The organism is Devosia sp. 919 (genome assembly GCF_013185965.1).
Classification (GTDB): domain Bacteria; phylum Pseudomonadota; class Alphaproteobacteria; order Rhizobiales; family Devosiaceae; genus Devosia.
The window spans coordinates 333,895-446,550 of the sequence record NZ_JABAOL010000001.1 but is presented as its reverse complement, the minus strand read 5'-3'; the positions used below and the strand labels follow the sequence as shown (position 1 = coordinate 446,550).

Genomic DNA, 112,656 nt, shown 5'->3' with positions numbered 1-112,656 from the left:
CGCCAGGATAGGCTGACGGCCGCGCAGTGTCTTGGTTCATCGGATTGTCCACGGGTTCAGCCTTCACTCAGGAGGTCTTGGATGCCACTGAGGGGAATTTCCACCCAGGCGGGCCGGTTCGCCAACTCGTAGCCAACCTCGTAGATAGCCTTTTGCAGCAGGAACATTTCAGTCAAAGCCTTGGCCAGGGCTGGGTCGGGCGGAAAGCTCGAGGCACCAGCCACGCTGGTTTCGTATGCCGCGACGAAGTCAGCGCTGATGCCGCGGCGCCAATCCTCGACCCGTGTCCGCACCCCATCAGGCAGGCTGCCCGTTTCGGCTTGGTAGCGGCTGAGGGCAGTCCAGGCGGCGTAATGGAACGAGCGCAGCATGCCGGCGACATCACGCAGGGGGGATGACTTTGCCCGGCGCTCGGGCAGGCTGCGCTTGGGCTCGCCTTCAAAATCGATGATCATCACGTCGCGCCCGGTCACCAGGACCTGGCCGAGATGGTAATCGCCGTGAATGCGCGAGCGCCCACCCGAGGGTGCCATCTCTGAGCCAGCCTCGATGCGCTCGATCAGCAGTTCGCGCTTGCTGAGAATCTCCTCGGCTATCGCGCGGGCCGCGCCCGGGAGGCTGGGCAGGTTCTGCTCGAGACGGTCGAGAAGATCGTGTGCTTCGGCGACCGCTTCGGCGGCCCAACCGGTAATGTCAGATCCGGCCAACTGCTCGACACGGAAATCGGCCTCGTTTGTATCCACGGCGAAGGCTTTGTGCATTTCCGCCGTGCGCTGCCCCAGGATAGCGCCGATCCAGTTGCCGTCGTCAGCCGCGCCGTCCAACAGGCTCTCGGTCAAGGCATTGGTTACCGCCGCCCAGGCGTCACCCTGGTTGGGGACATAGGCGAACACGGCGGCGAGCGTCGTTGCCTCACCCGAAGTCGGACGATGTTGGATTTCGCCCAGGAATTCAGGCGTATTGGCAAACTGTCCGACAGCGGTCAGGAACCGCGCCACTTCAACATCGGGCTGCTCACCCGAGCGCAACCGGCGGTAGAGCTTGAGGATGATGGTGTTACCAAACGCGATCGAAACATTGCTTTGCTCCGCGCCGAGCGGCCGTGGCTCGCCGACATCGCCGCTGGCCTGTAAGGTTTCGCTTGCGGAAAACACGACCTCCCCAGTTGCCGTGCTCATGATGTTCTGCTCGCGTAAGGCTTGCAGCAATGCCTTGGCAAAGCCGCCGTCAAGCGCACCATCGATCAGCACACCGGACCTGGAGTCGCTGTTGATATTAGCGAGCACCGGGGGTGCGGCCGAGCCGGCACTACCCCGGCCCAAATCGCTCCACACTGCTGAAAGCGGCAGCAGGTAGCGCTGCGTTTCTCCCCCGACGGCAACATCGGCGGCAACCAGGGCGTGAGCGCCGGGCTCGAGTTCCCCCAGCGGGGAAAGGCTGACGCCAGTGATCGTGCTATCCTTGGCGCCGAACCAACGCTGGAACGGCAGGAATGCCGGCAGGGTCACGGATTCAAGCTGTGTCTTGCCCTCGCCGGTGATGGCCGAAACCAGTTGCCCATCGGGGGAAAAGAGCGTGGGAATGGGCGAAGCCATCGGCGCTGTCGGGGCGTTCATCGCGGTGCCCCCGGCGCGATCAGACGCCAGATGGCGTATGGCTTGTAGAATGGATCAAGATGGATGTGCTGGTACTTGCCGTGCCAGGTGAAGTGATGCCCCGTTACCATGTCCTCGACCTCGATCGAGGCATCGTCGGGAAGGCCGAATTCCCATAGCGGCAACTCGAAATCGGCGCCCTGCTGGTTGTGCGGGTCAAGGCACACATGGAACAGCAGGAAGTCCGAACGGTCGGCGGTGCGCTTGCCGTAACACAGGATGTTGTCGTTCCAGGCGTTATAGAAAGCCAGGCTCGTAAACTCCTGGAGCGCCTTGTGCTCGCGGCGCAGCCGGTTGATGAAGGCAATGTCCCATTTGATGTTGTCAGGCTTGTCGAAGTCCCAGGCGCGGATCTCGTATTTCTCGGAGTTGAGATACTCCTCCTTGCCCGGAACCGGCTCGGACTCGCAGATCTCAAAACCGTTATATACGCCGTAGCTGGCCCCCAGCGTCGCGCCCAGGATCAGCCGGGTCTGGAAACCCGGCCGGCCGCTTCCCTGCAGATAGCGGGGGTTGATGTCGTGGGTGGTGGTGAAGAAATTGGGCCGCATATAATGGCGGCACTCCTCCTGGGTTAGCTCGGTGAGATATTGCTCGAGCTCCCACTTCACATTGCGCCAGGTGAAATATGAATAGCTCTGGCTGAAGCCGACCTTGGCCAGCCGCTTCATCACCTTGGGGCGGGTGAAAGCTTCCGAAAGGAAGATGACGCCTGGATCCTTGGCGCGCACCTCGGCGATAAGCCATTCCCAGAACGGGAAGGGCTTGGTGTGGGGATTGTCGACGCGAAAGATGCGGACGCCATGATCCACCCAAAGCAGCACGATGTCGCGCAGCTCATGCCAGAGGCTTGGAATCGCATCGCGATAGAAGTGGACGTTGACGATGTCCTCGTACTTCTTGGGCGGGTTCTCGGCATATTTGATCGAGCCGTCCGGACGCCAGTCGAACCATTCGGGATGCGACTTGATCCAGGGGTGATCGGGGGAACACTGGATGGCGAAATCGAGCGCGATCTCAAGATCATACTCGGCGGCAGCTGCAACCAGCCGGTCGAAATCCTCGAACGTGCCAAGCTTGGGCTCGATTGCCTCATGACCGCCATCCGCCGATCCAATGGCATAGGGGCTGCCGGGGTCCTCGACGGTCGCACTCAGGCTATTGTTCTTGCCCTTCTTGTTGGTTTGCCCGATCGGGTGGATGGGCGGGAAGTACAGCACGTCAAAGCCCAGATCGCGGATATAGGGTAGCCGCGCGATCACATCGTCAAAGGTACCGTGCCGGTCCGGACTGCCCGACTGCGAGCGCGGAAAGAGCTCATACCAAGCGCCGAACGCAGCGACCTTGCGATCAACGAAGATCTCGAGCACGCGCTCATACTGGCTGAAATTGGTTCGCGCAGCGGCGCGCTGCATCACGTCGGCCACAGCATCGGAACTCAATAGCGCCAGGCGCTCGGGATTGTTCTGCAGCGCTGTGTATGCCACCAACACGCCGGACAGTTCCCGCCTTTCAGCATCGCTGGCCCGGTCTGAGCGCTGTGCGACATCGAGCAGGCGACGCCCCTCCTCAAGTTCCAGGCTGACATCAATGCCCGCAGCGTGCTTTTTGGCGATCTCCTTGCGCCAGCTGCCATAAAGGTCCCGCCAGCCGGCAAGGGTGAACTCGTACAACCGGTTCTCGGGAAAGGCGATCGTCGTGCGCCAGCGGTCGTTCTCGACGAACTCCATGGGCTGTTCAAACCAGGCTTCGGTTCCCGCCGGGCGATACAGCAGGGCCGCGTCGATCGTGTCATGACCATCGCTGAAAATATCAGCCTCGATCACCACCTCTTCGCCCACCACGCTCTTGGCGGGGAAACGGCCGCCATCAATCTCGGGCACGATCCCTTCGATGGCTACCCGGTTGGCAGCCAGCCGGAACAATTCCTGATCGCCGGCATCCACCTGTCGGGGAGCGCTCACCGGCTGAGCGGTTGCCACTCGAGCCTTGCTGGGCTTAGCCTTTTTATTGTCGAGCAGCATGATGTCCCCACTTCCGGCATGATTGCGGACCAAATGCTTCAATCTGTGGTTTAGTTTCGCTTTCTTGTCAGAAGTTTAGTGACGCCTACGGCAAAACCCGCTGACCGCGGGTGGACCCGGACCTAACCACTGCAGGTGGTCGGTGAGGAACAAACGCGCCGCTGGCAGATTGCCGTAGCCGTAGAGGACGCTAGGTAGTTTGTTGCTGCCCGACGTCCTGTACGTCGATGAGGAGAACCGATGTCCAACGACCATCACGAAGCGCGGTCTGCGCTGGAACAACTCGCACAGCGTTACGGCATCGGGGTGCAATTCGAGGACGCGCTAGGGCGCCACATATCGGTATCCGCGGCAACAATTCAGCTTCTGCTCGCGAGCATGGGCGTTTCAGTCGCCGATGAGGCTGAAGCCCAGACCGCACTTGAGCAATTCGATCACGAAGCCGCCGCACGCCCCCTCCCCGCCAGCATTGTCGTAACGCCGCAAGACGGCGTGTGCGCGCTCGAGGTCAAGCTCCCGGCCGGCACTGACCAGCTCGCTTGGCAAGTCGTGCTGGAGGACGGGAAGGAGATCAGCGGCGTCGCCGATTCCTTCGCTGCTTCGCGCCAGGGCAAGGTCAGCTTGCGCATTCCCGACCTGCCATTCGGATACCACCGCTTGCAACTTCCAGAAATAAGTGCGGAGGCAAACCTCATCGTCAGCCCCGGTCGCTGCTGGTTGCCCCCAAAAACGGCGACGGGTTATTGGGGTATTGCTGTGCAGCTTTATCTGCTGCGTTCAGCCGCAAACTGGGGCATCGGCGATTTTTCAGACTTGCAAGAGCTGATCAAGGTCGCTGGACCTCGCGGTTGTGCCGTGATCGGGCTCAACCCCCTGCACCAGATGTTCTTGGACGATCCTGAAGCTGCAAGCCCTTATTCACCCGCAACGCGGCTTTATCTGAACCCCCTTTATATCGACGTGCTGGCGGTGCCTGAGTTCGGCCAGTCCGAAGCGGCGCAAACCTTGGTGGAATCGGCCGATTTCCAGCGGCGCCTGGGCGACTGCCGCGCCACAAAGCTGGTCGATTACACTGCAGTAACCGCGCTTAAGCTCGAGGCACTGCAGCTCGTCTTTGAGAGCTTCACGAAAGCAGGCAGTGCCGAGCGCAAAAACGCGATGGGCGCCTTCCGCGCAGAAAAGGGCGAAAGCCTTGAACGCGTAGCCTTGTTTCAGGTCATGCGACAACATTTTGCCAGCGAGAACCCGTCGCAAGCCAGCTGGCAGGACTGGCCGACCGACATGCAGATCGCCGGCTCGCCAGCACAAATGCAGTTCGCACGCGAGCACGAGGCTGAATTGGACTTCCAGATCTATCTCCAGTTCCTCGCCGATGAACAGCTAGCGAGGGCAGCCGAGGAAGCCCGCCGGCAGGGCATGGCTATCGGCCTTTATCGAGACCTGGCGGTGGGATGTGATCGCTCCGGTGCGGAAACCTGGGCAAATCCGCCCGCCTTCCTGCAGAGCACCTTGGTGGGCGCTCCGCCCGATATCTTCAATCCCGCCGGGCAGAATTGGGGCCTGCCGCCATTTGATCCAATTGCGCTTAAGAGCGAAGGCTATAAAAGCTTTACCGAGTTGATCCGCTCCAACATGGCCCATGCCGGCGGCCTGCGAATCGACCATGTGATGGGCCTTGCCCGTCTTTATTGCATCCCCGAGGGCAAGAGTTCAGCGGAAGGCGCTTATGTGAGCTTTCCCCTCGATGATCTGATTGGGGTTTTGGCGCTGGAATCCCAGCGGCAGCAATGCCTGGTTGTCGGGGAAGATCTCGGCACCGTGCCGCCCGGCTTCCGCGAACAACTCGCCGCTGCCAACATCTTGTCCTACCGCGTGCTGTTTTTTGAGCAGGATTTCCAAACCGGCAAGTTTGTGCCGCCGGACCAATACCCCGAACTGGCGCTGGCGGTGACCGGCAGTCACGATCTGCCGACGCTTGAGGCGTGGTGGGAAGGGAACGACATCACTTTGAAGGACAGCTTGGGGCTTTATGGAACCGAGGAGGAAACGCGCAGCCAGCAAGAAAGGCGCGACCGGGAGCGCTTAAACATCCTCGAGGCCTTCACGCAGGCTGGATTGTTCAGCCCAGCGCCGGAGATAGCTGATGTCCCAGCTAAGCTCTTTGCCCGTGAAGCTCACCAGTTTCTCGGCATGACCAAGTCGATGCTGCTGGTCACGCAACTTGATGACATGGCCGGTGACATCGCCCCGGTCAATGTGCCCGGCACCTCCACCGAGCACCCTAACTGGCGGCGAAAGTACGCGACGACCATTGAGGAACTTGCCGAGGACCCCGATGCCTGGAGCCTTGTCGAGCCGCTGAGAAGGGTAGGCTAGTGGCTTTCTGCCAGATCAAGGCAACGACGGCTTGACCGAAGCGTTCAGGCTCAGCCGACATACAGCATAACCCGCACTAGATCATTGCCCGACCAGCGAACAGGCCAGATATGGACAAACCGGATCCGCAATACATCGACTGGCTCTTAGAACAGTCCATGCTCAACAATGCCCGCAAGCTTGCCAGCCGCTATGCTGGTCAAGGGCGGTTCTGGCGCAATCCGTATGCAGAAGCGCGGCCACGCGCGGCTTCGGCGTTGGCCTCGGTCTGGTTCACCGCCTATCCCGCCGCGATCGTCACCCGCGAAGGCGAGAGCGTATTGGCGACGCTCGGCGATCCCGAGCTGTGGCGGTCGCTCGCAGCCATCGGCGTGCAAGGCGTACATACCGGCCCGATGAAGGAAGCCGGCGGCATTCGGGACGGCGTCAAGACGCCAACCGTCGACGGCAATTTCGACCGCATCAGCTTCGAGATCGATCCGCAATTTGGTACGCTCGACGAATTCGTGGCCATGAGCCGGGTGGCAGCCGCCTACAATTCCATCGTTATCGATGACATCATCCCCGCCCATACTGGCAAGGGCGCCGATTTCCGCTTGGCCGAAATGTTCTATGGGGATTATCCCGGCCTCTACCACATGGTGGAAATCCCCGAGGAAGACTGGCACCTGCTGCCCGATATTCCCGAGGGTCGCCGCGCCGCCAATATGTCCCCCTCCTGCGTCGATGCACTCAAGAGCAAGGGCTATATTGTTGGCCAGCTCCGGCGCGTGATCTTTTTCGAGCCAGGGGTCAAGGAAACCGACTGGAGCGCCACCGACGTGATCGTGGGCGTGGATGGCGTAGCGCGGCGCTGGGTTTATCTGCACTATTTCAAGGAAGGCCAGCCTTCGCTCAACTGGCTCGATCCAACCTTTGCCGCCCCACAAATGATTGTCGGGGACGCACTGCATTCACTCGATATTCTGGGTGCGCGCGGCTTGCGGCTGGATGCGAACGGCTTCCTTGGTGTGGAGGTTCAGCAGAACGAGACGGCTTGGTCCGAGGGCCATCCGCTTTCCCTTGTTGGCAACCAACTCATTGCCGGCATGGTGCGCAAAGCAGGTGGCTTTTCCTTTCAGGAGCTCAACCTGACCGTCGATGACATCGCCGAAATGTCAAAGGGAGGCGCTGATCTCAGCTACGACTTCATCACCCGCCCCGCCTACCACCACGCAGTCCTGACCGGCAGCACGGAATTTCTGCGGCTGATGCTGCGCACGGTCCATGAATTTGGCATTGATCCAGCTTCGCTGATCCACGCGCTGCAGAACCATGACGAGCTGACGCTCGAACTGGTGCATTTCTGGACCAAGCATGCCAACGACACTTATGTGTTCGAAGGCCAGACCTGGCCAGGGTCCTTGCTGCGCGAGCATCTGCGCGACACCCTTTACCTCAAGCTTACGGGCGAAGCCGCACCCTATAATCTGCGCTTTGTGGCCAATGGCGTCGCCTGCACCACTATTAGCGTGATCACCGCTGCGCTCGGCATCCGCGATCTCGGTGCGATAACGCCCGAGCAAAAGGAGCTGATCAAGCGTATCCACCTGCTGCTGGTCATGTACAACGCCTACCAACCCGGCGTTTTCGCCCTGTCGGGATGGGATTTGGTCGGCGCCCTGCCGCTTCCGGCGGAATCGGTGAGTGAACTCACCAGCGAAGGCGACACGCGTTGGATCGAGCGCGGCGCCTATGATCTGATCGACGTCAATCCGGGCGCCGAGCACTCCAGCGCGGGGCTGCCCAGGGCGCGTATGCTCTACGGTCCACTTAATCAGCAGCTGGAAGATCCAAAGTCCTTTGCCAACGAGCTCAAGCACCTGCTGGCTGTGCGCCAGGCGCATGGTCTCTTCGCGGCCAAGCAGATCGCCATTCCAGACGTGCAGAACAACAGCCTGCTCGTGATGGTGCATGAACTGCCCGATCAACGCGGGCTGCAGGTGACTGCGCTCAATTTTGGGCCAGATCGGGTCGAGGAAACCATCACCCTGGAGCATGCCCAGACCGGACCCGTGATCGACATGTTACATGGCACGATCTTTGGGGATTTGCCGGAATCGGGCGAACTCTTCATCGGTCTCGATGGCTATGAAGGCCAGTCCCTCCGCATCGTGGGAGCTGTCCCCTCGATCTAGGCACACGATTGAGTGAAAGGTGCCGACCAAGGGGAACCGGCACCTAGGTTAGCGGGTCCCTGGGAAAGGGGAACGCCGCAGGCATCCTCAGCATTCAACCCAAGCTATTGCAAGGAGATGCGCATGCTGGCGATGGATTATCGAGGGCCCTATCGGGTGCGGGCCGAGCAAAAGCCGATGCCCGAGATCCTCCATCCGGAAGATGCGATCGTGCGGGTGACGCGCTCATGCATCTGCGGCTCGGACCTGCATCTTTACCACGGCATGGTGCCCGACACCCGGATCGGCATGACCTTCGGGCATGAGTTTACCGGCATTGTTGTCGAGGTCGGCTCGGAGGTTCGCAACCTCGCCGTGGGTGACCATGTGATCGTGCCCTTCAATATTGCCTGCGGCAAATGCCACTTCTGCCAACAGGGTCTGTTTGGCAATTGCCACGAGTCCAACAGTCAGGCGACTGCCGTGGGCGGCATCTTCGGCTATTCCCACACCGCTGGTGGCTATGATGGCGGGCAGGCCGAATATGTGCGCGTTCCCTATGCCGATGTGGGGCCAACCAAGATCCCGGCCGGCATGGATCTCGATGATGCGGTGCTGCTGACCGATGTGGTGCCCACCGGCTACCAGGCCGCCGAAATGGGCGGCATCCAGCGCGGTGACACGGTGGTGGTGTTCGGGGCCGGCCCGGTTGGCATCATGGCCGCCCGGTGCGCGTGGCTGTTTGGGGCCGGACGTGTGATCGTCATTGACCATCTCGAATACCGGCTTGATTTCGCGCGCCAGTACGGTCCGGCCGAGGTCTACAATTTCCGCTCCATCGAAGATCCGGTTTATTTCCTCAAGAAGATCACCGACTCCCTCGGCGCTGACGTCTGCATCGATGCGGTGGGCGGAGACGCAGCAGGAAGTGCATTGCACACCCTGCTCGGCACCAAGCTCAAGCTTGAAGCGGGTGCCGCGACCGCGCTGCACTGGGCGATCAACTCGGTCAAAAAGGGCGGGATCGTTTCAATTGTCGGAGTTTATGGCCCAACCGGGAATTTGGTGCCGATCGGCAATGTCGTCAACAAAGGCATCACCATTCGCGCCAACCAGGCTTCGGTGAAGCGCCTCCTGCCGCGGCTGATCGAGCATGTGCAGGCCGGCCGCATCAACCCCAAAGCCCTTATCACCCACAAAGTGCCGCTCGAGGAGGTCTCCGATGCCTACCACATCTTCTCTGCCAAGCTCGATGGTTGCATCAAGCCCGTCCTCGTCCCTTCCTCAATCAATGTCGCCTGAAGCCCTGGCGGCCCAGCAGCGGATTGATCCGACCCAGGTGGTCGGCTGGGGTGTGGATGCCGACCCGGCCAACAATCCAACCTACCCGATGCGCGACATTTCCAAGGACAGCAAGGGTGGGCTGGATTGGCCACGACCAGCCTTGCAGCCAGAAACTGTCGAGGTGCTCCGTTCAACCGAGCATAATCGGCGTACCGCCGTATTTGGCACCTCTACTCCGCCCAGCGGCGTCAGTGGGGCGCTCCGTCGGCAGGCGTTCAAGAGCAGCGAAGGTAAATGGAGCCATTGGCTGATCCTGTTGGCAGCGGACCGCATCAACGTGGTTGAAGGCGTAGCGGCCGACCTGCTGGCCGGCCGAGTGCCCAATATCCCGGCGGAAATGGGCATCAAATCTGAAGTCGCCCACAACATGCCCGGCTTGATCCGCAAAGTCGCGGTTACCGGTGCGGTGTTGAGCTTGGCTTATGCCTTGGTGCGATCCCGCCAGGGTGATGGTCGTCGGCAACCTGCCCCACCCACCCCTCGCTAATCCCCCGAGCGCAAGGTGATTGCGGCGCAGATGCGCCACAGTCACCGCAAATTCAGCTCTCTCCAGTCAGCTCTCTGCTTTGCGGGTGCTGTGCCACTTGCGGCAGGATGCGCTTATCGCTCAAACTGCGCACATATGAAGGTCTGCCTTCGGCTGCAGCGCTTTGAACCGCGTGACTTGCTGCTAAAGTGGATTGCACCCCGTCCGCGCCACACATGCCCTGGCGCAGCAAGCGGAAGCGGTAGGAGACTGACCGGTTGGCCGACACTAGCCTGCGCAGCGCACTGCGATTGCATACTCAAGCCGTGCATACGCGCCTCGACAATATTGTGGGCCAATTCGAAAGCTTGGACGATTATCGGGCCTTTGTTATCCGCTCCTACCGGTTCCGCGCCGCGGTGGAGCCGACCGTCCGAGGCCGGCCAGAATGGTCGGTGCAGGACCTGGCGGGTCCTCTCCGCGCCGACCTGAAGGATCTGAGGCAAGCTGATCTTCCAAGCGCCCCCATCCTTGAGCTTCCCTTGGGGTTTGCTTCTGCCCTCGGGGCACTTTATGTGCTGGAGGGCTCGGGCGTGGGTGCGCGCATCCTTTTTGCGCGGGCACAACAGCTTGGACTAAGCGAGCATTTCGGAGCACGGCATCTGGCGGCGCAAACGGACGATCCGGGGCGCTGGAAGCGGTTCGTGGCCTTGCTCGGAACTGCTGAGCTTGACCATTCCGCAGCATTGCATGCCGCAGGGGCCGTGTTTCAACTGGCTCTGTCGATCCATTCGGAGCCTGTCTTTGCCAGAGCCTAAGACCGTTGACCTGACCAATTGCGACCTGGAGCCGATCCATATTCCCGGATCCATCCAGCCCTATGGCACAATGCTGATTGCTGATGCCGATAGCGGCATTGTTGAAGGTTTTGCCGGACCGGACGGTTCTGCCCCAATCCTTGGGCTTCCGTTGGCTGAGCTCACGGGGCTCAACGTGCAAGCGCTTGTCGGCAAGATCCCGGCTTCCGGCTTGCTGGTGCTTGGCCGCCTGCAGTTTGGTGGACGAGCGCGTGATGGCGTCGCTTATCGCAGTGGTGGGCATCTGGTGGTTGAACTCACCGACCCCGACGAAAACGCGGATCTTGACGCGCAATTCCTGGCGCAGTTGGAGACACTGGGCGCCACCTTGGAGCGCTCGACCACCCTGGCGGACCTGTCCAACCGAGCCGCGGGCATTTTCCAGCGCCTCACCGGCTATAGCCGGGTAATGGTTTACCGCTTCATCGATGACGAGGCGGGCGTGGTGCTGGGCGAAAGCATCAGCGATCGCTCTTCTAGCTTCATGAACCATCATTTCCCCGCCACGGACATCCCGCGCCAGGCGCGGGCGCTTTATGTGCGCAACAAGGTTCGCGTCATCGCCGATGTGCAGTATGAGCCGGCCCCGATCGTCAGCGCGAGCCGCGACCTGACGTCGATTGATCTCAGTGACTCGACGCTGCGCAGTGTGTCGCCGATCCATATCCAGTACCTCAAGAACATGGAGGTGGGCGCTTCGGCCTCCATGTCCATCGTGGTTGATGGCGTTTTGTGGGGGCTCATAGCCTGCCATCACCACCAACCGCGCGAATTATCGCTGACCACAAGGCTCGCATGTCAGGCCATGGCAACCAGTCTCGCTCGCCAAGTCAAGGCGCGTGACGAGGGCGAGTTGTATCGCGAGCGGATTGCGCTGCGCGCGCAGGAAGACGCCATCCTCGCCCGCCTCGGCACTGACAGCTCCCTCGTAGAGTTCTTTGCGCGATCCGGCGAAGAACTCGCCGCTTTGTTGCAAGCCGATGGCTTTGCCGCCGTTCAGGGGGGCGAGCTGTTTCGCGCCTGCAATTGTCCCGACCCAGCAGATGTGCGCCAATTGGCGGAACATGTGCGCCATCCCGGATCCCTCAAGCCGGTCGCCAGCCGTGAACTGAGCAAGGACTATCCCGCAGCCGCGGCGTTTCAGGAGAGTGCCAGCGGGCTCCTCGCCGTCACGATGTCAACCGAGGTACCCACGATTCTGATGTGGTTCCGGGCCGAACAGTTGCAGACTGTCAAATGGGCCGGCAACCCGCACAAGGACGTGCCGCACGAGCCGGGGGCGGTGCTTAAGCCGCGCGCTTCATTCGAAGCATGGTCCGAAAGCGTGCGCGGCCGCTCACGGCCCTGGACATTGGCGCAGACGGAGTCCGCGTCCCGCGTTGTTCGCTTGATGACCGAGGCGCGCAACAACAGTCGCATCAAGCAGCTTAACCGCGAGCTGACCACGACCCTCAACGAGAATGAAAGCCTCATCCGGCAGAAGGATTTCTTGTTGCGCGAGGTCAATCACCGCGTCCAGAACAGTTTGGCGCTTGTGGGCGCCTTCTTGCGCATGCAGGGGCGCAATGCTGGCGAAGAAGTGCGCGCACACTTGGCGCAGGCGGAGAGCCGCTTATCGGCGGTCGGGCTGGCGCACCGGCGCCTTTACCAGGATGACAGTGTCGAGATTATCGACTTGTCGCGCTATCTTACCGAGTTGGTCGATGAGTTGCTGAAATCCATGGACGAGCGCTGGCGCCGACAGGTGACTTTGGATCTTGTCCCCATGCTGATCAGCACCGATCGGGCGGTCAGCGTCGGCCTCATCGTGAACGAGCTCGTGACCAATGTCACCAAATATGCCTATGGCGGTGAACCCGGCCCGCTGCTCATCAGCCTGCAGCAGCACCGTGACATGCTTCGCCTGATCGTTGCCGATAGCGGACGCGGTTATAGCGGGGTGACCGAAGGCACGGGGTTCGGCTCGCGCATGTTGGCGAGCCTGGTGCAGCGCCTCGGTGGATCCATGGAAATCGCCGACAATTCCCCGGGCGCCCGCGTGATTGTGGCGGCGGCCATCCAGGCCTGAGTCTTTTCCGCTTTGCAGACAACACAAAAATGGGCGGGGATTGCTCCCCGCCCATTTCTGTTAGTTCAAGAAGAGTACGATGATGATGATCAACCAGATCGGCACACCGAGGAGCCAGAGACCCAAACCACGCAACATGATGTTTTCCTTTCCAGTGACGCTTAGAAGCGGCGGAACACTTCAGCAAACACGCTGTTCTCGTCCCGGTGATTGCCACCCTTCTGGGCGGCCCAGAAGGCGCCGATAGCCGAAATCAGCAGCGATGCAGCCAAAAGGAATGCACCAAGGATGCCGGTATTGCGCGCGGTACGCGCGGTTTCCAGCGCATCCTGACGGGCCTGCTCGATATTGCCGATCACCTGATCGACGCGGGCATTGGCTTCTTCTGGCGTCAGCCCGGTATTGGCGGCAACGACATTGGCCAAGTAGGTGCGGTCCTCTTCCACCACTGTACCATCGCCCAAAGCGGCCTGCGCGAAGATGCGGCCCGCTTCGGCTCGTGCGGCTTCGGGATTGGTCGGCTGCTGCGAGCGGAACAGAGTGTCGATGAAATAAGCGTTTGGATCAACTGCTTCAGCTGCGCCGCCCGCCACATTGGCGGTAGCCTGGGTTGCAGTGGAAAGTGCGGCACCCGCTGTATTTACAGCAGCGCCAATGCCGCTCACGGCCAGAACAGTGCCAACCACAACGGCGCCGGCCCAAACCAGCAGGCCATGGGCACCATCGCGCACATCACTCTCGTGCTCGGTGGCGTCGTGATAGCGGCGGCGCAAACGACCGGTGAGGTACCCGCCAGCCATGAAGCTCGACACCTGTACCCACAAGAACCAGCTGGCCGCCACGATGGCGATGAAGATCGGCGAGGCGCCTTCGCGTGCATTGAAGTCGAGGAAGTTCAGCCCAATTGCCGATCCGAAGCTGATGAAGACGACGGAAATTGCCGAAGCGAGCACAATACCTGCAATGATGGCGGGCCAGTCAACATAGGAGGACTGGTCGCCATCCGAAGCGGTTGTGGCTACGCGGGTTACACCCAGAGTAGATTCTATGGTCATGATGAGCCTTTCGCGGGGGGAAACGGAAGAAAGCTGCCGCTTCCCTTAGCTGAGGCCAAGAAAAGACAGGATGGCCAGGACGACCACAACAAGACCGACGAGATAAATGATGGAGTTCATGATGGAGTCCTCAGGCGTTTGACGCGATGATCACTCAACCGTGAGCTACTGCTTTTCGTTCCAGATAGTGCCCACAATTTGTACAAAAGCGCACAAAAGAGCGGCAAATCGCGGCATGAAAAAGGGCGGGATTGCTCCCGCCCTCTGGCGTTCAACGATGTCGAGCCACTAGAGCCCGTCGGTCACGACATGGCTGAAGGCGCCTTCGGGGGCCTTGGTGATGGCCGGATTGTCAGGCGACACGGCCGAAAGCAGCGTATCGACGGTTTGCTGATAGGCGGCTTCATCGAGGGCGCCGGTCGAGCCTTCGGTCAGCTTGTTGACCTCGGTGACCTGGTAGAGCTGGTCTTCCACGGTCATCGAGCCCGTCATGTCGTTGTCCACGACGATCTGGGCGGCTTCTTCGGGGTTGGCGCGGGCATATTCCCAGCCCTTCATCGAGGCGCGCACGAATTTGGTCATCTTCTCGACAAAAGCGGGATCCGCGAGATTCTCCTCGAGCACATAGAGCCCGTCCTCGAGCATGCCGACGCCTTCGTTGCGATAGTTGAAGACCGTCAGATCGTCTTCGGTGAGGCCCGCCCGGAGCACCTGGCCAAATTCGTTATAGGTCATGGTGGAGATGCAGGCCGCCTGGTTCTGGATCAGCGGATCGACATTGAAGGCCTGGCGGAGCACTTCGACGCCCCCTTCGCTGCCATCGGTGGCGAGGCCCAGCTTGGCCATCCAGGCGTAAAATGGATATTCATTGCCAAAGAACCAGACGCCCAGCGTCTTGCCGGGAAAGTCGTCGGTGGTCTCGACCCCCGCATCCTTGCGGCAGGTCAGCATCAGGCCCGAGGACGCAAAGGGCTGGGCGATGTTGACCAGCGGCACGCCGCGCTCGCGCGCTGCGAGCCCCGCCGCCATCCAGGTGGTGATCACATCGGCGCCGCCGCCGGCAATCACCTGTTCGGGGGCGATATCGGGGCCGCCGGGCTTGATCTCCACATCAAGCCCTTCTTCCTCGTAAAAGCCCTTTGCCGCCGCAACATAATAGCCGGCGAACTGACCCTGGGTGACCCATTTGAGCTGGAGGGTCACGTTATTGTCCTGCGCATATCCCGCATGTGCGGAGGCGAGCGAAATAGCCCCTGCCAAAGCCCCGACCAAGAACTTGTTCATGCTGCTTTCCCCTGTTGTGCCGCCTCACGCACGACGCATGGACGGATGCCAAAACGTGATCCCCCGCTCGACCAGCGCGACCACCCCATAAAAAACCGAGCCGGCGAGCGCCGCCATGGCGATCTCGGCCCAGACCATGTCGACATTCATGCGCCCGATCTCGGCCGAAATCCGGAACCCCATGCCCGCGACGGGCGAGCCGAAGAACTCGGCCACGATGGCGCCGATCAGCGCGAGGGTCGAACAGATCTTGAGCGCATTGAAGATGAAGGGAGCCGCCGCCGGGAGGCGCAGCTTGAGCAGCGTTTGCCAGTAGCTGGCGGCATAGGTGCGCATCAGGTCGCGCTCGATGGCCGAAGCGGCGTTGAGCCCGGCAATGGTGTTCACCAGCATGGGAAAGAAGGTCATGATCACGACCACGGCCGCCTTGCTCTGCCAGTCAAAGCCGAACCACATCACCATGATGGGCGCGACCCCCACGATGGGGAGCGCTGAAACAAAACTGCCCAGCGGCAACAACCCGGATTTAAGGAACGGCGAGCGGTCGATGAGGATGGCCACCAAGAAGCCCAGCCCACAGCCAATGGCGTAGCCGGCCAGCACCGCCTTGAGAAAGGTTTGCTGGAAATCGGTCCAGAGCGTCGGCAGGCTTGCGGCGATGCGGCTGCCGATCTGGGAGGGAGGCGGCAGGATCACCTGCGGCACGCTAGCGCCGCGCGTGATCGCTTCCCAGGTCACGAGAATGGCGAGGCCAAAGGTCAGCGGGATCAACAAGCCCAGGCCGCCATTCTGCCCCAGGCTCGGTGCCGTCAGGTCCGACAGGCGCTCGACAAACACCCAGCTCCACAGCCAGGTCGCGACCAGCGCCAACCACAGGAAAGCGGGCGGACCGGAGTAAAGCTGCAGGCTCGCAAGCACCGCGACAGCGCCGAGGACCGCGAGCGCCCCATCGAGCCACAGCGCCGGATGCAGCCACAGCCGCAACAGCGACAGGGCGCCCAACACCAGGAACCCGTGCAGCAGCAGCGTCGGCTCGACCCCGCTCAGAAGCGCCAGGCCCAGCGCTGCGGCGCAAAGCCCGCTCGCAAGGATGGCGAGGTAAAGCTGGAACTGGCTCATGGCGCGCGCACCCCCATGCGGCGGGCGACCAGAGCCTCGACCCAGCCGACAAGGAGGATCAACAGCGCCGCCAGGATCGAGGCGGCGACCAGCGCCGCCCAGATCTGGACGGTCTGGCTGTAATAGGATCCGGCGAGAAGGCGTGCCCCGAGCCCCGCGACGGCACCGGTCGGCAATTCGCCCACGATGGCCCCGACAAGGCTCGCCGCTACGCCCACCTTGAGGGAGGCAAACAAGAACGGCATCGCCGCCGGCCAGCGCAGCTTCCAAAAGGTCTGCGCGCGCGAGGCATGGTAGGTGCGCATCAGGTCGAGCTGGATGGTTTCGGGGGAGCGCAGCCCTTTGACCATGCCGACGGTCACCGGGAAAAAGCTCAAATAAGCCGAGATGATCGCCTTGGACAGCAGCCGCGCCGGATCGGTCGGCAGACCCAGGCTGCCGGTGAAAATGTTGAAGCCAATGACCACGATCAGCGGTGCCAGCGCCAGAATGGGAATGGTCTGGCTCGCCACGATCCAGGGCATCAGCGAGCGGCTGGTCGCCTCGCTATGGACAATGGCGATGGCCAGCGCGATGCCCAGGAGGCTCCCCATCACAAAGCCCAGTGCCGTCGCCGAAAAGGTCACCCACGCATGAAACAGCAGGCTGCGCGGCTTGTTGGGCGCCACCAGGGCGGTCGAGTTCCACAATTCGCCCACCACCTGATGGGGCGTAGGCAGAACCGGCTTTTCCTGGTTCCAGGTGGCAAGGACGAACTCGGTTGCCGGTACATTCTCGATGGCGGCGCGCCGGTTCACGTCGTTTTGCCAGGCCGCATTCATCGCGATGGCAGCCCCATACCAGGCCAAAACCAGCATCAGCAGCACAGCCAGAATGGGGAAAGCTTGCTGCATGCGCCCCATCAGACCATGACCTCGTCATAGGAATGGCCCGCGCGCAGGCCATCGCGCACCCGCGCGGCGATCTGGAGGAACTCGGGGCTTTCGCGGATATCGAGCGGACGCTCGCGGGGGAGCGTCGAGTCGATCACCTCAGTCACCCGCCCGGGGCGGGGCGACATCACGACGATCCGGGTCGACAGGTACACCGCCTCGGGGATGGAGTGGGTGACAAAACAGATGGTCTTACCGGTGCGTTGCCAAAGCTTGAGCAGTTCGGAATTGAGGTGGTCGCGCACGATTTCGTCGAGCGCGCCGAAGGGCTCGTCCATCAGCAAGAGGTCAGCGTCGAAAGCCAGTGCCCGCGCGATTGAAGCACGCTGCTGCATGCCGCCCGACAACTGCCAGGGGAATTTGCCGGCAAAGCCGGTCAGGTTCACGAGCTCGAGCGTGCGGGTGATGCGTTCGCGCTGCTGGGCCGCGGAATAGCCCATGATCTCGAGCGGCAGCGCGACATTCTTTTCGATCGTGCGCCAGGGGTAGAGCGCGGGGGCCTGGAACACATAGCCATAAGCGCGGCTCTTGCGCGCTTGTTCGGGAGTTTGCCCATTGATGGTGAGCGTGCCCGATGTGGGCTGTTCCAGATCGGCAATGGTGCGCAGAAACGTCGTCTTGCCGCAGCCCGACGGGCCGATAAAGGAAACGAAATCGCCCTTGCCGATATCGAGATCGACATTGGACAGGGCATGGACCGGACCATCATTGGTCTTGAACATCAGCCCCAATCCGCGCGCTGAGACAACGGGTGCCGACTGCAAAGCCGTGGGAGAAGAAATGGCGGGTGCAGCAGACAACACGGACAAGAGTTGGCCCTCTAGTGCTTGGAGCGAATAGGTTTGAAGAGCATTGTCGCCATGGCTAGACGCCGCTCGCGGGAATGCCGGCGCGCTCGACACGGCGGGGCGCCACGAGATCCTTCCATTGCGAGAGGGCGCGGCTGACCGGGTTCTTGGCCTCGCGCGGCACGAACTTGCCGTGGCCGGGCTCGGCCCGCACCTCGTCTTCGCTGATCGACACCTTGCCCCGGCTCAAGACAAAGCGCGGCAGACCGATGACTTCAAAGCCCTCAAACACATTGTAGTCGATCACCGATTGCTGGCGCTGGGCCGAAATGGTCTTGCTTCGTTTGGGGTCCCAGACCACCAGGTCCGCATCGGCGCCGGGCAGCACCGCACCCTTTTTGGGATACATGTTGAGGATCTTGGCGATATTGGTCGAGGTCACCGCCACAAATTCGTTCATGGTCAGGCGACCGGTGTTGACCCCAGCCGTCCACAATACCGGCAAGCGATCTTCGAGGCCGCCCGTGCCATTAGGAATCTTGCTGAAATCGCCGATGCCGGTACGCTTCTGGGCGGTGGTGAAGGCGCAGTGATCGGTGGCTACCGCCGATAGCGAGCCCGATTGCAGGCCGGCCCAGAGGGATTCCTGGTGCTGCTTGTTGCGGAACGGGGGCGACATCACCCGGCGCGCGGCATGGTCCCAATCGGGGTTGGCATATTCGCTTTCATCGAGCGTCAGGTGCTGCACCAGGGGCTCGCCATAAACCCGCATGCCTTTTTGGCGCGCCCGGCGGATGGCTTCATGGGCCTGCTCGCACGAGACATGGACGACATACAGCGGCACGCCCGCCATATCGGCCAGCATGATGGCGCGGTTGGTGGCTTCCCCCTCCACTTCGGGAGGGCGCGAATAGGCATGGGCCTCGGGGCCATTATTGCCGGCGTCGAGCAGCTTCTGGGTCATGGCAGCAACGACATCACCGTTTTCCGCATGGACCAGCGGCAAGGCGCCAAGCTCGGCGCAACGGCTGAACGATGAGAACATCTCGTCGTCATTGACCATCAGCGAGCCCTTATAGGCCATGAAGTGCTTGAAGGAGGTGATGCCGCGATCCACTACCTCAGCCATTTCGCGCCAGACCTGCTCGTCCCACCAGGTGATGGCCATGTGAAAGGCAAAGTCGGTCGAGGCCTTGCCGGTCTTGTTGTCCCACATCTGCAGCGCTTCAAGCAGGGACTGGCCGGGGCTCGGGAGGCAGAAATCCACGACGGTGGTTGTCCCACCGGCAAGGGCGGCGCGCGTGCCGCTTTCAAAATCGTCGGCGGAATAGGTGCCCATGAAGGGCATTTCGAGGTGGGTATGTGGATCGATGCCGCCCGGCATCACATAGCAGCCACTGGCGTCGAGTACTTCGTCGCCATCGAGATCGGCGCCGATCTCGATGATGCGCTCGCCCTCGATCAGCACATCGGCCTTGTAGGTCAGGTCGGCGGTAACCACCGTCCCGTTCTTGATGACTATGCTGCTCATTTCGTAGTCACTCTCCCCTGATCCTACTCTCGCCGGAGTTTCACTACGGCGTGAACTGCAATTTTGGTGCCAGCCCTCGCTGGCGGTTTAGTCCTTCGGTCCGAAGTGAAAGTCCCTGGCAACACCGTCCTCGGTGATGATGTCGAGGTTCTCGACGCCGATACTCACCGGGAGCGTACGAAACGGATCGGGACAAGGCTCGAGATTGCGCGCGATGAATGCGGTGAGTGTGCGCACCGCGCCCATGGTATCCACCACATCGGGTGGAGCATGGACGATGACTTTCACGCCCCATTTCGTGCGGGTGGCTGTTGCCGTCAGGCCCTTACCTGTAGGGGTAAAGTCAAGAAATGCATCGATGGGAAATGCACTCCCCGTTGCGGGTGCACCGTCGACGATGCCGCTTGGAACGCTGCACAGCACGTCTGGCCCCACCTCTGTGGTTGTGCCGATAGCGACATCGTCCTCTGGGGAAGACGCATCCTGGTTCACGGCAAAAGCGGGCAGGCAGATCGACGCATAGCCAAGCGCGGCAGTGCCGATCAGAAGTGACGCTGAGGGTGCCAGCATCATCACTCAGTGAACTCCGCGGTTTCGAGCACGGCGTGGAACAACACATCGGCGCCAGCAGCGGCCCAGTCCCGGCTGATTTCCTCGGCTTCGTTGTGGCTGATGCCATCAACACAAGGGCACATGATCATGGTCGTGGGCGCCAGTTTGGCGGCCCAGCAAGCGTCGTGGCCGGCGCCAGAAATGATGGGCATGTGCGAATAGCCCAATTTTTCGGCAGCACTGCGCACGCGATCCACCAGTTCGGGCGCGAAGGTGACGGGATCGAAGTGGCCGACATCTTCGACACTGCAGCCCACGCCGAGCGCGGCGGTAATGCTGGCGGCCTCTTCCTCGATCCGGCGCCGCATGGCATCCAGCTTGCCCTGATCCGGCGAGCGCAGATCAACCGTGAACACTACCCTGCCGGGCAGAACATTGCGCGAATTGGGGAAGAACCGGGCCTGGCCGACCCCGGCCACCGCCCCCGGCTGGTTGTCCATGGCGACGGCCTGCACCATCTCGATGATCCGTGCCATCGCCAGCCCGGCATTGACGCGCATATTCATCGGGGTCGAGCCGGTATGGGCTTCCCGACCCGTCAGCGTGAATTCGAGCCACCAAAGGCCCTGGCAATGGGTGACGACGCCGATCTGCTTGTTCTGCGCCTCAAGGATCGGGCCCTGTTCGATGTGGTATTCGAAATAGGCGTGCATGGGGCGCGCACCCACCTCTTCGTCGCCCAGCCAGCCAATGCGCTTGAGTTCCTCGCCATAGCTTCTGCCCTCGCCATCCCGACGCGCATAGGCGTAATCGAGCGTATGGACGCCGGCAAACACGCCCGAACCCAGCATGGCCGGAGCAAAGCGCGCCCCTTCCTCATTGGCCCAGTTGGTCACGACGATGGGGTGGCGGGTGGCGATGTTGAGGTCGTTGAGCGAGCGCACCACTTCGAGCCCGGCCAGAACGCCGAGCACGCCATCGAACTTGCCGCCGGTGGGCTGGGTATCGAGGTGCGAGCCGATGTAAACCGGCAGCGCCGCGGGATCGGTGCCGGGGCGGGTGGCAAACATATTGCCCATCCGGTCAACGCCGAGGGTGAGCCCCGCCGCTTCGCACCAGCGCGCAAAGAGATGCCGCCCTTCCCCGTCCTCGTCGGTCAGGGTTTGCCGGTTATTGCCGCCGGCCACGCCCGGGCCGATCTTGGCCATGTCCATCAGGCTGTCCCAAAGCCGGTCACCATTGATGCGCAGGTTTTCTCCGGGGGACGGCATGCGGTTGTGTCCTTATTTGACGCTGGGGAAGGAGAACTCGGCGCCACCCTTGATGCCGGCGGGCCAGCGGGTGGTGACGGTCTTGAGGCGGGTATAGAAGTGAACGCCCTCCGGACCGTAAATGGCATGGTCGCCAAAGAGCGAGCGCTTCCAGCCGCCAAAGCTATGATAGGCGACCGGCACCGGGATTGGCACATTGACCCCGACCATGCCCACCTCGATCTTGTCGGCGAATTCACGCGCCGCATCGCCATCGCGGGTGAAGATCGCGGTGCCATTGCCAAATTCGTGGCTGTTGATGAGATCGACTGCCTCGGCATAGTCCGCCGCGCGCACCACCGAGAGCACCGGCCCGAAGATCTCTTCCTTGTAGATGGTCATGTCGCGGGTCACATTGTCGAACAAGGTCCCCCCGACATAATAGCCGCCTTCATAGCCCTGGAGCGAGAAGTTGCGCCCATCGACCACGAGCTCGGCGCCCTGCTCAACGCCAGAGTCGATATAGCCGATGATCTTGTCGCGATGGGCCTTGGTCACCACCGGGCCCATCTGGGCATCGGGGTCAGTGGCCGGGCCGATCTTGAGCGCTTCGACGCGCGGCTTGAGCTTGGCGATGAGCGCGTCGCCAGTTTCCCTGCCCACGGGCACGGCGACCGAAACGGCCATGCAGCGCTCGCCGGCCGAGCCATAACCGGCGCCCATCAGCGCGTCGGCGGCCTGGTCGAGATCTGCATCGGGCATCACCACCATGTGGTTCTTGGCCCCGCCCAGCGCCTGCATGCGCTTACCCGCACTCGTGCCGCGGCGATACACATATTCAGCGATCGGGGTTGAGCCGACAAAGCTCACCGCCTTGATGTCGGGATGGTCGAGAATGGCGTCGACAATTTCCTTGTCGCCATGAACGATGTTGAACACCCCTTCGGGCAGGCCCGCATCCATGAAGAGGTTCCAGGCCAGCATCGAGGCTGAAGGATCGCGCTCGGAGGGCTTGAGGATGAAGGTGTTGCCGCAGGCAATGGCCGCTGGATACATCCACATCGGCACCATGGCCGGGAAGTTGAACGGGGTGATGCCCGCCACGACGCCGAGCGGCTGGCGCTCGGAATAGGAGTCGATCGCCGGGCCCACATTGCGCGAGAACTCGCCCTTGAGCAGTTGGGGAATGCCGCAGGCAAATTCGACGCAGTCGATGCCGCGCGCCACTTCCCCCAGCGCATCGTCATGCACCTTGCCATGCTCGCGTGAAATCTCGCGCGCCAGCTCATCGGCATGCTGGTCGAGCAGGGCCTTGTAGCGGAACATGATGCGCGCCCGCTTCATGGGCGGAGTATTGCCCCAAACGGGCTGCGCGGCCTTGGCGGCCTGCACCGCGGCGTCGAGCTCGTTGGGCGTCGACAGCGGCAGTTCGGCCGATTGTTCGCCCGTGGCCGGATTGAACACCGGCACACGCCGGCCGCTGGAAATGTAGCGCTTGCCTGCTACGGCGTTTTCGATCAGCCGCATTATTCGATGCTCCGCAAAACTGTGCGCAATCCATCCACCAGTTCGTCGATCTGGTCGCGCGAAATGATGAGGGGTGGGCTCAACGCAATGATGTCCCCAGTGGTGCGGATCAGATAGCCGCTTTCGAATGCCTTGATAAAGGCCGAGAAGGCCCGCTTGGTTGGGCTGCCGGCGATGGGCTCGAGCTCGACCGCGCCAACCAGCCCGATATTGCGGATATCGATCACATGCGGCTCGCCGCGCAGCGAATGCAGCGCCTCGGCGAAATAGGGGGCCAGTTCCGCCCCGCGCGTCAACAGCCCTTCTTCCCGGTAAGTTTCCAGCGTGGCGAGCGCGGCGGCACAGGCGATGGGGTTGCCGGAGTAAGTGTAGCCGTGGAACAGCTCGATGGCGTTTTCCGGCCCGGTCATGAACGCGTCGTGGATTTCGGCCGACACCAGCACCGCACCCATCGGAATGACGCCATTGGTGAGGCCCTTGGCCGTGACCATGATATCGGGCGTCACCCCGAAATAATCGGCCGCGAAGGGCGTGCCGAGGCGCCCATAGCCGGTGATCACCTCGTCAAAGATCAGCAGGATGCCGTGCTTCTTCGTAATCTCGCGCAGGCGCTGCAGATAGCCGGCGGGCGGGATCAAGACGCCGGTCGAGCCCGCCACCGGCTCGACGATCACCGCCGCAATGGTGGAGGCATCATGGAGGGCCACGATGCGCTCGAGCTCGTCGGCCAGTTCCATGCCATGCTGGGGCAAGCCATTGCTGAAGGCGTTTTTCTGCAGGTTATGGGTGTGGGGCAGGTGATCGACCCCCGCCAGCAGCGTGCCGAACATCTTGCGGTTGGTGACGATGCCGCCCACCGAGATGCCGCCGAAATTGACGCCGTGATAGCCCCGCTCGCGCCCGATCAAGCGGGTACGGCTGCCTTCGCCGCGCACCCGATGATAGGCCAGCGCCACCTTGAGGGCGGTTTCCACCGATTCAGAACCCGAATTGGTGTAGAGCACATGGTCGAGCCCTTCGGGCGCGAGGTCGACGAGGCGGCTCGCCAGCTCGAACGCCTTGGGATGCCCCATCTGGAAAGCAGGCGCATAATCGAGCTCGGCGGCCTGGTTGCCGATCGCTTCCACGATGCGTGGCCGGGCATGACCGGCATTGACGCACCAGAGCCCGGCCGTGCCATCGAGAATCTGGCGGCCATCGGCGGTGGTGTAGTGCATGTCCTTGGCCCCAACGAGCATGCGGGGCGCTTTCTTGAATTGCCGGTTGGCGGTAAACGGCATCCAGAAGGCACTCAGATCATTGGGCGCTCTGCTGCTGGACGTTGACGCCACGGCTAACTCCTCCAAGAACCAACTCGGTGCGCGCTTTTGGCTCTTGACGTGGCCCGGCGAACCCAAGAATTTTGACCATATGGAAAAACGTTAGCACTCCCAGAACTTCCCGCAAGGCCAAAATGCCGCCCCCCGATGCGAAAAATCTTGCGCCTGCCGCTGGTGCCGATGGGCAGATCGCGGCAGCCGGCCCAGGCGCCAAGCCCAGCCGGCCGCTGACGCGGATCCAGCGCGAAAAGCACGACATTATCCTGGAAGCAGCGCTGGATGTGTTTTCGCTGCATGGCTTTCGCGGGGCCACGATCGACCAGATCGCCGAGGTTGCGGGGATGAGCAAGCCCAACCTGCTCTATTACTTCCCGCGCAAGGAAGAGATCCATCGCCGCCTGATCGCGGCCCTGTTGCAGACCTGGCTCGCGCCCCTGCGCGAGATGGATGCGGCGGGAGACCCGTTCCCCGAGATCCGCTCCTATATAAGACGCAAGCTCGAAATGGCGCGCGACTTTCCGCGCGAAAGCCGGCTCTTTGCCAATGAGATGCTGCAGGGCGCGCCGCGGATCATCGAAATGATCGAGGTCGACCTCAAGAACCTCGTCGACGAAAAAGCCCAGGTGCTGCTGAGCTGGATGGACCAGGGCAAGCTCGCGCGCACTGATCCCTATCACCTGATCTTTTCGATCTGGGCCACCACCCAGCATTACGCCGATTTCGACGTGCAGGTGCGCGCCGTCCTCGGACCCGCCCGCGGCGGCGAAGGGCGCTTTGAGGATGCCGCGCGCTTTCTCGAGCACCTGTTCATGCACGGCCTCACCCCCCGGCGCACCGGCGCGTGATGCGCGCAATTGCAATCAATTTAAAGACGCTCTGGAGAGAGCCCCTGCGCTAGCCTGCGGCCGGGGCTGGGGGGACTATTATGCGGCAGATCGCTGTGCTGTTTGATGCGGAAAACATTGGCGCAGGCTGCATTGAGCCAGCGCTCTCGCAACTGGCGCAGCGCGGCCAGGTGACCACTGCCAAGGCGGTGGGTGATTTCGCCGAGCCGACGCTCGGCCCCTGGCGGGCCGAAGCCAGCAGGCACGGCTTGATGCTGGTGCTGCAACCAAGCCTGGGCAAAGGCAAGAACGCTGCCGATATCCGCCTTGCCATCGAGGCCATGAACCTGGCCCATCGCGGGCAAGTCGATACCATTGCTCTCGTCAGCAATGACCGCGATTTCACCCCCTTGGCGCTGCATCTGCGCGACATGGGCCTTGATGTGCATGGTTTCGGCACCGGCAAAGCACCGGAGGCTTTCCAAGCGGCGTGCACGTCGTTCACCAGTATACCTAACCTCGACTGCGCAAGTCCGACAAAGCCTCCAGCCGGCGTCACGTCTGTCATGCCTGCGCAAGGCGCCAAGCCCGCCCCTACCAGCAAGAAAGCCCCCCCTGTAACAACGCCTCCCCAAGCGATTGCGCTCTCCCCCGCCGAGAGGCAGGAGATCATCAACATTGTGCAGGCGGTAAGCGACACGACCACCGGAGGCGCAGACCTGGCGCAGATCGGATCCAAGCTCGCCCAGGCCAATCCGCCGCTCTTCAAGCGCCTCACCGGCGGCAAAGGCCTGCGGCAGCGCTTGGTGAACTGCGGCATCGTGGAACAGATGGGATCACAACCAAGTCGGGTGCGGCTTATTCCGCTGCGGATTGTCGGCTGAACCATAAAATAATGGGGCTGGCACAAGCCAACCCCACCGGAATCGTGCAAGCCGCTTGGCTTACATCTGTTCTTTTTGAGCGCCGCCTTTGGGACGGGCTGGCCCGAGATTGGGGACCTGGCCCAGGGGCTCGCTGACCACAATGCTGAATTCGCCCTTGCCGTCGATGGACGGACCCTTGGACCAGCGGCCTTCAGGGGGCTGCTTGTCGAGCGTATGGCTAAAGAAGCCATAGGCGAATTCGGTCTTTTCCTCGGCCTGCGGATGGCTGTTGGGGATCGGGAACACGCCCTTGTCGCCGCCCAGCTCCTCGATCGCGGCCATCCACTGGTTCTGGTGCATGGTATCGCGGGCGATCAGGAACTGGAGCATGTCCTTCATGCCGGGATCGCTGGTCATGTTGTAGAGCCGGACGGCCAGTACGCGGCCGGTGGACTCGGCCATGACATTGGCGGTCATGTCGGCAGCGATGTTGCCGCTGGCATAGATGTGGGACATGTCGAACGGGACGCCGTCGGAATCGACCGGCATGGCCGAAAGCCCGGCGGACAAAAAGTTCTTGAGGTTCATGCCACCCAGCACGGCGCTGGCGATCGGGTCCTTGGCCACTTCGTCCTTGATGCCGACTGGTGCGCCCTCAAGATTCATGGCCACAGCCGTGGCGAGCATCTCGATATGGCCCAGTTCTTCGGTGGCGGTGTTGAGCAACAGGTCACGGAATTTCGGGTTACCGCGGGCACCCATGGCCTGGAAGAAATACTGCATGCAAACGCGGATTTCGCCTTCCACGCCGCCGATTGCCTGCTGCAGCGCGCGGGCGAATAGTGGATCGGGCGTTTCAACGCGGACCGGATATTGCAGCTTTCCGTCAGTGTAGAACATGGTTGATCTCCGTTAGGGTTCGGCGGGGGAAAGGCTCGGACGCTCATCCCGTTGCCCGCCGCTAACCTGAGGCAGTCTGAGCCTTCCGCAGGTTTAAACGTTCTTGCGAGTTGGATTTGGCGTCAGCGGCTAGCACTAGGCGCACCCCTACGCTCGCTGGACGAGCATCATCAGCGCCTAACCGCAAGCGAGTGCCGTGCTGCGGGGCGCTGACCAGTGCTTGGCTGAAGGGAGGGCGCTATTGTGCCGGCTCAACCACCGAGATGTCGCCCATCGGCGTTTGCGCCGCGCTGGGATTGTTGGGGTGGGTGGTCCAGTTGGCATAACGCCCGGTCACGACGCGGCCGGTGCGCTCATCCACCGAGCCAACCGGCAGGGCTTCCATCGTGATGCAGTCTTCCACCGGGCAGACATTGACGCACAGATTGCAGCCCACGCATTCCTCGTTCTTGACCTCGAAATAGCGCCGACCATCCTTTTCCTTGGTGATGGCCTGGTGCGAGGTGTCCTCGCAGGCGATGTGGCAGCGCCCGCATTTGATGCACAGATCCTGGTCGATCTTGGCCTTGGCGATGTATTCGAGATCCAGATACTGCCAATCGGTGACATTGCGCACGGCGCGGCCGGTAAAGGCTTCGAGATCGGCATGGCCCTTCTCGTCCATCCACTGGCTGAGCCCCGAGATCATTTCCTCGACGATCTTGAAGCCATAGGTCATGGCGGCGGTGCAGACCTGCACATTGCCCGCGCCCAGCGCCATGAACTCGGCCGCATCGCGCCAGGTGGTCACTCCTCCAATGCCGGAGATGGGCAGGCCATAGGTGTTGGGATCGCGCGCAATATCGGCGACCATATGGAGGGCGATGGGTTTGACTGCCGGGCCGCAATAGCCGCCATGGGTGCCCTTGCCACCCACGGTCGGGGTCGGTGCAAAGAGGTCGAGATCCACCGAAACAATGGAGTTGATGGTGTTGATCAGCGACACCGCATCAGTGCCGCCCGCCTTGGCGGCGCGGGCGGGTTTGCGGATATCGGTGACATTGGGCGTGAGCTTGGTGATTACCGGCATGCGGGTATATTGCTTGCACCAGCGCACCACCATTTCGATATATTCAGGCACCTGCCCGACGGCGGCGCCCATGCCGCGCTCGCTCATGCCATGAGGGCAGCCGAAATTGAGCTCGATGCCATCGGCGCCGGTTTCCTCCACCAGCGGCAGGATGGCTTTCCAGGCCTCCTCGACGCAGGGCACCATGATCGATGCCACCAGCGCCCGGTCGGGCCAGGCCATCTTGATCTGCTTCATTTCCTGCAGGTTGATCTGCAGCTGCCGGTCGGTGATGAGCTCGATATTGTTGAGCCCCAAGAGCCGCCGGTCGGCGCCCCAGATCGCGCCATAGCGCGGCCCGTTCACATTGACAACGGGCGGGCCCTCTTCGCCCAGCGTCTTCCAGACCACGCCACCCCAGCCGGCACGAAAGGCGCGCTCGACATTATAGGCCTTGTCGGTGGGCGGCGCCGACGCGAGCCAGAACGGGTTGGGCGACTTGATGCCAACGAAATTGTTGCGCAGGTCAGCCATTGCTGCCTCCCATGAGGAAGATGTGCATGCTTTCGGCGGCATCGCGCCCTTCGGCCACGGCCGTCACCGTCAGATCATCGCCGCCCGCGGCGCAATCGCCCCCCGCCCAGACCTTGGGCATGGAGGTGCGCCCCTCGGCATCCACCTCGATCTTGCCGCCCGCCAAGATCGGCCCGCCGCCTTGGATGGCCAGGGTTTGCCCGATGGCCTTGAAGATCTGGTCGCAGGCAATCGTGGTGGTCTCGCCGGTTTCCGTCAGCCGGCCATCCACCAGCGCGGTATAAGCCAGTTCCAGCCCCGTGGCCTTGGCTCCATCGGTCAGCACCCGCTTGGGCGCCAGCCAGTGGCGGATAGTAACCCCTTTGGAGGCGGCAAGGTCCTGCTCCCATTCCGAAGCGTTCATGTGTTCCTTGCCACGGCGATAGACCATCGTGACCTCTTCGGCACCCAGGAGCTTGGCCTGCACCGCCGCATCGATCGCCGTCATGCCGCCGCCGATCACCACCACCCGCCGCCCGATGGGCAGGCGGGACAAATCCTCCGCCTGGCGCAGATCAGCGATGAAATCCACCGCATCGCTGACACCGACCACATCCTCGTTTTCGGCCCGCAGCGCATTGACGCCCCCCAGACCAATGCCGAGAAACACTGCATCATAGGTCTCGCACAGCCGCTCCAGCGTCAGGTCGCGCCCGAGCACCTGGCCATTGACGATCTCGATGCCGCCTATGGCGGTCACGTAATCCACCTCGTCCTGGGCAAAGCTGTCGGTCGCCTTGTAGGAAGCAATGCCATATTCGTTGAGCCCGCCAGGCTTGGGGCGGGCATCAAACATCACCACGGCATGGCCCTTGGTGGCGAGGCGATGCGCGGCGGCCAGTCCCGCGGGCCCCGCGCCGATCACCGCCACACTCTTGCCGGTGGCGGGCGCGCGGGTGAAGAACTGCCGGTTTTCGTTCATCGCGATATCGGTGGCATAGCGCTGCAGCAGCCCAATCCGCACCGGCTTGCCCTCAGCCTCCTCGCGTACGCAGGCTTCCTCACAAAGCTGCTCGGTGGGGCAGACCCGGGCGCACATGCCCCCCAAGATATTCTGCTCGAAGATCGTCTTGGCTGCCCCCAGCGGATTGTCGGTCGCGATCTCGCGAATAAAGAGCGGAATATCGATGCTGGTGGGGCAAGCATTCATGCAGGGCGCATCAAAGCAGAAGTAGCAGCGATCGGCTTCCACAAAGGCTTCGTGCTTGTCGAGCGGGGGATGCAGTTCGGCGAAATTGGCGCGGTACTGCGCCGGTTCGAGCCGTGCGGGCGCAATGCCCTCCTTGAGAACACCGTCCGGCATGGTTTCTCCTCCCCTGCTGCAGTCTTCTTGGGGAGGCTAGCGCGACCTCAATCTTTTATCAATTGGTCAAATATCAGAATGCGAGCGCCACAAAGCCGCCGCATTGTCAGCAGCATCGCCGCAATCTCCTATGGTTTTCCCCGGAACTAACACCCTGAAGCGGCGTTTATTGCCCTTGTGGGCTTGGTGTGACCGATGTGCAGCACCACGCAAACACAATCCCGCGTTCGCGCGATTCAGCTGCATCCGCGACGACGAGACGCTTTGAACTAGAACCTCATTCTAGCTGCGCCAAGGAACTTACCGCCACATTCCAGCAAATCGGGGCGGCTCAACGCCCCTTGCCGGCATTGGTTCCGCCCGAAAACGCATTTTGGTGAATTAGTCCACATTCTGGCCCCGGCCCGCCGGGTATCGTCAGCTCACATCAATTGAAGTGAGACTGGACGCTTGTTTAGAAAGACTCTGTTAACCCTGGCCGTTGCTGCTTCCGCCCTGTGCTTTTCCTCGGCCGCCTACGCCCAATGTGGCGGCGCCTCCTGGTACGGCCCGGGCTTTAACGGCAAGCGCGCGGCATCGGGACAAATCTTCAACCAAGATGCCATGACCGCGGCGCACCGCTCGCTCCCCTTCGGCACCAAATTGCGGGTGACCGACCAGCGCACGGGCAAGACCATCCAGGTGACGATCAATGATCGCGGTCCATTCCACGGCAAGCGGATCATCGATCTTTCCAAGGGCGCTGCCAACAAGCTGGGTTTCCGCAACCGGGGCACAACCTCCGTGTGCATCGAAAAGCTCTAGTAGCTCCAACGAAAAAGGCTGCCCCGTTGGGGCGCCTTTTCTTCTTTGCCGTGCAGGCACCTTGCGGCCCGCTCTTTTCCTTTGGGCAGAAACCCACTAGCTTTCGGCCGGCTTTCATCCCTCGTTCAGCCCGACTGGCGCTGGCTCCCCCCTGCGGGCAGGCCGGCAGCGCCATTCTCGCGCTGAATTGCCGGCATACCGAGTTAGTTCACGCCATGTCGATTGCACCACAGCACCGTATCTATGCCTGCTTTTTCCTGTTTGCCCTGACCACGGGGGCGCTCCTGTCGCGGTTGCCCGACCTGCAGCACGCGCTGGGCGTCACGGAAAGCCAGCTGGGGCTGACGCTGATCGGCATGTCGATTGGCTCGCTGCTGTCGCTGACCCTGTCGGCGCCGCTGATTGACCGGCTGGGCGCCCGGACCACCGCCTTCATCACCGTTCTGGGCCCGGCGCTGCTGTTTGCCTGCGTACCCTGGCTGGGCGTCGCGCCGGCAGTGTTTGCGGTGTTCTTTTGCACGGGGCTGCTGTCGGGTGCGCTCGAGATCAACCTCAATGTCGAGATCGACCGGCTCGAGGCGCAATATGGCAAGCGGTTCATGAACCGCGCCCATGGGTTCTGGAGCGCCGGCTTTTTCGTCACCGCCCTCTTCGGCGCCGTGGTGCGCCAGTCCCAGCTCTCGATGCAGCTGCATCTGGCGCTGATCGCGCTCGTCGTGCTGGGCGTTGGCGGCTACATGATCGCGGGCATGCGCAGTGCACCGCGCCGGACTGACGGGCATCAGGGCGACACGCCGCGCATTGCCTTCCCGACCCTGGGGTTGCTGCCCCTTTGCATCATCGGCATTGCCGCCTTCCTCATTGAAGGGGCGGGCATCGACTGGTCTGCCATCTATATGCGCGATGTGTTTGCGGTGGAGCCGTTTATCGGCGGGCTCAGCCTCACGCTCTTTTCCTTCTTCATGGCCGTTACGCGCCTCACCGTCGATCCCGTGGTCGAGCGGCTGGGGCCGAGGCTGGTTGCGACCATCCTGCTTGGGCTTGCCGCCTGCGGGACCCTGCTGGTTGGCCTTGCGCCCTCGCCGGGGTTGGCCCTGACGGGCTTTGCCCTGATGGGCATTGGCTGTAGCGCCGTTTATCCGCTGGCCGTTTCGGCCGCCGCGCAGCGCACCGACCGCCCCTCGGCCGTCAATGTTGCAGCCCTTGGGCAGATCAGCTTTGTGGTGTTTTTCCTTGCCCCGCCCCTTTTGGGCTTCGTGGCTGAATATCTGGGCATCCGCAATTCCTACCTGATCTGCCTGCCCGTGCTCGCCGCGGGCCTGCTGGCCGTGCGCGCCCTTTCCACTCGCAATGCAGTGCTGCCCGTGACGGGCACGCCGGCGCCCGCGCCCCATGGCTGAGTTGCCCCCCATTGTCGATGGGCGCCAATCGCCCACGGCCCTGCGGGTGCAGCGCGGCGTGATGCGCCTCTTGCGCGACGTTTACAATATGGCCCCCTATGCCGAGGTGCCATTGAGCAATGGCCGGCGCGCCGATGTGCTGGCGGTCGGCCCCAAGGGCGAGATCTGGATCGTCGAGATCAAATCGAGCCTGCAGGATTTTCAGGTGGATACGAAATGGCCGGAATACCGGGCCTTTTCCGACCGCTTCTTTTTTGCCAAGCCGCCCGAACTGGGCGCGGAGATCTTTCCGGATAGCGAAGGGCTGATCGTGGCCGATGGGCATGAAGGAGCGGTGCTGCGTCCGAGCCCCGACACGCCGCTCCCCCCGGCGCGGCGGCGGGCGCTGTTGTTGCAATTGGCGCGACTGGGCGCGGAGCGGATCCATGGCTTGATGGATCCGGCCCTCAGGGGCGAGCGCGGCCTCGGCCGGCTCGACTAGACATCAGCGTGGGGCGCGCTTGGCGAGGATGCGCTGCAGCGTGCGGCGGTGCATGTTGAGACGCCGCGCGGTTTCCGAAACATTGCGGTCGCATAGTTCATAGACGCGCTGGATATGCTCCCAGCGCACCCGGTCGGCCGACATCGGGTTTTCCGGCGGCTCGGGCTTGTCTTCCCCGGTGGCCAGCAGCGCATTGATGACATCGTCGGCGTCGGCGGGCTTGGAGAGGTAGTCCACAGCACCGAGCTTGACCGCCGTCACCGCCGTCGCGATATTGCCATAGCCGGTCAGCACCACGGCCCGGGCATCTGGACGCTGCTGGTGCAGAGCCGAGACCACTTCAAGGCCATTGCCATCTTCGAGCCGCAAGTCGACCACCGCATAGGCCGGGGCGCGTTCGGCCACCGCGGCAAGCCCTTCGGCAACCGAGCCAGCGGAGCGGACGTCAAAGCCGCGCCGGGCCATGGCGCGCTCGAGGCGCTGCAGGAATGCGGCATCGTCGTCCACCAGCAACAAGCTGGAATCGGCGGCCAAAAGTTCTTCAATCGTGCTCATGCGCCTTATTTAGGTATTGCAGGCGCAAAAAGCAAAAGCCCGGCGGCTGTTTCAGCCCTCCACGGCTGAACGTGGCCAAACAATGGTTACTTGGGCGTGCCCTTCTGGGTCAGCATTTTTGAATTCTAGCCGTGCGCCCGTGCGCTCCAGCAGCGTCTTGGCAATGAAAATGCCGAGCCCAAGTCCCCCTGGCTGATGGGCATCGCTGCCTTGAGGATCGCGCGGCCGCGTCGTGAGATAAGGCTCGCCCAGTCGGGCGATCAGCTCGGGGGCAAAACCGGGCCCATCATCGGCAATGGTCACGCACACGCTGTCAGCATCCCAGCGGACGCCGACACGAACAGTGCTGCGGGCGAAATCGGTGGCATTCTCAATGAGATTGCCCAGGCCATAAAGCAGACCGACGCTGCGCTGGAACACCGGAGGCTCACCACCCGCACCGTCCACATCAAACAGGATGGTCTTGCCGAGCGCCTCATGAGGACGAGCGACTTCGGACAACAGATCGGTCAGGGGCGCCGCCGCAAAGGGATCGCCGCCTTCGCTGCCAAGATTGCGCAATTTAGAGAGAATGGCGCGACAGCGCGCAGCCTGACTGATGATCAATTCCACGTCACTGGCCAGATCGCTCCCGGGCGGGACTTCGGCCCGCATCTCCTTGGCGGCGAGAGCAATGGTGGAAAGGGGCGTCCCCAATTCATGGGCAGCGGCGGCGGCAAGTCCATCAAGGGCCGAAAGTTGCTCCCGTCGTGACAGCGCCAACTCGGTTGCTGCCAGGGCGTCCCCGATCTGGCGGGCTTCATGGGCGACGCGGTTGATATAAAAGGTAATGAAGGTCAGGCCGCAGATAATGGCGACCCAGATGCCAACCACATAGATGCGATTGAAAACAATGCGCTCATTGGGGCTCCAGGGCAGCGGCAGGTGCCAGACCGCTAGTATGGAGGCGATCAGGGCGGCGAGAAGCGCGATGAGAAGCGTGTCGCGGCGCGGCAAAGTGGTTGCCGAGACCGATACAGGGGCCAGCAGCAGCACCGAAAAGGGATTATGCAGCCCCCCGGTCAGCGCCAGCAGGCCGCCAAGCTGCAGGCAGTCATAGGCGATCTGGCTCGCGATAAAGAGTGAGGTGGGCCGGTGGGCGGGACCAAAGCGCAAGACGAGCCAGATATTGAGCGCGGCGGAAAGCCCGATCAACACAGCGCATTCCATTAGCGGCACCGGATAGCCCAGCCCGAACGCCACGAACAACACGCCAATGGTTTGGCCGGCAAGGGCTAGCCAGCGCAGCAAGACCAGGGTTTCAAGCCGGAGCCGGCGCCAGGTGGAAGGCCGCAGCAGCCCGTCGGCCGTTTCAACTGAACTCATGGCGCGCGCCTCCCGCGGAAACCCCTCCATAGCGCATGGAAATGGCGGGCGTATGATTCAAGACGAAATTTTTGGTCCGTCATGCTTGATCCTGCGCCCGAGGGGACCACGTATTCCCTGTTGTGACTGGGAGAATGCGAAACATGAACACTGCCCTTATCAAACCGGCTTGGTCCCCCCTGACCATCGCCCTGATGGTTTTAGGCTTTATCATCTTCTGGCCCCTGGGTCTGGCCGTTCTTGGCTATATCCTGTGGGGTGAAAAATTTGGCGGCTCGCCTGAAAAGGCCCAGGCCTATTGGAACAAGGCTCGCTCCTTTGTTTCGTCCAACAAGCCGGCTGGCTTTAGCGGTGGCTTTGCAGCGTCCTCGAGCGGCAATGCCGCCTTTGACGAGTATCGCAGCGAGCAGTTGCGCCGGCTTGAGGAAGAGCGTCGCCGGCTCGACGAAGAGATCGAGGCCTTTCGCGAATACATGGCCAATCTGCACAAGGCCAAGGACCGCGAAGAGTTCGACCGCTTCATGAGCGAGCGTAACGGCACCCGCCAGGGTTATGGCGACAACAACACGGCCAACTGGGGCAGCTAAGCCCTGCCCGGGACCGCATTAGCAAAGGCGTCTTCCGCAAGGAAGGCGCCTTTTTCTTGGGGTGTGGCTGGCGGGCGCGCTAGTCTGGGCGTGGCTGATTCGCTGCGGACCACTGCCCTGTTCTTTAAAAGCAAAATCCCTCCCTCGACCGAGATCCGGATTGCCGATCGCACCGTGAGCGTTGCCGTGCGCACCCATGCCCGCGCGCGCTCCTATCGCCTGTCCATTCCCCATGACGGCACGCCGGTGCTGACCCTGCCGCCCGGCGGCCGCTGGAGCGACGCCGAAGCCTTTTTGCAGCGCCAAACCGGCTGGCTGGCCGAACGGCTCGATGGCACAACCGGGCCGGTCAGTTTTGCCGATGGCGTGCTGGTGCCCCTGCGCGGCATCCCGCACCGGATCATTGCCACGGGCAAGCTGCGCGGCCGGGTCGAGATCAGCGAGCAGGATGGGGAGAAAGTGTTGTTTGTGCCAGGAGAGCCGGCGCACCGCGCCCGCCGGCTCGTTGATTGGCTCAAGGAAGAGGCGGCGCGCGAGCTCAAGCTGCGCAGCGCCCACCATGCCGCCGGGCTCGGGGTCACCGTGCGCTCGATCACCATGCGCGACCAGGCCAGCCGCTGGGGCTCGTGCTCATCGAGCGGCAGCCTCAACTATAACTGGCGGCTGATCCTCGCGCCGCCCTTCGTGCTCGATTATGTGGCGGCCCATGAGGTCGCTCACCTGGTGGAGATGAACCATTCTCCGGCCTTTTGGGCCACCGTCAAGCGCACCCTGCCCGAGATGGATCGCGGCCGGGCCTGGCTCAAGACCCATGGCCGCGAGCTGATGGCGTTTCGCGCTAATTAGCCCCGAAGAACCAGTTCAACCACCAAAGATCATGTCCATCAGCGTGCGCGGCTTGCGCTCGCCACTGGGGGCGGGCTGGGTTTGCACCGGCTGGGGCGGCGCAAAACTTTCCACCGGCTGGGGCGCTACGAAGTCGCCCGGCGGCTGGATGCCCTGGGGCTGCTGTTGTTGCCATTGCGGCTGGGCCTGCTGCGCGGGCTGGCTCGGGACCCAAACCTCCTGGCCGGTTGCCGGATCCACCACCAGTTGCATGGGCATGCCGGTGTCAGGATCGATCGGGGTGTTGTCAAAGCCTGGAGCTGCCTCGCCCACGGGATAGCCCGTGGCAGGATCGATCTGCTGGCCCGAGGCGTCAACGATGGTCCCGGCGGGGTAGCCGGTAGCCTGATCGATCGCCGGAGCCGACTGGCCAGCATCGACCGGCAGGCCCGTAGTGGGATCGATCTGCGCTGCGGGAGCAGAAGCTGCTTCAGCAAAGCCGTCCACCGGCTCGCCGGTCGCCGGATCCACATATTGCACCATGGGCTGACCGGTCGTCGGGTCGACGGCTTGCTGACCGGTTTGGGGATCATAAACCGGCTGGGCAACCGGCTGGCTGGAGACCGCACCCCCGGCCCCGCTGGCCTCACCGGAGCCGGCTGGAATCTGCGCCACTTCGAGCCCTTCATGGGCCTTGGTCATGAACTGGCTCCAGATCGCTGCCGGCACATTACCGCCGGACAGCGTGGTCTTGGTGTTGTCGTCATTGCCCAGCCACACGCCAGTGACCATGCGTGCGGTATAGCCGACAAACAGCGCATCCTTGGATTCCTGGCTGGTACCGGTCTTGCCCCCGAAGGGCCAGCCATTGAGGTTGGCGCCCTTGCCGGTGCCCACTTCCACGGCGGTTTTGAGCATGTCGTTCATTTCGGCCAGGATATTGGGGGCAATAACGCGGCCCGGGCCGGCAGTGCTGGCCTCGTAAAGCACCTCGCCGTCCTTGCTTTCGATGCGGGTGATCACATTGGGGATCACGCCCATGCCGCCATTGGCAAAGGGTGCATAGGCGGAAGTGAGCTCAAGCAAGTTCACCTCCTGGGTTCCGAGCGCAATCGAGGGCACCGCCGTCAGTGGCGAGGAAATGCCCATCCGCATGGCGGTATCGATCACCGCCTGGGGCGTGACATCAATGGCGAGCCGTGCGGCGATGGTGTTGAGCGAATAAGCCAGGCCCTGGCGCAGCGTTACCGTGCCGGCATACTTTCCCGAAGCATTGCGCGGACTCCAGCCCTGATATTCGAACTGCGCGTCCTCGGCGAGGGTATCAGGGGTGTAGCCCTTTTCCATGGCCGCGAGATACACGAATGGCTTGAAGGTCGAACCGGGCTGGCGCTTGGCCGTGACGGCGCGGTTGTATTGGCTGGCCTGGTAATCCACGCCACCCACCATGGCGCGAACGGTACCATCCACATCCATGGCCACGAGCGCACCCTGGGTGAAGCCGCGCTTGGGGCCTTCATTGGCCACCGCCTCACGCACGATGAACTCGGCCTGCTTCTGCAGGTCCCAGTCGACCGTGGTAGAGACCACCACATCGCCTTCGATCTCACCGATATAGGCGGTCATCAATGACTCCACCCAATCGGCGACATAGGATTCCGAGCCGGCCACCTTGGTGCGGATGGTCTGATCGGGATCGATCTGGGCGGCCTGGGCCTCCTCGCGGGTGATATAACCCTCTTCGGCCATGGCACTGAGGACGAGCTTTTGTCGCGCCGAGGTGGCGGCAGGATCAGACTTGGGATTGAGGCGAGATGGCGCCTGGAGCGAACCGGCCAGCATGGCCGCTTCCCCCAGGGACAGATTGCGGGCGGATTTGCCAAAATAGGTCTGCGCCGCCGCCTCGATGCCGTAGGAATTGTGGCCGAAGAACACGCGGTTGAGATAAAGCTCGAGGATTTCGTCCTTGGAATAGTTCTGCTCGAGCCACACGGCGAGCAGCGCTTCCTGCACCTTGCGCCCAATTGTCTGGTCGGGGGTGAGAAAGAGGTTCTTGGCCAGCTGCTGGGTAATGGTCGAGGCGCCACGGGTGACGCGTCCAGCCTGCAGGCTTTCCACCGCCACGGCGGCAAGGCCGACAATATCGACGCCGAAGTGGTCGTAAAAGCGCCGATCCTCGATGGCGAGCAGCGCCGCGGGCACATATTGCGGCAGCTCACGTAGCACGGTGGCTTCGCCGCCGGTTTGGCCGCGATTGGAAATCAGTTGCCCGTCAGCGGCAAGGATGCGGATATTGGGCGGCCGATCCGGCACAGCCCAGGTGTCAGAGGATGGCAGTTGCGCGCCGTAGTAAACCACGACGCCGGCGATGGCGATGCCGACCCAAAGGCATAAGACAAAGCCCCAATGGAGCACGCCGATCAGAAAGCCGCCCGCGCCCGAACGACGGCGCTTGGGCTTGCCGGGGCGACGGGGTGGCGTTGCCTTGCCGCGTTTTTGCGCGGGGCGCTTGGCGCCCTTGGGCCCGGGTGAGGCCCCGCCCGTGCGTTCATCGTCCACAAACACCCCAACGGAGCGGCCCATTGAAGGCTCGACGCGTTCCCGGCTCTTGGCTGAGGCGGAACGCTGCGCGGGTTTGGCTTTCCTGCCAGGCTGAGCCCCGACACGGTCATCGGCGGTGATGCGGAAATCCATCAAATCTGAACCCTGAACGGTGTCCCGGCCCGGTATCGCGCAATGCGCTTGCCTGGCAAAGAGATGCTGGTCTGGCCGCTCACCTGGCGCCCGCCCAATCGGGGTGCTGCCGCGCGTCCACACGACTTTGCTTGTCCCGGCAAAATGTGGCCGGTTTATGTGATAACAGCCGATTTCCCGGCGCTGTGGCGGGGTTGCGACACCCCGCCATCAGCTAGGTCAAACGTCCAGATTGGAGACGCTGAGCGCGTTGTCCTGGATGAAGTCGCGGCGCGGCTCCACCAGATCGCCCATCAGGGCGGTAAACACGCTGTCGGCCTCGTCGGACTTGTCGATTTCCACCTTGAGCAGGGTGCGGGCATTGGGATCAAGCGTTGTTTCCCAGAGCTGCTCGGCGTTCATCTCGCCCAGTCCCTTGTAGCGCTGCAGCGACACGCCCTTGCGGCCGGCATCGGTAACGGCATTGAACAGCGAGGACGGCCCGAAGATCGGGATCGTTTCGCCCTTGCGCGTCAGAGTGGGCACGCCGGCATAAAGTTCATCGAGCCGCTCGGCCAGTTGCCGCAGGCGCCGCGCATCGGCGCTCCCCAGCAGTGCCGGATCGAGGCGGTGGGTTTCAGTGACGCCGCGCACGGTACGCGAGAAGGTCAGGCCATCGTCATCGGCCAGTTCACCGATCCAGCCGCGTTCGAGCTCATCGGAGATGCGATCGAGACGGCCGGCAATACGCTTGGCGGTCGCGGCGGCGCGCTCGGGATCGGCCAGACCCTCAGGGTCCATGCCACCAACGATAGCGGCCTGCTCAACAAGGCTACGGTTGTAGCGGGTGTTGAGATTGGCGATAGCGTGCACGATGTCGCGCGACTGCCCAAGGATCGAGAGCAGATCATGCCCGCCATGCTCGACGCCTGCGCTGGTGGTGAACACGGCATCGTCCAGGCCGGCCGCCAGGAGATAGTCCTCCAGCGCGCGCTCGTCCTTGAGATATTGCTCGGACTGACCGCGCTTGGCCTTATAGAGCGGGGGCTGGGCGATATAGATGTGGCCGCGTTCCAGCAGTTCGGGCGTTTGCCGATAAAAGAAGGTCAGCAACAGCGTGCGAATATGGGCGCCGTCCACGTCGGCGTCGGTCATGATGATGATCTTGTGGTAGCGCAGCTTGTCGGCGTTGAACTCTTCGCGCCCAATGCCGGTGCCCAGCGCCGTGATCAGCGTGCCGACCTGGTCCGACGAGATCATGCGATCAAAGCGCGCGCGCTCCACATTGAGGATCTTGCCGCGCAGCGGCAGCACCGCCTGGTTGGAGCGGTCGCGCCCCTGCTTGGCCGAGCCACCGGCCGAGTCACCTTCGACGATGAAGATTTCGGATTTTGCCGGATCGCGTTCCTGGCAGTCGGCAAGCTTGCCGGGGAGCGAGGAGATTTCGAGCGCACCCTTGCGGCGCGTCAATTCGCGCGCCTTGCGGGCGGCTTCACGTGCAGCGGCAGCTTCGGCGACCTTGCCAACGATGATCTTGGCTTCGTTGGGATGCTCCTCGAACCACTGGCCGAGCTTTTCATTGACGATGTTCTCGACCACCGGGCGCACCTCGGAGGACACAAGCTTGTCCTTGGTCTGGCTCGAGAACTTGGGATCGGGCACCTTTACCGAGAGCACGCAGGTCAGCCCTTCGCGCGTATCGTCGCCGGTAACGGTCACCTTTTCCTTTTTGCTGATGCCAGAGCTTTCGGCATAGCTGGTGACCTGGCGCGTCAACGCACCGCGCAGGCCGGCAAGGTGGGTGCCGCCGTCGCGCTGGGGGATGTTGTTGGTGAAGCACAGCACGTTTTCGTGGTAGCTGTCGTTCCACTGCAGCGCAACTTCGACAGTGATGCCGTCCTTTTCGCTGATCATGGTGATGGGGTGGTCGATCGCGGGCGTCTTGGCCTTGTCGAGATAGCGCACAAAGGCCTCGAGGCCGCCTTCATAAAACAACTCGACCTTGACCGGCTCGGGATGCCGGAGGTCATTGAGCAGGATGCGCACGCCCGAATTGAGGAAGGCCAGTTCGCGCAAGCGGTGCTCGAGCGTCTTGAAGTCGAACTCCACCATGGTGAAGGTTTGGTCCGACGGGAAAAAGGTGATGGCGCTGCCCGAGCGGCCTTCATAGGTGCCAGGCTGCTTGTCGGGCACATAGGTGCCGGTCTGCTGGAGCGGACCATCGGCATCGCCATGGGTGAAGCTCATCTCGAAGATCTTGCCGTCGCGGCGGATCTTGAGCTTGAGCCATTGGCTGAGGGCATTCACCACGGACACGCCCACGCCATGCAGGCCGCCCGAAACCTTGTAGCTGTTCTGGTCGAACTTGCCGCCGGCATGGAGCTGAGTCATGATGACCTCGGCCGCCGAAACGCCTTCTTCCTTGTGGATGTCGGTCGGGATGCCGCGACCATTGTCGATCACCGTCACCGAGCCATCGGCGTTCAGCGTGACCGTTACAAGGTCGGCATGGCCGGCCAGTGCCTCGTCGATGGCGTTGTCGACCACTTCGTAGACCATGTGATGCAGGCCCGAGCCGTCGTCCGTGTCCCCGATATACATGCCCGGGCGCTTGCGCACCGCGTCGAGGCCTTTAAGCACCCTGATGCTATCGGCGCCGTATTCGTTGGGAACGGAATTTTCGCTGTCGGTCATGGGGTCCGAATCAAGTCGTTAGGGAGTGAAACTGTTGTATCCAACTGGGGCGTCAACCCCAAGTCGAATGGGTCTATATAGCGCAAATCGGCAGGTGAGTCCGGGCTTTAGCGCTCGGTAAGGAGCCGCCCGTCGCGCACCGTTACCGCCTGGGCCCGCTCGCCCAGATCGGCGAACAGCAAACTGTCCGTGCCGGTGAGAAAACACTGCGTGCCCAGACCGTCCAGAGCGCCAAACAGCGCACGGCGGCGATCTGGATCCAGATGCGCGGCAATCTCGTCCAGCAACAGGAATGGCGTGATGCCGGTGCGGTGATGCACCAGGCGCGCATGCGCCAGAATGAGGCCGATCAGCAGCGCTTTCTGCTCGCCAGTCGAGCCCAAGGCGGCCGGCATGCCCTTCTGGCGATAGATCACTTCGAGATCCAGACGGTGTGGACCATATATGGTGCGCCCGGCCGCCCGATCAAGGCCGCGCGAGCCCAGCCAGAGCTCACCCAAGGCCGTTTCGAGCTCGCTTGAAACGGTGGGTGCCGGCCCGTCTTCCCAGAGCGGGGTCAACGCCAGATCGGCCGCCGGAAAACTCTCGTCCTCAAGGCTATGGGCGATGAGGGTTTGCAGATGCTCGAGGCTGTCGACCCGGGCGAGGTGAATGGAGGCGCCCAACTCGGCCATCTGCGCCTCGATGGCGCCCAGCCAGCGAACATCGCCACCTTCTTCAAGCAGCCGGTTGCGTTGGCGCATCGCCTTGTCGTAGTCCGACACCGCCGCCCCGTGGGAGGGGATCAGCGTGGTCACGAGGCGATCCAGAAAGCGGCGGCGGTCACTGGCGGGGCCCGAGAACAGCCCATCCATAGCAGGGGTGAGCCACAAGACGCGCAGATACTCGCTCATCGCCTCCACCGAGCGGGCATTGGCGCCGTTGATGCGCACCCGGCGTCCGGAATCGCCGGGGGACGCGCCAGTGCCAATGTCGGTGGGTCCGGCTTCGGTTTCCACCGTCGCGGCCACTGCCCAACCCGTATCGGAGCCTTGCTCGCCCACGGCGTCAAACGTTGCCCGGCGCAGCCCGCGCCCGGGCGACAGCAGGGAAATGGCCTCAAGCAGATTGGTCTTGCCTGCGCCATTGGAGCCGGTCAGAACCAGATGGCGACCATCCAGATCGAGCGCAGCGGCAGTGTAGTTGCGAAAGGCCGTCAGGCGCAGGCGCGACAGGTGGCGGATCATCGATGACCCCGCAGGAGCAATGGAGCCAACGGCTCCGCATCAATGCTCAACTTGTGAATGCCGCTCAGACCCGCATGGGCATCAGCACGTAAAGCGCGCTGGCCTCGCCCTCTTCCTTGACCAGGGTCGGCGAGCCCGCATCATTGAACATGAAGACGGCGCTTTCCGAGCGGATCTGCCCGACAATGTCCAAGAGGTAACGGGCATTAAAGCCGATCTCGAAGCCATCGGTGTCGAATTCCACCGCGAGTTCTTCGCTGGCTGTGCCGTGATCGGGATTGGTGACGGACAATTCCAAAAGGCCATCCTTGGCCGAAAGCTTGACCGCCTTGCCGCCGCGATCCGACGCAATGGTGGAAACGCGATCCACCGCAATGGCAAAGGAAGCGCGATCGACATTCATTTGCTTGTCGTTGTTCTTGGGCGTGACCCGATCATAATCGGGGAAGGTGCCCTCGATCAGCTTGGACAGCAGCACGACCGGACCCACGGTGAAGCGGATCTTGGTGTCGGACACCTCGACCTTGACATCGCCATCAACGCCGTCGAGTAGCTTTTGCACTTCGCCAACGGTCTTTTTAGGTACGATGATGCCCGGCATACCCTGGGCGCCCTCGGGAGCGGGCATTTCGGCACGGGCCAGGCGGTGCCCATCGGTTGCCACTGCGCGCAGCAGCGGCCCATTGGCGCTCGATTCCACCGCATGCAGATAGATGCCGTTCAGATAGTAGCGGGTTTCCTCGTTGGAAATGGCGAACTGGGTGCGCTCGATCAACTCGCGCAAGCCGCTCGCCGGCATAGAAAATTCGTGGCCAAAGGCGCCCGATTTAAGATCGGGGAAGCTGTCGGGCGACAGGCATGCCAGGTGAAAGCGCGAGCGCCCGGAGGTCAGCAGCATCTGCTCGCCGCCTTCGGTTTCAAGCCGCACTTCGGCGCCATCGGCGAGCTTGCGCACGATTTCATAAAGGGTATGGGCGGGCACCGTGGTGGTGCCCGGGGTCGAGACCATCGCGGGAACGCTTTCGGTGACCTCGATATCAAGGTCGGTGGCGCGCAGTTCCACCGCATCCTCGGCGGCCTTGAACACCACATTGGCCAGGATTGGATAGGTATTGCGCCGTTCCACCACCCGATGCACATGGCTCAGCGACTTGAGCAGATGATTGCGTTCGAGGGTAATCTTCATGGCAACAACTTCCAAAGCACTACGCGGCTGATCGGGCCAGCCAACACCCCGGCGAGGCGGGTTTGGACATTTACAATTTGTGAACCGATTGGCAAGGCCCGGGAGCGCGACACGCTGGCCCATTGCCCCAAAACAAGTACGGCGAGACCTCAAAGGCTCGCCGCAACTCACTTCACGCCAGGACCGTCCTATTCCTCGAGCATGCGCTTGAGCAGTTCGATTTCCTGGGCGAGTTCCACATCGTCCTTGATCATCTGCTCGACCTTGCGCACCGAATGGAGCACGGTGGTGTGGTCGCGCCCGCCAAAGCGGCGGCCGATCTCGGGCAGCGAGCGCGAGGTCAGGGCCTTGGCAAGGAACATCGCGATCTGGCGCGGCCGCACCACATCGCGCGAGCGGCGCGCGGACAGCAATTCGTTGCGCGGCACCTTGTAGTGGCGCGACACCATTTTGAGAATGTCCTCGATGCGCACGCGCTTGGCGTCATGGGTGCGGATGAGGTCGCCCAGGGTCTTTTCGGCCAGCGGCACGGTGATGAGTTCGCCGGTCAACTGGTTGGCGGCCACGAGACGGTTGACGGCGCCATCAAGATCGCGGCCATGGCTGACCACGGCACGGGCGACATAATCGAGCACGGGGGCGGGAAAGTGCATGCCAAAGCGCGCGGTCGCCTGATCGGCGCGGCGCTGCACGATGGAGCGGCGCAGCTCGACGTCAAAGCCCGAGATCGGCACCACGAGCCCACCCGACAGGCGCGAGCGCACGCGCTCGTCGAGCATTTCGAGATCGCGCGGGGGCGCATCGCCGGCCACGACGACCTGCTTGGCGCCCGTCAGGAGCGTGCCCAGAGTGTGGCCGAATTCGGTAGCCGACTTGCCCTGCAGGAACTGCATGTCATCGATCAGCAGCAGATCGACCCGGCGCAACCATTCCTTGAAGCCGAGCGCGGACTGGCGCTGCACGGCGGTGATGAAATGGTACATGAAGTGGTCGGCGGTGAGGTAAACGATGTTCTTGGTGGCATCGGCCTGCTGGGTGGCATGGGCGATGGCATTGAGCAGGTGCGACTTACCCAAGCCCACGGTGGAATGAATGTAAACCGGGTTGAAGGTCACGGTGTCATTGGCGGCGGCCTGCGCGATCTGGCGGGCAACGCCCAGTGCCATTTCGTTGGCGGCACCGGCGACAAATGTATCGAAGGTCATGCGCGGATCGATGCCGCTGCCCGAAAGGGCATCGCCCTTGGGGGCGGGAGCTTCGCGGCCAATCCGCGTCACGGTCGCCGAGGGCTGTGGCGACTGCGCGGGCGCAGCGGCGGCGCTTTCGGCGGGCGCCGATTCAGCCACTAGGGTCGGGCGCTGGCGGGGCTGGCCATTGACGCGCAACGTGACCTGGAGCCGGGTGATCGCTTCATCATCCAGGCGGAACGCTTCCACAATGCGATCGGCATAATTGGACTGAACCCAGGAACAGAGAAACCGGGTGGGGGCAGACAGATGCACCACTTCGCCGGCGATTTCCTCGAGTTCGAGGCGGGCGAACCAGGAGGTGAACACATCCTCGCCAACCGCAGTTTTGAGGCGGGCACGGACCCGGTTCCAGAGCTGACGCTGATCGGCTGAGGGAAACTCGGCTTCGTTCACGGCAGACACCTCGCCCATGCTGGTCGACGAAAAGGAAGAAGCGTTGGATCGGTCCCAATCTGCTCTTCCGGCGGCAATCTGCTGCTTCATATTCTGGTGCCCCATTCGTGTTGCCGCCCCGTCCGCAAGATCGGGCCGGCCTGGTTTGTTATGGCGGCGGAGGGTCTCCGCAGCCAAAGCTTCGCCATTGCGTCCCAAAGCTGTGGACGCAAAGAAGTATCGTTGGCGGCGCAAGCCACCATTGGCTATTTACGTTCTTGTCGCTGAACCCAACCGGAGTCGGTTAGTGGGCTTTTGTTCTTGATGCAGGTCCGGACCGGATGAACCAATTTCACCGCTGCCATCGTCACCGCACTTCGCCTCGCCATTGCTGCCAAAGCGACCCAATCCATAAGCCTATTCGACCCGTCAACTCGGTTCGGATGGCGCTTTTCGCGTCCCGTCCTGAGCTGACGAGAGGCATTCTAGAGTGTGGGTTTTGGGCTCGCAACACGTGAATTTTTCAAAATGGGGGTTGACTCGCCCGGCCTCCGTTAACCTCCAGCAAGGGCTCTGCGACCCCCTCGCTCAAGGCTCTGTGACTCCACGATGAATCGCGTAGCAAGCGCTTTGTGAAGGCGAAAAAAATATTTCGACCGGCCAGCAAATTCGACGGTATCCGGGAAATTGGAAGCTGCGGCCGACAACGCAGAATCAAGGCAAGCCTTTGATTGTAACGCGCTTTTTGTCGCAGCGCTTTGTCACACCCTTTGGCGTGCCGCATTCACGCAGCTGACACAATCTGCCGCCAAAGGCAAAAAAGCACCCCGCGGTCGGGCAACAAAAAAGGGCCCCTTGCGGGGCCCGTTCAATGCTCAGCTCGTTCCTGCAAAGGCAGGGATCAGACGCTCAAAGCCTTAACGCGGTTGTTGAGGCGAGACACCTTGCGAGCAGCCAGATTGGCATGGACGATGCCCTTGGTGGCAGCCCGGTTGATCTCGGGCTCAGCGGCACGGAGCGCCTGCATGGCAGTGGCGTGATCGCCGGCAACAATGGCTTCCTCAACCTTGCGGATGAAGGTGCGAACGCGCGAGCGGCGCGACTTGTTGACCGCGGTGCGGGCTTCAATCTTGCGGGTAGCCTTTTTGGCTGAAGGCGTATTGGCCATAACGGTCCTCTTGCGGTCCATCCGGACGAGATGCGCAAAATGCGCAGCAGGGTACGGGGCGAAATGAAAGCGGCGGCACAGGAGCCGCCAGGTCGTGGGCTCTATAGGGGATAGGCCGGCAGGCGTCAACTGGATTCACCCGAGCTCCGCTCAGGGCTGCCCCTGGCAAACCGGACAAAAGAAGGTGGACCGGCCGGACTGCACGATGCGCTCGATCGTACCGGTACAGCCGGGGGTGGGGCAAGGCTGCCCTTCCCGGTCGTAAACGGCAAAGCGATGCTGGAAATAACCCGATCCCCCCTCCGCATTGCGGAAGTCGCGCAAGGTCGAGCCCCCCACTTCGATGGCCTCGATCAGCACCTGCCGCGTGGCATTCACCAGCGCCTCGAGCGCCGGCTTGGGCGCGCCATCCTCGTCGAGCAGCGTTCCGGCCAAGACGGTCGGGTGAATATGAGCGCGATGCAGCGCTTCGGCCACATAGATATTGCCCAGACCAGCAACAACGCGCTGATCCAGCAGCGCCGCCTTGATCGGGCTCTTCTTGCCCTTGAGCGCCGCGCTCAGGCTCTCCACATTGAACCCGTTGCCCAGTGGCTCGGGACCAAGGCCCTGCAGATAAGGGCTCGTCGTGATGTCATCATAGAAATCCACAAAGCCGAAGCGGCGCGGATCGGCATAGATCAGGTGCGAGCGGCCATGGACGGGGTGAGAGATCTCCCAAACCATATGGTCGTGCTTGGGCACGGGCGCGAGCTCATAATAGCGCGGCGGCTTGTCGATGGGGTGCTCGGCAAAGCGATAGGCCCCGGTCATGCCGAGATGGCTGAGGAGCGTTGCCCCGCCCGAAAGCTCCATCAGCAGATACTTGGCCCGCCGCCCGACATGGCGCACGCTCTGGCCTTCCAGCTTTTCCTTCAAACCCGGCGGAAAGGGAAAGCGCAGGTTTTCGCGGTGCAAGGTGACCTTCTCGATGCTCGCGCCTTCGAGCCATGGCGCGAGGCCCCGGCGCACGGTTTCGACCTCGGGCAGTTCTGGCATCCTGGGCTCCTGGCGCTTGTGCTGCTTTGCGCCATGGCAAAGCGAGGCGGGCTTCGCTATGGTGCGCCCGAAACCAAGGCCCCCAGCGTTCAAGAGTTCCATGCCATGACCGACACGCGCGAGACCACCCATTTCGGCGAGCAAACTGTCGCGCTCGAAGACAAGCAGGGCATGGTCAATGCCGTGTTCCACGGCGTCGCCGATCGTTATGACCTGATGAACGACCTGATGAGCGGGGGCGTGCACCGCATCTGGAAGGATGCGATGGTCACCGAGCTGAGCCCGCCCAAATCGGGCACAAGGCCTTATCGCGTCCTCGATATGGCGGGCGGCACCGGCGACATTGCCGAGCGCATCATCAATCGCTCGGTGGGTTATGCCGAGGTCGTCGTTTCCGACATCAATTCGGACATGCTGCGCGTGGGCGCCCAGCGCGCGCGCGAATGGCGCTATCCCGACCAGGTGAGCTTTGTCGAGGCCAATGCCGAGGCCCTGCCCTTCCCCGACAACAGCTTTGACGCCTATACGATCGCCTTTGGCATCCGCAATGTGCCGCGCATTCCCCTGGCGCTCTCCGAAGCGCACCGGGTGCTCAAGCGCGGCGGACGCATTCTCGTGCTCGAATTTTCCCAGGTGGATGTGCCCGGGCTCGATGCGCTCTACCGCCAGTTCTCCGACCGGGTGATCCCGCCTATGGGACGGCTCGTCACCGGCGACGCCCAGCCTTATCAGTATCTGGTAGAATCAATCCGCAAATTCCCTTCCCCGCCCGCCTTTTCGGCCATGTTGACCGAGGCCGGCTTCAAGCGGGTCAAGCACACCGCCATGACCGGCAATATCGCGGCGCTGTTCAGCGGCTGGAAGCTCTAGCCCATGTGGTTGTCGCCCTATTTTCGCCTGGCGCGAGCCGGCTTTGTGCTGGCGCGCGAAGGCGCCCTGTCGATCATTCCCAAGGAAAGCCTGCCGCCGGCGCTGCGCGCCCCCATCGCGCTGGGGCGCCTCGTGGAGCGCCCCGAAGTGCGCCGCACCGGCCATGTGGAGCGGCTCAACCGTGCCCTGCGGCTCCTCGGCCCAACCTATGTGAAATTCGGCCAGACGCTGGCCACCCGCCCGGACGTCGTGGGTCCCGAGGTTGCCGCCGACCTGCAGGGCCTGCAGGACCGGATGGAGCCGTTCGACCCCAAGCTCGTCCCCGATATTCTGTCGCAGGCGCTCGGCCCCAAGGCCGGACAGTTGCGCGACATCTCGGCGCCGGTCGCTGCCGCCTCCATTGCCCAGGTGCACAAGGCGCGGCTCGTGCCCACGGGTGCCGCCCCGACCACCGTTGCGGTCAAGATCCTGCGCCCCGGGATCGTGCAAAGCTTTGCCGCCGATATCGAGAGCTTTTATGCCGGCGCGCGCCTGTTCGAACGGCTCGCGCGCAAGCTGCGGCGCCTGCGTCCGCTCCAGGTGGTGGAAACGCTCGACCGCTCGGCCCGGCTCGAACTCGATCTGCGCCTGGAAGCGGCGGCCATCTCAGAAATGGCCGAGAACATCAAGAATGACACGGGCTTTGTGATCCCCACCGTCAGTTGGGACCACACCGCGCAAAATGTTCTGACGACGACCTGGGTCGAGGGCATTCCCGTCCGCGACCTCGCGGCACTCGATGCGGCGGGGATCGATCGCAAGGTTCTGGCCGCCAATATCCTCCAGAGCTTTTTGAAGCACGCCATCCGCGACGGCTTCTTTCACGCCGACATGCATCCGGGCAATCTCTTTGCCGCCCCGGGCAGCAATGACGTGATCGCGGTGGATTTCGGCATCATGGGCCGGATCGGGCGCTCCGAGCGCCGGTTCCTGGCCGATATTCTTTACGGCTTCATCACCCGCGATTATCGCCTCGTCGCCGAGCGGCATTTCGAGATCGGCTATGTGCCCGCCAACCAGTCGGTGGACGATTTCGCCCTCGCCATCCGCTCCATTGGCGAGCCGCTGCATGGCCGCACCGCCGCCGATATCTCCATGGCGCGGGTGCTGGGGCAGCTTTTTGCCGTGACGGACCTGTTTTCCATGCAAACCCAGCCGCAACTGGTGCTGCTGCAAAAATCCATGGTGCTGGTGGAAGGCGTCGCCCGCGCCCTCGATCCCGATCTCGATATCTGGTCGCTGGCCGAGCCGGTCGTCGGCGATTGGCTGCGCCGGGAAGCGGGCCCCATGGGCCGGATCGATGATCTCAAGCGCGGGCTTGAGGTCTTTACCGATGCGAGCAAGCGCGTGCCCACCATTCTGGCGGAAGCCGAACTCGTTCTGGCGCAAACCCGGCTCGAGCAACAGGCGCGGCTGCGCGATGACGGCAATCGCCTTCCCCTCGCCCTGGGTGCGGGCGCGCTGCTGCTCCTTGGCATCCTCATCGGCGCGGTGCTCTAGATGGCGGCTGTAACCATCCCCCTCCGCTGGCTGCCCCATGGCGAGGGCCTCCCCCTGCCCGCCGCCCAAACCGGCGGCGCCGCCGGAATGGACCTGCAAGCGGCCATAGCCGAAGGTGAAGCTCTCGTGCTCGCGCCCGGCCAGCGGGCGCTGGTGCCCTGCGGCTTTGCCATGGCGCTCCCCGCCGGCTTTGAAGCGCAGGTGCGGCCCCGCTCGGGCCTGGCGCTCCGACACGGGGTCACCGTCCTTAACGCCCCCGGGACGATCGACTGCGATTATCGCGGCGAGATCTGCGCCCTCCTCATCAATCTGGGGCAGGAGCCCTTCGAGATCCGCCGCGGCGAACGCATTGCCCAGCTCCTCGTGGCGCCCGTCACCCCGACACAGTTCCGCGTGCAGGGCGTTCTTGATGCTACCGATCGTGGCGCCAATGGGTTTGGCTCCACCGGCACCAGCGTGCCATAAACCGGGGGTGCCGCTTGCCCGCTGATCCCAGCCCACTCTCACCCGAGGAAACCCGGCGCTATGGGCGCCACCTCGTGCTCAAGGGCATGGGCGGGGCGGGGCAGCAGGCGCTCAAGCGCGCCCGGGTGCTGGTGGTGGGTGCGGGCGGGCTGGGCAGCCCCGTAATCGCCTATCTCGCCGGCGCGGGCATCGGCACGCTCGGCATCGTCGATCACGACACGGTGTCGCTGTCCAATTTGCACCGGCAGGTGATCCATACGGGCGCTGGCATCGGCACCAACAAGGCCGAGAGCGCCGCTGGCTTTGCCGAATCGCTCAACCCGCATGTGCAATTGGTGCCCCATGAGGCGGCCGTCACCGCGGGCAATGCGGAAGCGCTCCTCGCCCAATACGATCTGGTGCTGGATGGCACCGACAATCTCGCCACGCGCCGCATCACCGCCGCCGCCGCCGCCAAGCTTGGCCTGCCGCTGGTTTCGGGTGCTGTCTCGATGTTTGCGGGCCAGGTAACGGTGTTTGCCCCGGGCGGCCCGCCCTTTGCGGCGCTTTACCCGGCGGCAGCGGACGATGCCGACCTGCCCTCCTGCGAAGCCACGGGCATTATCGGCCCGCTCACCGGGGTGATCGGCACGCTGATGGCGATGGAAGCGATCAAGCTCATCACCGGCATCGGCACCCCCCTGGTTGGGCGGGTGCTGGTTTATGATGGCAAGGACGCCCGGTTTTCCGAGTTCGCCCTTTAGGCCTCAGGCGTCGGGGTGCTTGAACACCAGCGCCGCATTGGTGCCGCCAAAGCCAAAGCTGTTGGACAGCACGACGCCCAGATCCACATCATCGCGCCGCTCGCGCAAAATGGGCATATCGGCAAAGGCGGGGTCGAGATTGTCGATATTGGCGCTTTGGGCAATGAAGCGGTGCTTCATCATCAGGATCGAATAGATCGCCTCATGCACGCCCGTCGCGCCCTGCGAATGGCCGGTCAGCGACTTGGTCGCGGCAATCGGGGGGCAATTGTCTTCGTTGCCGAACACGGCGCGCAGCGCCTCGATCTCCTTGAGATCGCCCACCGGCGTCGAGGTGGCATGGGGGTTGATGTAGTCGACCTTCTGCTTGACGTCGCGCAGCGCCAGACGCATGCAGCGCTCGGCGCCTTCGCCGGAAGGAGCGACCATGTCGACGCCGTCGGAGGTCGCGCCATAGCCGATCAGCTCGGCATGGATGGTGGCGCCGCGGGCAATGGCGTGGTCGCGCTCTTCGAGCACCAGAACGCCCGCGCCGCCCGAGATCACAAAGCCGTCCCGGTCGCGGTCATAGCAGCGCGAGGCGCGCTGGGGCGTGTCGTTGTAGTTCGAGGACATGGCGCCCATGGCATCGAACAGGTTCGACAGCGTCCAGTCGAGATCCTCGTGGCCGCCGGCAAACATGATGGTTTGCTGGCCCAGCATGATCTGCTGGGCGGCATTGCCGATGCAGTGCTTGGAGGTCGCGCAGGCCGCGGTGATGGAATAATTGATGCCCTTGATGCCAAAGGCGGTGGCCAGGGTTGCCGAAGCGGTGGAGCCCATCGCCTTGGGCACGGCCAGCGGCCCGATGCGCTTGGGGCCCTTTTCGCGGGTGATATCGGCGGCTTCCACGATGGTGCGGGTCGAGCTGCCGCCCGAACCCATGACAATACCGGTCATTTCGTTGGAAATATCGGCCGCTTCCAGCCCCGCATCGGCAATGGCCTGCTGCATGGCCAGATAGTTCCAGGCAGCGCCCCGGCCCATGAAGCGGGTGGTGCGTCGATCGAGCTGGGCAAAGGGATCCAGCATGGGATCGCCCTTGACCTGGCTGCGGAAATTCAGATCGGCATAATCCTGGGCAAAGGAAATGCCGGGTCGGGCGGTGCGCAGGCTTTCGGTCACATCGGCAACCGAATTGCCGATGGATGAAATAATGCCCATGCCGGTAACGACGACGCGTTTCATCTGTTTCCGCTCCTAAGTGCGGGTGCCCGTTGAACCGGACCCCTCGGCTTGTTGGGTAAAAGGGGCTCAGGCGACCTTTTGTTCGCCCATCTGGCTGTCGGTGAACAGGCCTACCCGCAGGTCCTTGGCCTCATAGATCACCTTGCCGTCAGCCTTGACCCAGCCATCGGCAATGCCCAGCGTCAGTCGCCCGCGCATGACGCGCTTGAGGTCGATGGCGTATTCCACCAGCTTGACGTCATTGGTGACCTGGCCGGTGAACTTGATTTCCCCGCCCAGCGCACGGCCGCGACCGGGCTGGCCGATCCAGCTGAGGAAAAACCCGGTCATCTGCCAGATGGCATCGAGCCCCAGGCAACCCGGCATCACCGGATCGCCGACGAAATGGCACTGGAAGAACCACAGGCTTGGATCCACATCGAGTTCGGCCCGCACCTGGCCCTTGCCGAAGGCGCCGCCGGTGTCATCGATATGGGTGATGCGATGGAACATCAGCATGGGTGGAGCGGGCAGGCGCGCATCGCCTTGCCCGGGCAATTCACCCCGGCCATGAGCCAGGAGTTCTTCGTATCCAAAAGCGTGCTGGCGCTCGGCCATGGCCTGGCTCCTTATGTTTAAATCGTCTCGTATAGGCGCGCAGGGGGAGGGTCAAGGGATCGGGGGCATCCCGTTAGCCCTCCCAGGCGCTCTAGCTTGTCCTAAACGCCCGCCAAAGCTATAAGGTCCGGACTATTGATCCCGATCTTGCGTTTCAAGGACCCCATGTCAGAGCGATCCCAGACCCTCCGACCTGTTCCTTCCCGTAAACCGTGTCTCACGGCCGTGCTGCGCATGGCGGGATTGCGCCCGACCAGGCAGCGGGTGGCCCTGGCCGAACTGTTGTTTGGCGGCCCGCATCGCCATGTCAGTGCCGAGCAGCTGCACGGCGAAGCCAGCTTGGCACGGGTCAATGTGTCGCTGGCAACAATCTACAATACCCTCCACCAGTTCCACCAGGCGGGCTTGCTGCGCGAAGTGGCGGTGGATGCATCGCGCTCCTATTTCGATACCGATACCTCCGACCACCACCATTTCTATGTCGAGGACGAGCAGCGCATGATCGACATTCCGGCCTCTTCGGTGGAGTTCCGGACCCTGCCTGAAGCTCCCCAGGGCATGCAGGTGAGCCATGTGGACGTGGTGATCCGGGTGCGCAAGCAGGCCCAGTAAAGGGCTAGAAAACTGCACCTTTGGCGTTCGCTCCACCTCGGAGTGCAGGCCTGGTGCGGGGCTCCGGTCAGCCCCTCCGGGCGCTTGGCGGGTGACAAAAGCGTGACCCACCGGCATATTGCGCCGCAACGGAAACAGCAAAACGGGTGGCTGATGCGGCCAAAGGTCAATCTGAATGCCTATTTCGAGCGAATCGGCTTCGCCGGCTCCATTGCTCCAACCCTTGGCACGCTAGAGCAGCTGGTGCAGCTGCATCCAGCCAGCATTCCCTTTGAAAATCTCGATCCCCTGCTGGGCGAACCGGTGCTGCTCGATCAGGCGAGCCTTGAGCGCAAGCTCCTGGCCGACAATCGCGGCGGCAACGCCTTTGAGCACAACAGCCTCTTGCTGAGCATGCTGGGCGAGCTCGACTATACCGCCCGCCCTCTGCTGGCCTCGGTGCTCTGGCCCAGCCCGCAGACCGAAATCGATCCGGATCTGCATCTGATCGTGCTGGTCGAGCTTGCCGGGCAGACCTATCTCGCCGATGCCGGCTTTGGCGCCATGACCCCCACCGCGCCGCTCAAGCTGCGCGCCGATGTGGAGCAGACCACTCCCCATGGCGATTATCGCCTCCTGGGCGGGGATCCGCGCTGGGAGCTGCAGGCCAAGCTCGGCGAGGACTGGGTGCCGCTCTATAGCTTTGACGCCAACGCCGAAGGCGATATCGCAGCGTCCAACCAGTTCGTCTGGAGCGATCCAGCCTCCTCGCAGCGCCGTACGCTGACCGCGGCCCTCTCCCCCAAGGGCAGCCGGATCGTGCTGTCCGGCAACCAGCTAAGCCTGCCCGGTCCCGAAGGCGAGCCCGAGCAGCGGACCCTCACCGACGAGGCCGAACTGCGCGAAGCCCTGACGGCCAATTTCGGCATCACCTTGCCCGAAAGCGAGTTGCTCGACGCCAAGCTCCTCGCGATCCTTGCCGGCGCCAATCCGCTCACCACCTGATGGCCCCGGTGGTGCCCCGCCCCGACCGGATCCGCGCCTTTCCCAACGCGGCCGCCTGGGAAGCGTGGCTCGCCGAGCACCACGGGAGCGAGCCCGAATTGTGGCTGCGCATTTTCAAGAAGGGCAATGGCACCCCCACGGTTACCTATGCCGAGGCGCTCGACGTCGCCTTGTGCTGGGGCTGGATTGACGGCATCCGCAAATCCTGGGACGAGGCCTCGTTTCTGCAGCGCTTCACGCCCCGGCAGCCCCGCAGCATCTGGAGCCAGGTCAATCGCGATCATGTCTCGAGACTGATTGCCCAGGGGCGCATGACCGAGCACGGCCTGCGCCAGGTCGAGGCTGCCAAGGCCGATGGCCGTTGGGACGCCGCCTATGCGTCCCCCAGCAAGATGGACATACCGGCCGACTTGATGGCGGCGATTGCCGCCGATCCTGCCGCTCTCGCCACCTTTGAGGGGCTGAGCAAGACCAACCGCTTTGCCCTGGCGTTTCGCCTCGCCAATCTGCGCACCCCAGCTGGTCGTGCCCGCAAAATCGCCGAGTTCGTCGCCATGCTGGCCCGTGGGGAAGCCATTTACCCCCAGACCAGGGACACGCCCAAATGAGTGTGCCGGGCATAGACAAGCTCGGGCGCATGCTGGACAAGACGGGTCTTGCCACCACGCGCAACTGGAACACCATACTCAAGGCGGCCTGACCCACATGATCACCATTTTTGGCTCCACCAATCTCGACCAGATCGGCACTGTCACCCGCTTGCCCAGCCCAGGCGAAACGGTGGCCGGCGGCACGTTTTCGGTTTCCCCTGGGGGCAAGGGGGCCAATCAGGCTCTGGCTGCCCGCCGCGCCGGGTCGGAAGTGCGCCATGTATCGGCCGTAGGCAACGACGTCTTCGCCCAGGCAGCGCTCGAGCTGCTCAAGGCCGATGGGGTTGATCTCAACGAGGTCAAGATTGCCGCCGAGCCCACCGGCATCGCCATGATCCTCGTGGACGCCCAGGGGGAAAACGTCATTGCGGTGCTGCCCGGCGCCAATGGCACATTGAGCCCGGCTGATGCCGATGCCGCCCTTTCGGGGCTCCAGGCCGGTTCGGTGCTGCTGCTGCAGCAGGAGATCCCGCAGGACGCCACGCAACGCGCGCTGGAGCTCGCCCGCGAGCGCGGCGCGATCTCGATCCTCAACACCGCCCCGTTCCTGCCCACCACCGCCGCGATCGCGGCGCAGGCGAACATCCTCGTCGCCAATGAAAGCGAGTTTGCGCTGCTCTGCGGCGAAAGCCATGCCGACATCATGGTGGCAATGCAGGATTGGGCCATCCAGCACAACCAGACCGTGATCGTGACCCTCGGCGGCGATGGCGCGCGGGCCGCGACCCCGGAAGGCGTCATCAGCGTGCCAGCCCTGCCGATCACCCCTGTCGACACGGTTGGCGCGGGCGATACGTTCTGCGGCTATCTCGCTGCCGGGCTCGATGCTGGGCTGTCGCTTGAGGCCGCAGTGCGGCGCGCAACGGCGGCGGCGAGCCTGGCTTGCCTCAAGCCCGGAGCGCAGCCGGCCATCCCCCGCGCCGCCGAGCTCGAGCCCTACGGGCAGTAGGGCCCACAAGCAAAAAGGCAGGCCACTGGCCTGCCTTTAAATACCTTTGAAGCGCCAGCGCTTACTTGGGCGCCAGCACCATCACCATCTGGCGGCCTTCCGAGCGCGGCTGCGACTCCACCTTGGCCAGGGCTTCCATCTGGTCCTTGACCTTGATGAGCAGTTGCATGCCGATTTCCTGGTGCGCCATTTCGCGGCCACGGAAACGCATTGTCACCTTGACCCGGTCACCCTCGTCGAGGAAGCGCTGCACGGCCTTCATCTTGGTCTCGTAGTCGTGCGTATCGATATTGGGACGCAGCTGGACTTCCTTGACCTCGATCACCTTCTGCTTCTTGCGCGCTTCGGCCGCCTTTTTCTGGGCAGCATATTTGAAGCGGCCGAGATCGAGCATCTTGGCGACCGGCGGCTGGGCGTTAGGCGAGATCAGCACCAGATCAAGGCCTGCTTCCTGGGCTTCAGTCAGCGCCTCGCGCGTTCGGACAATGCCGCGGTTCTCACCTTCGGCATCGATCAACTGAACATCAGGGCTGGTGATATCCTCATTGGAGAGCGGCCCATCTTTCTGGGGCGTAACGGGTCTCATGGGACGGCGAATGGCGGGCGTTCCTTGTGTAGTTAAACAAAGTGGTGAAAACAGGCGTAAAATCGTGGTAGCGGCACCGGAAGTCAACTGCACAAGCAGGGATTTCTTGCCTGCTGGGCGTTCGGGGCCACACTAAAGCGCTCTTGAGCCGCTTTGCGTTCCCAACTGGATAATGATTGGTGCATTTCATGGTTGAGCCATCCTTGCTTTCCGTCGGCACAGGCGACGCCGCCCGGTCCATTGCCGTGGCGCGGCGGGAGGGTGCAAAGCCCGGCATTTTCTGGCTCGGGGGTTTTCGCTCGGACATGAATGGCAGCAAGGCGCTGACGCTTGATGCCCTGGGCGCTGAACAGGGCCTCGCCGTCACCCGCTTTGATTATTCCGGCCATGGCGCTTCGGGCGGCGATTTCAATGAGGGCACGATCAGCCGCTGGCTCGAGGAAGCGCAAGCCGTGTTTGCCACCACGACCGGACCGCAGATCGTCGTCGGCTCCTCCATGGGCGGCTGGCTCGCCCTGCTGTTGGTACGCGCCATGCTCGCGCAAGGCGATCATCGGGTCGCCGGTCTGGTGTTGATCGCCCCGGCCGTGGACATGACGCAGGACCTGATGCTGGCGCAGTTCACCCCGGCCGAGCACGACGCCCTGAGCAACCAAGGCTATGTCGAGCAACCCTCCGATTATTCGGACGCACCCTACCGGCTGACCCGCGGCCTCCTCGAGGACGGGGAACAGCACCTCCTGTTTGGCGCCGTCATCGAAACCGGCTGCCCGGTGCATATCCTCCAGGGCGGGCAGGATACCGATGTGCCCCAGGCCCATGCGATCAAGCTCGTCACCCACCTGCTGCATGACCCCGTCACCCTGACGCTGATCCCCGATGGCGACCATCGCCTCAGCCGGCCCGAGGATCTGGAGCGGCTGCGCGCGGCGGTGCTGGCGCTGGTCAAGGATGCAAAAGCGAGCTAGCGGCGGGCGTTCAGCTGAGTTTTCTGCCTGCCGTCGGGGGCGAAATTGTCCGGGCTCAGCCACCGCTCGAACTCGGCGCGCAGCACGGGCCATTCGCTATCGATGATCGAGAACCAGGCGGTGTCGCGACTTTCGCCCTTGACGATGCGGTCCTGGCGGAACAACCCCTCATAGGTAAAGCCAAAGCGCTGCGCCGCCGCCTTGGACGGCTCGTTGCGATTATTGCACTTCCACTCAAAGCGCCGGTAACCCAAATCGTCAAAGGCGTGGCGGGAAAACAGATACAGCGCCTCGGTCGCCAGCGGCGTGCGCGCCATGTCCGGGCCCCAATAAACGCCACCAATCTCGATCGAGGCGTGCTCGGGGAAGATGCGCATCCAGGCCTGCCGTCCGAGGGCGCGACCCGTGCGCTGGTCCACCACGGCGACAAAGCGATCGGCTCCGGCATTGACCGCAGCGATCCAGCTTTCGAGCTCCCCGACGCTTCGCGGCGGATATTCCCCAAGCCAGCGATAGCGCTCGTCCATATCCGACCCTTGCGATGCCGCGAGGAGATCGGGGGCATGGCGGCTCTCCAACGGCTCGAGCCGCACCAGTCGGCCTTCCAGCACGCGCCGCTCGGGCGCCGATTTGGCTCCTGCCACGCTCATTTGCCTTCCCCCGCCAAGATACCGGCCAGCCCTTCGCGATAGGTCGGATACAAGAGCTCGATCCCGAGCGCGTCCTTGATGGCGCGGTTGGCAACGCGCTTGTTGTCGGCATAAAACGAGCGCTGCATCGGCGTCAGCTCCGCATCGGCATAGGCAATCTCGGGCGGTGGCGCGACCCCCAGCAACTGGGCGGCATGGGTCACGAGGTCCTGCGGCGGCGCCGGCTCGTCATCGCTCAGATTAAAGGTGCCCGCCAGCCGCTGCTGCGCCGCCAGCGCCGTGACCCGGCCGATGTCCTCGACGTGAATGCGGTTGAACACCTGCTCGGGCTTGACCAGCCGCCGGGCCGTGCCGTCGCGCAGCTTGTCAAAGGTCGAGCGCCCCGGCCCATAGATACCGGCCAGCCGCAAAATCGCCAGCCCCACCCCGCGCTCCTCGGCATAATCGCGCCAGGCGGCTTCGGCCGCGACCCGCCGGTCCGAGCGCTCGTTGCGCGGCACCAGCGGCACGGTTTCATCGATCCAAGCGCCGCCGAAATCGCCGTAAACGCCGACGGTGGAATAATAGCACAGCCATTGCAAATCGGGCGCGGTATCGAGATCGGCCCGGTGCTGGCTGAGCGCCGGATCGCCCCCGGCATCGGGCGCGATGGACAACACGACATGGGTGGCCGCGTGCAGATCCGCGCGCAGCGCTTCGCTCGGCGCATCGCCGGTAAACAGATGGGCGGCAATGCCGTTGTCGCGCAGCCGCGCCGCCTTTTCGGGTGACCGCACCGTGCCGGCAATGCTGGCCGTCGGATCAAGGGCCCGCACCTGCTCGACGGCCGCCAGGGACGAAAAGCCGAGGCCGAAAAAGAAGAATTTCATTGCAGCACTGCCGTCCATTCCTCGCGCACCTGCGCGTCGGTTTCATCAGGCGCATATTGCGCGCGATAAGCGGCGCCGTCATCATCAGCCGCCAGGCGCCGCGTCGCCCACACCGCCGCGCCGCGCACCAGCGGCTCGGGATCGGCCAGGCGGGCCGCCGCCAGTGGCAGCAGGGCGGCATCGCCGCTGTTGCCCACGGCAATCAGCACATTGCGCTGGAAGCGGGCATGGCCGATCCGCTTGATTGGGGAGCCGGCAAAGAGCGCGCGGAACCCGGCATCATCGAGCTGCACCAGATCGGCCAGGGCCGGGCGGTCCAGCTCCTCGCGCGCCTGCAGCCGCGCTTCCTGGCTTTGCTTGGCAAATTTGTTCCAGGGGCAGACCGCAAGGCAATCATCGCAGCCATAGATGCGGTTGCCCATTGGGACACGAAATTCGAGCGGAATGGGCCCCTTGTGCTCGATATTGAGGTAAGCCAGGCACCGCCGGGCATCAAGCCGATAGGGCGCCGGAAAGGCATTGGTCGGGCACACATCAAGGCAGCGCGTGCACGAGCCGCAGCTTGAGCGATGCGGCTGGTCAGCCGGCAGCTCGGCCGAAGTAAAGATCGCGCCCAAGAACTGCCAGCCGCCCCAGTCGCGGCTCACCAAAACGCTGTGCTTGCCCTGCCAGCCCAGGCCCGCGGCTTCCGCCAGCGGCTTTTCCATCACCGGCGCGGTGTCGACAAACACCTTGACGTCGGCGCCGGCGCGCCGCGCCAGCAGCCCTGCGAGTTCCTTGAGCTTGCCCTTGATGATCTCGTGGTAATCGCGGTTGCGCGCATAAACCGAAATGGCGCCATGGGAGGGATGCTCGAGCGCTTCGAGCGGATCGCTGTCGGGCCCATAGTTGAAGCCGAGGAGAATGATCGAGCGCGCTTCGGGCCACAGCCCCTGGGGGCTGGCGCGCCGCTCGGGTGTTTCAGCCATCCAGTCCATGTCGCCATGCCAGCCCGCTTCGAGCGCCGCCTCGAGCTTGGCGGGCAGGTCCGGGCGCGCATCGGCGCGGGTAATGCCAAAGCTCGAAAACCCCAGCGCCCTCGCGCGCTCGCGCAGCTCGGTCACGAGCTTTTCGGGTCCGGTTGCAGCACCGGCGCTCGCCTTCCCCTCAGCGGGGGTCGGCAAACCCTCCGGACGATGGGGAAGGTGCAGTTGCATGCTCGTTAAAAATCCAGATCGGCATAGCCGGCATGGGGCGGCATCGCCACCACGCGGTCATTGAGCAGGGTGCGGAAGGCCGGGCGCGACTTGATGCGCGAATACCAGTCGCGCGTTTCACCCGCCTTGTTCCAGTCCATGTCACCGAGGTAATCGAGGGTGGAGAAATGCGCCGCCAGCGCAAAATCGGCCAGGGTCATGCTGTCGCCACCCAGCCAGGAGCGCGTCGCCAGCAGCCAGTTGAAATAGAGCATATGCTCGGTCAAATTCGCCTTGGCCACCCGCAGCACCGATGGGTCGGGGGTGGCGCCGCGCTGGTCGCGCTTGACGATCTTTTCCTCGAGAATATAGCGCGTCACTTCCTCGTTGAGCTTGGTCAGGATCCATTCCAGCAGCCGCCACATCTCGGCGCGCGGTCCCGGATCGGCCGGCACGAGGCCCGAGACCACATTGGGCGACCACAGATCCTCGACCATGTGGATGGCCGCCAGAATGCCCACGATGGGCGTGTCGCTGTCATCGAGCAGGATGGGCAGAGTCGCGGCAGGGTTGATCTCGAGCAGCGTGGGTTCGCGCAGCCACGGCTTGATCTCCTCCATGTCGAGCGGCACGCCGTATTCGGCGCACATCAGGCGAATGATACGGGAGGAAGGATCAAGGGGGTGGTGCAGCAGACTTGGCATGCGGGATGCTCTTGTTAAGTTCAGGCTGGTGTTCAGATCAGGCTGGTGTTGGGGCCGGTTGCTCGCCCGCCTTGGCGCTCGGAGCGAAGCAGTTTAAGACCCCCGGCGCTGGCACGCGGCTAGCTAGTGGAGTTAGGGGATCAGATGAACGCCGATCAAGGTCTTTTTGTGCCGCTGGTCCTTGGAATACTCGAAGGGCTTACCGAATTCCTGCCAGTTAGCTCCACCGGGCACCTGCTCCTGGCCGGCCACTTCTTCGGTTTGACCCAGCCCGCGACCTTTATCGTGCTGATCCAGCTGGGGGCGATCCTGGCTGTCATCACGGTTTATTTCGCCAAATTGGGCCTGCTGATCCGCGATGCGCTGACCGGCAAGCCCTATGCCTGGCACTTTGCTGTAACCGTTATCCTCGCCTGTTTGCCTGCCGTGGTCGCCGGCGTCTTGCTGCGCGATTTCATCCAGGGGGATTTGTGGGACTCGGCGCAGCTGATCTGCTGGACCCTCCTGATCGGCGGGATCGTTCTCCTCATCGTCGACCGGCTGCCGCTCCAGCCCAAATATGACGATATCTACCAGTTCCCCTGGCATCTGGCGGTAATTATTGGCCTCTTCCAGATGCTCAGCCTCGTGCCCGGCGTTTCGCGCTCGGGCTCGACCGTGGTGGGGGGCATGCTGTTTGGCGCCAGCAAGCGCGCCGCGGCCGAATTCACCTTTTTCATCGCCCTGCCCATCATGGTGGGCGCCTTTGGCTATGATCTCTACAAGAGCCGCGACCTGATCGATGCGTCCATCGCGCTCAATGTTGCAATCGGCTTTGCCGCCGCGTTCGTCATGGGAGCGCTCGTCGTGCGCTACCTGCTGACTTTCGTCAGCCGCTATGGCTTTGCGCCCTTTGCCTGGTGGCGCATCCTGGTGGGCGGCGCGGGGCTCATTGCGCTCTTGGTCATGCGCTAGGCCCCGCTCGATAATTATTTCGGCTGCGCGGCCGAATAGGTCGATGGAATGGAGAAATAGGCGCGCGGGATCTCGACGTTCTTTTCCACGTCATAGAGCGAAAAGGTCAGCTCCGCCCCGCTGGGCTCGACCAGGCTCCACTGGCTCAGATCCAGCGTCGAGGTGTCAAAGATCAGCGAAACCTGCACCGTGCCCGCCACGGTTTCATCGATCACGGTGATCGACATATAGCCATCCGAGGTGGTCACATCGACCACATTGGCATTGAGCAGGTCGATCTTGTCGCCCAGGAACTGGCGCAGCGGGATCGTGTCCTGCGGATAGGCGTAATAGGTCTCTTCCTTGCGGTTGAGCACATAAAAGCCCCGGCCCACCGAAACGATCTCTTCGCGGCTGGGAGGATTGTAGCGGAAGCGCACCTTGTCGGGGCGCTCAAGGAAGAACGTGCCTTCGCTGCGCCCGCCATTGGTGTCGATCTGCAGGAACCGGCCCGCCATGGAGCGGATCGCCGAGTTATGCGCGCCGATATCGGCAATCAACTGCTGCTCTTCGGCCGAAAGGGCTCGGTCCAGCGCCAGGCTGGGCAGCGTGGTGGCGAGAACGGCCGAAAGGCCAAGCAGCAGAGCGTCGCGGCGTAACATGGAGGAGTTCCCTGGGGCTTTGGTGTTCGAGGTCAGCCTAGACAGCAATTGCGGCAGGAGCGGGAAGGTTCCCCGCGTCCCGCCGCTGCCTGACCAAAGCCTTAATAGCCGTCAGCGTTGTTGCCGACGAGGATTTCGCGCTTGCCGGCATGGTTGGCCTGCGAGATCACCCCTTCGCGCTCCATGCGCTCGATCAGGGTCGCCGCCTTGTTGTAGCCGATGGCAAGGCGCCGCTGCACATAGGAGGTCGAGGCCTTCTTGTCGGTGAGCACGATCTGGACGGCCTTGTCATAAAGCTCGTCGCCCGAGCCGCCGCTGTCATCGGCACCGCCGAAATCAGCGGCCGAGCCACCATCCTCGTCTTCATCGGCGGTGATGGAGTCGAGATAATCGGGCGCACCCTGCGCCTTGAGGTGCTTGACCACTGCCTCGACTTCGGAGTCCGCCACAAAGGGGCCGTGCAGGCGCTTGGTGCGGCCACCGGAGGCCATGTAAAGCATGTCGCCATTGCCCAGCAGTTGCTCGGCGCCCTGCTCGCCCAGAATGGTACGGGAGTCGATTTTCGACGTCACCATGAACGAGATACGGGTGGGGAAGTTGGCCTTGATCGTGCCAGTGATCACGTCAACCGACGGGCGCTGGGTAGCGGTGATGATGTGGATGCCGGCCGCGCGCGCCATTTGCGCCAGGCGCTGGATGGCGCCTTCGATGTCCTTGCCCGCCACCATCATCAGGTCAGCCATTTCGTCGACGATGACGACGATATAGGGCAAGGGCTCGAGATCGAACTCTTCTGATTCAAAGATCGCTTCGCCCGTCTCGCGGTCGAACCCGGTCTGCACGGTGCGGGTGATCACTTCGCCGCGCGCCTTGGATTCGGTGACGCGCTGGTTAAAGCCATCAATATTGCGCACGCCGATCTTGCTCATCTTGCGATAGCGATCTTCCATCTCGCGCACCGCCCATTTGAGCGCCACCACCGCCTTGTTGGGGTCGGTGACCACGGGGGTTAGCAGATGCGGAATGCCGTCATAGATGCTCAATTCGAGCATCTTGGGATCGATCATGATCATGCGGCACTGCTCGGGCGTCATCTGGTAGAGCAGCGACAGGATGAAGGTGTTGATACCCACCGATTTGCCCGAGCCGGTGGTGCCGGCGATCAGAAGGTGCGGCATGCGCGCGAGATCGGCGATCACGGGCTCGCCGCCAATGGTCTTGCCCAGGCAAATGGGCAGCTTGCCCTTCATCTTCTCGAAGTCCGAGGAAGCCAGCATTTCGCGGAAGTAAACGGTTTCGCGCATCTGGTTGGGCAGCTCGATGCCGATGGCATTGCGGCCGGGCACCACGGCAACGCGGGCTGATATGGCCGACATAGAGCGGGCAATGTCGTCGGCCAGCGAGATCACGCGGCTCGACTTGATGCCGGGCGCCGGCTCGAGCTCAAACAAGGTGACGACGGGGCCGGGGCGGACATTGATGATGTCGCCCTTGACGCCGAAATCTTCCAGCACGCCTTCGAGCTGGCGCGCCATTTCCTCGAGCCGCTCGGGGGCATGCTCGGGCGAAGGGCCCTTGTGCTTGGGTTCGGCCAGAAGGCTCAGCGGCGGCAGCTCAAACGCGCCGGGCTCGTCGAGGAACGAGGGCTGGGCCTCGCGCGCGACACGGGTGCCCTGCACCGGGGCAGGCGCTGGCGCCGCGACGCGGGGTGCCGCGGGATTGACCGGATGGAAGCGGGAATCGCCCTGCTGGCGGTGATTGACCACGGCGGGGGCCGCGGGCTCGGGCACAAAGGGGATGTCGTCGTCTTCGGCATCATCGGGATAATCGAGCTCGGTTTCGTCATAGCTCGGGCGGGCATTGATGCGCGCGGACACCGGCGCTTCGGGCGCAAAGCTCGGCTCAGGCATGGTGCGCGAATGGATGCGGCGCGGCTCGGCCACAACAGCGGGCTCGAGGCGCTCCAACTGGGGCGCGCCACGACCATCCAGGCTGGGCTCGAATTCGTCATCGCGATAGGGCGCGTTGTCGGCAGCGCGTTTTTCGGCGTGGCTGGCGCGGGCGCGGCGGAAGGCGGTGCGCAGGGAATAGCCCAAATGCACCATGGCGCCGAGCGCCACGTCCACCAGCGGATTGGTTTCGCGTTCCTCGTCAGGGTCACGGGCGTCGCGCGGCTCGGGCTCGGCCCGGCCAGCGACCTTGGCCGGCTTGCCCGGGGCCGTTGAACGGGCGGTACCCAACCCCATGCCGATCCAAAAAAGGGCAATCGCGGGAGCCGCGAGGATAACGGCAAACAGCGCTGCGGTCAGTGGCTGCGGCTGGGCGCCCCCGACCAGGGTCGCGAGCACGGTAAAGCCGGTGCCGACAATGCCGCCAAGCCCGGTCGGCAGCGGCCAGGTGGCGGGCATGGGCACAAAGGCCAGCACGCCGGCCACAAGAATGGTCGCCCCGATCCAGCTCGTGGCGCGAAGGCCAAAGCGGGTGGGCAGGCGCCGGCGCGACATGGCCCAGAACCACAGGGCCGGCGGCACCAGCAGCACGGGCCCGGCCAGGCCCAGCATCTGAAACAGCGTATCGGCAATCACCGCACCGGGAAAACCCAGCCAATTGGCGGCGGGCTTGGTCGTGGCATAGGTGAAGCTTGGGTCATCCACAGACCAGGAGGCCATGGCGACAAGGCACACCGCTACCAAAACCAGGCCCAGCAATCCCACAAGGCGCACCGGGATGCGAATGGCAATGGCGCTCACGGCAGCAGGCGCTGGCTTGGCTGCGGCCCGGGTGCCGCGTTGTGGCACCGAGCGAATCTCGTCGAGCATTGGCGTGGGGTGTGATGGCATGGGGCACTATGGTTTAGGTGGCGCCCGGGAGAATCCAGGCCGCATGCCGCCGATGCTAGAGCCGTGTGGTTAATCGCAGGCTAACCATCCCCACTGCGGCAAGAAAAAGGGCCCGTTGCAGGCAACGGGCCCAGGCAGAGTGCCGCGAACAGCGGGGGGAAGGCGGCACTAGGGAGGATTGATCGAGGAGTGCGGCCCATGCGGTTTGCGAGTGGGAAGCCTCTGGGCGGGCCAAGAGGAACACGAGCCGCACGCCACGATCAATGCAGGCAAAGAATGGGATCCGGGCGACGCGAGGGACGCCGCCCGGAAGGGAGGAATGCTAGTTGTAGGCGCGCTCGCCGTGGCTGGAGAGGTCCAGCCCGTCGACCTCGGCCGATTCGGGGACGCGGGCCCCACCGAAGATCGCCTTGACGATCATCATGGCCACGAAGGCCACGACGCCCGACCACAGGATGGCGACAACCACCGCCATGACCTGGGTGACCAGCTGGCCGCCCATGGCATAGCCCTCGGCGCCAAAGCCACCCAGGGCCGGATCGGCAACAACAGCGGTGCCGATGGCGCCGACAATGCCGCCGACGCCGTGAATGCCGAACACATCGAGGCTGTCGTCGTATTTCAGCATGGGCTTGAGGGTCACGACCGCCCAGAGGCACACAAAGCCGGTTACCGCACCCAGAACGATCGAGCCAAAGGTGCCGGCAAAACCGGCAGCCGGGGTGATGGCAACAAGGCCCGCAACGGCACCCGACACAAAGCCCAGGGCCGAGGCATGGCCGCGGGTGATCTTTTCGCCCACAGCCCAGGCAATGCCGGCTGCGGCGGGAGCGGTGATGGTGTTGAGGAAGGCCTGGGCGGCAACGCCGTTGGCGCCCAGAGCCGAGCCGGCATTGAAGCCGAACCAGCCAACCCAGAGCAGGCAGGCGCCGATATAGGTGAAGACGAGGTTATGGGGCGCAATCGGCTCCTTCATATAGCCAAGGCGCGGCCCCAGCACGATGGCAGCCACGAGTGCGGCAACACCAGAATTGATATGCACGACGGTGCCGCCGGCAAAATCGAGCGCTCCCATCTGGAAAAAGAGGCCCGCGGCCGACCACACCATATGGGCGATCGGCAGATAGGCGAAGGTGAACCAGATCGCGAGGAAGGCCATCACCGCGCCGAACTTCATGCGCTCGGCAATGCCGCCCACGACAAGGGTCGCGGTGATGCAGGCAAAGGTGAGCTGGAACACCACAAAGATCAGCTCGGGAATGGTGCCCGAAACCGAGTCGGGGTTCACATTGGCGAGGAAGAAGTTGGAGAAATCGCCGATAAAGGCGGACAATCCGCCTTCGCTCGGCCCGGAAAAGGCCAGCGAATAACCATAAGCGACCCAGAGCAGCGCGATCATGGAAAACGCGCCGAACACCTGAGTGACGACCGACAGGATGTTCTTGGAGCGCACGAGGCCGCCATAAAACAGCGCCACGCCCGGAATGGTCATGAGGATGACCAGGAGGGTCGAAACGATCAACCAGGCCGTGTCACCGGTGTCGATCGTGGCAGCGGCCTCTTCAACGACTTCGACGGCGGGTGCCGCCGCATCCTGGGCGAAGGCCGGCAGGGCCAGCAGCAGGGAGGCAAGTGCGGCGCTCCCCAAGATTTTGGACGTCTTCATCTTCTTGTTTCTCCCGAGGACGCTTAAAGGGCAGAGGCGCCGGTTTCACCGGTGCGGATACGGGTGACGGCCAGCAGGTCGAGCACGAAAATCTTGCCGTCGCCGATGCGACCGGTCTGGGCGCTGTCGCGGATGGCCGCCGAAACGGCATCGGCAAGCGCATCGTCGACCGCAATCTCGACCTTGAGCTTGGGCAGGAAATGGACGGCATATTCGGTGCCGCGATAGATTTCCGAATGTCCCTTTTGGCGGCCATAACCCTTCACTTCGGTCACAGTCATGCCGTGAACATCGAGTGAATTGAGTGCCTGGCGAACCTCTTCGAGGCGGGATGGCTTGATAATAGCGATCACCAGTTTCATGCGAGCCCCTTTGCATCTTGCGCTGGTCTTGATGCCAAGCAAGACTCAAGTGCCGTGCCAACTCGATAGCTGCTCAAAAACAACAAACATTTCAAGAACTTGCCAGATCGTGCGTGGATTTCACCCGTATGCTTGAGCGCAAGTGCTCAATTAATGAGCAGGTCTGGAGCGTTTTGAGCAAATGTGCGGCGGCCTGGCGCGACCCTTGGCACTCTTGCGTTGAGGAGCCCGGGGCGTTCAATAGCCGCAATGGAGGCGTTCCCGATGAGCAAGGCTGAACAGTTCGATGTGGTGATCGTGGGCGGCGGTCCGGCGGGGTTGACCTTATCGCTCGCCCTGTCCCGCTTTGCCCGCGGCATCCGCATCGCCTTGGTGGATCGACGCCCACTCGAAGTGCCGCGCGATAATCGGGCTTCGGCCATTGCCGCGAGCGTTCGCCGCGCCTGGACCGCGCTTGAGGTTTGGCCGGCGATGGAAGGAGAAGCGCAGGCGATCACCGCCATGCGCATCACCGATTCGGGTCCGGGCGATCTGTCCCGCCCCCTGTTCCTGAGCTTTGAAGGGGATGTGGCTCCGGGCGAGCCCTTTGCCCACATGGTGCCAAACCGGGTCAGCGGGCAGGCGTTGCTGGATGCGGTAGCGAGCAAGATTACCGTCGTGGCGCCGGCCAGCGTTGCCGGCCTGCAGACCAGCGCCAACTCGGCCGATCTGGTGCTCGCCGATGGGCGGATCTTGCGCGCGCCGCTGGTGGTTGCGGCCGATGGTGCGCAATCAAGCCTGCGCCAGATGAGCGGGATCGGGGTTTTTTCCCATGATTACCGCCAGACCGGGCTCGTCACCACCATCACCCATGAACTCCCCCATGACGGGGTGGCGTATCAACATTTCCGCCCCGCCGGCCCCTTTGCCAGCCTGCCGTTGCCGGGCAACCGCTCGTCCCTCGTTTGGACCGAGAAATCAGCCGATGCCCCCCGGTTCCTCGCCATGGGCAATGAGGAGCTCGCCCGCGAAATCGAATCGGTGATGGGCTCGACCCTGGGGACCGTCGGTGTAGACGAGGATCTGATGGGCTTTCCCCTGCGCCTGCAGCTGGCCCGCCAATTTGTCGGCCCACGCCTGGCGCTCGTGGGCGACGCCGCCCATGTGGTGCATCCCGTCGCGGGACAGGGCCTGAATCTCGGGCTCAAGGATGTGGCGGCGCTCGCCGAAGCCGTGGTCGAAGCGATGCGGCTCGGGCTTGATCATGGCAGTCCCGCCGTGCTCGAGCGTTACCAGAGCTGGCGGCGGCTCGACACCACCGGTATGGCCCTTGTCACCGATGGCATGAACCGGCTCTTTTCGGCGGACGCCCCGCCGGTGCGGGCGCTGCGCGATTTTGGCCTCGGGCTGGTGGATCGCGCCGGCCCGGTCAAGGCGATGATGATCCGCGGTGCCGCGGGCCTTTCGGCCCACGGGCCGCGCCTCCTCTCGGGCCTGCCGATCTAAGGCGCCGGCGGGCGCGTCAGCGCCTTGATTTCCTCGGGCTCGATGCTGCGCGCCTCATCAAGGGCGAGCAGCGGCACGCCCTTGCGAATGGGAAAGGCCAGGCGCGCGGCCACCGAAATCAGCTCGCTCCGGTCCGCCGAGAGGGTCATGCGCGTCTTGGTCAGGGGGCACACCAGCAGTTCGAGCGTGCGGCGGTCCACCACATGCCGGGGATTGACCTCGGGAACACTCAATTGAGCGGGGGCGCCGAACCGCCGGCGCCGCCGCGCGCGATCTCGTATTCGGTCATCGCGATCAGGGTTTCGGCGCGCTGCTCGAGCGTGGGGGCTTCCAGCAGCACCTGTTTTTCCGCCGCGCCATAAGGCGACACCATGCAGCAGAAATTGACGAGATCGGCGGTGCCGGTATTGTCGATTTCCTGCCAGTTGAGCTCGATATCGGCGAAATCGGCATAATCGCGCATCATCTTGAGGAAGCGCTCCCGATCGACCTCGCCTTCCCCCCATTGCCGGTTGAAGTCGGTGGCGAATTCCTCGGCTGAAATCGTGCACTGGCGATAAGGCGTCATCACCGTCAGCTCATGGACCAGCCGGAAGCGGGTGATGCCCTCAAGGATGATGAAGTAACGCCCTTCCCCGCTTTCCTCGAAATGGGTGATTCGCCCCAGGCACCCGATCGATTGCAGCGGGCTGCGACCCTTGGGGCTTTCTTCCTCGCTGTCCTCGGGCTGGATCAGGCCGATCAGGCGGTCGCCGCGGAGGGCCGCGTCCACCATGTCGAGATAGCGCGGCTCGAATACATTGAGCGGGCGGTGCGAAAAGGGCAGCAGCAGCGCGCCGCTGAGGGGAAACAGCGGCACGCTTTTGGGCAGGTCGGCGGGAGAAGCGGGGCGCTTGAGCACGAGTGCTTTCCTTTGCGTTACGAAAACAGCGCCGCCGAGAGCAGACGGCGGCCCTTGACGGTGGCGGGATCCTTGGGACCCCAGGCTTCAAAGAATTCGAGCAGCTTTTTGCGCGCGCCGTCCTCGTTCCAGCTGCGGTCGCGCCGGAGCAGCGTTACCAGCGCCTCGGCCGCTTCAAGGCGCCGCCCCTCGGCATTGAGCACGACGGCGAGATCGAACCGGGCTTGGTGGTTGTCCGGATCGGCAGCGATCGCCGCTTCCAGCGTCGCCGTTTCCGAGAGTTCGGCCGCTTCGGCCAGGAGGCGCAGCGAATTGGCCAGCGCCGTATAGGCCTCGCCCGTGCGCCCTTCCTCGGGCACCATGTCGAGGGTGGCGCGGGCCTGGTCGGGCTCGCCCGCTGCCAGATATACCCGTGCCAGGCCAATCAGCGCGGGGGCATTGTCAGGCGCGTGCTGGACCACCATGCCAAAGATCTGCGCGGCGCGCGGCAGGTCGCCCGCTCCAAGCGCCTCTTCGGCGGCAGCGACCGCCTCGGCGATCTGGGCTTCCATCGAATCGGGGGCGGGACCGGGCGCAGGGGCGGCGGCGATCACCCGGTCGGCAAAGCGGCGCACTTCGCTTTCGGGCATGGCGCCCATGAAGCCATCCACCGGGCGCCCGCCGGCAAAGGCGAAGACGGCAGGGATCGACTGCACGCCCAGTTGACCGGCAATGCCGGGATGCTCGTCGATATTGATTTTGACCAGGCGGATCTTGCCGGCCTTTTCATTGACCACTTTTTCGAGCGCCGGGGTCAGCTGGCGACAGGGGCCACACCAGGGCGCCCAGAAATCCACCAGCACGGGCGCCTCGAGCGAGGCGTCGATCACATCGGCCTTGAATGCGGCGTCGCTGGAATTTTTCACCAGCGCCCCATTGGGAGGGGCGGGCTGGCTGGCGGGGGAAGCGGTGAACGGCTGGGACATGGGAGCAAGCCTTCGGGTGCGGCAAAAAAGCAGATTGGTGTCTTCATGCCCCCGCAAACCGGCCTCTGACAAGTGTGGCGGGATCTCCCCGGACACGAACTTGGCAACAAGGCCCATTTTTGCGGTTGCAAAGCGGAATGCGATTAGGCATATAGGCCGCCGTCGACCCGATGCCAAGGCAGCGTGGATGACAACGGAGCGCGGGTGTAGCTCAGGGGTAGAGCATAACCTTGCCAAGGTTAGGGTCGTGGGTTCGAATCCCATCGCCCGCTCCAAAGTCTCAAGGCCGGCAAGCCTTGAGAAACAAAGGGTCCTTCGGGACCCTTTTTGTTTTCCGGGTTTGGCGCCACGTGGGTCTGCGACCGCGAGCCGAATCAGCGTTCCACCCGATCAAATTCCCTCCCGACAGTGCGTTAGAACCCGTCGCACCTTTTGCCCGGTTGCGGCGTTGATGCACGAACCGTCGAAAACAGGAGAGCGAATTGCCCGATTATCAACTCACCACGAGCGATGGCACCAAGATCGGCTTCACCGATGAGCGCGAGCTCGATGACATCATCGAGGAAGTGCTCGGCGAAGGCTATCTGCGCATCAGCGGCGAGCGCACGCTGGTCAGTGACGGCACGCGGATCGAGGGCGACTTTGTTGCCTTTGAAAGCCATATTCTGAGCATCTCGACCTAAGGCTCAAACCAATTTCCGGCGGGCCGGGCGGAATGCTCGACCCGCCCTCCAGGCGCCCAAAACGGTCTTGGCCGGCGCCGCTTGAGCCCAGTCGCCAACCCCCTCCCCGCCGCGCTAGACTATCGCGCAAGGCAGCAGCAAGGGGCAGCTATGGACCAGGGCAAATCTTCACCAATTGGCGCGGCGACGGGTGGAGTGCGCAGCGTGCTGCGCCTCGAAGCGCTAGCGGTGCTCGCCGGGGCGACCGCCGCTTATTTCGCCGGCGGCGGCAATCCCTGGCTGTTCGTGCTGCTGTTCTTTGTGCCCGATCTGAGCTTTGCCGGCTATGCCCTCAATGCCAGGGCCGGTGCCGCCGTATACAACACGGCCCACAGCTATGTGCTGGCGGCAGTCCTTGGCGGCCTTGGCTGGGCACTTGGCGTCGAGTTCATCTGGCAGTTTGCCTTGATCCTTGCCGCCCATATCGGTTTTGACCGCGCCCTTGGCTATGGGCTCAAATATGCCTCGGCGTTCAACCACACCCATCTGGGCGCGATCGGCAAGGCCAAGGCGAGCACCGCCCCTGAGGCCTAGAACTCCTCGGCCCTATCCAGCGCCAGCCAGGGCGGCGTTGCGGCGATAGGGGGAGCGACATAGCCAGCGGCGCTCGCCTGCAGCGCTTCAAGCATTGCCGCATAAGGCTCGACCCGCCGGTATTGCGAAGGCACCAGCGCCACGATGCGCCGGGGCGGCGCCTGCACCCGATACAGCGTTACATCGCTCGGCACGCCATCGATCCCCACAGAGGCCAGCGCTGGCGCCAGGCACACCCCTGCCCCGGCGCGCACCAGCCCGATCGCAGTTTCAAACGAGCGGCACTGCGCCACCACTCGGTGCTCGGGCAGGAGGCGCGCATACCAATCGGCCACCCGGCTCGCGTGGCGGCTGCCAAAGCTGAACTGGATGGCCTGGTTGAGCAGCCGCCACCCCTCGGCTGGCAACTGGGCCTGCGGATCGCTCACTCCATCGAGTTTGAGCCCCTTGGGCACCACCAGCACATAGGGGTCTTCGAGCAGCGGCACCTGCACAAAGCCCACGCCGGCCTGCGCCACCGAATTGGCGGCCAAAAGCCCGATCGTCACCCGCCGGCTATATAGCAGGTCAAGGATCTCGCCGGGTGCACTTTCCAGCAGGTCGAATTCGAGGTCAGGAAACTGTCCCTGCAGCGCCCCGATTGCGGGGGGCAGCACCACGCGGAGCACCGAATTGATCCCCGCCAGCCGCAGCGTCAGCCGCTGCCCGGCCCCGAACTGGCCCAGACCGTCCTCGAGTTCGGTGATCGAGCGCAGCACCTGTTCGGCCTTGGGCAACAGATATTGCCCGGCTTCCGTCAGCTCCATCTCGTTGGAGCGGCGGTGAAACAATAGCGTGCCGACATTGGCTTCGAGCTTGGCCAATTGCTGGGACAGCGACGGCTGGGTCAGTCCCAATTGCTTGGCCGCATTGGTGAGGGTTGTCGAGCGGGCCACCGCCCAGAAAATGCGCAGCTGGTGGAGGGTCAGATCCCCGGTTCGCGGCTGCGCCGCGCTCGTGGCCCGCGCGCGACCCCGCGCCTTGCTCCCTGTCTTGGATCCCGGCTTTATCGCCTGCTTGTCATCCATTCCGGATCAAACTTTCTTTTGGCCCGGCCCCTGGCACCAGGGGCCCAGATCTAGCCCAAACCCGCCTCCGCCGCACGGGCAAAGCGCCGCGGGGCGCCCGGTCCCCTCGTCCAGTGCGGCTTGAATAGTTCAACCGCTTGGTCCAACTATCGCCAGCAGCGGCCATCCGGACCGCGGTCTGCCCGCTCTGAATTGCATCGGGTGCCGAAGCCTTGTGCAGCCTAAAGAGGGGGATAGCGGTATGATCGGAGAAGGGCAACCGCCACGGCCGCCGGCCCGCTCAACCACGCCCGCCCGATCCTCGGGCCTCTCGAGCACAGCCCTTGCCGCCCGCGCGCAAACGCGTCGCCGGCGCACCAGCACACTCGTGCTCACGATCCAGATCGGCCTCGTGCTCCTCCTGATCCTGGGCATGTTTGCGCTCAATGCCAGCGCGGGCAATCTGATCATGCCCAAGCCCACCGATATTCTCGATGAAAGCATCAAGCTCTGGTCCGACGGCACCATGCTGCGCGCCTTGGGCGAATCGCTGACCGTGATCGGGCTCGGGTTCCTCCTTTCGGCCAGCACCGGCATTTTGCTGGGCATTGTGCTCGGGGGCTTTCCCCTCGTCGGGCGCATTCTCGACCCGTTCGTCAATGCGATGAACTCGACGCCCGGCGCTGCCTTCATCCCGCTGATCATTGTCTGGTTCGGGCTTTATACCGAAGCCAAGATCGTCGTCGTGTGGAACGCGGCGCTGTTTCCCATTCTCATCAACACCGCTGCCGGCATCGCCAATGCCGACAAGGACCTTGTGGAGATGGCCCGCGCCTTTGGCGCCAAGCGCCTCACCCTCTTTTGGCGCGTCATGGTGCCCGATGCCCTGCCCTCGATCCTGAGTGGCTTGCGGATCGGCGCCGCGATCAGCACCGTCGGCACTGTCATCGCCGAGCTCACCATGGCCCAGTCAGGTCTTGGGGGGCTCTTGGCCGCTGCCGGCAATCGCTTCCAGATGGATCGCTATTTTGCCGTGGTCATCGTCCTCATGGCCCTGGGCACCGCTCTCACCGCCCTCCTACGCTGGGCCGAACGGCGCTTCGGGCGCTGGCGCGTGGCGCAAAGGAACGCCCAATGACCCAAGCCCCCACACTCACCCCCCTGATCTCGCTGCGCGGTGTCGGCAAGAGCTTTCGCGACGGGCAGATCCGCGCGATCGAGAACATCTCGCTCGATATCGCCCCGGGCGAGTTTGTCAGCCTCGTCGGCCCCAGCGGCTGCGGCAAGACCACGCTGCTGCGCATCATCAATGGCCTTACCCCCGCCGATGAGGGGGAGGTCAGCGTGCTCGGTGCCCCACCCGAGCCAGGGCCGGACCTGGCCATGGTGTTTCAGTCCGCCCGCCTCCTGCCCTGGCTGTCGGTGGCCGGCAATATCGAATTTGTGCTCTCGCTGCGCGGCATGAGCCGGCGCGAGCGGGCGCAGCGCGCCTCGGCCCTGCTCGGCGCGGTCGGACTGCGCGATTTTGCCGGCGCCTTTCCCCATGAGCTCTCGGGCGGCATGCAGCAGCGCGTGGGCCTCGCCCGCGCGCTTGCGGTCGAACCCAAAGTGCTGCTGATGGACGAGCCCTTTGCCGCCCTCGACGCCATGACGCGCGAAGTGCTGCGACGCGAGCTTTGGCAGATGTGGTCGCGCCGCGGCATTGCCATTATTTTTGTCACCCACGACATCGATGAAGCGATCCTCTTGTCGCAGCGCATCGTACTGCTGCGCCCGCGCCCCGGCCGGGTCGACGAAATCGTCGATGTGCGCTTGCCCGAGGCGCGCTGGGATACCGATCCGCGCACCCTCCCCCAATTTGCCGAAATGCGCGCCCATCTCTGGGGCCGCATTCACGACATGGTGCGCGATGGCGCCCAGCTCGAGGAACTGGCCGGCGCCTTTCCCCTCGACGACCCGGCGCCCGCCACCAGCGGATAGGAATTTCCTATAGGCCTCATAGAGTGTTAGCGCGCCCCCATCGGTGATCTTATGGGGCGGGCAACCTCCCGGTTTTTTCCGCGCGCGCCCGCGCGCCAAGTGGGGGTGCCAAAGGTACCGGACCACATTGAGCCTGCCACGCGCTGAAAACCTGTCGCCACTTTCCGACGCCGCCTGGAGCTATGAGCTGGCGGCGCATCTGCTGGAGCGCGCCGGTTTTGGTGGAACGCCCCAGGAGATCGGGCAATTGGCCGCGGTGACACCGGCCGCTGCCGTCGCCAGCCTCGTGCACTACCGGCAGCACGACAACAGCCATTTGCCGCCCTTCGAGGAATCTGGGTTCTGGGACCCCACGCTCAAAAATTTTCCGGTCAGCCGGCCCGCGGCCACCACCCTTGCCGCACAAACCGGCGAGGCGATGGGCGTGCGCGCCAAGCCCAGCGGCCCCCGTCCCCTGCAGGCCGTCACCAATCGCTTCTTTTACTGGGCCCGCGCGACGACGCTTGAAACCCGGCGCATCGGCTATTGGTGGCTCGATCGCATGGTGCGCACCAACCGCCCGCTTGAAGAAAAGCTGACCCTGTTCTGGCACGGCCATTTTGCCACCAGCGAAGAAAAGCTGCGCGATTACCGCAAGGCGCTCCTTCAGCTCGGCACTTTGCGCGCCGGGGCCAGCGGCAATTTCGGTGCCCTGCTGGACGCGGTGGCCAAGGATCCGGCCATGCTGGTTTATCTCGATGCCGCCCAGAACGTGAAAGGCGCGCCCAACGAGAATTTCGGCCGCGAGGTCATGGAATTGTTCACCATGGGGGTGGGCAATTACACCGAGGACGATATCCGCGAAGCCGCCCGCGCCTTTACCGGCTGGGGCAATGACGATCTCACCTTTGTGGTCGATCCCGACAAGCACGACACCGGGATCAAGAATTTCCTCGGCCACACCGGCGCCTTTGCCGGCGAGGATATCCTCCGCATCATCCTCAACCAGCCGCAAACCGCCAATTACATCGCCGCCAAGCTCTACCGCTTTTTTGTGCGCGAGCAGATTTCGCCCGACTTCGGCCAAACCCTGGGCGACCTGCTGCGCGCGGGCAATTACGAGATAGCCCCGTTCCTCGAGACCATTTTCCTGTCCGAGGATTTTTATGCCGAGTCCTCGATTGCGGCCCATATCAAGTCCCCGACCGAGCTGATCGTCTCCACCTATCGCAAGCTCGGGATAGCCGAGCTGCCGGGCATTCCCGACCCCTGGAGCGTCGGCAAGACGCTGGGCCAGGTGCTGCTCTATCCCCCCACCGTCGCCGGCTGGGGCGAAGGTCGTGCCTGGATCACGCCGGGGCTCTTGTTCGAGCGCGCCAATTTCGCCCGCGAAGTGATGTTCCCCAATGTAATCGACTTCACCGATCCCCTGTTCAACCCAGGGCGGGTGGTCAAGCGGGTCAATGCGAACATCCTTTCGGGCATGGAGATCACCGCGGCCACTCTCGAGGAAGGCGCCTCGCCCAGCATGGCCGCCGGCATCCAGGAAAGCTTCAATACCCGCTACGGGAGCCTCGTGGGCTACCAGGAGGCGCTGCGCAAGCTCAAGCCGACGCCCCGCGCCCCCGCCCAGTTCAGCCTGTCCGACATGCTGCGCACCGAAGGCGCCGCGACAACGGGCGAGGCGGTCGACCTGCTCGCTCGGCGCTTGCTGCGCGTGCCCCTCGCCCCGCCCGCCCGCGCTGTCCTCATCGAAACGCTCGACGGAGAGCTGGGTACGACGAGCCTTTTGGAAGCCGACACCTATATGGAGCACGGCCTGCGCATGGCCGCCCATCTCATCATGAGCGCACCGCAATATCAGCTGGCCTGACCGGCGGAGACCTTTTCATGGCAAAACCACCCAAACTCAGCGGCACCGACAAGCAAGGCCTTCTGCAAAGCGGCTTTGGCAGCATGGTGCTGGGCGGCGCGGGCGGCATCAGCAGCTCGCCGGTCTGGTCCAGGGTCGCCCAAGCGCAGGCCGATGCCAATGAGCGCATCCTCGTCATCGTCGAGCTGTCGGGCGGCAATGACGGGCTCAACACCGTCATCCCCTTTGGCGATGACGCCTATTACAATGCCCGCCCGCATCTCGGGATCCGCCCCGACAAGCTGCTCAAGATCGACGACCAGTTCGGCTTCCAGAAAACCATGAGCGGCTTTGAGCGGCTCTACAAGGACGGCATGATGGGGATCGTGCATGGCGTGGGCTATGACCAGCCCTCGTTCTCGCACTTCTCCTCCATGGCCTTCTGGCAGACCGGCGCGCCCAATAGCGGCGAGGCCTATGGCTGGCTTGGGCGCATGGCCGATGCCATCGATCCGCTCGGCCACACCACCAATTTCCTCGTCAATATCGACGACAACCAGTCCCTGGCCGTGCGCTCGATGAACCATGTGCCGCTGGTGTTCAACAATCCCGACAACTTCACCCGCCGCGTGCTGCATGAGGAAAAGCCGGCGCTGGGCGTGCTCGACGCCCGCTTCGGCAATGGCGGGCGCAACCCCGCCGAGGATTTCCTCTTTGATGTGGCGGCCAGCGCCAACAGCTCCGAGCATCTGGTGCGCGAGGCCTGGAACACCTATTCCAGCCCCATCGATTATGGCCTCGTGCCCTTTGGCCTTGAACGCGTTGCCGCCCTTATTGCCGCCGAGTTCCCCACCAAGGTCTACTACGTCCCTTATCGCAACAATGCCTTTGATACCCATGTCTATCAGGGCGACACCCATGCCCGGCTCTGGGCCTATACCTCCGACCACATCGCCGCCTTTGTGCGCGACATGGAGCGGGTCGGGCGCGGCGATGACGTGGTTGTCATGGTGTTCAGCGAGTTCGGCCGCCGCGTCGCCGAAAACACCAGCCTTGGCACCGATCACGGCACCGCGGGCCCCGCCTTTGTGATCGGCAAGCCGGTCCTGGGCGGCCACTATGGCGGCGTGCCCAGCCTCACCGATCTCGACGACGGCAACCTTAAATTCACCACCGATTACCGCCGCATCTATTCGACCCTCATCGAGGGCTGGATGGGCCATGAGCATCCCTCGGGCATCCTCAAAAGCGAGTTCAGCTCCATCCCCCTCTTTGCCCCCAAACACTAACCCGGACCCAACAGTCCAACCCGTCACCAGAAAGTAGTGCCATGTCCGCTCACCCCACCCGCCCCCTTGCCGCCGCCCTTGCCACCGGTTTGACCCTCGCCAGCCTGCTCGGCAGCACCGCCCTCGCCCAATCCACCGATCTGCCCGAGATCAACCTGGCGCTCGCCAGCACCGACGCCAATTTCAACCCCACCACCGGCTCCATTTTCCGCATCGCCCAGGATATGGGCTTTTACGAAAAGCACGGGGTCAAGGTGAATGTCGTCACCCTTGATGGCACGCCCCAGGCGGTCGCCGCGCTCAATTCGGGTGCCGTTGATGTGGCCGATATCACCATTGAATCGGCCATCCGCCTGCGCGCCGAAAACGACGTGCCGATCCGCGGCATCACCGCGGTGTCTTCCGGCAGCGCCTTTCTCATGGCCGCCAAGGACGACATCGAAACGGTCGAGGACCTCGCAGGGCGTTCCTTTGCCATCGCCGATAGCGGCAGCCTTGATCACAACCTGACCGTGGCGGTCCTCAACAGCTACGACATCCCGACCGACGCGCCCAATTTCGTCGCCATCGGCGCGCCCGATATCCGCGTCCAGGCGCTGGCCGCCGGCCAGGTCGATGCCACTACCGTCTCGTTCGGCACCTATCAGTCGATTGCCGACGTGGAAGGCATCCATGTGCTGGTGGATGCCGATGACTTTGCCGAGCGCTCCCCCGGCCAGGCCAAGTTCGTCGCCGCGCTCGAGCCCACGATCGAAGCCAAGCGCGACGCGCTGCAGCGCTTCACCGATGCCCTGGCCGATGCCGCCCGCGCCATGCAGAACGATCCCGCCACCTGGGAAGCCGCCATTGCCGCCGCCCGCGATGACCTTTCCCCCGAAGCCATCTCCGCCACCGCCGCGCTTAACACCTCGCGCTGGTGCGTCAATGGCTGCATGAACCCGGACAATCTGGCCGCTGCGGTCGAGTTCGCCTATGCCAATCCGGAATTTGCCGAAATCGCTCCCGTTCCGCTCGACGAGCTGGTTGACCTCAGTTTCAACGAAAAGATGCTGGAAAACCTTGGCGTGTTTGAAGGCGACGTGCTCGACAAGCGCTAAGCCAACCCAGCGCAGCCGCGTTTCCCGCCTCAAGCCGGAGCCGCGGCTGCCACGACCCGACGGAGCCAGCCGATCCCGACCGATACCACTACCCTGATTATCCTGGGCCTTGTTGGCCTTGTCGTGGTCTGGCTCGTTTTCACCGTCCTGCGCAAAATCTTCGGCGTCTTGCTGGTGGTGGCGCTGGGTGCCGGCGGCCTCGTGGCGTGGAACAATCCGGCCCTGCTTGCCAGCTTGACTGATACACTCGCCGCCTTTGCCGGCGGGCGCTGAAAAGCTCCAATATCGGTTGCAGTTGATCCCCCCGGGTAACACCGCATTAACTGTGCTCAGCAGCTGCAATCTTGCGCTTAAACCTTTTTCATCTTCCGGCCGTAACTTTGAGCTACGCAACAACGGACGATAAAGGCAAAGCGTGATGCAGCAGGATGAAGGCGAGCGGCTCCGGGCGCTCAATGATTTGGGTCTGCTCAACACAGCACCCAGCGAAAGCTTTGATCGCATCACGCGCATGGCCAGCCAGATTTTTGGTGCCCCCATCGCCGCGGTCTCGCTGACCGACAAGGACCGGCAATGGTTCAAGTCGCGCGTAGGCTGCGGCACCGAGATTCCGCGCGACCGCGCTCCCTGCGCTGAAGTCACGCGCCTGGGCGATGTGCTGGTGGTTTCCGACCTTTCCCAGGATCCGCGCTTCAAGGGCAATGTGCTCGACCAGAGCGGCGTGCGCTTTTATGCCGGCGCGCCCCTGACCACGCGTGACGGGTTCACCCTGGGCGCCATGTGCGTCCTTGATACCAAGCCGCGCACCATTACCCCCGAACAAGCGCGCATCCTCACCGATCTGGCTGCCATGGTCATGGCGCAGGTCGAGCTGCAGCATGCCCTGGGGCGCATCGATCCGGCCAGTGGCCTGCCCAACCGCAACCAGTTTGCCGAAGACCTCGAGGATCTCAGCCGCGACCATGCCGGGCAGGAGCGCATCGCCATGCTGGTGGATCTGGTCGAGCCCGTTCAGCTCAACCAGTCCATGCGCATTCTTGGCCCCGCCTATCTCGACACCATGATCAAGACCGCCGCCGGCGCCATCAAGGAGCGCCTCAAAGGCGAAGCCACCCTTTATCAGGTCGGCGTCACCCAGTTCGCGACGGTCCTCGGCGGCCACAATCCCCAGGTGCTGTTCGATCAGGTCCAAGCCCATTTCGCGGAAGTGGCCGAAACAGCCCTTGGGCGCGACCGCGCCGCTTCGGCGCCGGTGGTAGGCCTGATGCCCTTCCGCCTCGGCGAAGTCTCGCCCGCCCAGGTCCTGCGCGCCGCGCTTGGGGCCGCCCAGGATGCACGCGACGCCGGCAAAAGCGTCGGGCTGTATTCGGTGGCGCTCGATGATGCCCATCAGCGGCGCTATGCCCTGCTCGATGGCCTCCATGATGCCCTGCTTGCCCCCGACCAGCTCAGCCTTCACTTCCAGCCGCGCATCGATCTGCGCACCGGGCGGTGCGATGGCGTTGAAGCGCTGCTGCGCTGGCAGCATCCCGCCCTGGGCAATGTTGCCCCCGGCGAGTTCATTCCCCTGGCCGAAGCCACTGAACTGGCGCGTCCCCTGACCCAATGGGTGATCGAGGCGGCGCTCCAACAGGCCGCCGCCTGGCGCGCCGCCGGGCTCGAGCTCAAGATTTCGGTCAATGTATCGCCAGCCAATCTCGAGGAAGCCGATTTTGCCGAGCGGCTGGGCGAGGCCCTTGCCCGCTACGCCGTGCCCGCCCAGGCGCTCGAAATCGAATTCACCGAAAGTGGGCTGATCCGCAACCAGGGGCGGATCCTCACCAATCTCGCTGCTATCCGCGCGCTTGGCATTGCCTGCGCCATTGATGATTTCGGCACCGGTTACAGCAGCTTTTCCTATCTCAAGGACATTCCTGCCGAGATCATCAAGATCGACCAGAGCTTTATCCGGACCCTCGTGCCCGGTGGTGCCGACAGTGCGCTGGTCAGGGGCATGATCACCATGGCCCAGGAGCTTGGTTTGCGCGTCGTGGCCGAAGGGGTGGAAACCCAGCTAGCCTATGATTTCCTGTGCGAGGCCGGTTGCGATGAAGCCCAGGGCTACCTGATCTCGCGGCCGGTGCCCGCCCCAGCCTTCACCGCCTGGTTGCACGCCCGCGACCCCGGCACCAAGCACCACGTCGCGGCATGAGCAAGCGCCTGGCCATGCAGCTCGATTTTTCCGCCACCGGACGCCTGCGCGTTTGGCTGGTTACCCTTGCCGGGATGATCTTCTGCGCGGGCGCGGCGCTGTTCGTGGACTCCTTCAATTTCCCCACCATGACCGCTGACGAGTTCCGGCGGGCCATAGCAGTCGACCTGTTGCTGCCCAGTGCACTGGCAGGCCCGCTGCTGTTCTTGCTGATGAGCAAGATCCGGCAATTGGCCATCGCCCAGCGCGACCTTGCCAAGCTGGCGTCTACCGATAGCCTGACCGCCGTGCTCAATCGGGGCGCCTTCACCATGATGGTGGACGCATATCTCGAGCAGTCGCGCGCCCATGCCAATCTGCGCTCGGGTGCGCTGCTGGTGATCGATGCCGATCACTTCAAGAACATCAATGATCGGTTCGGCCACCAACTGGGCGATGAGGCGCTCAAGCTGATTGCCGGCACCATCAAGGGCATGCTGCGCGGGGCCGATATTGTGGGGCGCGTCGGGGGCGAGGAATTTGGCGTATTTCTGCCCGGTGCAACCCCCGAGGAAGCGCGAACAGTTGCCGAGCGCATCCGCCAAGCGGTTGGCAGTCTCAAGCTCCCCTTGCCGGCCATATCAGACGAAATCACCGTCAGCATTGGGGGCGTGACTTATAACGGGCTCGCCACCTATGACCATCTGTTCTCGCTGGCGGACGAGCGGCTTTATGGTGCCAAGGCCACCGGGCGCAACCGGGTGCTGTTCCGCCACTTCACCGATCCGCCACTGGCCGCCTGAACCCCGAGGGCTGGTCACCTGGCATCACGACGCGCGTGCGCAGTTGCGCACGACAGCTGCGGCAATCTCGGGCATGTCCATTTCGAGCAGTTCGTGGCCGCGCTTGGGCAGGATGATCAGCTCCGCGCCGGGCACGGCGGCGGCGCTGGTGCGTGCTGCGGCGAGAGAAATTACCGGGTCTTGGCTGCCATGCACCACCAGGAGCGGCAGCCGTAAATCAGCCGCGCTCAAGCCCGGATCAAGTTCGCCCCCGACCGAGCCGTGATTAAAGGCACTGGCCATGCTTTGCGTTCGGCTCAGCTCCTGTTCGATCCGGGCGCTCGCAGCATCGGTGTCGAACGGCACGGCAGTACCGGCGCAGAGTTCGGCATCGCGCAGCATAAAGCGTCGAACCGCGGCAGCGTCGCTCCAGTCAACCGAGCCGAAAGTGTCGAAATGCTCGAGCAGTGCGGGCGCAATCCCCTCGCCTTGGTAGTTCATGCCCAGCGGTTCGGCCGAAAGCAGGGCCAGCGTCGCGACGCGCTCGGGATGCTGCAGCGCCACGATCTGGGCGAGATACCCGCCCAGCGACATGCCCACCAGATGGGCTCGACGCACCCCGTAGGCGTCCAGGATCGCGACCAGATCGTCGGCAAGCTCCTGGATGGTGTAGCGGATATCCCCAGGCGGGTTGGTCGTGGAGGCGCCAGTATCGCGATGATCAAACCGGATCACCTGAAACCCCGCGTCCGCCAGCGCCTGCACCAGCGCTTGAGGCCACCACACCATGGATGCCGTGGCGCCCATGACGAGGAGGATCGTGCCTTCCAGCCGCTCCCCTTCCGCCACACTTGCCAGTTGCGCTCCACCACTGCTTGCTATCATGCGCATTTCAGCTCTCCTCTTGGACCAAAAAGCCGCGTTGGCGCGGCGGCTCCATTGAGCCGCCAGGGATATCTAGCGGCCGCCGACCTCCGCGGGATCAAGGAAACCGCCCGATTGCCGCTGCCAGAGTTGGGCATAGGTCTTGCCATGCGCCAAGAGCTCGGCATGGGTGCCCTGCTCGATGATCCGGCCCTTTTCCAGCACCACCAACCGATCCATGGCGGCAATGGTGGAAAGGCGATGGGCAATGGCGATCACGGTTTTGCCTGCCATCAATCGTTCCAGCTGGCTTTGGATCGCCGCTTCCACCTCGCTGTCCAGCGCGGAAGTCGCCTCGTCCAGCACCAGGATGGGCGCGTTCTTCAGCAGCACCCGGGCAATCGCCACCCGCTGGCGTTGCCCACCCGATAGCTTGACGCCGCGCTCGCCGACCTGCGCGTCGTAACCGGTGCGTCCACGGTGATCGACCAGGGTTTCGATGAACTCGTCGGCCTCCGCCATTTCGGCGGCGCTGACCATTTCGGCGTCGCTCGCCTCGGGCCGGCCAAAGACGATATTGGCGCGCACCGAGCGGTGCAGCAGCGCAGTGTCCTGCGTGACGACGCCGATATTGGCGCGCAGCGAGGCCTGGGTCACCCCGGCAATGTCCTGCCCGTCAATGGTGATCCGGCCCCCTTCGAGGTCGTAAAAGCGCAGCAACAAGTTCACGAGCGTCGACTTGCCCGCTCCCGAGCGCCCGATCAGCCCGATCCGTTCGCCCGGGGCGATATCGAGATTGAGCCCCTCGATCACGCCCTGTGTTTGGCCATAGTGAAACGAGATGTTCTCGAAGCTGATCGCGCCTTGCGTCACCACCAGCGGCTTGGCATCGGGCGCATCCACCAGTGCCAGCGGCCGGGCGATCAGTTCGGCCGAGTTCTGCGCCGTGCCATAATTGCGCATCAATCCGTTGAGCTGGTTCATCATGCGCCCCAGCAGATTGTAGAGCCGCAGCACCAGCCCGAGGGTAAAGGCGACCCCGCCAACCGAGATCAGCCCTTGCGTCCACAAATGCACGGAAAGGGCACCGATCCCGGCAATGGCAATGCCCGACAGCATGCCCATGGCCGAGCGCACGCCCACCAGCGTACGCGCGAGGCTGCGCATGGCTTCGATGAAGCCGTCAAAGCCGCGGCGCACAAAGCGGTCGTCTTCATCGCTCGAGCCAAAGAGTTTCAGCGTCTGGATATTGGCAAAGCTATCAACGATCCGGCCATTGAGCGCCGAGGCCGCTTCCGCCGCCTGCGCCGAGCGCTGGCGCATGCGCGGCACGTAATACCAGGCCAGCAGCGAAAAGGCGAAGATCCAGAGCGCTACTGCGGCGCCCAGCCGCCAGTCGAGTTGCCCCACCAGCACCAGCGTTGTCAGCGCATAAACGGCGATGAACCACACGACCTGGAGCAGTGCGACCATGAAATCGCCCACCGCTCCGCCGCTTTGCCAGACTTTGCTGGCAATGGCGCCGGAAAAGTCGTTCTGAAAGAGCGACAGGCTTTGCCGGATCACATGCGAATAGGCCTGCCAGCGCACAAGGTTGTAAAACCCGAGATTAACCGTCTGCTCTTCCACCGCCGCCGAAAGCCAGGTGACAATGAAGCGCACAACGAGCACCACCACCAGCATGATGCCAAGCTCGGTACCCGCGCTGGCGAGGAGGCCATTCCAGCCCGCCTCCTGATTGGCGGCGTCCAGAATATCGACCAGCCGCCCGACATAATAAAACAGCGCCGCTTCCACCAGCGCCACTGCCCCGCCCAGCACCAGAAGCGCAAGGAACGGCAGCTTGGCCTGGCGCACATAATGCCAGAAAAACTGCGGCCCCGTGCGGGGAGGCTGCAGCGTCGTGGGCGCCCGAAACGGGTCAATCCAGGATTCGAACAGGCGATGAAGGGGCGTCAACACACTCATGGCCCCACCCTAGTCCCCGCCGCCATGCGCAACAACGCTCCGCAAAGAAGAGCCGCCCGCGGCAGGCCGGGGCGGCAAGTTGGCTTGGAGGTTCAACAAAACCAGCCCGCGGACGATGGGCGCCAGATCTTAAGATTGTGTTGCACCCGATCCCCCACTCCACCGCCACACCCGCAGCAGTGGAAAAGCGGGGCTAGAGCGCGTGGCCGTCCTTGTCGAACAAATGCACCCGCGCGGGATCGATAAAGGTTTCGATATCCGAGCCCAACGCAAACTGCCGCTGCCCCTCCAGCACAATGGTCAGCGCCTGCCCGTCGGCCGTCGTGGCATAAACCACGGTCTGGCCCCCCAAGCTTTCCACCAGATCCACCCGCACGCTCGCCAGCCGCGTGCCGGCGCCTGGGGTCACGCTGATATGCTCGGGCCGGATGCCGAGCGTCGTTGCCCCGCCTGCCGCGCGATTGAGGCTCATCCGGTCGCCCGCGACCTGCAGCTCATTGGCATTGCCCTGCGCCTGGGCGGGCAAAAGGTTCATCTTGGGCGAGCCGATAAAGCCCGCCACAAAGAGGTTGCGCGGATTGTTGTAGAGCTCGAGCGGCGCGCCCGCCTGCTCGATGACGCCGGCGCGCAGCACCACGATCTTGTCGGCCATGGTCATGGCCTCGACCTGATCATGGGTCACGTAGATCATGGTATTGCCGAGGTCATTGTGCAGCTTGGCGATTTCGACCCGCATCTGCACGCGCAACTCGGCATCGAGATTGGAGAGCGGCTCGTCGAATAAGAAGATCTTGGGCTCGCGCACAATGGCCCGGCCGATCGCCACGCGCTGCCTTTGCCCGCCCGAAAGCTGCTTGGGCTTGCGTTTGAGCAGCGGCTCAATGCGCAAGATTTCGGCGGCGCGCGCCACCCGCTGCTCGATCTCGGCTTTTGGCGCCCGCGCGGTTTCGAGCCCAAACGCCAGGTTCTGGTAGACCGTCATATGCGGATAAAGCGCATAGCTCTGGAACACCATGGCAATGCCGCGCCGGGCGGCGGGCACTTCGTTCATGCGCTGCCCATCGAGCAGCAGATCGCCCCCGGTGATGGGCTCGAGCCCCGCAATCATGCGCAAAAGCGTGGATTTGCCGCAGCCGGACGGGCCCACAAACACGGTGAACTCTCCCGGCTCGATGCGCAAATCCACCCCATGGATCACTTCCACATCGCCATAGGCCTTGCGGATATTGTCGAGCACGACACTGGTGGCCATGAAACGCTCCTTAAGCCTTTTGGAACTGGGGCGGCACCCAGCTGGAATAGCGGGGATGCTCGGCGCCCAGGGGCAACTCCACATCCTCGTGGGTGGTGGAGGAATGATAAAACGCCGTCACCAATTCGAGCGCCCGGCGCGAATCGGCCGAGGTCACCGGCAGTGGCGCCGTGCCCATCAAGGCGGCATGGAAGCGCGCCATCTGCGTCTGGAAGCGCGAGGGCACATGCTGCCAATCGGCGAGCAGCGCCTCGATTTTTTCACGCGTTTCCGCGGTGCGCGGCAAAATGGTCCAGGGCTTGTTGCCGGGATTATAGGGCTCGTGATCGCTTTCAAAGGTCACGTTCTCAAAGGCCAGCCGCAGCCGCGTGATCTCCTGGGCCGAGCCCAGCGTCGCGGTAAAGCTCCCGAGCGCCCCGTTCTCAAGCTCGAGCGAAGCGGTGACGCAATCTTCCACTTCGATGTCGTTGACCCGCGTCGCCACGCGCCCGAACAGGCGCTTGATGTCGCCCATCAGGTAAGTGAAGAGGTCATGCTGGTGGATGGCGTGGGTCATCAGCACGCCCCCCAGTTCCGTTGCCCATTTGCCGCGCCAGGGCACGGCATAATAATCGGGCCCGCGCGTCCACAGCGTTTCCACCGTGCCCACATAGGGTTTTCCAGCAATCCCCGCATCGATGATGGCCTTGGCCTGCTCGATGCCATCGCCGAACCGGTACTGGAACACCGGCATCAGCATGCCCTTGGACTTCTTTTCCTCGGCGATCACTTCGTCGACCTGGGCGAGCGAGCCGACCAGCGGCTTTTCGCAGATCACATGCTTGCCCGCGCGCAGCGCCGCCAGCACCATGGGGTAATGCAGCATGGGCGGGGTGCAGATATCGATGATGTCGATATCATCCATCGCCAGCACGGCGTCGAACTCGGTTTCGCGCCGCGGCACGCCGAATTCGTCGGCAATGGGGTTCATGCGCTCGGGGTTGAGATCGCAGAGCGCAAGGACGCGGAACTTGTCGGCATTGGGCGCATAGCCCTCGACGATATGGGAGCGGCCAATGCCGCAGCCGATTATGGCGACGTTGAAGATCTCTTTCACTGCTGCCACTCCGTGCCGCGTTCGGCCAGTTGCTGGGCGGTCAGCGCCAGCTGCATGGCATTAAAGCACCGCTCCTGGGGCATCGCCGTTTGCGTGCGGTTCCTGACATCGTCGAGAAATTGCCGGCCAAAGGGCAGCTCGGTCGTCGAGCAATCCACGTGCTGCACGCCTGATTTGTTGACCAGGAACAGGTGATCCGTCCCGGGCCGGCCGGCGATGTCGATATATTTCCTGAGCTCGATATAGCCCTCGGTGCCCAGGATGGTCAGGCGGCCATCACCCCAGGTGGGCAGGCCTTCGGGGGTGAACCAATCAACCCGAATATAGCCGGTGGTGCGCTCGGTGCGCAGATGGGTGTCGCCCACATCCTGCAGGCCCGGGCGATCGGGATGGGCGCGGTTGGCGACGCTCGCCGAAACCACTTCCGCGTTCATGCTATTGGAAAAGAACAGGAACTGCTCGAACTGATGGCTGGCGATATCGCAGAGGATGCCGCCATAGCAGCTGCGATCGAAAAACCAATCAGGGCGTTGATTGTTGCGGATCGCGTGGGGGCCCAGGCCCACCGTGTTGATCACTTCGCCAATTGCACCCGCGGCAATCAGATTGCCCGCTTCGACGGTGGCGCGCACCTCGAAATGCTCGGAATAGAGCACCCCATAAATGCGGCCCGTCTCCGCTTGCACCTGCTTGATCTCTTCGAGCTGGGCAAAGCTCGTCATGCCCGGCTTGTCGGACAGCACATCCTTGCCATGCTGCATGGCGGCAATGGAAATGGCCGCCCGCTCGGCGGGAATGGCCGAGGTCAGGATCACCGCGATGCTCTCGTCCTCAAGGATCGCCTTGGGATCGGCAACCCGCCGCGCCTGCGGGTATTTTCCCGCGAACTGGCCCGCCAGATCGTCCTCGGGCGCATGAAACGCCACGAGCTCGGCACCGGCATCGAGCAGGCAATTGACCTGCCCATAGATATGGCTGTGATTGATGCCGATGGCGGCAATCTTGATGGTCATGGTCTACTCAGTTTTTTTGAACCGGGAGTGTCGGACTGTTCTTCCCCTCCCCCTTGAGGGGAGGGGTCAGGGGTGGGGGTGCCGGCCGTTCCCCCAGAGTGGAGCGCAGAATGGGCCCGAACCCCCACCCCGGCGCTCCCCTCAAGGGGGAGGGAGGCCTTGCCCGCACAGGCTGGTGTCACCGCTTCATCCCCGTGGTCGCAATGCCCTCGATCAGCAGCCGCTGGAAGAACAGGAAGAACACAAAGATCGGGATCAGCGAGAGCACCGACATGGCAAAGAGCGCGCCGTAATCGCTTTCGCCCGTGGAGTCGGTGAAGGTTCGCAGGCCCAGCATCACCGTGTATTGCCGCATCTCGTTGAGATAGATCAGCGGCCCGAAGAAATCGTCCCAGGTCCAGATAAAGGTGAAGATCGCGGCCGTCGCCAGCACCGGCGTCGACAGCGGCAGGATGATCTTCCAGTAGATGCGCCAGGGCGAGCAGCCATCCATTTGCGCGGCTTCATCGAGTTCGCGCGGCAGGCCGCGGAAGAACTGCACCATGAGGAAGATGAAGAACGCGTCGGCCGCAAGGAATTTGGGCACGACCAGCGGCAGGATGGTGTCGATCCACCCGAGCTGGCGGAACAGCACATATTGGGGAATGAGCGTGACCTGATAAGGCAGCATCAGCGTCATCAGCATCAGCGCAAACCAGAAATTGCGCCCGCGAAACTTGAGCCGGGCAAAGGCATAGGCGGCCAGCGAACAGGCCATCACATTGCCCAGCACTGACAGAATCGAGATCAGGAAGCTGTTGGAAAAGAACGTGCCAAAGCTCACCCGCAACCCGTTCCAGCCGCGCCGATAGGCATCGAGACTCCATTCGCTGGGCCAGAGGCTCGTGGCGTTGAATATCTCGTTTTCCGGCCGCACCGAGGCCGACAGCATCCAGAGCAGCGGATACAGCATGGCGATCGAGGCGCCGATCAGCAGCACATGCACGAGAATGGTGGTCAGGCGCCGGCGCAGTGGCGAAGGCGTATGGGCCGTCACGACCTCGAGGCGGGGCGCGTCAGTCGTCATAATGCACCCAGTACTTGCTGGTCAAAAACGAGAACGCGGTGAACGCCGCCACCAGCGCCAGCAGCACCCAGGCCAGCGCGGAAGCATAGCCCATGCGGAAGAAGCCGAAGGCCTCCTGGTAGAGGTAGAGCGTATAGAACAGCGTCGAATTGATCGGATTGCCGGTGCCGCCCGAAATAATGAAGGCGGGGGTGAAGCTCTTGAACGCGTCGATGGTCTGGATGATGGCGTTGAAGAACACGACCGGGGTCAGCAGCGGCAGGGTGATCTTGACGAACTGGCGCCAGCGGCTGGCGCCATCAAGGCTCGCCGCCTCATACATGTCCGTTGGGATCTGCCGCAGGCCGGCGAGGAAAATGATCATGGGCGAGCCGAACTGCCAGATCGACAGGATCACCAGCGTCCAGAGTGAATAGCGCGGATTGGAAATCCAGCTCGGGCCGACAATGCCGAGTGGCGCCAGCAGCTGGTTGACGAGGCCGTCGCCGGCAAAGATCTGCCGCCACAAAATGGCGATGGCGACCGAAGCACCCAGCAGCGATGGCAGGTAGAACAGCGCGCGGTAGAGGGGCAGCCCCTTGATGCCACGATTGAGCAGCATGGCGACGCCCAGCGCAAAGGCCAGCTTCAGCGGCACCGAAAACAGCACGAAAAACAGCGTCACCCGCATGGAGGCGGCAAATTTCGGGTCATTGGTGAACATGCGGACATAGTTGTCCGCGCCAACCCAGTCGGGCGAGGTCAGCAGGTCGAAGTCGGTGAAGCTGAGATAAAGCGAGGAAATTATCGGCCCGATGGTCAGGCCGAAAAAGCCGATAAACCAAGGCAGCAAAAACAGATAGCCCGGCGCATCATTGTGCCAGATGCGCGATAGGAAGGAGGGAGAATGCGCGCGCTCCCGTGCAGGAGCGTCGGTTGCAAGGGAGCGCGCAGTCATGGATTAGCCTGCCCGGGTCAGGATGGCGGTCGCTTCGCCAACAAAGTACTGGGCGCCGTCTTCAGGCGAGCGGGCGCCAAAGCCCACTTCCTGGCCGACGGTGCGCAGCAGCGAGATGTCGATCTCGCCCGCGGCGGCTGGTGGTGGTGGGGGCAGCGGCCCCAACAGGTCACCCAGGTTCGCCACGAAATTAAGGGCGATCTGGTTGGCTTCGTCCAGCGTGGGCGCCACAGCTTCGCGCACGGCCACTGCTGGCGGGATGCCGCGTTCCACGCCCAGGATCTTGCCTGCTTCCACATCATTGATGAAGAAATCGAGGAATTTGGCGGCCGCTTCCTTGTTCTGCGAATTGGCGCCCACCGAAAAGAACATGGATGGCTTGCGGTAATGCCCACCGCCCTGCCCGGCCGCGATGCGCGGCTGGCCGCACATGTCGAGCTTGTCTTCCATCAGCGCCTGGTAGCCCACCAGCTGGTTGGAGTTGGACGGCATCAGCGCCGCCTTTTGCTGCACCAGCATCGTGGTTTCGAGCGGGCCGGTATCAAGCGCTTGTTCTTCAGCGGCAACGCAGACGCCCGCTTCGCGCAGACCCTGCCAAAGGGTGAACCACTCGGTCATGTCCTCGACGCCAAAGCCCAACTGGCCCTCGGCGGTATAAAGGGCCTTGCCGCGCTGGCGCAGCCAGTTGTCCAGCGCCGGCTCGGTATAGGAGGCATCCATGATGGCCTTCATGCCGCCACGGATATTGGCCGACTTGAAGGCCTCGCCCATGGCCATCAGGTCATCATAGGTCCAGGCATTGGTGGGCGGGGTGACGCCCGCTTCCTCGAATGCGGTGGTGTTGATCAGGGTGCAAACCGAATTGGCCCCAAGGCTGACGCCGTAAAGCTTGCCCCCAACCTTGCCGCCCTCGAGCTGGTCGGCATCGTAATTGTCAAGCTTGAGCGTAGTGCCCACGAATTCGTCGAGCGGCGCGATGGCGTTGCGGTTCGCGTATTCAACGATATAGCGATAATCCATCTGGATGATGTCAGGCGCATTGCCGCCAGCGGTTTGCGTGGCGAGCTTGGGCCAGTAATCGTTCCAGGCCAGGAACTCGCCCTGGATCTCACCGCCATTGGCTGCGGTGAACAGATCCGTCACCCCATAGGTGCGGTCGGCGCGCGCCTGGCCGCCCCAGAAGATCAGGCGCAGATTGGCGCCTTCCTGGGCAAAGCCCGGGCGAATGCCGGCGACGGCTCCCGCCATCAGGGCCGTACTGCCGAGCAGGAAGCTGCGGCGGTCGATACGAATAGTCATGATGTCCTCCCATGAACAGCTGCCGCCCGGATCCGGAGCGGTGCGGAGCGCGGCCTCCCCGCCGCTAACTCACCAACTGGTTACAACACTGTGTCAGACTTTGGTCGATGTCAAGCACCGCCAAGCCCTTCTTGTATGGAAGACGAAAAACGGCACGAACGCAAGCTGTTCAGCAGCCGTTCATAATCTGTTCATCTATGTGGCTCAACTCGGGCGCGTGCGCAGGTAATCTAGCACCATCTGCACCGCTTGCGCCTCGCGCTCCTGCACCATGGCCACGCTGGCAAGGTCACGGTCAAAGATCACCGACAGGGTCGCCATGTTGGAAACATAGAAGAATCCGAGTGCCGCGATCGAGATATAAAGCTGCACCGCATCCACATCGCCGCGGAAAATGCCGGCCTGATTGCCGCGCCGCACGATCTCGGTGATCTGCCCGACGAGCGGCGAATGGAGCGCCCGGATATCCGGCATGGTCTTGAGAAAGCGGGCATTCTCCAGATTTTCGGTCCCCAAAAGCCTTGGGAACCAAGGGTTTGCCAGGAAGTGGCGGAAGGTGAACCGCACCAGCCGGTCCATGGCTTCCACCGGGCCATATTGGTCCAGACTCAGCGCCCGCTCACCCTTGCGGATCTCGCCATAGGCGTCGAGCAGCACCGCGCGGTAGAGATCTTCCTTGTTGCCGAAGTAGTGATAGAGCAGCCGTTTGTTGGCGCCCGCCCGCTCGGCAATGGCATCCACCCGCGCACCCTCAAAGCCCCGTTCGGCAAATTCAGCCCGCGCCGCCACCAGGATCGCCGCCTTGGTCTTGCCGGAGTTGCGGGCCCGCTTGACCCCATTCTCCACCCCACTCGGCGCCTGATCCATCTGCCTCATCCAAACCGAGCCGCCGCGCCGCCCTACCCCCGACGGATACCAGCCGCACCAGCGGGGGTAAAGTGTTTCAAAGATGAACTGGGAAGTGCATTGCGTGAAACCGCCGGGGAACGGCCCCTTGACTGCATCGCCTTTCCGCGTGTACGCAAGTAACTAAACAGTTACGCCGAAAGTGGCGCGGGAGAGAAAACAGCATGGCGCAGCAGCGACTTGGCCTGATCATGCATGGCGTGACAGGTCGCATGGGGTACAATCAACACTTGGTCCGCTCGATCCTGGCGATCCGCGATCAGGGTGGCGTGGCGCTGAGCAACGGCGACCGCCTGGTGCTCGACCCCATTATCGTGGGACGGGATCGCGAGAAAATCCAAGCACTTGCCGAGAAGCACGGTATTGCACGCTGGACAACAGACCTCGACGCCGCCCTCGCCAACCCGGAAGACACGGTGTTCTTTGACGCCGGGACCACCCTGATGCGCGCCGAGTTGCTGGAAAAAGCCCTCGACGCCGGCAAGCATGTTTATTGCGAAAAGCCGATCTCCGACGATCTGGGCGTCGCCGTTCGCCTCGCCAAAACCGCCCGCGCCTCGGGCCTCAAACATGGCGTCGTGCAGGACAAGCTATTCCTTCCGGGCCTTCTGAAGCTCAAAATACTGCGCGACAGCGGCTTTTTCGGCAAGATCCTCTCGGTGCGCGGTGAGTTCGGTTACTGGGTATTCGAGGGCGATTGGCAACCAGCGCAGCGCCCGTCCTGGAACTACCGCAAGGCGGATGGCGGTGGCATCATCCTCGATATGCTCTGCCATTGGCGCTATGTGCTCGACAATTTGTTCGGGGAAGTGCAGGCCGTGTCCTGCCTAGGCGCTACCCATATTCCGGAGCGCGTCGATGAGAAAGGCCAGCGCTTCCAAGCAGATACTGATGATGCGGCCTATGCGACCTTCGAGCTTGAGGGTGGCATCGTGGCTCAGATCAATTCCAGCTGGACCACGCGCGTACGCCGCGATGACCTCGTGACCTTCCATGTCGATGGCACGCACGGCTCGGCCGTGGCCGGGCTGCACAAGTGTTGGACCCAGCATCGCGTCAATACGCCAAAGCCTGTGTGGAACCCCGACCAGCCGCAAACCATGAACTTCTTTGCCGATTGGGAAGAAGTGCCAGACAACTGGCCCGCCCAAAACGGCTTTAAAGCCCAGTGGGAGATGTTCCTGCGCCATGTTGCCGAGGATGCGCCTTGGCCCTATGGGCTCGAAGCGGGTGCCAAGGGGGTGCAGTTGGCCGAACTGGGTCTCAAGAGTTGGGCCGAACGGCGCTGGCTGGATGTCCCCAAGCTGGAGTTTTGAGGCATGAGCGAGGTCCTCACCCAGCCCACGATCCGACTGCTCAATCCCGACCGGTCAATCACGCCCTACCAGCTCACCGGAGACCCCATTCCTTTCGTTAAGTTCAAGGCGCAGGATTTCCCGCGCGTTGCCTATGCTGCGGCCCATGTGGTCGCCGATCCCCTTGCCAGCAACGATCCGTGGCTTGCGCCCGCTATCGACTGGGACACGACGCTCCAGTTCCGGCATCGGCTGTGGGATCTCGGACTAGGTGTCGCTGAAGCCATGGACACCGCCCAGCGCGGCATGGGCCTAACTTGGACCGAGGCGCAGGAGTTGATCCGGCGTTCGCAAGCCGAGGCACGACCGCGCAGTGACGCATTGATCGCCTATGGCGCCGGCACTGACCATCTGGCGCCAGCGCCCGATGTCACGATCGACGACATCATCAAGGCCTATGAGGAGCAGGTCGGCTTTGTTGAAAGGGAGGGAGGCCGGGTCATCCTGATGGCCAGCCGCGCCCTTGCCTTTGTCGCCAAGTCACCGGACGATTATGCGCGGGTTTATGGGCATGTTCTCGGCCAGGTGCGGCAGCCGGTGATCATGCACTGGCTGGGGGAAATGTTTGATCCGGCGCTGCAGGGTTATTGGGGCAGCATAGATCATGATGCGGCGATGGATGTGTGCCTCGATGTGATCGCGGCCAATGCCGACAAAGTCGATGGCATCAAGATTTCGCTCCTGTCAGCGCAAAAAGAGATTGCGATGCGCCGACGACTGCCCGCATCCGTCAAGATGTATACCGGGGACGACTTCAACTATGCCGAACTGATTGCCGGGGACGAGCAGGGTTATTCCCACGCCCTACTCGGCATTTTCGACGCTATCGCCCCGGCCGCATCGGCAGGCCTGGCCGCGCTTGGCCGTGGCAATACCAATGAATTCTTCGATCTGCTCGAACCTACAGTGCCGCTGAGCCGCCATATTTTTGCGGCCCCAACGCGGTTCTACAAAACGGGCGTAGTGTTCCTGGCCTATCTTAATGGCCTGCAGGACCATTTCACCATGATCGGTGGTCAGCAGTCGGCCCGTTCGCTCCAGCACCTCTGCGAATTGTTCCGCCTTGCTGACCGCGCTCGCGTGCTTGCCGATCCTGATCTGGCCACGAGTCGGATGCGCGCTGTCCTTGCGGTCCATGGAGTGGAGGCATGAACGGAGAGATTTCGCTGAACCTCGCCACAACGCGGCAGCAATGGGGCTTTGGGGAAGCGGTAGATGGTTGCTTGCGCCGCGGCATCACGGCCATTTCGCCTTGGCGCGACCAGATCGACGCCGTCGGGATCGAGGAAGCCGCCAACATCGTGCGCAGCAATGGCCTGCGGGTCACCGGCGTGTGCCGCGGGGGGATGTTTCCCGCTGAAACAGCACTAGGCCGGCAGGCTAATATCGACGACAATCTGCGCGCCATCGACCAAGCTGCCGCCCTCGGCGCCGACTGCCTCGTGCTCGTGGTAGGGGGCCTTCCGGGTTCTTCCAAGGACTTGCCGGGCGCGCGGGGAATGGTGGCAGACGGGATTGCTGCCATGCTGCCCCATGCCCGTGCGTCGGGCGTTCGCATTGCCATCGAACCGTTGCATCCGATGTATGCTGCAGACCGCGCCTGCGTGAACACGATCAACCAAGCGCTCGATATTTGTGCATCGCTGGACGAAAGCGTTGGCGTTGCCATCGACGTTTACCATGTCTGGTGGGATCCCCACCTAGCAGAGGCAATCGCGCGGGCGGGGCGGATGAACCGGATCTTTGCCCACCATATCTGTGATTGGCTGGTGCCCACGACCGATATGCTGCTCGACCGCGGCATGATGGGCGATGGTGTGATCGACCTGCCCGCCATTCGCGCAATGATCGAAACTGCAGGCTACCATGGCCCGCAGGAAGTGGAGATTTTTTCGCGTGACAACTGGTGGCAGCGGCCGGGAGACGAGGTGCTGGACGTGGTCAAGGAGCGCGTGGCAACGGTCTGCTGAAAACGCAAAAAGCCCCCGAACCAAGCGGTCCGGGGGCTGGACTAAACAGCCCTACATACGGGTGTAGGTCAGGGTCTGGCAGAGAATGGCTGCGCGGCAGCCCTGGATGTCGATGGTATCAGGGCTCGTCTGGGTGACGGTGGCCTCAGCGCTGATTCCACCCGCGGAAAGCGCGCCCTTCCATTCGTTTGGACCGGTCTGGGGCGCCTGCATCACCATCTTGCCTACGAAAGCCAGGTTCTCTTCGGTAGCGGACTCACCTTCGAGATTGGTCAGCACGCCGCAAAGATCGGTGCCGCTGTCGCCGCAAAGCGAGAACTGGAACGAGGTACCGTATTTATCCACGAAGTTGCCTTCCGGGGATGCAGTGTTAGCGGTGGAGGCGGCCTCTTGGGCAAAACTTGGGGCAGCAAAAGCAGCACACAAGACGCCAAGGCTCAGAGCGTATTTCAAAGATTGCATGAGTTTCTCCGTGGACAACAACGCCCGCCCCACGCAGTCGTCCTTGTTAATCGATGGATGGGTAACGCGCCTTGTCTCAGGCGGTTGCTTGATAGACCCCTATTGGCGCCGGAAAGTGGCAGCGATCTCGATATGGGTGGATTGGGTGAACTGATCCACCGCAACAAGGTCGCTCATAGTGAATCCGGCGCCGATCAGCAGCGCTGCGTCCCGAGCGAAACTGCGCGCGTCACAAGAGACCATCACCACCACTCTGAGCTTGGAGTTACTGAGCTCGCGCACCTGCGCCTCGGCCCCGGCGCGGGGCGGATCAAGCACCACCGCGTCGAACTCGTTGAGTTCGAAGTGCGTCAGGGGATCGCGGAACAGGTCGCGAGCCTTGGCAGTGATCTCCCGCAGACCTTTGGCGTAGCGGCGCGCCTTGTCGAGTGCTGCGATACCGGCCCTGTCGCTGTCGCCGGCGTAGACCGGTCGGTCCTCAGCCAGCCGCAACGCGAACGGTCCGACACCGCAAAATAAATCGGCCACCTTTTTGGCCTTGCCCACCGCGCCGAGCACATAATCCGCCAGCGCTGACTCGGCGGCTTCAGTGGCCTGCAGAAACGATCCGATCGGTAGCTCAACCGTAGCTCGACCCATGGACACCAGCGGCGCTTGGGCTTGTAGTACCAGTTCGCCATTGAGCGCTAGGCGAGCCAAGCCGAACTGGTTGACGAGTGGCTCGATCCGCTTGGCGCGAGCCTGTTTTTTTTCTGTCCGAACGGCCACATCGAGCCCCGTTAGCGTGGCGGTGAAAGCCACATCGGCCTCACCCAGGGTTGCCATCACCGCCGCGGCGATCCGCGGGGCGCGAGAGAGCGCGGGCACCAGGATAGGACAGGCATCGATGGGGTAAACCTCGTGGCTACGCAGGCGCATATACCCAGGGCCTTCGCGCCGCGCATGCAAGGTAGCCCGGCGGCGTCCCTGCCCAGCCGCATCGATGAAGCGCTCAACCTTGGCATCCAAGCCGGCATAGCGTAGCTGCGTTTCGATGATGCCGGTCTTGAACGCTTCGTAAGCGGCGCGTTCGAGATGCTGGAGTTGACAGCCGCCACAAAAGCCGAAATGCGGGCAAAAAGGCGTGATCCGCTCAGGTGCGGGCGCTAGCACCTCAAGCAGGGTGCCTCGCTCGCCGTCCGCTTCGATCACCACCGTTTCGCCGGGCAGCGCCAATGGCACGAAGACCTTGCGGCCATCAATCTCGGTGACGCCCTCGCCCTTGTGGCCGAGGCTTAGAATAGTGGCGGTGAGGGTCATAATTATCCAATGGCTTGCCCGCCGTGCAGTATCCAAGGGGAAGGCGGCGGGCAAGCAAAGCTTATCAGGGTAGCCGGGGCGGAGGGCCGCGTGGCGGCGTTAGCCGCCCGGGCGACTTACATATTCGAGCAGGCTAGCCAGCCCCACAAAGGGAATACCGGCATGCTCGGAGAGTCCAGAGGCACAAGTGGAGACCGTCGAAACCCCCAGCGTGCAGCCTGGCGGAATATCGTTCTTGGCAAAGCGGCTGGCAAAGCGGTTGAGTTCGGGGATGAACAAGCCCTTGTCGCCGGCGTAACCGCAGCAGGTGACGGACGACAATACCGCGATCTGGCTGGCGCAGGCGCGGGCGATCGCCTCCGTAGCCCCCTGCTCACCCAACCGCTGGGCCGAACAGTTATGATGCACAGCTACGACCGGGAGGGGCTGCGTGACGGTCAGCTGCGGCAGGATATGGGTGACGATGAACTCGCTGGAATCCAGCACCGGCGCGCCTTCGGGAGCGCCGCGCAGGTGCTTGGCGCAAGTGGAAGCGTCGGTGACGGTCAGGTCCCCTTGCAAAGCCGAGAGTTCGTCCAGGAGCGCGGCGCCTACTTGCACGGCTTGTTCGGGGAAGCCCTTGGAGTGGAATGGCTGGCCGCAGCATTGGCCATTCAGGTGGTCGGGCATAACAACATCGAACCCGGCACGATCCAGCAGCGCCAGCATGGCGTCAGGTACGGCAAGAAGATCTAACTCGGTCTTGGGCGCGCCGAACATGCGGGTGGCGCAGGAAGGGAAATAAGCCACGCGCTGGCGCCCACCTTGCACGATAGGCACGGGAAAACCGGCGCGGCGAGGATCGTCGCGGGAAATGACGGGCGGGGCCTTTGGGGCTCCAGGGCCAGGTTTAAGGGTCCGCGAAACTCGCGGCACATGCTTGTCGGTCAACCGGCGGGCGGTTTCGGTCACCGCTTCAATCAACGGCGCCGAGACAACGGCCTTAGCCGCGTCCGCAAGCGCCACACTCCCACGCATGAAGCTTTCAATAGCGCCGGTATGATCGGCGGCAAAGCCGGCTACCGAACGGGCAAAATCGGTACGGCGCTCACCGCGTTCCTTGATGATCCTTGTGCCCGTTTCGATGCCAACGGGGCACCGAAGGGAACAAAGATTACAGGCGGCACAAGTATCAATGCCGGCGTAGCGAAAGTCATCGTCGAGACGAGCCAGGAGTGCCGGATTTTCGCCGCTGGCCCGGAGCCGGGCCTGCTCACGCGTCACCGCAATACGCTGGCGTGGCGACAAGGTCATCTGGTGGCTGGGGCAAGCAGGTTCGCAAAAACCGCATTCGATGCACATGTCGATGAGCTCATCGGCCAGCGGCATCACCTTCAAGTGCTTCACGTGAATCTTTGCGTCGTCGTTGAGCAAGACGCCGGGGTTGAGCAGGTTCTCCGGATCAAAAAGGGTCTTGATGCGGCGCATTACGCTATATGCGCGCGAACCCCATTCGGCTTCCACAAAGGGCGCGATGGCGCGGCCTGTGCCGTGCTCCGCCTTGAGCGAGCCGCCATAACGGATGGAGACAAGCTGCGACAGCGCGACAGAAAACTCATCGAACCTCTCGGCCGAGCCTGGCTGGGAAAAGTTGTCACTCATCTGGAAATGGAGGTTTCCCGCCAAGGCGTGGCCAAAGATGATGGCATCTTCGTAGCCGTGGTCATCGAGCAGCTGGCGCATGTCGATGACAAAGTCGGCGAGTTGGTCGATCGGAGCCGCCACGTCTTCAGTGAGCATGGAAGTGCCCTTCGGCCGCGCCGCGCCGCCGGAAGTGAAGAACCCCTTGCGGATATCCCAAAGCGCGTGTGACCGGGCCACGTCAGTGGAAAAATCGATATGAGTGGCGTTTTCTTCAGCTAGGATCGCTACGGCCTTTTCGACTTCGCGCTCGAGCGTTTCCGCGTCTGGAGCCGTGACATCGATCAACACGGCAGGCGAGTGATCCGTCAGCCAAGGCAGGAGCGGCGCCATGGGAGCCAGATGCTCCACCGTCGCCAGTGCCCGGCGTTCCATATATTCGGCTGCAGTGACGCCAGTGGTCACATGCACGCCGCCATTAGCCAGCCGGATAATGGCGCGTGAGGCGGCGTAGGGATCGGGGAACGGCACCAGCGCCGTCGACTTGAAGGGATGCTCGGGCACAGTGTTGTAGGTGACTTCGGACACAAAGCCCAAAGTGCCTTCCGAGCCCACGATCAGATGCACAAGAATGTCCAGCGGGTCGTGGTAGTCGACCAGCGCATTAAGTGAGTAGCCAACGGTATTCTTGATCGCGTACTTCTTGCGGATCAAGGCAACAAGTTCCGCGTCGGCCATGACTTGGGCGTGAAGCGCGGCAATGCCGTCGAGCAGATCAGCGCGGTTCTGGCGGAACGATTCACGTGAAACCGGATCGCCTGAGTCGAGCACCGTGCCATCGGTCAGCACGATGCGCAGGCGCGCCATGGTGTGGTAGGTATTCTGCGCCACCCCACAGCACATGCCTGACGAGTTGTTGTTGACCACGCCGCCGATCTTGCAGGTGGCCTGGCTGGCTGGGTCGGGACCAAGCTTCTTGTTGAAGGGCTTGAGAGCACGATTGGCGTGCGCGACGATGATCGCGGGCCCTAGCGTCACTTGCTCGGCGCCGGGATGGATGTCGAGCTTGCGCCAGCCGTCGCCGAGAACTGCAAGCACCCCATCGGTCACGGCCTGACCCGACAAGGACGTGCCGGCGGCCCTGAAGGTTAGCGGCAGGCCCTCCGCACGGCAGGCTTGCATTACTGCCTGCACATCGGCCTCGGAATTGATGAAGACAACGGCAGCCGGGATAAGCCGATAAGAAGACGCGTCGCCGGACCACGCATAGGTCATCAGCGGGTCGGTCATCATCTTTTCGGATGGGATCACGCCCTTGAGGCGCGCGACGAGCCGTTCGCCCGCTGCCTGACGATCAAGCGGGGGCTGGGTGACAGGGGTAATGAGAGCTTGCTGCATCTCAGTCCACTAACATGTTAGTAGCTGCGTCGGAAGCGGCTCACATCCTTGTTGGGCAAAAAACCGCCCGGCTCGTGCCGGGCGGCCAGGCTTAGCACTCAGATGTCGACGTCGTCATCAGGGTGCGTCCCGAGAGCCGTCAGATCAGCTGCGGCACGGTGAAGGATAGTCGCGGCTTCTGTTTGCCGCTGGGGCGAGTAGTGGCGGGCCGCCTTGATGGCAGTCTTGAGCGCTTTACGGGCTTCATTCAGGTCGGGAACGACGCCTTTCATGTCGGTGTCGGATGCTTGTTCAGCAGCCGCCCCCTGTTCGCGGCTGGAGGACGCGCCGCCGGCAGCGTCAGACCCCTCGGGCCGATCGCCGCCAAACGGCCAATCGGTACGGGCGAAATCGCGGAACCGGTGCACCTGTTCGCCTGCTTTGGCGAGAAAGGCCAACGTTCCCTCGATCGCCTCGCGATTGTCTGCCAAGTGGGCACGGCCGGCATCGGTGATGGTATAAAGCTTCTTGTTACCATCGGCAGCGGAGGTCACATAGCCCGCTTCCTCAAGGAAGGTCAGAGCGGGGTAAACCACGCCAGGACTTGGAGCGTAAAAGCCGCCAGAGCGCTCTTCCACGGCCTTGATCAGATCATAACCGTGCCGGGGCTGCTGTTCGATCAGATACAGGGCCACCAGCCGCAGATCGCCCGAAGCTAGCATGCGGCCGATGCGGAAATTTCCGCCGACATTGCCCAGAAGGCTCGCATCGGCTTGGTAGGCCAGACGGCCCCAGCGCCGCGCCATCTGTTCTAGTCGCCGCCAGTTCAGTTCGCCGTCACGTCCAGAAGGTGCCATGATGTGTCTCCGATATATCTCAATTCCCCGGCTGCTTACATTGGGTCCGCAAAAGAGCATTCAAGATATATCTCGAACAAAATGCTGAGCATGAAAAAGCCGCCCCCTCAGGTGAGAAGGCGGCCAAGATATTTTAGGGTGCTAAGTGGCTAGAGCGTTGCGCCTTCGTTGGCGCCTTCGATGAGGTTGCGATCGAACTGGCCGTTGCGGCGGAAGCGCCACATGTAAGTGGGCAGGATAGTATCCATCGAGGTCGGCACGATGCCGAGCCCTTCCAATGTTCGCTTCTCGCGGATAGCCGCTTCGGACACGACATTGTCGACCCCAAGCAGTTCCACTTGATCCTTGGTCAGCAACGGCTGGCCGGGGAGGATCGACAGTGGCAGAGCCAGGAGCTTGGCCATCCCCGGGGAGAGCGGCACCAGCGGGCGTTTGCGGGCTGTCTCGCGCAGTATGCGGGTCAGAAGCTCCCGATGGGTTTCAACCTGCGGCCCACCCAGTTCGTAGGTGCGACCACCTTTGACCTTGCCGCTCGCGGCAAGCGTTACTGCATCGGCAACATCGCCAACGTAAACCGGCTGGAAGCGGGTGTCGCCACAAACCAGAGGCATGGCTGGGAACATGCGGGCCAGCGAACCCATGAGGTTAAAGAAGCCATCGTCCGCGCCGAACATCAGCGAAGGGCGCAGGATGACCGCTTGGGGGAAGGCGGCCAGCACGGCGGCCTCGCCCGCCAACTTGCTGCGGGCATAGGCGCTTCGCTCCGCCCGATCCACCCCGAGGGCCGACAGATGCACCAGCACCGAAGCCCTCGCAGCCTTGGCAGCGGCCGCGACGGTCTGAGCGCCTTGAGTATGAACGGCATTGAAGGTCTGCGCCCCGCGTTCGCCGCCAATACCAACAAGGTTGATCACCACATCGGCACCGGCGACCGCTCGCGCCACCGAAGCTGCATGGCGCAGATTGGCCTGAATTGGCTGAATCTGCCCGACATTGCCATAGATCGTAACATGGCCCGCCAGGTCAGGACGCCGCACGGCCACCCGGATGCGATACCCAGCCCGAGACAGTGCCTGGACCACTTGGGTGCCCAGGAATCCGGAGCCTCCGAAGATCGTCACCAGTTTTTCGTTGAGGGGGTCCATGGCAGGCTCCGGCAGCAATGGAAGGACAAGCTAGCCGTGCTCTTAGCCTAAGGCGCGGGATTGGTCGAGAGGCGGTGGATGCACGCTCTTGACACAATAACAATGGTGTTCCCTATTTGTTTCAGGGAGGCGAACTTGACTGACATGAACACTTATTCGGGCGGATGCCATTGCGGCGCGGTCCGTTACACGGCCCAGACCGAGTTGGACAGTCTGATGACCTGCAACTGTTCCCGGTGCAAAAGGCTAGGCTGGGTGATGCAGCCTGTCCCATCGGTTCGGTTCAATCTGATCCGCGGCGCGGACAATCTCACCCTCTATCACTTCAACACCAACACCATTGATCATCTGTTCTGCAAAACCGGCGGCATCGAATCGTTCGGCCGGGGCCGAGACGAAAACGGCACCGAAACGGTGATGATCACCGTCAACTGCCTCGATGATGCACCGCCAGTTAACACTGGTGCCGTGACGCATTGGGATGGGGCTAATATGTGAATTGAAACAATAGGCGTTGACATCGGTCGGCGCCGGCCCTAACAACGCCCCGCCTGCCCAGATGGCGGAATTGGTAGACGCGCACGGTTCAGGTCCGTGTACCGCAAGGTGTGGAAGTTCGAGTCTTCTTCTGGGCACCATTATTCAAGAAGGCCGGCCGCTGTGAAGCGGGCGGCCTTCTGGTTTTTGGTCTCGCCTTTTCAATGCCCTGATGCTGTGCCAAGAGGAATGCTGCATCCGTTTGTTGAGATCAACATGACCCCCAGACTGCATCGCGGCGACCTGCCCGACCTTTCGCGCTATGGCCGCGAGGTGGCGATTGACACTGAAACCATGGGACTGCATCCGCATCGCGACCGCTTATGCGTAGTGCAGCTGTCGCCTGGTGATGGCAGTGCCGATGTGGTGCAGATTCCGGCTGACAGCAACGAGGCGCCCAATCTCGCCCGACTGCTCGCCGATCCTGAGCGGACCAAGATCTTCCATTATGCCCGTTTTGACGTGGCAGTGCTCAAGCACCGCTTTGGCGTGGTGGCCGGTCCGGTCTACTGCACGAAAATCGCGTCCAAACTGGTACGCACCTATACGGATCGCCATGGACTCAAGGACCTGGTCCGTGAGTTGCTCAATATCGATCTCTCCAAGCAGCAGCAAAGCTCGGACTGGGGGGCCGAAAAGCTCAGCGACGCACAACTCGATTATGCCGCTACGGACGTGCTTTACTTGCACGACCTCAAGCGTCATCTCGATCGGATGCTCCGGCGCGAAAACCGCACCGAACTGGCCCGGGCTTGCTTTGACTTCCTTGCCACCCGATGCGAATTGGATTTGCTAGGGTGGGATGAGACCGACATCTTTGCCCACAGCTAAGTCGTGGGCCTGTCCATGACGGAGCAGCACGCCACGAGCACTGACCGCCTTGCCACCTACCGACGCTTGCAGGGCCGCAACCGCATGGTGGGCGTGTTACGCGTTGCGGTTCCCGCTCTCGGGGCGGTGACCCTGCTGCTGCTGGTAGGGCAGATCTACCTGTCCAGCCTGCTGGATCAATTCAGTATCGGCGAAGTCAGCATGGATCGTGAGAGCATCCGGGTGGAAGCACCCGAATATGCCGGAGTCTTGTCCGACGGCTCCGCTTATCGGGTGCGGGCGAGCGACGCGCAGGCGATGCTCAATTCAACCGAGCAGATCGCCTTGCGCGACGCCGCCCTCAACGTCGTGCGCCCCGATGGGGTCGTGTTCGATGCGAGCGCTGATAGCGCGGTTTTGGACACCGCCCAAAGAGTGGTCCGGATCGAGGGCGCGTCCGACATCAGTGACAGCACCGGCACCAGCGGCACGATCGAGCAGTCGGTATTTGATTGGAGTGCGCAGACGCTGACCGGCGATGGCCCGGTCGTTATCCACTATGCCGACGGCACGGAGTTGACCGCTGCGGGAATGCAGTTCGACGCGGAGGCGAGCGTCTGGACATTTAGTGGCGCCACCGTCACCCTGCCCCACACGCCTGGAGCCCAGCCCCGATGATGATGCGATCGCTGTTGTCGATTTTGTTGCTGCTTTGCCTGTCTGGGCTGGCCGCAGCGCAGGACCGCGTCGCCATCACGGCGGACCTGTTCACCCTCAACGAGGCAGAGCGGGAGGCGGTGTTTACCGGCAATGTCGTGGTGACCCATCCAACGGTGAAGGTCTGGGCCACCAAGGTCGTTGCCACCTATGGCGCTGGGGGCACTACCGATATCGAGACCTTTGAGGCCACCGGGGACGTGAAGCTCGAAACACCCGACCAGACCGCAACGGGAGAGCGGGCCGTGTTTACCCCGGGCGATCAACTGCTGCGCCTCACCGGCAATGTGAAGGTGACCAATTCGGGCGGCACGGTGGATGCCGGCGAACTCGTGGTCAATCTTGCAACCAATGTGTCTACCTTCACCGGTGGCAAAGGCGGACGCGTCACCGGCGTGTTTACCTCGCAATGAACGAGACGCGCGCCCAAGGCCGAATTGACCAGACCGGGTGGCTGGTTGCGCATAGCTTGGCCAAGAGCTTCGGCAAGCGCGTCGTCGTGCGCGATGTTTCCATTGCCGTGCGGCGGGGCGAGGCTGTGGGCCTGCTGGGTCCCAACGGAGCGGGCAAGACTACGGTTTTCACCATGATCATGGGGCTGGTCAAACCCGATGCAGGCGATATCCGGCTCGATGGGCGACCAATTACCCACCTGCCGCTGTTCCAGCGCGGCCAGTTAGGCATTGGCTATTTGCCGCAGGAGCCATCGATATTCCGCGGCCTATCGGTGCGCGGCAACATCATGGCCGTTTTGGAGAACCATGTTCGGGGGCGCAAGGCACGCCAAGCGCGCCTGGAAGCCCTGCTCGACGAGTTTTCGATCTCGCACCTCGCCAAGGCCAACGCCTTGTCCCTTTCGGGCGGCGAACGCCGGCGGGTGGAACTGGCGCGCGCCTTGGCGGCCGACCCCGTGTTCATGCTTCTTGACGAACCCTTTGCCGGCGTCGATCCGATCGCGGTGGCCGAGGTCAAGGGCCTGGTTAAGCAGTTGACGCAACGCGGCATTGGCGTGCTCATCACCGATCACGCGGTGCGCGAAACCCTGGGTCTGGTGGATCGTGCTTATGTGATTCATGGGGGCAAGGTGATGATCCAGGGCAAGCCCGAAACGATCAGCGCCGACCCTGATGCCCGGCGCGTTTACCTCGGCGAAAATTTCGCCATCTGAACCGCAACCGCATTCTTGGCATGGAACTTGCCCTTGGCCCGCAACTGAGTCATGTTGCACGCGGGAAGCGCGGCAGAAGTGCCGCAAATGGGCGTGAGGACAGTTATGGCATTAGGGCCGCGGCTGGAGTTTCGGCAGGCGCAAAGCCTGACGCTGACGCCGCAATTGATGCAATCGATCCGGCTGTTGCAGTTGAGCCATCTCGAACTCAATGAGTTCGTCGACGCCGAATTACTGCGCAATCCGCTACTGGAGCGCGCTGAAGGCGACGGCGCGTCAGTGACGGGGGATATGACTGAGGCCGCTGACCAGCCAGAGACCGGCAGCGGTTTTGCTGACACACTGGACAGCGCGGTGCATTTGCCCACGGCCGAGGCCATTGCGGAGCACCTCGACACGGCCGTGGAAGATGTTTTCCCCGAACAGCACAGATCGGAGGGCCAAGTCTCGAGCGGTCGCGAGCGCGACAGTGTGGATTGGAGCGAGGCACCCGATCTGGACCAGTTCCTTTCGGCTCGCCCGAGGCTTTCGGAGCACCTGGAACGCCAGGCCAATCTGATCTTGCGGGCGGCTTCGGACCGCCTGATCGCCGGCGCCCTGATCGGGCAACTGGATGAGGCGGGTTATCTGAGTGCGCCGCTGGACACGATGGCCGAGCAACTCGGCGCTGAGTTGGCGGACGTGGAGGCTGTTCTCGGAGCGCTTCAAGGGTGTGAACCGGTCGGAGTGTTCGCGCGGGACCTTGCTGAGTGCCTTGCTATTCAGCTCAGGGAAGCCAATCGGTTGGACCCACTGATGCAGGGCCTGCTCGCTCATCTTCCGATGCTGGCCGAGCACAACCTTTCCGGTTTGCAAAGAGCCATCGGCTGCGATCGGGAAGATCTGCTCGACATGCTCGCTGAACTGCGCCGGCTTGATCCCCGTCCGGGCCTGGCCTTCGACTCTGGCCCGGCTGAAACAGTGGTGCCCGACGTGTTTGTGCGCCTTGCTCCTGATGGTGGCTGGGGCATCGAGCTCAACAGCGAGGTGCTGCCCCGAGTTTTAGTTGACCGGGTGTACTACGCCACCGTGTCCAAGCGGACGCGCGAGCCAGGCGACAAAGCCTTTCTGTCAGATTGCCTCGCCAGCGCCAATTGGCTGACCAAGAGCCTTGACCAGCGGGCCCAAACCATCATCAAGACGGCCGCGGAAATCGTGCGCCAGCAGGACGGTTTTTTGCGCCATGGCATCGCTTATCTGCGGCCGATGACCCTCAAAATGGTGGCCGACGCTATTGATATGCACGAATCAACCGTCAGCCGCGTCACCTCCAACAAATACTTGGCGACGCCGCGCGGGCTGTTCGAGATGAAATACTTCTTCACGACCGCCATTGCCGCGTCTGACGGCGGCGGTGACCATTCAGCCGAGGCGGTACGCCATCGTATCCGCCAGTTGATCGAAAGCGAATCGCTTAGCGATGTGCTGTCCGATGACACGATCGCGGCCATGCTTAAGCGCGAGCAGGGTATCGAATTGGCCCGGCGGACGGTCGCCAAGTATCGGGAAGGTATGAACATCCCCTCCTCGGTGATCCGCCGGCGCCAAAAACGAGATCTGGCGACAATGGCCTGAGACCGGCGCCTGTCCGCTTGCAACCGGCCGGTACGACCATGTTGCATAGGGCAGGTTCGAACCGAGGGGGCAAGTTACGCGTTGGGTGCGTGATGGCTGCAACCAGCTAGCCCAGGGAGTGGCACATTTAGTCGGCCCACCAAGGGTTACTCTGGCTACGGCGCATCAAGCGAGAACAAAAAGAAAGAGGATGCCATGAGCTTACGCGTTTCGGGAAAGAACATGGATGTCGGCGATGCCCTGCGCGGTCGTGCGGAGGAGCATATCGACGCAGCAGTGGGGAAGTATTTCGACGGCAATTATGACGGCCACCTCACCCTTACTCCCGACGGAACTGGCTTCCTGGCCGATTGTGTAGTGCATCTGGACACCGGAGCCGTGTTGCAGGCGAGCGCCCAGGGTGGCGACGCCATCGCCGCCTTCGAGCTGATGACGCAACACATCGAAAAGCGGTTGCGCCGGTATAACCGGAAGCTCAAGTCGCATCGGCGCGGTGGATTCGGCGTCGGCGACACCCAGGTGCCCGACGCCGACGGAACCGCGCAATACACGGTATTTGGTGCAGGCGATCAGCTTGAGGAACTTCCAGAAGATTATGCGCCACCTGTGATCGCGGAGACCACGAAAAACCTGCGCTCGCTGAGCGTGGAAGAGGCCGTCATGGAACTGGATATGACCAGCGCCGGGGCTGTGATGTTCCGCCACGCTGGACATGGCGGTCTGAATGTGGTTTACCGCCGCTCCGACGGCAATATTGGCTGGATCGATCCGGCGTTGGGCGCAAATTAGACCCGAGTAATTGCTGCACCAAGAATAATCTAGATTAAGGCTATAGTGATGGAGTTGGCCGACATTCTGGCTGAACGCGCGGTGCTTGCTTGTACGGGAGTGCAATCCAAGCAGCAGCTATTCCAAGAGCTTGCCCAACGGGCCGCCGAACTGACGGGACTCGAGCGCAACGACATCCTTGATGCCATTACCAATCGCGAAGCCCTGGGCTCGACGGGCCTGGGCAACGGGATCGCGATTCCACACGGAAAAACCGCCGGCATCAAACAGGTGACGGCGGTGTTTGCCCGGCTTGACCAGCCGATCGAGTTCGATGCAGTCGACGATCAGCCCGTAGACCTCGTCATGATGCTGCTGGCACCAGCCGGCGCGGGGGCGGATCACCTCAAGGCGCTGTCGCGGGTGGCCCGCTTGTTGCGCACCGAAAGCGTGGTCGAGGAGTTGCGCCGCGCCGGCGATGAAGCTCAGCTTTACGCCATTCTAAGCAGCCCATCGGACACCAACTACGCCGCGTGAGCCGCCGTTGGCGGCCGGCCTTCCAGTTGGATTCGCTTTAATGGACGGTAGCCAGCCCCAGATTGCGGGTGCCGAGCCATTCGCTAACGGCATCCTCGGTATCGGTTACCAGCAAGGGTGTGCCATCGGCAGACATGACGAGTTGATAAACCTCGTCAGTGTTGAACTCGGCTTCCTCGATCATGGCCGACAGCACATCGCCGCCCACGGGCCGTACATAGGCCACCGCGCTGCCGCCAAGTGCGGCAAACTGGGCCCGCGTGAGAGACTTTAGCGGATTGGCCAAGGTCTCAGTGTAATTTTCAGTGTTACGCTTTTCGTACATAACTGGCCCTTTCCTCAAACTGAGCGAATTTCAATGCGCCGGGCAATCTTGGGCGCTTGGGGGCGCTCGATGGTAACAACGAGCAAACCGTGGCTTAAAGTTGCATCCCTAACGATCATGCCGTCGGCGAGCAGGAAGGAACGCTGGAACTGGCGGGCGGCAATGCCGCGATGCAGGAACTGACGCGCACCATCTTCCTTTTGCCGACCCCGCACGAGGACCTGCCCATCTTCGGCAGTCACTTCCAGATCGTCGGGCGAGAACCCGGCGACGGCAATCGATACCTGGAACTGTTCAGTCCCATCCGGAGCGGTTCTACGCTCTATGTTATAGGGCGGGTAGCCTTCGGCAGCCTTGGCCAGGCGGTCTACCCGCTCTTCCAGATTGTCGAAGCCCAACAAAAAGGGCGCAGAAAACACCGAGACACGCGACATGCAGCCGTCCTTGATCACAAGCAACGCATTGGCGCGGACCCAGAAAGAACGGCATCACGCGCCTTGCCAACATATGGTGGGCGCCCCGCGCTGTTCAAGGCGGCCCAATTTGCTCGCTGGTGACGGCTAGGCTCTTGCCTTGTGCCGCCTTTGGCCCTATAGAGCCGGCTTCTGCTGACCGCCCGGCCTCAGGCATGCCGTGGCGGTCTTTGAATGCGATAGGCCCTCTGTCTATCCTCGTAACACCAAGGACCCGCAAAATGCCCAAGATGAAGACTAAATCGGGCGCCAAGAAGCGTTTCAGCTTCACGGCAACCGGTCGCGTCAAGGCCGGCGTCGCCGGCAAGCGCCACCGCCTGATCAACCACTCGGCCAAGTATATTCGCACCAATCGTGGGACCAAAATCCTGCAGAAGGGCGATGAATCGCTGGTCAAGTGGTACATGCCGTACAACCGCTAACGCTCTCGAAAGGACCCTGACACATGTCACGCGTTAAAAGAGGCGTTACCAATCACGCCCGTCACAAGAAGGTCTTGAAGGCTGCCGAGGGTTATTACGGCCGTCGCAAGTCTACGATCCGCATTGCCAAGCAGGCAGTGGAAAAGGCCGGCCAGTACGCCTACCGCGACCGCCGCGTCAAGAAGCGCAACTTCCGCGCTCTCTGGATCCAGCGCATCAACGCTGCCGTGCGCGATCACGGATTGACCTATGGCCGATTTATCGACGGCCTCAGCAAGGCTGAGATTGCCGTTGACCGCAAGGTGCTCTCCGATCTCGCGATCACCGAGCCCGCAGCGTTCGGCGCACTGGTCGAAAAGGCCAAGGCAGCCCTGGCGTATCTGGAAGGCGTTGAAGCCACCACCCACGCCCGCGTTTCTGCCTAAGACTCTCCTTCGCTGAGGTCATCATTGCGCCTTGTGCCACCCGGAAGGGCTGGTGCAAGGCGCTTTGTTTTGGTCTAACCGCGTTCACTCAATCCGGATCTCCCCATGTCTCTTGATCAGCAGATCGATCTTCTCCGCGCCGAGCTTACCGACGCCATTGCCGCTGCCGCCGATGCCGGCGCGCTGGATGCGGTTCGCGTTGCCGCGCTGGGCAAGAAGGGCAGTGTTTCGGCGCTGCTAGCGTCCCTGGGCAGCATGGCCCCTGAAGAACGTAAATCGGCGGGTCCAGCGATCAACGGGCTCAAGAGTGAAATTGCCGGCCTGATCGAAGCTCGGGGGGCAGCGCTCGAGGCCGAAGCGCTCGCAGCACGTCTAGCAGCCGAAACGGTCGACATTACCCTGCCCCTGCAGCCGGCACCGACCGCCCGGGGCCGCATCCACCCCATCAGCCAGACGCTCGATGAGATCACCGCGATCTTTTCGGATATGGGCTTTTCCATCGCCGAAGGTCCCGATATCGAGACGGACTACTACAACTTCACCGCGCTCAATTTCCCCGAAGGCCATCCGGCCCGGGAAATGCATGACACCTTTTTCATGAAGCCCGGCCCTGACGGGGTCAAAAAGCTGCTGCGCACCCACACCTCGCCGGTCCAGGTCCGGGTGATGCAGAGAACCAATGAAAAGCCGGCCGCGAGCTATATCACGCCGTCCATGGATCCGCCGATCCGGGTGGTGATTCCTGGGCGCACCTATCGCAACGACTCCGACCAGACCCACACGCCCATGTTCCATCAGGTGGAGGGGCTGGTGATCGATAAGTCCAGCCATATCGGCCAGCTGCGCTGGGTGCTCGAGGAGTTCCTCAAGGCCTATTTCGAAGTGCCGAATGTGACGCTGCGCTTCCGGCCGAGCTTTTTTCCCTTCACCGAACCCAGCATGGAAGTGGATGTGCGTTGCGACCGCTCGGGCAATGAGGTCAAGATCGGCGAAGGCAATGATTGGCTCGAGATCCTGGGCTGCGGCATGGTGCATCCCAATGTGATCCGCAATGCCGGGCTCGATCCGGACGTTTATCAGGGCTTTGCCTGGGGTATGGGGATCGACCGCATCGCCATGCTTAAGTACGGCATGCCCGATCTGCGCCAGTTCTTTGACGCCGACCAGCGTTGGCTGGACCATTATGGGTTCCGCCCGCTGGACCTGCCAACCTTGTTTGGCGGGCTGTCGAGCTAACAGTTATGGCTGACCTGCCGCCCCCTTATCGCGATGCCGTCCAGTTCAGCTTCGGCGACTCGCCCGAGCTGGCGGATGAGCTGCTTGCCCTCGTGCTTGCCGGCAAGAAGACGGCAACCTGCGGCGCCTTGCGTGATTTTGGGCCAGGCAAGAAACCCCTGCCCCAGGCCGGACGGCGCGATGTCGTGCTGAATGGAGCGGGGGAACCTGCGGCGGTGATCGAGACCCTCTCAGTCGAGGTCAAGCGGTTCGATGAGATCGGTCCGGAGTTCAGCGACCTTGAGGGCGAGGGCCCCTATGCCGAGTGGCGGGCCGGCCATGAGCGTTACTTCGCTCGCAACGGTGGCTTTGCTCCCGACATGCCGGTGGTCTGCGAGCAGTTTCGGCTCGTTGAGGTACTGCCTGCCGGGCGCCCCGTCTATAATCAGGTGGCGCGGCCAATCTTTATTGTCACCGATATCGAGTCGGACGGCCCGACGCCGCTGCACAATTCGATGTTGAGCTTTGCCGCCGTCGCGGTTGAGGCCGACGGCACGCTACATGGCGAGTTCGAGGCCGTGCTGCAGCCGCGCCCGGATCGGCAGGCCAACGAAACCACCATGGCCTGGTGGCAAACGCAACCCGAAGCCTGGGCAGCGGCCACAACGGGGGCCGAGTCCGCCGAAACGGTAATGCCGCGCTTTGCCGATTGGGTGGAAAACCTGCCCGGACCCAAGGTCTTTGCTGCCGCCCCCTTGATGTTTGACGGCCTGTGGATGGACCATTATCTCGACCAGTTTGCCGGCACGCGAGTGCTGAGCGGCCCCTTCAAGGGCCGGCAGATCTTTCGCGGCGGCGGGGTGTG

104 protein-coding genes, 2 tRNA genes and 1 pseudogene (2 of these 107 cut by a window edge) are annotated in these 112,656 nt (G+C 63.0%); 51 read left to right on the top strand and 56 right to left on the bottom strand.

The annotated features are described in order from the left end of the window. The 3 genes in view from glgB to HRQ64_RS02155 are tightly spaced (at most 16 nt apart) and all read right to left on the bottom strand, a layout consistent with a single transcriptional unit that may run on beyond the window. On the bottom strand, positions 1–40 hold the 5' end (the start) of the coding sequence (gene glgB, locus HRQ64_RS02165) for a 1,4-alpha-glucan branching protein GlgB (protein WP_172121831.1). Its footprint begins 2,180 nt before the window's first position; 40 of the gene's 2,220 nt are visible here — the first part of the coding sequence; its start codon is at positions 38–40; the stop codon falls past the left edge of the window. A gap of 16 nt (positions 41–56) precedes the next feature. Continuing rightward, positions 57–1,616, bottom strand: a complete 1,560-nt coding sequence (locus HRQ64_RS02160; protein WP_172121830.1) for a putative maltokinase — start codon at positions 1,614–1,616, stop codon at positions 57–59. Continuing rightward, on the bottom strand, positions 1,613–3,679 hold the full coding sequence (locus HRQ64_RS02155; protein WP_172121829.1) for an alpha-1,4-glucan--maltose-1-phosphate maltosyltransferase: 2,067 nt from the start codon (positions 3,677–3,679) through the stop codon (positions 1,613–1,615). The genes HRQ64_RS02160 and HRQ64_RS02155 overlap by 4 nt, the downstream gene beginning before the upstream one ends. 240 nt (positions 3,680–3,919) lie before the next feature. On the opposite strand from HRQ64_RS02155, the gene malQ reads away from it, so the two are divergent. From malQ to HRQ64_RS02125, 6 genes are all read left to right on the top strand, one after another. After that, positions 3,920–6,055, top strand: coding sequence for a 4-alpha-glucanotransferase (gene malQ / locus HRQ64_RS02150; protein ID WP_172121828.1), 2,136 nt, complete (start codon positions 3,920–3,922; stop codon positions 6,053–6,055). Between the two features lie 110 nt (positions 6,056–6,165). After that, on the top strand, positions 6,166–8,232 hold the full coding sequence (gene treS, locus HRQ64_RS02145; protein WP_172121827.1) for a maltose alpha-D-glucosyltransferase: 2,067 nt from the start codon (positions 6,166–6,168) through the stop codon (positions 8,230–8,232). 123 nt (positions 8,233–8,355) lie between these two features. Then, complete coding sequence (locus HRQ64_RS02140; RefSeq protein ID WP_127751608.1) at positions 8,356–9,513, top strand: zinc-dependent alcohol dehydrogenase; 1,158 nt, start codon at positions 8,356–8,358, stop codon at positions 9,511–9,513. Next, positions 9,503–10,042 (top strand): hypothetical protein, encoded by a 540-nt coding sequence (locus tag HRQ64_RS02135; protein WP_172121826.1) that lies wholly within the window; start codon positions 9,503–9,505, stop codon positions 10,040–10,042. The genes HRQ64_RS02140 and HRQ64_RS02135 overlap by 11 nt, the downstream gene beginning before the upstream one ends. Positions 10,043–10,299: 257 nt before the next feature. Further along, positions 10,300–10,839 (top strand): biliverdin-producing heme oxygenase, encoded by a 540-nt coding sequence (locus tag HRQ64_RS02130; RefSeq protein WP_127751606.1) that lies wholly within the window; start codon positions 10,300–10,302, stop codon positions 10,837–10,839. Further along, on the top strand, positions 10,826–12,946 hold the full coding sequence (locus HRQ64_RS02125) for a histidine kinase dimerization/phosphoacceptor domain -containing protein (RefSeq protein ID WP_248307154.1): 2,121 nt from the start codon (positions 10,826–10,828) through the stop codon (positions 12,944–12,946). The genes HRQ64_RS02130 and HRQ64_RS02125 overlap by 14 nt, the downstream gene beginning before the upstream one ends. Positions 12,947–13,107: 161 nt before the next feature. Here HRQ64_RS02125 and HRQ64_RS02120 read toward each other — a convergent pair whose 3' ends face one another. The 10 genes from HRQ64_RS02120 to HRQ64_RS02075 all read right to left on the bottom strand — a co-directional run bounded on the left by HRQ64_RS02120 (position 13,108) and on the right by HRQ64_RS02075 (position 24,264). After that, on the bottom strand, positions 13,108–14,001 hold the full coding sequence (locus HRQ64_RS02120) for a hypothetical protein (RefSeq protein ID WP_127751604.1): 894 nt from the start codon (positions 13,999–14,001) through the stop codon (positions 13,108–13,110). 288 nt (positions 14,002–14,289) lie between these two features. Beyond that, positions 14,290–15,285, bottom strand: coding sequence for an ABC transporter substrate-binding protein (locus HRQ64_RS02115; RefSeq protein WP_172121825.1), 996 nt, complete (start codon positions 15,283–15,285; stop codon positions 14,290–14,292). Positions 15,286–15,309: 24 nt separating this feature from the next. After that, a complete protein-coding gene (locus tag HRQ64_RS02110) occupies positions 15,310–16,404 on the bottom strand; it encodes an ABC transporter permease (protein ID WP_172121824.1) in 1,095 nt (364 codons plus the stop codon). After that, on the bottom strand, positions 16,401–17,306 hold the full coding sequence (locus HRQ64_RS02105) for an ABC transporter permease (protein WP_172121823.1): 906 nt from the start codon (positions 17,304–17,306) through the stop codon (positions 16,401–16,403). The genes HRQ64_RS02110 and HRQ64_RS02105 overlap by 4 nt, the downstream gene beginning before the upstream one ends. Next, positions 17,306–18,058 carry an ABC transporter ATP-binding protein gene (locus HRQ64_RS02100; RefSeq protein WP_172121822.1) on the bottom strand — a complete coding sequence of 251 codons (753 nt, stop codon included), beginning with the start codon at positions 18,056–18,058 and terminating at the stop codon, positions 17,306–17,308. The genes HRQ64_RS02105 and HRQ64_RS02100 overlap by 1 nt, the downstream gene beginning before the upstream one ends. A 142-nt stretch (positions 18,059–18,200) precedes the next feature. Then, the gene (gene hydA, locus HRQ64_RS02095) at positions 18,201–19,655 is read right to left on the bottom strand and encodes a dihydropyrimidinase (protein WP_172121821.1); all 1,455 of its coding nucleotides are present in this window, start codon (positions 19,653–19,655) and stop codon (positions 18,201–18,203) included. Positions 19,656–19,742: 87 nt separating this feature from the next. After that, on the bottom strand, positions 19,743–20,231 hold the full coding sequence (locus HRQ64_RS02090; protein ID WP_172121820.1) for a hypothetical protein: 489 nt from the start codon (positions 20,229–20,231) through the stop codon (positions 19,743–19,745). Then, positions 20,228–21,478: a Zn-dependent hydrolase gene (locus HRQ64_RS02085; RefSeq protein ID WP_172121819.1), complete on the bottom strand. Its 1,251-nt coding sequence runs from the start codon at positions 21,476–21,478 to the stop codon at positions 20,228–20,230. The genes HRQ64_RS02090 and HRQ64_RS02085 overlap by 4 nt, the downstream gene beginning before the upstream one ends. A gap of 12 nt (positions 21,479–21,490) precedes the next feature. Beyond that, positions 21,491–22,984 (bottom strand): CoA-acylating methylmalonate-semialdehyde dehydrogenase, encoded by a 1,494-nt coding sequence (locus HRQ64_RS02080; protein WP_172121818.1) that lies wholly within the window; start codon positions 22,982–22,984, stop codon positions 21,491–21,493. Further along, positions 22,984–24,264, bottom strand: a complete 1,281-nt coding sequence (locus HRQ64_RS02075; RefSeq protein ID WP_172124745.1) for an aspartate aminotransferase family protein — start codon at positions 24,262–24,264, stop codon at positions 22,984–22,986. Before HRQ64_RS02075 ends, HRQ64_RS02080 begins: the two co-directional genes overlap by 1 nt. A 173-nt stretch (positions 24,265–24,437) precedes the next feature. Between HRQ64_RS02075 and HRQ64_RS02070 the strand changes: the two genes are divergently transcribed. Continuing rightward, positions 24,438–25,148, top strand: coding sequence for a TetR family transcriptional regulator C-terminal domain-containing protein (locus HRQ64_RS02070; RefSeq protein WP_172121817.1), 711 nt, complete (start codon positions 24,438–24,440; stop codon positions 25,146–25,148). 80 nt (positions 25,149–25,228) lie between these two features. Beyond that, entirely contained in the window at positions 25,229–26,011 is a 783-nt protein-coding gene (locus tag HRQ64_RS02065) for an NYN domain-containing protein (protein WP_172121816.1), read from the top strand. 60 nt (positions 26,012–26,071) lie between these two features. On the opposite strand, the gene HRQ64_RS02060 is transcribed toward HRQ64_RS02065, so the two are convergent. The 3 genes from HRQ64_RS02060 to HRQ64_RS02050 form a co-directional block, all read right to left on the bottom strand. Further along, on the bottom strand, positions 26,072–26,893 hold the full coding sequence (locus HRQ64_RS02060; RefSeq protein WP_127751594.1) for a manganese catalase family protein: 822 nt from the start codon (positions 26,891–26,893) through the stop codon (positions 26,072–26,074). A gap of 238 nt (positions 26,894–27,131) precedes the next feature. After that, positions 27,132–28,475: an NAD-dependent dihydropyrimidine dehydrogenase subunit PreA gene (gene preA, locus HRQ64_RS02055; RefSeq protein ID WP_172121815.1), complete on the bottom strand. Its 1,344-nt coding sequence runs from the start codon at positions 28,473–28,475 to the stop codon at positions 27,132–27,134. Further along, entirely contained in the window at positions 28,468–29,817 is a 1,350-nt protein-coding gene (locus tag HRQ64_RS02050; RefSeq protein ID WP_172121814.1) for an NAD(P)-dependent oxidoreductase, read from the bottom strand. The genes preA and HRQ64_RS02050 overlap by 8 nt, the downstream gene beginning before the upstream one ends. 450 nt (positions 29,818–30,267) lie before the next feature. On the opposite strand from HRQ64_RS02050, the gene HRQ64_RS02045 reads away from it, so the two are divergent. The 3 genes from HRQ64_RS02045 to HRQ64_RS02035 all read left to right on the top strand — a co-directional run bounded on the left by HRQ64_RS02045 (position 30,268) and on the right by HRQ64_RS02035 (position 32,502). After that, positions 30,268–30,621: a septal ring lytic transglycosylase RlpA family protein gene (locus HRQ64_RS02045; protein ID WP_172121813.1), complete on the top strand. Its 354-nt coding sequence runs from the start codon at positions 30,268–30,270 to the stop codon at positions 30,619–30,621. A gap of 215 nt (positions 30,622–30,836) precedes the next feature. After that, complete coding sequence (locus tag HRQ64_RS02040; protein WP_172121812.1) at positions 30,837–32,021, top strand: MFS transporter; 1,185 nt, start codon at positions 30,837–30,839, stop codon at positions 32,019–32,021. Then, positions 32,014–32,502, top strand: a complete 489-nt coding sequence (locus HRQ64_RS02035) for an MmcB family DNA repair protein (RefSeq protein WP_172121811.1) — start codon at positions 32,014–32,016, stop codon at positions 32,500–32,502. Before HRQ64_RS02040 ends, HRQ64_RS02035 begins: the two co-directional genes overlap by 8 nt. Before the next feature lie 3 nt (positions 32,503–32,505). Here HRQ64_RS02035 and HRQ64_RS02030 read toward each other — a convergent pair whose 3' ends face one another. Next, positions 32,506–33,057, bottom strand: coding sequence for an ActR/PrrA/RegA family redox response regulator transcription factor (locus HRQ64_RS02030; protein WP_127751588.1), 552 nt, complete (start codon positions 33,055–33,057; stop codon positions 32,506–32,508). A 51-nt stretch (positions 33,058–33,108) separates the two neighbouring features. Then, positions 33,109–34,422, bottom strand: coding sequence for an ActS/PrrB/RegB family redox-sensitive histidine kinase (locus HRQ64_RS02025; protein ID WP_172121810.1), 1,314 nt, complete (start codon positions 34,420–34,422; stop codon positions 33,109–33,111). Between the two features lie 143 nt (positions 34,423–34,565). Here HRQ64_RS02025 and HRQ64_RS02020 point away from each other — a divergent pair, with 143 nt between their 5' ends. Continuing rightward, positions 34,566–35,009 (top strand): DUF2852 domain-containing protein, encoded by a 444-nt coding sequence (locus HRQ64_RS02020; protein WP_127751586.1) that lies wholly within the window; start codon positions 34,566–34,568, stop codon positions 35,007–35,009. A gap of 90 nt (positions 35,010–35,099) precedes the next feature. Beyond that, complete coding sequence (locus HRQ64_RS02015; RefSeq protein WP_164854680.1) at positions 35,100–35,855, top strand: SprT family zinc-dependent metalloprotease; 756 nt, start codon at positions 35,100–35,102, stop codon at positions 35,853–35,855. Positions 35,856–35,870: 15 nt separating this feature from the next. Here HRQ64_RS02015 and HRQ64_RS02010 read toward each other — a convergent pair whose 3' ends face one another. From HRQ64_RS02010 to mutM, 7 genes are all read right to left on the bottom strand, one after another. After that, the gene (locus HRQ64_RS02010) at positions 35,871–38,417 is read right to left on the bottom strand and encodes a PBP1A family penicillin-binding protein (protein ID WP_172121809.1); all 2,547 of its coding nucleotides are present in this window, start codon (positions 38,415–38,417) and stop codon (positions 35,871–35,873) included. Between the two features lie 330 nt (positions 38,418–38,747). Then, positions 38,748–41,201, bottom strand: a complete 2,454-nt coding sequence (gene gyrB / locus HRQ64_RS02005; RefSeq protein WP_172121808.1) for a DNA topoisomerase (ATP-hydrolyzing) subunit B — start codon at positions 41,199–41,201, stop codon at positions 38,748–38,750. Positions 41,202–41,308: 107 nt separating this feature from the next. Beyond that, positions 41,309–42,427, bottom strand: coding sequence for a DNA replication/repair protein RecF (gene recF / locus HRQ64_RS02000; RefSeq protein WP_172121807.1), 1,119 nt, complete (start codon positions 42,425–42,427; stop codon positions 41,309–41,311). A gap of 64 nt (positions 42,428–42,491) precedes the next feature. Further along, positions 42,492–43,613 carry a DNA polymerase III subunit beta gene (gene dnaN, locus HRQ64_RS01995; RefSeq protein ID WP_172121806.1) on the bottom strand — a complete coding sequence of 374 codons (1,122 nt, stop codon included), beginning with the start codon at positions 43,611–43,613 and terminating at the stop codon, positions 42,492–42,494. Positions 43,614–43,801: 188 nt separating this feature from the next. After that, positions 43,802–45,274 (bottom strand): chromosomal replication initiator protein DnaA, encoded by a 1,473-nt coding sequence (gene dnaA / locus HRQ64_RS01990; RefSeq protein ID WP_127755116.1) that lies wholly within the window; start codon positions 45,272–45,274, stop codon positions 43,802–43,804. Positions 45,275–46,136: 862 nt separating this feature from the next. Beyond that, complete coding sequence (gene rpsT, locus HRQ64_RS01985) at positions 46,137–46,403, bottom strand: 30S ribosomal protein S20 (protein ID WP_127755115.1); 267 nt, start codon at positions 46,401–46,403, stop codon at positions 46,137–46,139. A 150-nt stretch (positions 46,404–46,553) separates the two neighbouring features. Beyond that, positions 46,554–47,441, bottom strand: a complete 888-nt coding sequence (gene mutM, locus HRQ64_RS01980; RefSeq protein ID WP_172121805.1) for a bifunctional DNA-formamidopyrimidine glycosylase/DNA-(apurinic or apyrimidinic site) lyase — start codon at positions 47,439–47,441, stop codon at positions 46,554–46,556. Positions 47,442–47,546: 105 nt separating this feature from the next. Between mutM and ubiE the strand changes: the two genes are divergently transcribed. Genes ubiE through HRQ64_RS01960 form a run of 4 tightly spaced genes read left to right on the top strand, consistent with a single transcriptional unit; the run spans position 47,547 to position 51,058 of the window. Next, positions 47,547–48,311, top strand: coding sequence for a bifunctional demethylmenaquinone methyltransferase/2-methoxy-6-polyprenyl-1,4-benzoquinol methylase UbiE (gene ubiE / locus HRQ64_RS01975; protein ID WP_172121804.1), 765 nt, complete (start codon positions 47,547–47,549; stop codon positions 48,309–48,311). Positions 48,312–48,314: 3 nt separating this feature from the next. After that, complete coding sequence (gene ubiB, locus HRQ64_RS01970) at positions 48,315–49,850, top strand: 2-polyprenylphenol 6-hydroxylase (RefSeq protein ID WP_172121803.1); 1,536 nt, start codon at positions 48,315–48,317, stop codon at positions 49,848–49,850. After that, positions 49,851–50,315 (top strand): dUTP diphosphatase, encoded by a 465-nt coding sequence (gene dut, locus HRQ64_RS01965; protein WP_172121802.1) that lies wholly within the window; start codon positions 49,851–49,853, stop codon positions 50,313–50,315. It begins immediately after the preceding gene. A gap of 14 nt (positions 50,316–50,329) precedes the next feature. After that, positions 50,330–51,058 (top strand): HesA/MoeB/ThiF family protein, encoded by a 729-nt coding sequence (locus HRQ64_RS01960; protein ID WP_172121801.1) that lies wholly within the window; start codon positions 50,330–50,332, stop codon positions 51,056–51,058. Positions 51,059–51,061: 3 nt separating this feature from the next. Here the strand turns inward: HRQ64_RS01960 and fabB are convergent, their stop codons facing one another. Both fabB and fabA read right to left on the bottom strand, forming a co-directional pair. After that, positions 51,062–52,285, bottom strand: a complete 1,224-nt coding sequence (gene fabB / locus HRQ64_RS01955) for a beta-ketoacyl-ACP synthase I (protein ID WP_172121800.1) — start codon at positions 52,283–52,285, stop codon at positions 51,062–51,064. A 66-nt stretch (positions 52,286–52,351) separates the two neighbouring features. Further along, positions 52,352–52,882, bottom strand: a complete 531-nt coding sequence (fabA, locus tag HRQ64_RS01950) for a 3-hydroxyacyl-[acyl-carrier-protein] dehydratase FabA (protein ID WP_127755108.1) — start codon at positions 52,880–52,882, stop codon at positions 52,352–52,354. A 165-nt stretch (positions 52,883–53,047) separates the two neighbouring features. Here fabA and irrA point away from each other — a divergent pair, with 165 nt between their 5' ends. The 4 genes from irrA to HRQ64_RS01930 all read left to right on the top strand — a co-directional run bounded on the left by irrA (position 53,048) and on the right by HRQ64_RS01930 (position 56,077). Beyond that, positions 53,048–53,494: an iron response transcriptional regulator IrrA gene (irrA, locus tag HRQ64_RS01945; RefSeq protein ID WP_172121799.1), complete on the top strand. Its 447-nt coding sequence runs from the start codon at positions 53,048–53,050 to the stop codon at positions 53,492–53,494. Between the two features lie 153 nt (positions 53,495–53,647). Next, on the top strand, positions 53,648–54,478 hold the full coding sequence (locus tag HRQ64_RS01940) for an arylamine N-acetyltransferase (protein ID WP_172121798.1): 831 nt from the start codon (positions 53,648–53,650) through the stop codon (positions 54,476–54,478). Continuing rightward, positions 54,478–55,086 carry a YdeI/OmpD-associated family protein gene (locus HRQ64_RS01935; protein ID WP_127755105.1) on the top strand — a complete coding sequence of 203 codons (609 nt, stop codon included), beginning with the start codon at positions 54,478–54,480 and terminating at the stop codon, positions 55,084–55,086. The genes HRQ64_RS01940 and HRQ64_RS01935 overlap by 1 nt, the downstream gene beginning before the upstream one ends. Before the next feature lie 97 nt (positions 55,087–55,183). Further along, positions 55,184–56,077 carry a ribokinase gene (locus tag HRQ64_RS01930; RefSeq protein WP_172121797.1) on the top strand — a complete coding sequence of 298 codons (894 nt, stop codon included), beginning with the start codon at positions 55,184–55,186 and terminating at the stop codon, positions 56,075–56,077. A 61-nt stretch (positions 56,078–56,138) separates the two neighbouring features. On the opposite strand, the gene infC is transcribed toward HRQ64_RS01930, so the two are convergent. Beyond that, a complete protein-coding gene (infC, locus tag HRQ64_RS01925; RefSeq protein ID WP_172124743.1) occupies positions 56,139–56,675 on the bottom strand; it encodes a translation initiation factor IF-3 in 537 nt (178 codons plus the stop codon). Positions 56,676–56,851: 176 nt separating this feature from the next. Between infC and HRQ64_RS01920 the strand changes: the two genes are divergently transcribed. Next, positions 56,852–57,631: an alpha/beta hydrolase gene (locus tag HRQ64_RS01920; protein ID WP_172121796.1), complete on the top strand. Its 780-nt coding sequence runs from the start codon at positions 56,852–56,854 to the stop codon at positions 57,629–57,631. Here the strand turns inward: HRQ64_RS01920 and HRQ64_RS01915 are convergent. From HRQ64_RS01915 to HRQ64_RS01900, 4 genes are read right to left on the bottom strand one after another with little or no spacing between them, the layout of a single operon-like run. Then, complete coding sequence (locus HRQ64_RS01915) at positions 57,628–58,281, bottom strand: GNAT family protein (protein ID WP_127755101.1); 654 nt, start codon at positions 58,279–58,281, stop codon at positions 57,628–57,630. The genes HRQ64_RS01920 and HRQ64_RS01915 overlap by 4 nt on opposite strands. Continuing rightward, a complete protein-coding gene (locus HRQ64_RS01910) occupies positions 58,278–59,150 on the bottom strand; it encodes an NAD-dependent epimerase/dehydratase family protein (RefSeq protein ID WP_127755100.1) in 873 nt (290 codons plus the stop codon). The genes HRQ64_RS01915 and HRQ64_RS01910 overlap by 4 nt, the downstream gene beginning before the upstream one ends. Further along, positions 59,147–60,346 (bottom strand): tRNA epoxyqueuosine(34) reductase QueG, encoded by a 1,200-nt coding sequence (gene queG, locus HRQ64_RS01905; protein WP_172121795.1) that lies wholly within the window; start codon positions 60,344–60,346, stop codon positions 59,147–59,149. The genes HRQ64_RS01910 and queG overlap by 4 nt, the downstream gene beginning before the upstream one ends. Positions 60,347–60,351: 5 nt before the next feature. After that, positions 60,352–61,029: a glutathione S-transferase family protein gene (locus HRQ64_RS01900; RefSeq protein ID WP_127755098.1), complete on the bottom strand. Its 678-nt coding sequence runs from the start codon at positions 61,027–61,029 to the stop codon at positions 60,352–60,354. A 144-nt stretch (positions 61,030–61,173) separates the two neighbouring features. Here HRQ64_RS01900 and HRQ64_RS01895 point away from each other — a divergent pair, with 144 nt between their 5' ends. Beyond that, positions 61,174–61,983, top strand: coding sequence for an undecaprenyl-diphosphate phosphatase (locus HRQ64_RS01895; protein ID WP_172121794.1), 810 nt, complete (start codon positions 61,174–61,176; stop codon positions 61,981–61,983). Between the two features lie 14 nt (positions 61,984–61,997). On the opposite strand, the gene HRQ64_RS01890 is transcribed toward HRQ64_RS01895, so the two are convergent. From HRQ64_RS01890 to HRQ64_RS01875, 4 genes are all read right to left on the bottom strand, one after another. Further along, positions 61,998–62,624 carry an outer membrane lipoprotein carrier protein LolA gene (locus tag HRQ64_RS01890; protein ID WP_172121793.1) on the bottom strand — a complete coding sequence of 209 codons (627 nt, stop codon included), beginning with the start codon at positions 62,622–62,624 and terminating at the stop codon, positions 61,998–62,000. Positions 62,625–62,725: 101 nt separating this feature from the next. After that, entirely contained in the window at positions 62,726–65,464 is a 2,739-nt protein-coding gene (locus HRQ64_RS01885) for a DNA translocase FtsK (protein ID WP_210258487.1), read from the bottom strand. Positions 65,465–65,786: 322 nt separating this feature from the next. Beyond that, positions 65,787–67,130 (bottom strand): ammonium transporter, encoded by a 1,344-nt coding sequence (locus tag HRQ64_RS01880; protein WP_172121792.1) that lies wholly within the window; start codon positions 67,128–67,130, stop codon positions 65,787–65,789. A 23-nt stretch (positions 67,131–67,153) separates the two neighbouring features. Next, entirely contained in the window at positions 67,154–67,492 is a 339-nt protein-coding gene (locus tag HRQ64_RS01875; RefSeq protein WP_127755093.1) for a P-II family nitrogen regulator, read from the bottom strand. Positions 67,493–67,756: 264 nt separating this feature from the next. Here HRQ64_RS01875 and HRQ64_RS01870 point away from each other — a divergent pair, with 264 nt between their 5' ends. Beyond that, positions 67,757–68,977 carry an FAD-dependent monooxygenase gene (locus HRQ64_RS01870; RefSeq protein ID WP_172121791.1) on the top strand — a complete coding sequence of 407 codons (1,221 nt, stop codon included), beginning with the start codon at positions 67,757–67,759 and terminating at the stop codon, positions 68,975–68,977. Here the strand turns inward: HRQ64_RS01870 and HRQ64_RS01865 are convergent. The 3 genes from HRQ64_RS01865 to HRQ64_RS01855 are packed head-to-tail and all read right to left on the bottom strand — an operon-like array spanning position 68,974 to position 70,843. Then, a complete protein-coding gene (locus HRQ64_RS01865; RefSeq protein WP_206524674.1) occupies positions 68,974–69,210 on the bottom strand; it encodes a Trm112 family protein in 237 nt (78 codons plus the stop codon). The two genes, HRQ64_RS01870 and HRQ64_RS01865, sit on opposite strands and share 4 nt — an antisense overlap. Next, complete coding sequence (locus HRQ64_RS01860; protein ID WP_127755091.1) at positions 69,207–69,878, bottom strand: LON peptidase substrate-binding domain-containing protein; 672 nt, start codon at positions 69,876–69,878, stop codon at positions 69,207–69,209. Before HRQ64_RS01860 ends, HRQ64_RS01865 begins: the two co-directional genes overlap by 4 nt. Before the next feature lie 17 nt (positions 69,879–69,895). After that, complete coding sequence (locus HRQ64_RS01855; protein WP_172121790.1) at positions 69,896–70,843, bottom strand: co-chaperone YbbN; 948 nt, start codon at positions 70,841–70,843, stop codon at positions 69,896–69,898. Positions 70,844–71,043: 200 nt separating this feature from the next. Here HRQ64_RS01855 and HRQ64_RS01850 point away from each other — a divergent pair. The 3 genes from HRQ64_RS01850 to HRQ64_RS01840 all read left to right on the top strand — a co-directional run bounded on the left by HRQ64_RS01850 (position 71,044) and on the right by HRQ64_RS01840 (position 72,099). Continuing rightward, positions 71,044–71,118 (top strand) — tRNA-Gly (locus HRQ64_RS01850). 207 nt (positions 71,119–71,325) lie between these two features. Continuing rightward, positions 71,326–71,526 carry a hypothetical protein gene (locus HRQ64_RS01845; protein WP_127755089.1) on the top strand — a complete coding sequence of 67 codons (201 nt, stop codon included), beginning with the start codon at positions 71,326–71,328 and terminating at the stop codon, positions 71,524–71,526. A gap of 150 nt (positions 71,527–71,676) precedes the next feature. Continuing rightward, complete coding sequence (locus HRQ64_RS01840) at positions 71,677–72,099, top strand: DUF4260 domain-containing protein (protein ID WP_172121789.1); 423 nt, start codon at positions 71,677–71,679, stop codon at positions 72,097–72,099. Here HRQ64_RS01840 and HRQ64_RS01835 read toward each other — a convergent pair. Further along, on the bottom strand, positions 72,096–73,166 hold the full coding sequence (locus HRQ64_RS01835) for a LysR family transcriptional regulator (RefSeq protein ID WP_172121788.1): 1,071 nt from the start codon (positions 73,164–73,166) through the stop codon (positions 72,096–72,098). The genes HRQ64_RS01840 and HRQ64_RS01835 overlap by 4 nt on opposite strands. Positions 73,167–73,407: 241 nt before the next feature. On the opposite strand from HRQ64_RS01835, the gene HRQ64_RS01830 reads away from it, so the two are divergent. The 8 genes from HRQ64_RS01830 to HRQ64_RS01795 all read left to right on the top strand — a co-directional run bounded on the left by HRQ64_RS01830 (position 73,408) and on the right by HRQ64_RS01795 (position 82,315). After that, a complete protein-coding gene (locus HRQ64_RS01830) occupies positions 73,408–74,283 on the top strand; it encodes an ABC transporter permease (RefSeq protein WP_172121787.1) in 876 nt (291 codons plus the stop codon). Further along, positions 74,280–75,125, top strand: a complete 846-nt coding sequence (locus HRQ64_RS01825; RefSeq protein WP_172121786.1) for an ABC transporter ATP-binding protein — start codon at positions 74,280–74,282, stop codon at positions 75,123–75,125. Before HRQ64_RS01830 ends, HRQ64_RS01825 begins: the two co-directional genes overlap by 4 nt. 127 nt (positions 75,126–75,252) lie before the next feature. Continuing rightward, positions 75,253–76,977, top strand: coding sequence for a DUF1800 domain-containing protein (locus tag HRQ64_RS01820; protein ID WP_172121785.1), 1,725 nt, complete (start codon positions 75,253–75,255; stop codon positions 76,975–76,977). 17 nt (positions 76,978–76,994) lie between these two features. Then, the gene (locus HRQ64_RS01815) at positions 76,995–78,245 is read left to right on the top strand and encodes a DUF1501 domain-containing protein (RefSeq protein WP_172121784.1); all 1,251 of its coding nucleotides are present in this window, start codon (positions 76,995–76,997) and stop codon (positions 78,243–78,245) included. A 41-nt stretch (positions 78,246–78,286) separates the two neighbouring features. Beyond that, positions 78,287–79,342, top strand: a complete 1,056-nt coding sequence (locus tag HRQ64_RS01810) for an ABC transporter substrate-binding protein (protein WP_172121783.1) — start codon at positions 78,287–78,289, stop codon at positions 79,340–79,342. A gap of 123 nt (positions 79,343–79,465) precedes the next feature. Beyond that, positions 79,466–79,615, top strand: a complete 150-nt coding sequence (locus HRQ64_RS01805; protein WP_172121782.1) for a hypothetical protein — start codon at positions 79,466–79,468, stop codon at positions 79,613–79,615. Positions 79,616–79,760: 145 nt separating this feature from the next. After that, positions 79,761–81,533 carry a GGDEF and EAL domain-containing protein gene (locus HRQ64_RS01800; RefSeq protein ID WP_172121781.1) on the top strand — a complete coding sequence of 591 codons (1,773 nt, stop codon included), beginning with the start codon at positions 79,761–79,763 and terminating at the stop codon, positions 81,531–81,533. After that, the gene (locus HRQ64_RS01795; protein WP_248307153.1) at positions 81,530–82,315 is read left to right on the top strand and encodes a GGDEF domain-containing protein; all 786 of its coding nucleotides are present in this window, start codon (positions 81,530–81,532) and stop codon (positions 82,313–82,315) included. The genes HRQ64_RS01800 and HRQ64_RS01795 overlap by 4 nt, the downstream gene beginning before the upstream one ends. Positions 82,316–82,339: 24 nt before the next feature. Here the strand turns inward: HRQ64_RS01795 and HRQ64_RS01790 are convergent, their stop codons facing one another. The 9 genes from HRQ64_RS01790 to HRQ64_RS01750 form a co-directional block, all read right to left on the bottom strand. Further along, a complete protein-coding gene (locus HRQ64_RS01790; RefSeq protein WP_172121780.1) occupies positions 82,340–83,185 on the bottom strand; it encodes an alpha/beta hydrolase in 846 nt (281 codons plus the stop codon). 66 nt (positions 83,186–83,251) lie between these two features. Continuing rightward, positions 83,252–85,126, bottom strand: coding sequence for an ABC transporter ATP-binding protein (locus HRQ64_RS01785; RefSeq protein ID WP_172121779.1), 1,875 nt, complete (start codon positions 85,124–85,126; stop codon positions 83,252–83,254). Between the two features lie 193 nt (positions 85,127–85,319). After that, positions 85,320–86,378, bottom strand: a complete 1,059-nt coding sequence (gene ugpC, locus HRQ64_RS01780; protein WP_172121778.1) for a sn-glycerol-3-phosphate ABC transporter ATP-binding protein UgpC — start codon at positions 86,376–86,378, stop codon at positions 85,320–85,322. A 10-nt stretch (positions 86,379–86,388) separates the two neighbouring features. Further along, positions 86,389–87,474, bottom strand: a complete 1,086-nt coding sequence (locus HRQ64_RS01775; RefSeq protein WP_172121777.1) for a Gfo/Idh/MocA family oxidoreductase — start codon at positions 87,472–87,474, stop codon at positions 86,389–86,391. Continuing rightward, entirely contained in the window at positions 87,471–88,487 is a 1,017-nt protein-coding gene (locus tag HRQ64_RS01770) for a Gfo/Idh/MocA family oxidoreductase (protein WP_172121776.1), read from the bottom strand. Before HRQ64_RS01770 ends, HRQ64_RS01775 begins: the two co-directional genes overlap by 4 nt. A gap of 178 nt (positions 88,488–88,665) precedes the next feature. After that, the gene (locus tag HRQ64_RS01765) at positions 88,666–89,439 is read right to left on the bottom strand and encodes a carbohydrate ABC transporter permease (protein ID WP_248305376.1); all 774 of its coding nucleotides are present in this window, start codon (positions 89,437–89,439) and stop codon (positions 88,666–88,668) included. A 103-nt stretch (positions 89,440–89,542) separates the two neighbouring features. Continuing rightward, the gene (locus HRQ64_RS01760) at positions 89,543–90,490 is read right to left on the bottom strand and encodes a sugar ABC transporter permease (protein WP_127755075.1); all 948 of its coding nucleotides are present in this window, start codon (positions 90,488–90,490) and stop codon (positions 89,543–89,545) included. Positions 90,491–90,493: 3 nt separating this feature from the next. After that, a complete protein-coding gene (locus HRQ64_RS01755; protein ID WP_127755074.1) occupies positions 90,494–91,789 on the bottom strand; it encodes an extracellular solute-binding protein in 1,296 nt (431 codons plus the stop codon). A gap of 204 nt (positions 91,790–91,993) precedes the next feature. Beyond that, positions 91,994–92,656 (bottom strand): TetR/AcrR family transcriptional regulator, encoded by a 663-nt coding sequence (locus HRQ64_RS01750; protein WP_127755073.1) that lies wholly within the window; start codon positions 92,654–92,656, stop codon positions 91,994–91,996. 203 nt (positions 92,657–92,859) lie between these two features. Here HRQ64_RS01750 and HRQ64_RS01745 point away from each other — a divergent pair, with 203 nt between their 5' ends. Genes HRQ64_RS01745 through HRQ64_RS01735 form a run of 3 tightly spaced genes read left to right on the top strand, consistent with a single transcriptional unit; the run spans position 92,860 to position 96,020 of the window. After that, positions 92,860–94,011 carry a Gfo/Idh/MocA family oxidoreductase gene (locus HRQ64_RS01745; RefSeq protein ID WP_172121775.1) on the top strand — a complete coding sequence of 384 codons (1,152 nt, stop codon included), beginning with the start codon at positions 92,860–92,862 and terminating at the stop codon, positions 94,009–94,011. Between the two features lie 3 nt (positions 94,012–94,014). Continuing rightward, on the top strand, positions 94,015–95,202 hold the full coding sequence (locus HRQ64_RS01740; RefSeq protein ID WP_172121774.1) for a dihydrodipicolinate synthase family protein: 1,188 nt from the start codon (positions 94,015–94,017) through the stop codon (positions 95,200–95,202). Continuing rightward, positions 95,199–96,020 (top strand): sugar phosphate isomerase/epimerase family protein, encoded by an 822-nt coding sequence (locus HRQ64_RS01735; RefSeq protein ID WP_172121773.1) that lies wholly within the window; start codon positions 95,199–95,201, stop codon positions 96,018–96,020. The genes HRQ64_RS01740 and HRQ64_RS01735 overlap by 4 nt, the downstream gene beginning before the upstream one ends. Positions 96,021–96,071: 51 nt before the next feature. On the opposite strand, the gene HRQ64_RS01730 is transcribed toward HRQ64_RS01735, so the two are convergent. From HRQ64_RS01730 to HRQ64_RS01710, 5 genes are all read right to left on the bottom strand, one after another. Further along, entirely contained in the window at positions 96,072–96,482 is a 411-nt protein-coding gene (locus HRQ64_RS01730) for a hypothetical protein (RefSeq protein WP_127755069.1), read from the bottom strand. A 99-nt stretch (positions 96,483–96,581) separates the two neighbouring features. After that, positions 96,582–97,781: a class I SAM-dependent RNA methyltransferase gene (locus HRQ64_RS01725; protein WP_172121772.1), complete on the bottom strand. Its 1,200-nt coding sequence runs from the start codon at positions 97,779–97,781 to the stop codon at positions 96,582–96,584. A gap of 99 nt (positions 97,782–97,880) precedes the next feature. Then, complete coding sequence (locus HRQ64_RS01720; protein WP_172121771.1) at positions 97,881–100,799, bottom strand: FAD-binding and (Fe-S)-binding domain-containing protein; 2,919 nt, start codon at positions 100,797–100,799, stop codon at positions 97,881–97,883. A 98-nt stretch (positions 100,800–100,897) separates the two neighbouring features. Next, positions 100,898–101,635 (bottom strand): PadR family transcriptional regulator, encoded by a 738-nt coding sequence (locus HRQ64_RS01715; RefSeq protein ID WP_172121770.1) that lies wholly within the window; start codon positions 101,633–101,635, stop codon positions 100,898–100,900. 149 nt (positions 101,636–101,784) lie between these two features. Further along, the gene (locus HRQ64_RS01710; RefSeq protein ID WP_172121769.1) at positions 101,785–102,780 is read right to left on the bottom strand and encodes a complex I NDUFA9 subunit family protein; all 996 of its coding nucleotides are present in this window, start codon (positions 102,778–102,780) and stop codon (positions 101,785–101,787) included. 144 nt (positions 102,781–102,924) lie between these two features. Between HRQ64_RS01710 and HRQ64_RS01705 the strand changes: the two genes are divergently transcribed. The 9 genes and pseudogenes from HRQ64_RS01705 to ptsN all read left to right on the top strand — a co-directional run bounded on the left by HRQ64_RS01705 (position 102,925) and on the right by ptsN (position 108,931). Beyond that, positions 102,925–103,278: a GFA family protein gene (locus HRQ64_RS01705; protein WP_172124739.1), complete on the top strand. Its 354-nt coding sequence runs from the start codon at positions 102,925–102,927 to the stop codon at positions 103,276–103,278. A gap of 55 nt (positions 103,279–103,333) precedes the next feature. After that, a tRNA-Leu gene (locus HRQ64_RS01700) sits at positions 103,334–103,418 on the top strand. A 115-nt stretch (positions 103,419–103,533) separates the two neighbouring features. After that, positions 103,534–104,148: a ribonuclease H-like domain-containing protein gene (locus tag HRQ64_RS01695; protein ID WP_172121768.1), complete on the top strand. Its 615-nt coding sequence runs from the start codon at positions 103,534–103,536 to the stop codon at positions 104,146–104,148. A 15-nt stretch (positions 104,149–104,163) separates the two neighbouring features. After that, positions 104,164–104,805, top strand: a complete 642-nt coding sequence (locus HRQ64_RS01690; RefSeq protein WP_172121767.1) for a hypothetical protein — start codon at positions 104,164–104,166, stop codon at positions 104,803–104,805. Next, on the top strand, positions 104,802–105,257 hold the full coding sequence (locus HRQ64_RS01685) for an LptA/OstA family protein (RefSeq protein ID WP_127755062.1): 456 nt from the start codon (positions 104,802–104,804) through the stop codon (positions 105,255–105,257). The genes HRQ64_RS01690 and HRQ64_RS01685 overlap by 4 nt, the downstream gene beginning before the upstream one ends. A 35-nt stretch (positions 105,258–105,292) precedes the next feature. After that, positions 105,293–106,012: pseudogene (gene lptB / locus HRQ64_RS01680) on the top strand (LPS export ABC transporter ATP-binding protein); the annotation flags it as partial. A 105-nt stretch (positions 106,013–106,117) separates the two neighbouring features. Then, on the top strand, positions 106,118–107,626 hold the full coding sequence (gene rpoN, locus HRQ64_RS01675; protein ID WP_172121766.1) for an RNA polymerase factor sigma-54: 1,509 nt from the start codon (positions 106,118–106,120) through the stop codon (positions 107,624–107,626). 195 nt (positions 107,627–107,821) lie between these two features. Then, positions 107,822–108,415 (top strand): ribosome-associated translation inhibitor RaiA, encoded by a 594-nt coding sequence (gene raiA / locus HRQ64_RS01670; protein WP_127755059.1) that lies wholly within the window; start codon positions 107,822–107,824, stop codon positions 108,413–108,415. A gap of 48 nt (positions 108,416–108,463) precedes the next feature. Continuing rightward, positions 108,464–108,931 (top strand): PTS IIA-like nitrogen regulatory protein PtsN, encoded by a 468-nt coding sequence (ptsN, locus tag HRQ64_RS01665; protein ID WP_127755058.1) that lies wholly within the window; start codon positions 108,464–108,466, stop codon positions 108,929–108,931. A 37-nt stretch (positions 108,932–108,968) separates the two neighbouring features. Here ptsN and HRQ64_RS01660 read toward each other — a convergent pair whose 3' ends face one another. Next, complete coding sequence (locus tag HRQ64_RS01660) at positions 108,969–109,256, bottom strand: DUF1150 family protein (protein WP_127755057.1); 288 nt, start codon at positions 109,254–109,256, stop codon at positions 108,969–108,971. Positions 109,257–109,270: 14 nt separating this feature from the next. Continuing rightward, positions 109,271–109,690 (bottom strand): Hsp20 family protein, encoded by a 420-nt coding sequence (locus HRQ64_RS01655; RefSeq protein ID WP_172124737.1) that lies wholly within the window; start codon positions 109,688–109,690, stop codon positions 109,271–109,273. Positions 109,691–109,950: 260 nt separating this feature from the next. On the opposite strand from HRQ64_RS01655, the gene rpmI reads away from it, so the two are divergent. The 4 genes from rpmI to HRQ64_RS20420 form a co-directional block, all read left to right on the top strand. Further along, entirely contained in the window at positions 109,951–110,151 is a 201-nt protein-coding gene (gene rpmI, locus HRQ64_RS01650) for a 50S ribosomal protein L35 (RefSeq protein WP_127755056.1), read from the top strand. 23 nt (positions 110,152–110,174) lie between these two features. After that, entirely contained in the window at positions 110,175–110,576 is a 402-nt protein-coding gene (gene rplT, locus HRQ64_RS01645; protein ID WP_127755055.1) for a 50S ribosomal protein L20, read from the top strand. 105 nt (positions 110,577–110,681) lie between these two features. Next, positions 110,682–111,812, top strand: a complete 1,131-nt coding sequence (gene pheS / locus HRQ64_RS01640; protein WP_172121765.1) for a phenylalanine--tRNA ligase subunit alpha — start codon at positions 110,682–110,684, stop codon at positions 111,810–111,812. Between the two features lie 5 nt (positions 111,813–111,817). Beyond that, on the top strand, positions 111,818–112,656 hold the 5' portion of the coding sequence (locus HRQ64_RS20420; protein WP_210258486.1) for an ASCH domain-containing protein. It continues 205 nt past the right edge of the window; only the first 839 of its 1,044 coding nucleotides appear in the window; it begins with the start codon at positions 111,818–111,820; its stop codon lies off the right edge, out of view.

Coding starts and splice junctions, on each gene's coding strand:
- HRQ64_RS01830 (WP_172121787.1), top strand. CDS start 73,408: ATGATCGGAGAAGGGCAACCGCCACGGCCGCCGGCCCGCTCAACCACG.
- HRQ64_RS01715 (WP_172121770.1), bottom strand. CDS start 101,635: ATGGCACCTTCTGGACGTGACGGCGAACTGAACTGGCGGCGACTAGAA.
- HRQ64_RS01840 (WP_172121789.1), top strand. CDS start 71,677: ATGGACCAGGGCAAATCTTCACCAATTGGCGCGGCGACGGGTGGAGTG.
- dut (WP_172121802.1), top strand. CDS start 49,851: ATGGCGGCTGTAACCATCCCCCTCCGCTGGCTGCCCCATGGCGAGGGC.
- gyrB (WP_172121808.1), bottom strand. CDS start 41,201: ATGACCGACAGCGAAAATTCCGTTCCCAACGAATACGGCGCCGATAGC.
- HRQ64_RS01900 (WP_127755098.1), bottom strand. CDS start 61,029: ATGCCAAGTCTGCTGCACCACCCCCTTGATCCTTCCTCCCGTATCATT.
- preA (WP_172121815.1), bottom strand. CDS start 28,475: ATGGCTGACCTGCGCAACAATTTCGTTGGCATCAAGTCGCCCAACCCG.
- HRQ64_RS01685 (WP_127755062.1), top strand. CDS start 104,802: ATGATGATGCGATCGCTGTTGTCGATTTTGTTGCTGCTTTGCCTGTCT.
- HRQ64_RS02100 (WP_172121822.1), bottom strand. CDS start 18,058: ATGTTCAAGACCAATGATGGTCCGGTCCATGCCCTGTCCAATGTCGAT.
- HRQ64_RS01760 (WP_127755075.1), bottom strand. CDS start 90,490: ATGACTGCGCGCTCCCTTGCAACCGACGCTCCTGCACGGGAGCGCGCG.
- HRQ64_RS02010 (WP_172121809.1), bottom strand. CDS start 38,417: ATGGGCCGCTCCGTTGGGGTGTTTGTGGACGATGAACGCACGGGCGGG.
- hydA (WP_172121821.1), bottom strand. CDS start 19,655: ATGAGCAGCATAGTCATCAAGAACGGGACGGTGGTTACCGCCGACCTG.
- treS (WP_172121827.1), top strand. CDS start 6,166: ATGGACAAACCGGATCCGCAATACATCGACTGGCTCTTAGAACAGTCC.
- HRQ64_RS01800 (WP_172121781.1), top strand. CDS start 79,761: ATGCAGCAGGATGAAGGCGAGCGGCTCCGGGCGCTCAATGATTTGGGT.
- mutM (WP_172121805.1), bottom strand. CDS start 47,441: ATGCCAGAACTGCCCGAGGTCGAAACCGTGCGCCGGGGCCTCGCGCCA.
- HRQ64_RS02075 (WP_172124745.1), bottom strand. CDS start 24,264: ATGCCGTTTACCGCCAACCGGCAATTCAAGAAAGCGCCCCGCATGCTC.
- HRQ64_RS01750 (WP_127755073.1), bottom strand. CDS start 92,656: ATGGATCAGGCGCCGAGTGGGGTGGAGAATGGGGTCAAGCGGGCCCGC.
- fabB (WP_172121800.1), bottom strand. CDS start 52,285: ATGAAACGCGTCGTCGTTACCGGCATGGGCATTATTTCATCCATCGGC.
- HRQ64_RS01920 (WP_172121796.1), top strand. CDS start 56,852: ATGGTTGAGCCATCCTTGCTTTCCGTCGGCACAGGCGACGCCGCCCGG.
- HRQ64_RS02115 (WP_172121825.1), bottom strand. CDS start 15,285: ATGAACAAGTTCTTGGTCGGGGCTTTGGCAGGGGCTATTTCGCTCGCC.
- ptsN (WP_127755058.1), top strand. CDS start 108,464: ATGGAGTTGGCCGACATTCTGGCTGAACGCGCGGTGCTTGCTTGTACG.
- rplT (WP_127755055.1), top strand. CDS start 110,175: ATGTCACGCGTTAAAAGAGGCGTTACCAATCACGCCCGTCACAAGAAG.
- irrA (WP_172121799.1), top strand. CDS start 53,048: ATGTCAGAGCGATCCCAGACCCTCCGACCTGTTCCTTCCCGTAAACCG.
- HRQ64_RS01740 (WP_172121774.1), top strand. CDS start 94,015: ATGAGCGAGGTCCTCACCCAGCCCACGATCCGACTGCTCAATCCCGAC.
- fabA (WP_127755108.1), bottom strand. CDS start 52,882: ATGGCCGAGCGCCAGCACGCTTTTGGATACGAAGAACTCCTGGCTCAT.
- HRQ64_RS01940 (WP_172121798.1), top strand. CDS start 53,648: ATGCGGCCAAAGGTCAATCTGAATGCCTATTTCGAGCGAATCGGCTTC.
- HRQ64_RS01825 (WP_172121786.1), top strand. CDS start 74,280: ATGACCCAAGCCCCCACACTCACCCCCCTGATCTCGCTGCGCGGTGTC.
- HRQ64_RS02065 (WP_172121816.1), top strand. CDS start 25,229: ATGCGGCAGATCGCTGTGCTGTTTGATGCGGAAAACATTGGCGCAGGC.
- HRQ64_RS01815 (WP_172121784.1), top strand. CDS start 76,995: ATGGCAAAACCACCCAAACTCAGCGGCACCGACAAGCAAGGCCTTCTG.
- HRQ64_RS01725 (WP_172121772.1), bottom strand. CDS start 97,781: ATGACCCTCACCGCCACTATTCTAAGCCTCGGCCACAAGGGCGAGGGC.
- pheS (WP_172121765.1), top strand. CDS start 110,682: ATGTCTCTTGATCAGCAGATCGATCTTCTCCGCGCCGAGCTTACCGAC.
- HRQ64_RS01875 (WP_127755093.1), bottom strand. CDS start 67,492: ATGAAACTGGTGATCGCTATTATCAAGCCATCCCGCCTCGAAGAGGTT.
- HRQ64_RS02160 (WP_172121830.1), bottom strand. CDS start 1,616: ATGAACGCCCCGACAGCGCCGATGGCTTCGCCCATTCCCACGCTCTTT.
- dnaN (WP_172121806.1), bottom strand. CDS start 43,613: ATGAAGATTACCCTCGAACGCAATCATCTGCTCAAGTCGCTGAGCCAT.
- queG (WP_172121795.1), bottom strand. CDS start 60,346: ATGCAACTGCACCTTCCCCATCGTCCGGAGGGTTTGCCGACCCCCGCT.
- HRQ64_RS02080 (WP_172121818.1), bottom strand. CDS start 22,984: ATGCGGCTGATCGAAAACGCCGTAGCAGGCAAGCGCTACATTTCCAGC.
- HRQ64_RS01790 (WP_172121780.1), bottom strand. CDS start 83,185: ATGCGCATGATAGCAAGCAGTGGTGGAGCGCAACTGGCAAGTGTGGCG.
- HRQ64_RS01710 (WP_172121769.1), bottom strand. CDS start 102,780: ATGGACCCCCTCAACGAAAAACTGGTGACGATCTTCGGAGGCTCCGGA.
- HRQ64_RS01655 (WP_172124737.1), bottom strand. CDS start 109,690: ATGTCGCGTGTCTCGGTGTTTTCTGCGCCCTTTTTGTTGGGCTTCGAC.
- HRQ64_RS02135 (WP_172121826.1), top strand. CDS start 9,503: ATGTCGCCTGAAGCCCTGGCGGCCCAGCAGCGGATTGATCCGACCCAG.
- ubiB (WP_172121803.1), top strand. CDS start 48,315: ATGTGGTTGTCGCCCTATTTTCGCCTGGCGCGAGCCGGCTTTGTGCTG.
- recF (WP_172121807.1), bottom strand. CDS start 42,427: ATGATCCGCCACCTGTCGCGCCTGCGCCTGACGGCCTTTCGCAACTAC.
- HRQ64_RS01795 (WP_248307153.1), top strand. CDS start 81,530: ATGAGCAAGCGCCTGGCCATGCAGCTCGATTTTTCCGCCACCGGACGC.
- ugpC (WP_172121778.1), bottom strand. CDS start 86,378: ATGGCCACCAGTGTCGTGCTCGACAATATCCGCAAGGCCTATGGCGAT.
- HRQ64_RS02085 (WP_172121819.1), bottom strand. CDS start 21,478: ATGCCGTCCCCCGGAGAAAACCTGCGCATCAATGGTGACCGGCTTTGG.
- HRQ64_RS01660 (WP_127755057.1), bottom strand. CDS start 109,256: ATGTACGAAAAGCGTAACACTGAAAATTACACTGAGACCTTGGCCAAT.
- HRQ64_RS02070 (WP_172121817.1), top strand. CDS start 24,438: ATGCCGCCCCCCGATGCGAAAAATCTTGCGCCTGCCGCTGGTGCCGAT.
- HRQ64_RS02105 (WP_172121823.1), bottom strand. CDS start 17,306: ATGGGGCGCATGCAGCAAGCTTTCCCCATTCTGGCTGTGCTGCTGATG.
- HRQ64_RS01890 (WP_172121793.1), bottom strand. CDS start 62,624: ATGTTACGCCGCGACGCTCTGCTGCTTGGCCTTTCGGCCGTTCTCGCC.
- HRQ64_RS02025 (WP_172121810.1), bottom strand. CDS start 34,422: ATGAGTTCAGTTGAAACGGCCGACGGGCTGCTGCGGCCTTCCACCTGG.
- HRQ64_RS02030 (WP_127751588.1), bottom strand. CDS start 33,057: ATGAGCACGATTGAAGAACTTTTGGCCGCCGATTCCAGCTTGTTGCTG.
- ubiE (WP_172121804.1), top strand. CDS start 47,547: ATGACCGACACGCGCGAGACCACCCATTTCGGCGAGCAAACTGTCGCG.
- HRQ64_RS02140 (WP_127751608.1), top strand. CDS start 8,356: ATGCTGGCGATGGATTATCGAGGGCCCTATCGGGTGCGGGCCGAGCAA.
- rpsT (WP_127755115.1), bottom strand. CDS start 46,403: ATGGCCAATACGCCTTCAGCCAAAAAGGCTACCCGCAAGATTGAAGCC.
- HRQ64_RS01935 (WP_127755105.1), top strand. CDS start 54,478: ATGGCCCCGGTGGTGCCCCGCCCCGACCGGATCCGCGCCTTTCCCAAC.
- HRQ64_RS01735 (WP_172121773.1), top strand. CDS start 95,199: ATGAACGGAGAGATTTCGCTGAACCTCGCCACAACGCGGCAGCAATGG.
- malQ (WP_172121828.1), top strand. CDS start 3,920: ATGTCCAACGACCATCACGAAGCGCGGTCTGCGCTGGAACAACTCGCA.
- HRQ64_RS01745 (WP_172121775.1), top strand. CDS start 92,860: ATGGCGCAGCAGCGACTTGGCCTGATCATGCATGGCGTGACAGGTCGC.
- HRQ64_RS01855 (WP_172121790.1), bottom strand. CDS start 70,843: ATGTCCCAGCCGTTCACCGCTTCCCCCGCCAGCCAGCCCGCCCCTCCC.
- HRQ64_RS01810 (WP_172121783.1), top strand. CDS start 78,287: ATGTCCGCTCACCCCACCCGCCCCCTTGCCGCCGCCCTTGCCACCGGT.
- HRQ64_RS01785 (WP_172121779.1), bottom strand. CDS start 85,126: ATGAGTGTGTTGACGCCCCTTCATCGCCTGTTCGAATCCTGGATTGAC.
- HRQ64_RS01690 (WP_172121767.1), top strand. CDS start 104,164: ATGACGGAGCAGCACGCCACGAGCACTGACCGCCTTGCCACCTACCGA.
- HRQ64_RS01705 (WP_172124739.1), top strand. CDS start 102,925: ATGAACACTTATTCGGGCGGATGCCATTGCGGCGCGGTCCGTTACACG.
- HRQ64_RS01720 (WP_172121771.1), bottom strand. CDS start 100,799: ATGCAGCAAGCTCTCATTACCCCTGTCACCCAGCCCCCGCTTGATCGT.
- rpmI (WP_127755056.1), top strand. CDS start 109,951: ATGCCCAAGATGAAGACTAAATCGGGCGCCAAGAAGCGTTTCAGCTTC.
- HRQ64_RS01880 (WP_172121792.1), bottom strand. CDS start 67,130: ATGAAGACGTCCAAAATCTTGGGGAGCGCCGCACTTGCCTCCCTGCTG.
- HRQ64_RS02050 (WP_172121814.1), bottom strand. CDS start 29,817: ATGCCGGACGGTGTTCTCAAGGAGGGCATTGCGCCCGCACGGCTCGAA.
- rpoN (WP_172121766.1), top strand. CDS start 106,118: ATGGCATTAGGGCCGCGGCTGGAGTTTCGGCAGGCGCAAAGCCTGACG.
- HRQ64_RS02020 (WP_127751586.1), top strand. CDS start 34,566: ATGAACACTGCCCTTATCAAACCGGCTTGGTCCCCCCTGACCATCGCC.
- HRQ64_RS01765 (WP_248305376.1), bottom strand. CDS start 89,439: ATGCTGTATCCGCTGCTCTGGATGCTGTCGGCCTCGGTGCGGCCGGAA.
- HRQ64_RS02040 (WP_172121812.1), top strand. CDS start 30,837: ATGTCGATTGCACCACAGCACCGTATCTATGCCTGCTTTTTCCTGTTT.
- HRQ64_RS01755 (WP_127755074.1), bottom strand. CDS start 91,789: ATGACTATTCGTATCGACCGCCGCAGCTTCCTGCTCGGCAGTACGGCC.
- HRQ64_RS01910 (WP_127755100.1), bottom strand. CDS start 59,150: ATGAAATTCTTCTTTTTCGGCCTCGGCTTTTCGTCCCTGGCGGCCGTC.
- HRQ64_RS01730 (WP_127755069.1), bottom strand. CDS start 96,482: ATGCAATCTTTGAAATACGCTCTGAGCCTTGGCGTCTTGTGTGCTGCT.
- HRQ64_RS01915 (WP_127755101.1), bottom strand. CDS start 58,281: ATGAGCGTGGCAGGAGCCAAATCGGCGCCCGAGCGGCGCGTGCTGGAA.
- HRQ64_RS02110 (WP_172121824.1), bottom strand. CDS start 16,404: ATGAGCCAGTTCCAGCTTTACCTCGCCATCCTTGCGAGCGGGCTTTGC.
- dnaA (WP_127755116.1), bottom strand. CDS start 45,274: ATGGGCGAGGTGTCTGCCGTGAACGAAGCCGAGTTTCCCTCAGCCGAT.
- HRQ64_RS02035 (WP_172121811.1), top strand. CDS start 32,014: ATGGCTGAGTTGCCCCCCATTGTCGATGGGCGCCAATCGCCCACGGCC.
- HRQ64_RS02120 (WP_127751604.1), bottom strand. CDS start 14,001: ATGACCATAGAATCTACTCTGGGTGTAACCCGCGTAGCCACAACCGCT.
- HRQ64_RS02060 (WP_127751594.1), bottom strand. CDS start 26,893: ATGTTCTACACTGACGGAAAGCTGCAATATCCGGTCCGCGTTGAAACG.
- HRQ64_RS01885 (WP_210258487.1), bottom strand. CDS start 65,464: ATGCCATCACACCCCACGCCAATGCTCGACGAGATTCGCTCGGTGCCA.
- HRQ64_RS01835 (WP_172121788.1), bottom strand. CDS start 73,166: ATGGATGACAAGCAGGCGATAAAGCCGGGATCCAAGACAGGGAGCAAG.
- HRQ64_RS01930 (WP_172121797.1), top strand. CDS start 55,184: ATGATCACCATTTTTGGCTCCACCAATCTCGACCAGATCGGCACTGTC.
- HRQ64_RS01770 (WP_172121776.1), bottom strand. CDS start 88,487: ATGACCATCAAGATTGCCGCCATCGGCATCAATCACAGCCATATCTAT.
- HRQ64_RS02155 (WP_172121829.1), bottom strand. CDS start 3,679: ATGCTGCTCGACAATAAAAAGGCTAAGCCCAGCAAGGCTCGAGTGGCA.
- HRQ64_RS01870 (WP_172121791.1), top strand. CDS start 67,757: ATGAGCAAGGCTGAACAGTTCGATGTGGTGATCGTGGGCGGCGGTCCG.
- HRQ64_RS01695 (WP_172121768.1), top strand. CDS start 103,534: ATGACCCCCAGACTGCATCGCGGCGACCTGCCCGACCTTTCGCGCTAT.
- raiA (WP_127755059.1), top strand. CDS start 107,822: ATGAGCTTACGCGTTTCGGGAAAGAACATGGATGTCGGCGATGCCCTG.
- HRQ64_RS01895 (WP_172121794.1), top strand. CDS start 61,174: ATGAACGCCGATCAAGGTCTTTTTGTGCCGCTGGTCCTTGGAATACTC.